This is a genomic window from Silvimonas amylolytica (genome assembly GCF_014645555.1).
Taxonomy (GTDB): domain Bacteria; phylum Pseudomonadota; class Gammaproteobacteria; order Burkholderiales; family Chitinibacteraceae; genus Silvimonas; species Silvimonas amylolytica.
This window is the reverse complement of sequence record NZ_BMLY01000003.1, coordinates 300,269-415,611: the sequence shown is the minus strand read 5'-3', so window position 1 is coordinate 415,611 and position 115,343 is coordinate 300,269. Positions and strand designations below refer to the sequence as shown.

General features: G+C 58.3%; 96 protein-coding genes and 1 riboswitch (2 of these 97 running past the window's edge). Of the genes, 37 read left to right on the top strand and 59 right to left on the bottom strand.

The genetic code is table 11. From position 1 onward, the window contains the following. Together IEX44_RS11640 and IEX44_RS11635 are read right to left on the bottom strand one after the other, a co-directional pair. A protein-coding gene (locus IEX44_RS11640) for a sensor histidine kinase (protein ID WP_188693577.1) crosses the window boundary here: on the bottom strand, nucleotides 1-685 show its 5' portion. It extends 2,330 nt beyond the left edge of the window; the window shows 685 of its 3,015 coding nt (coding positions 1-685); it begins with the start codon at nucleotides 683-685; the stop codon falls past the left edge of the window. Nucleotides 686-1,171: 486 nt separating this feature from the next. Next, nucleotides 1,172-1,888 carry a response regulator transcription factor gene (locus tag IEX44_RS11635; protein WP_188693574.1) on the bottom strand — a complete coding sequence of 239 codons (717 nt, stop codon included), beginning with the start codon at nucleotides 1,886-1,888 and terminating at the stop codon, nucleotides 1,172-1,174. Between the two features lie 413 nt (nucleotides 1,889-2,301). On the opposite strand from IEX44_RS11635, the gene IEX44_RS11630 reads away from it, so the two are divergent. From IEX44_RS11630 to IEX44_RS11625, 3 genes are all read left to right on the top strand, one after another. Continuing rightward, on the top strand, nucleotides 2,302-2,925 hold the full coding sequence (locus IEX44_RS11630) for a response regulator (protein ID WP_188693572.1): 624 nt from the start codon (nucleotides 2,302-2,304) through the stop codon (nucleotides 2,923-2,925). A gap of 29 nt (nucleotides 2,926-2,954) precedes the next feature. Beyond that, a complete protein-coding gene (locus IEX44_RS21200; RefSeq protein ID WP_268238902.1) occupies nucleotides 2,955-3,077 on the top strand; it encodes a hypothetical protein in 123 nt (40 codons plus the stop codon). A 152-nt stretch (nucleotides 3,078-3,229) separates the two neighbouring features. Beyond that, nucleotides 3,230-3,697, top strand: coding sequence for a Dps family protein (locus tag IEX44_RS11625; protein ID WP_184097165.1), 468 nt, complete (start codon nucleotides 3,230-3,232; stop codon nucleotides 3,695-3,697). 78 nt (nucleotides 3,698-3,775) lie between these two features. Here IEX44_RS11625 and IEX44_RS11620 read toward each other — a convergent pair whose 3' ends face one another. The 4 genes from IEX44_RS11620 to IEX44_RS11605 form a co-directional block, all read right to left on the bottom strand. Next, nucleotides 3,776-4,786 (bottom strand): nucleoid-associated protein, encoded by a 1,011-nt coding sequence (locus tag IEX44_RS11620; RefSeq protein WP_188693568.1) that lies wholly within the window; start codon nucleotides 4,784-4,786, stop codon nucleotides 3,776-3,778. Nucleotides 4,787-4,874: 88 nt separating this feature from the next. Continuing rightward, on the bottom strand, nucleotides 4,875-5,837 hold the full coding sequence (locus tag IEX44_RS11615; protein WP_188693566.1) for a pyridoxamine 5'-phosphate oxidase family protein: 963 nt from the start codon (nucleotides 5,835-5,837) through the stop codon (nucleotides 4,875-4,877). A 3-nt stretch (nucleotides 5,838-5,840) separates the two neighbouring features. Next, nucleotides 5,841-6,485: a glutathione S-transferase family protein gene (locus IEX44_RS11610; protein WP_188693562.1), complete on the bottom strand. Its 645-nt coding sequence runs from the start codon at nucleotides 6,483-6,485 to the stop codon at nucleotides 5,841-5,843. Nucleotides 6,486-6,607: 122 nt separating this feature from the next. Then, a complete protein-coding gene (locus IEX44_RS11605; protein WP_188693560.1) occupies nucleotides 6,608-7,177 on the bottom strand; it encodes a TetR/AcrR family transcriptional regulator in 570 nt (189 codons plus the stop codon). Between the two features lie 228 nt (nucleotides 7,178-7,405). Between IEX44_RS11605 and IEX44_RS11600 the strand changes: the two genes are divergently transcribed. The 8 genes from IEX44_RS11600 (at nucleotide 7,406) to IEX44_RS11565 (ending at nucleotide 17,062) form a co-directional block, all read left to right on the top strand. Beyond that, the gene (locus IEX44_RS11600) at nucleotides 7,406-7,669 is read left to right on the top strand and encodes a BufA1 family periplasmic bufferin-type metallophore (RefSeq protein ID WP_188693556.1); all 264 of its coding nucleotides are present in this window, start codon (nucleotides 7,406-7,408) and stop codon (nucleotides 7,667-7,669) included. Between the two features lie 28 nt (nucleotides 7,670-7,697). Further along, nucleotides 7,698-8,546, top strand: a complete 849-nt coding sequence (gene bufB, locus IEX44_RS11595) for an MNIO family bufferin maturase (protein WP_188693553.1) — start codon at nucleotides 7,698-7,700, stop codon at nucleotides 8,544-8,546. Then, a complete protein-coding gene (locus IEX44_RS11590; RefSeq protein WP_188693549.1) occupies nucleotides 8,543-9,280 on the top strand; it encodes an HvfC/BufC N-terminal domain-containing protein in 738 nt (245 codons plus the stop codon). The genes bufB and IEX44_RS11590 overlap by 4 nt, the downstream gene beginning before the upstream one ends. Before the next feature lie 15 nt (nucleotides 9,281-9,295). Next, nucleotides 9,296-9,775 carry a DoxX family protein gene (locus IEX44_RS11585; protein ID WP_188693545.1) on the top strand — a complete coding sequence of 160 codons (480 nt, stop codon included), beginning with the start codon at nucleotides 9,296-9,298 and terminating at the stop codon, nucleotides 9,773-9,775. Between the two features lie 64 nt (nucleotides 9,776-9,839). Then, nucleotides 9,840-10,829 carry an L-threonylcarbamoyladenylate synthase gene (locus tag IEX44_RS11580; protein ID WP_188693542.1) on the top strand — a complete coding sequence of 330 codons (990 nt, stop codon included), beginning with the start codon at nucleotides 9,840-9,842 and terminating at the stop codon, nucleotides 10,827-10,829. 513 nt (nucleotides 10,830-11,342) lie between these two features. Then, complete coding sequence (locus IEX44_RS11575) at nucleotides 11,343-13,604, top strand: arginine/lysine/ornithine decarboxylase (RefSeq protein ID WP_188693539.1); 2,262 nt, start codon at nucleotides 11,343-11,345, stop codon at nucleotides 13,602-13,604. Between the two features lie 294 nt (nucleotides 13,605-13,898). After that, nucleotides 13,899-15,443 carry a diguanylate cyclase domain-containing protein gene (locus IEX44_RS11570; protein ID WP_188693538.1) on the top strand — a complete coding sequence of 515 codons (1,545 nt, stop codon included), beginning with the start codon at nucleotides 13,899-13,901 and terminating at the stop codon, nucleotides 15,441-15,443. Beyond that, nucleotides 15,440-17,062: a GGDEF domain-containing protein gene (locus IEX44_RS11565; RefSeq protein ID WP_188693535.1), complete on the top strand. Its 1,623-nt coding sequence runs from the start codon at nucleotides 15,440-15,442 to the stop codon at nucleotides 17,060-17,062. The genes IEX44_RS11570 and IEX44_RS11565 overlap by 4 nt, the downstream gene beginning before the upstream one ends. A 7-nt stretch (nucleotides 17,063-17,069) precedes the next feature. Here IEX44_RS11565 and IEX44_RS11560 read toward each other — a convergent pair whose 3' ends face one another. Then, entirely contained in the window at nucleotides 17,070-17,798 is a 729-nt protein-coding gene (locus IEX44_RS11560; protein ID WP_188693532.1) for a class I SAM-dependent methyltransferase, read from the bottom strand. A 206-nt stretch (nucleotides 17,799-18,004) separates the two neighbouring features. Here IEX44_RS11560 and IEX44_RS11555 point away from each other — a divergent pair, with 206 nt between their 5' ends. Further along, nucleotides 18,005-18,376, top strand: a complete 372-nt coding sequence (locus IEX44_RS11555) for a DUF427 domain-containing protein (RefSeq protein ID WP_188693530.1) — start codon at nucleotides 18,005-18,007, stop codon at nucleotides 18,374-18,376. Nucleotides 18,377-18,445: 69 nt separating this feature from the next. Here the strand turns inward: IEX44_RS11555 and IEX44_RS11550 are convergent, their stop codons facing one another. Together IEX44_RS11550 and IEX44_RS11545 are read right to left on the bottom strand one after the other, a co-directional pair. After that, entirely contained in the window at nucleotides 18,446-19,033 is a 588-nt protein-coding gene (locus IEX44_RS11550) for a hypothetical protein (protein ID WP_188693527.1), read from the bottom strand. Between the two features lie 174 nt (nucleotides 19,034-19,207). Beyond that, complete coding sequence (locus tag IEX44_RS11545) at nucleotides 19,208-20,110, bottom strand: AraC family transcriptional regulator (protein ID WP_188693524.1); 903 nt, start codon at nucleotides 20,108-20,110, stop codon at nucleotides 19,208-19,210. Between the two features lie 201 nt (nucleotides 20,111-20,311). Here IEX44_RS11545 and IEX44_RS11540 point away from each other — a divergent pair, with 201 nt between their 5' ends. Continuing rightward, entirely contained in the window at nucleotides 20,312-21,373 is a 1,062-nt protein-coding gene (locus tag IEX44_RS11540; protein WP_188693520.1) for an NAD(P)-dependent alcohol dehydrogenase, read from the top strand. A 63-nt stretch (nucleotides 21,374-21,436) separates the two neighbouring features. Here the strand turns inward: IEX44_RS11540 and IEX44_RS11535 are convergent, their stop codons facing one another. The 3 genes from IEX44_RS11535 to IEX44_RS11525 all read right to left on the bottom strand — a co-directional run bounded on the left by IEX44_RS11535 (nucleotide 21,437) and on the right by IEX44_RS11525 (nucleotide 25,323). Continuing rightward, nucleotides 21,437-22,774, bottom strand: a complete 1,338-nt coding sequence (locus IEX44_RS11535) for a TldD/PmbA family protein (protein ID WP_188693518.1) — start codon at nucleotides 22,772-22,774, stop codon at nucleotides 21,437-21,439. Next, nucleotides 22,771-24,231 (bottom strand): TldD/PmbA family protein, encoded by a 1,461-nt coding sequence (locus tag IEX44_RS11530; RefSeq protein ID WP_188693513.1) that lies wholly within the window; start codon nucleotides 24,229-24,231, stop codon nucleotides 22,771-22,773. The genes IEX44_RS11535 and IEX44_RS11530 overlap by 4 nt, the downstream gene beginning before the upstream one ends. 132 nt (nucleotides 24,232-24,363) lie before the next feature. Next, complete coding sequence (locus tag IEX44_RS11525) at nucleotides 24,364-25,323, bottom strand: LysR family transcriptional regulator (RefSeq protein WP_188693512.1); 960 nt, start codon at nucleotides 25,321-25,323, stop codon at nucleotides 24,364-24,366. A 104-nt stretch (nucleotides 25,324-25,427) separates the two neighbouring features. On the opposite strand from IEX44_RS11525, the gene IEX44_RS11520 reads away from it, so the two are divergent. Continuing rightward, nucleotides 25,428-26,453, top strand: a complete 1,026-nt coding sequence (locus IEX44_RS11520) for a zinc-dependent alcohol dehydrogenase family protein (protein ID WP_229678998.1) — start codon at nucleotides 25,428-25,430, stop codon at nucleotides 26,451-26,453. Nucleotides 26,454-26,528: 75 nt separating this feature from the next. Here the strand turns inward: IEX44_RS11520 and hisC are convergent, their stop codons facing one another. The 7 genes from hisC to gyrA all read right to left on the bottom strand — a co-directional run bounded on the left by hisC (nucleotide 26,529) and on the right by gyrA (nucleotide 34,536). Then, entirely contained in the window at nucleotides 26,529-27,629 is a 1,101-nt protein-coding gene (gene hisC / locus IEX44_RS11515) for a histidinol-phosphate transaminase (RefSeq protein ID WP_188693509.1), read from the bottom strand. A 77-nt stretch (nucleotides 27,630-27,706) separates the two neighbouring features. Further along, nucleotides 27,707-28,294, bottom strand: a complete 588-nt coding sequence (locus IEX44_RS11510; protein WP_188693506.1) for an LOG family protein — start codon at nucleotides 28,292-28,294, stop codon at nucleotides 27,707-27,709. A gap of 32 nt (nucleotides 28,295-28,326) precedes the next feature. Then, the gene (gene pheA, locus IEX44_RS11505) at nucleotides 28,327-29,400 is read right to left on the bottom strand and encodes a prephenate dehydratase (RefSeq protein ID WP_188693503.1); all 1,074 of its coding nucleotides are present in this window, start codon (nucleotides 29,398-29,400) and stop codon (nucleotides 28,327-28,329) included. Nucleotides 29,401-29,529: 129 nt separating this feature from the next. Beyond that, nucleotides 29,530-30,609 carry a 3-phosphoserine/phosphohydroxythreonine transaminase gene (serC, locus tag IEX44_RS11500; protein WP_188693500.1) on the bottom strand — a complete coding sequence of 360 codons (1,080 nt, stop codon included), beginning with the start codon at nucleotides 30,607-30,609 and terminating at the stop codon, nucleotides 29,530-29,532. Between the two features lie 141 nt (nucleotides 30,610-30,750). Further along, complete coding sequence (locus tag IEX44_RS11495) at nucleotides 30,751-31,173, bottom strand: PaaI family thioesterase (protein ID WP_188693499.1); 423 nt, start codon at nucleotides 31,171-31,173, stop codon at nucleotides 30,751-30,753. After that, on the bottom strand, nucleotides 31,170-31,658 hold the full coding sequence (locus IEX44_RS11490) for a PaaI family thioesterase (RefSeq protein ID WP_188693494.1): 489 nt from the start codon (nucleotides 31,656-31,658) through the stop codon (nucleotides 31,170-31,172). Before IEX44_RS11490 ends, IEX44_RS11495 begins: the two co-directional genes overlap by 4 nt. 109 nt (nucleotides 31,659-31,767) lie before the next feature. Continuing rightward, the gene (gyrA, locus tag IEX44_RS11485; protein ID WP_444544661.1) at nucleotides 31,768-34,536 is read right to left on the bottom strand and encodes a DNA gyrase subunit A; all 2,769 of its coding nucleotides are present in this window, start codon (nucleotides 34,534-34,536) and stop codon (nucleotides 31,768-31,770) included. Between the two features lie 292 nt (nucleotides 34,537-34,828). On the opposite strand from gyrA, the gene IEX44_RS21245 reads away from it, so the two are divergent. From IEX44_RS21245 to IEX44_RS11455, 6 genes are all read left to right on the top strand, one after another. Further along, on the top strand, nucleotides 34,829-35,530 hold the full coding sequence (locus IEX44_RS21245) for an OmpA family protein (RefSeq protein WP_188693488.1): 702 nt from the start codon (nucleotides 34,829-34,831) through the stop codon (nucleotides 35,528-35,530). A 118-nt stretch (nucleotides 35,531-35,648) separates the two neighbouring features. Next, complete coding sequence (gene lolA / locus IEX44_RS11475; protein ID WP_188693486.1) at nucleotides 35,649-36,257, top strand: outer membrane lipoprotein periplasmic chaperone LolA; 609 nt, start codon at nucleotides 35,649-35,651, stop codon at nucleotides 36,255-36,257. Then, a complete protein-coding gene (locus IEX44_RS11470; RefSeq protein ID WP_188693483.1) occupies nucleotides 36,241-37,560 on the top strand; it encodes a replication-associated recombination protein A in 1,320 nt (439 codons plus the stop codon). Before lolA ends, IEX44_RS11470 begins: the two co-directional genes overlap by 17 nt. 75 nt (nucleotides 37,561-37,635) lie before the next feature. Beyond that, entirely contained in the window at nucleotides 37,636-38,922 is a 1,287-nt protein-coding gene (gene serS, locus IEX44_RS11465) for a serine--tRNA ligase (protein WP_188693481.1), read from the top strand. Between the two features lie 203 nt (nucleotides 38,923-39,125). After that, complete coding sequence (locus tag IEX44_RS11460; protein WP_188693478.1) at nucleotides 39,126-39,563, top strand: NfeD family protein; 438 nt, start codon at nucleotides 39,126-39,128, stop codon at nucleotides 39,561-39,563. Nucleotides 39,564-39,768: 205 nt separating this feature from the next. Continuing rightward, a complete protein-coding gene (locus IEX44_RS11455) occupies nucleotides 39,769-40,707 on the top strand; it encodes an SPFH domain-containing protein (protein WP_188693474.1) in 939 nt (312 codons plus the stop codon). Between the two features lie 65 nt (nucleotides 40,708-40,772). On the opposite strand, the gene IEX44_RS11450 is transcribed toward IEX44_RS11455, so the two are convergent. The 7 genes from IEX44_RS11450 to IEX44_RS11420 form a co-directional block, all read right to left on the bottom strand. Then, entirely contained in the window at nucleotides 40,773-42,221 is a 1,449-nt protein-coding gene (locus tag IEX44_RS11450; protein ID WP_229678996.1) for an FAD-dependent oxidoreductase, read from the bottom strand. Beyond that, entirely contained in the window at nucleotides 42,218-43,033 is an 816-nt protein-coding gene (gene phnX / locus IEX44_RS11445) for a phosphonoacetaldehyde hydrolase (RefSeq protein ID WP_188693471.1), read from the bottom strand. The genes IEX44_RS11450 and phnX overlap by 4 nt, the downstream gene beginning before the upstream one ends. A gap of 46 nt (nucleotides 43,034-43,079) precedes the next feature. Then, complete coding sequence (locus IEX44_RS11440) at nucleotides 43,080-44,177, bottom strand: 2-aminoethylphosphonate--pyruvate transaminase (protein ID WP_188693468.1); 1,098 nt, start codon at nucleotides 44,175-44,177, stop codon at nucleotides 43,080-43,082. A gap of 192 nt (nucleotides 44,178-44,369) precedes the next feature. Next, the gene (locus IEX44_RS11435) at nucleotides 44,370-46,073 is read right to left on the bottom strand and encodes a putative 2-aminoethylphosphonate ABC transporter permease subunit (protein ID WP_188693465.1); all 1,704 of its coding nucleotides are present in this window, start codon (nucleotides 46,071-46,073) and stop codon (nucleotides 44,370-44,372) included. Then, on the bottom strand, nucleotides 46,070-47,212 hold the full coding sequence (locus IEX44_RS11430) for a putative 2-aminoethylphosphonate ABC transporter ATP-binding protein (RefSeq protein WP_188693461.1): 1,143 nt from the start codon (nucleotides 47,210-47,212) through the stop codon (nucleotides 46,070-46,072). Before IEX44_RS11430 ends, IEX44_RS11435 begins: the two co-directional genes overlap by 4 nt. Continuing rightward, complete coding sequence (locus IEX44_RS11425) at nucleotides 47,209-47,778, bottom strand: phosphonate degradation HD-domain oxygenase (protein ID WP_188693459.1); 570 nt, start codon at nucleotides 47,776-47,778, stop codon at nucleotides 47,209-47,211. The genes IEX44_RS11430 and IEX44_RS11425 overlap by 4 nt, the downstream gene beginning before the upstream one ends. A gap of 67 nt (nucleotides 47,779-47,845) precedes the next feature. Then, nucleotides 47,846-48,859, bottom strand: coding sequence for a putative 2-aminoethylphosphonate ABC transporter substrate-binding protein (locus IEX44_RS11420; RefSeq protein WP_188693456.1), 1,014 nt, complete (start codon nucleotides 48,857-48,859; stop codon nucleotides 47,846-47,848). A 335-nt stretch (nucleotides 48,860-49,194) separates the two neighbouring features. Between IEX44_RS11420 and sstT the strand changes: the two genes are divergently transcribed. From sstT to IEX44_RS11390, 6 genes are all read left to right on the top strand, one after another. Further along, the gene (sstT, locus tag IEX44_RS11415) at nucleotides 49,195-50,427 is read left to right on the top strand and encodes a serine/threonine transporter SstT (protein ID WP_188693453.1); all 1,233 of its coding nucleotides are present in this window, start codon (nucleotides 49,195-49,197) and stop codon (nucleotides 50,425-50,427) included. A 126-nt stretch (nucleotides 50,428-50,553) separates the two neighbouring features. Further along, entirely contained in the window at nucleotides 50,554-52,770 is a 2,217-nt protein-coding gene (locus IEX44_RS11410; protein ID WP_188693450.1) for a YgiQ family radical SAM protein, read from the top strand. Nucleotides 52,771-53,040: 270 nt separating this feature from the next. After that, entirely contained in the window at nucleotides 53,041-53,931 is an 891-nt protein-coding gene (locus IEX44_RS11405; protein ID WP_188693447.1) for an SMP-30/gluconolactonase/LRE family protein, read from the top strand. Nucleotides 53,932-54,111: 180 nt separating this feature from the next. Beyond that, a complete protein-coding gene (locus tag IEX44_RS11400) occupies nucleotides 54,112-55,167 on the top strand; it encodes an alkane 1-monooxygenase (protein ID WP_188693444.1) in 1,056 nt (351 codons plus the stop codon). A gap of 265 nt (nucleotides 55,168-55,432) precedes the next feature. After that, nucleotides 55,433-57,031: a carbohydrate-binding protein gene (locus IEX44_RS11395; RefSeq protein ID WP_188693441.1), complete on the top strand. Its 1,599-nt coding sequence runs from the start codon at nucleotides 55,433-55,435 to the stop codon at nucleotides 57,029-57,031. Between the two features lie 150 nt (nucleotides 57,032-57,181). Continuing rightward, nucleotides 57,182-58,363, top strand: a complete 1,182-nt coding sequence (locus tag IEX44_RS11390; RefSeq protein WP_188693434.1) for a hypothetical protein — start codon at nucleotides 57,182-57,184, stop codon at nucleotides 58,361-58,363. A gap of 6 nt (nucleotides 58,364-58,369) precedes the next feature. Here the strand turns inward: IEX44_RS11390 and IEX44_RS11385 are convergent, their stop codons facing one another. Continuing rightward, on the bottom strand, nucleotides 58,370-59,257 hold the full coding sequence (locus tag IEX44_RS11385; RefSeq protein WP_188693432.1) for a LysR family transcriptional regulator: 888 nt from the start codon (nucleotides 59,255-59,257) through the stop codon (nucleotides 58,370-58,372). A gap of 102 nt (nucleotides 59,258-59,359) precedes the next feature. On the opposite strand from IEX44_RS11385, the gene IEX44_RS11380 reads away from it, so the two are divergent. Beyond that, nucleotides 59,360-60,595, top strand: a complete 1,236-nt coding sequence (locus IEX44_RS11380; RefSeq protein ID WP_188693430.1) for an MFS transporter — start codon at nucleotides 59,360-59,362, stop codon at nucleotides 60,593-60,595. Between the two features lie 67 nt (nucleotides 60,596-60,662). On the opposite strand, the gene IEX44_RS11375 is transcribed toward IEX44_RS11380, so the two are convergent. After that, nucleotides 60,663-61,643, bottom strand: coding sequence for an aldo/keto reductase (locus tag IEX44_RS11375; RefSeq protein WP_188693427.1), 981 nt, complete (start codon nucleotides 61,641-61,643; stop codon nucleotides 60,663-60,665). 229 nt (nucleotides 61,644-61,872) lie between these two features. Here IEX44_RS11375 and IEX44_RS11370 point away from each other — a divergent pair, with 229 nt between their 5' ends. Then, nucleotides 61,873-62,526 (top strand): LysE family translocator, encoded by a 654-nt coding sequence (locus IEX44_RS11370; protein WP_188693422.1) that lies wholly within the window; start codon nucleotides 61,873-61,875, stop codon nucleotides 62,524-62,526. 45 nt (nucleotides 62,527-62,571) lie between these two features. On the opposite strand, the gene IEX44_RS11365 is transcribed toward IEX44_RS11370, so the two are convergent. Together IEX44_RS11365 and IEX44_RS21195 are read right to left on the bottom strand one after the other, a co-directional pair. Next, a complete protein-coding gene (locus IEX44_RS11365; RefSeq protein ID WP_188693420.1) occupies nucleotides 62,572-63,972 on the bottom strand; it encodes an L-serine ammonia-lyase in 1,401 nt (466 codons plus the stop codon). Between the two features lie 199 nt (nucleotides 63,973-64,171). Then, nucleotides 64,172-64,256: riboswitch (glycine riboswitch) on the bottom strand. A gap of 60 nt (nucleotides 64,257-64,316) precedes the next feature. Next, nucleotides 64,317-64,448 (bottom strand): hypothetical protein, encoded by a 132-nt coding sequence (locus IEX44_RS21195; protein ID WP_268238901.1) that lies wholly within the window; start codon nucleotides 64,446-64,448, stop codon nucleotides 64,317-64,319. A gap of 179 nt (nucleotides 64,449-64,627) precedes the next feature. Between IEX44_RS21195 and IEX44_RS11360 the strand changes: the two genes are divergently transcribed. Then, nucleotides 64,628-65,530: a polysaccharide deacetylase family protein gene (locus tag IEX44_RS11360; protein ID WP_188693417.1), complete on the top strand. Its 903-nt coding sequence runs from the start codon at nucleotides 64,628-64,630 to the stop codon at nucleotides 65,528-65,530. A gap of 105 nt (nucleotides 65,531-65,635) precedes the next feature. Here IEX44_RS11360 and IEX44_RS11355 read toward each other — a convergent pair whose 3' ends face one another. From IEX44_RS11355 to aptA, 8 genes are all read right to left on the bottom strand, one after another. Further along, nucleotides 65,636-65,965 carry a hypothetical protein gene (locus IEX44_RS11355; protein ID WP_188693414.1) on the bottom strand — a complete coding sequence of 110 codons (330 nt, stop codon included), beginning with the start codon at nucleotides 65,963-65,965 and terminating at the stop codon, nucleotides 65,636-65,638. A gap of 330 nt (nucleotides 65,966-66,295) precedes the next feature. Then, a complete protein-coding gene (locus IEX44_RS11350) occupies nucleotides 66,296-67,459 on the bottom strand; it encodes a M20 aminoacylase family protein (protein WP_188693411.1) in 1,164 nt (387 codons plus the stop codon). An 87-nt stretch (nucleotides 67,460-67,546) separates the two neighbouring features. After that, nucleotides 67,547-68,008, bottom strand: a complete 462-nt coding sequence (locus tag IEX44_RS11345; RefSeq protein ID WP_188693408.1) for a DUF3592 domain-containing protein — start codon at nucleotides 68,006-68,008, stop codon at nucleotides 67,547-67,549. A 50-nt stretch (nucleotides 68,009-68,058) separates the two neighbouring features. Next, nucleotides 68,059-69,237 carry a hypothetical protein gene (locus IEX44_RS11340; protein ID WP_188693404.1) on the bottom strand — a complete coding sequence of 393 codons (1,179 nt, stop codon included), beginning with the start codon at nucleotides 69,235-69,237 and terminating at the stop codon, nucleotides 68,059-68,061. A gap of 49 nt (nucleotides 69,238-69,286) precedes the next feature. After that, nucleotides 69,287-70,777 carry a UbiA family prenyltransferase gene (locus IEX44_RS11335; protein ID WP_188693401.1) on the bottom strand — a complete coding sequence of 497 codons (1,491 nt, stop codon included), beginning with the start codon at nucleotides 70,775-70,777 and terminating at the stop codon, nucleotides 69,287-69,289. After that, nucleotides 70,774-71,148: an EamA family transporter gene (locus tag IEX44_RS11330; protein ID WP_188693396.1), complete on the bottom strand. Its 375-nt coding sequence runs from the start codon at nucleotides 71,146-71,148 to the stop codon at nucleotides 70,774-70,776. The genes IEX44_RS11335 and IEX44_RS11330 overlap by 4 nt, the downstream gene beginning before the upstream one ends. A 370-nt stretch (nucleotides 71,149-71,518) precedes the next feature. Further along, nucleotides 71,519-73,042, bottom strand: coding sequence for a CoA-acylating methylmalonate-semialdehyde dehydrogenase (locus IEX44_RS11325; RefSeq protein WP_188693393.1), 1,524 nt, complete (start codon nucleotides 73,040-73,042; stop codon nucleotides 71,519-71,521). A gap of 88 nt (nucleotides 73,043-73,130) precedes the next feature. Next, nucleotides 73,131-74,483 carry an omega-aminotransferase AptA gene (aptA, locus tag IEX44_RS11320; protein ID WP_188693390.1) on the bottom strand — a complete coding sequence of 451 codons (1,353 nt, stop codon included), beginning with the start codon at nucleotides 74,481-74,483 and terminating at the stop codon, nucleotides 73,131-73,133. 251 nt (nucleotides 74,484-74,734) lie between these two features. Here aptA and IEX44_RS11315 point away from each other — a divergent pair, with 251 nt between their 5' ends. Both IEX44_RS11315 and IEX44_RS11310 read left to right on the top strand, forming a co-directional pair. Continuing rightward, on the top strand, nucleotides 74,735-76,162 hold the full coding sequence (locus IEX44_RS11315) for an aminotransferase-like domain-containing protein (RefSeq protein ID WP_188693387.1): 1,428 nt from the start codon (nucleotides 74,735-74,737) through the stop codon (nucleotides 76,160-76,162). Nucleotides 76,163-76,239: 77 nt separating this feature from the next. After that, a complete protein-coding gene (locus IEX44_RS11310; protein WP_229678994.1) occupies nucleotides 76,240-77,415 on the top strand; it encodes a GGDEF domain-containing protein in 1,176 nt (391 codons plus the stop codon). 52 nt (nucleotides 77,416-77,467) lie between these two features. On the opposite strand, the gene IEX44_RS11305 is transcribed toward IEX44_RS11310, so the two are convergent. The 17 genes from IEX44_RS11305 to IEX44_RS11225 all read right to left on the bottom strand — a co-directional run bounded on the left by IEX44_RS11305 (nucleotide 77,468) and on the right by IEX44_RS11225 (nucleotide 101,361). Then, a complete protein-coding gene (locus IEX44_RS11305) occupies nucleotides 77,468-78,754 on the bottom strand; it encodes an NAD(P)/FAD-dependent oxidoreductase (RefSeq protein ID WP_188693384.1) in 1,287 nt (428 codons plus the stop codon). Between the two features lie 87 nt (nucleotides 78,755-78,841). After that, nucleotides 78,842-79,783 carry an agmatinase gene (gene speB, locus IEX44_RS11300; protein WP_188693381.1) on the bottom strand — a complete coding sequence of 314 codons (942 nt, stop codon included), beginning with the start codon at nucleotides 79,781-79,783 and terminating at the stop codon, nucleotides 78,842-78,844. A 125-nt stretch (nucleotides 79,784-79,908) separates the two neighbouring features. Next, nucleotides 79,909-80,625 carry a type 1 glutamine amidotransferase gene (locus tag IEX44_RS11295; RefSeq protein ID WP_188693378.1) on the bottom strand — a complete coding sequence of 239 codons (717 nt, stop codon included), beginning with the start codon at nucleotides 80,623-80,625 and terminating at the stop codon, nucleotides 79,909-79,911. A gap of 22 nt (nucleotides 80,626-80,647) precedes the next feature. Then, nucleotides 80,648-82,015, bottom strand: coding sequence for an aspartate aminotransferase family protein (locus IEX44_RS11290; protein WP_188693375.1), 1,368 nt, complete (start codon nucleotides 82,013-82,015; stop codon nucleotides 80,648-80,650). Between the two features lie 259 nt (nucleotides 82,016-82,274). Beyond that, nucleotides 82,275-83,771 carry an aldehyde dehydrogenase gene (locus IEX44_RS11285; RefSeq protein ID WP_188693372.1) on the bottom strand — a complete coding sequence of 499 codons (1,497 nt, stop codon included), beginning with the start codon at nucleotides 83,769-83,771 and terminating at the stop codon, nucleotides 82,275-82,277. Nucleotides 83,772-83,812: 41 nt separating this feature from the next. Next, nucleotides 83,813-85,105, bottom strand: coding sequence for an NAD(P)/FAD-dependent oxidoreductase (locus tag IEX44_RS11280; RefSeq protein WP_188693367.1), 1,293 nt, complete (start codon nucleotides 85,103-85,105; stop codon nucleotides 83,813-83,815). Between the two features lie 216 nt (nucleotides 85,106-85,321). After that, nucleotides 85,322-86,845, bottom strand: coding sequence for a DUF3138 family protein (locus IEX44_RS11275; RefSeq protein WP_188693364.1), 1,524 nt, complete (start codon nucleotides 86,843-86,845; stop codon nucleotides 85,322-85,324). Between the two features lie 235 nt (nucleotides 86,846-87,080). Next, nucleotides 87,081-87,902: an ABC transporter permease subunit gene (locus tag IEX44_RS11270; protein ID WP_229678992.1), complete on the bottom strand. Its 822-nt coding sequence runs from the start codon at nucleotides 87,900-87,902 to the stop codon at nucleotides 87,081-87,083. A 5-nt stretch (nucleotides 87,903-87,907) separates the two neighbouring features. Further along, nucleotides 87,908-88,813, bottom strand: a complete 906-nt coding sequence (locus tag IEX44_RS11265; RefSeq protein WP_188693361.1) for an ABC transporter permease subunit — start codon at nucleotides 88,811-88,813, stop codon at nucleotides 87,908-87,910. Between the two features lie 10 nt (nucleotides 88,814-88,823). Beyond that, complete coding sequence (locus IEX44_RS11260; RefSeq protein ID WP_188693358.1) at nucleotides 88,824-89,954, bottom strand: ABC transporter ATP-binding protein; 1,131 nt, start codon at nucleotides 89,952-89,954, stop codon at nucleotides 88,824-88,826. Nucleotides 89,955-90,206: 252 nt separating this feature from the next. Then, nucleotides 90,207-91,307, bottom strand: a complete 1,101-nt coding sequence (locus IEX44_RS11255; protein WP_188693354.1) for a polyamine ABC transporter substrate-binding protein — start codon at nucleotides 91,305-91,307, stop codon at nucleotides 90,207-90,209. Nucleotides 91,308-91,697: 390 nt separating this feature from the next. Continuing rightward, on the bottom strand, nucleotides 91,698-93,080 hold the full coding sequence (locus tag IEX44_RS11250; RefSeq protein ID WP_188693351.1) for an aspartate aminotransferase family protein: 1,383 nt from the start codon (nucleotides 93,078-93,080) through the stop codon (nucleotides 91,698-91,700). 36 nt (nucleotides 93,081-93,116) lie between these two features. After that, on the bottom strand, nucleotides 93,117-94,454 hold the full coding sequence (locus IEX44_RS11245; protein ID WP_373287784.1) for a glutamine synthetase family protein: 1,338 nt from the start codon (nucleotides 94,452-94,454) through the stop codon (nucleotides 93,117-93,119). A gap of 370 nt (nucleotides 94,455-94,824) precedes the next feature. Beyond that, nucleotides 94,825-95,604 (bottom strand): gamma-glutamyl-gamma-aminobutyrate hydrolase family protein, encoded by a 780-nt coding sequence (locus IEX44_RS11240; protein WP_188693345.1) that lies wholly within the window; start codon nucleotides 95,602-95,604, stop codon nucleotides 94,825-94,827. A gap of 731 nt (nucleotides 95,605-96,335) precedes the next feature. After that, nucleotides 96,336-97,403 (bottom strand): AraC family transcriptional regulator, encoded by a 1,068-nt coding sequence (locus tag IEX44_RS11235; protein ID WP_188693342.1) that lies wholly within the window; start codon nucleotides 97,401-97,403, stop codon nucleotides 96,336-96,338. Nucleotides 97,404-97,974: 571 nt separating this feature from the next. Then, nucleotides 97,975-99,429: an NADP-dependent succinate-semialdehyde dehydrogenase gene (gene gabD, locus IEX44_RS11230; RefSeq protein WP_308423798.1), complete on the bottom strand. Its 1,455-nt coding sequence runs from the start codon at nucleotides 99,427-99,429 to the stop codon at nucleotides 97,975-97,977. A 663-nt stretch (nucleotides 99,430-100,092) separates the two neighbouring features. Beyond that, nucleotides 100,093-101,361, bottom strand: a complete 1,269-nt coding sequence (locus tag IEX44_RS11225) for a 4-aminobutyrate--2-oxoglutarate transaminase (RefSeq protein ID WP_188693335.1) — start codon at nucleotides 101,359-101,361, stop codon at nucleotides 100,093-100,095. Nucleotides 101,362-101,549: 188 nt separating this feature from the next. On the opposite strand from IEX44_RS11225, the gene pdxR reads away from it, so the two are divergent. After that, nucleotides 101,550-103,028, top strand: a complete 1,479-nt coding sequence (pdxR, locus tag IEX44_RS11220; RefSeq protein ID WP_188693332.1) for a MocR-like pyridoxine biosynthesis transcription factor PdxR — start codon at nucleotides 101,550-101,552, stop codon at nucleotides 103,026-103,028. 66 nt (nucleotides 103,029-103,094) lie between these two features. Further along, nucleotides 103,095-105,170 carry a methyl-accepting chemotaxis protein gene (locus IEX44_RS11215; RefSeq protein ID WP_188693330.1) on the top strand — a complete coding sequence of 692 codons (2,076 nt, stop codon included), beginning with the start codon at nucleotides 103,095-103,097 and terminating at the stop codon, nucleotides 105,168-105,170. 70 nt (nucleotides 105,171-105,240) lie between these two features. Here IEX44_RS11215 and IEX44_RS11210 read toward each other — a convergent pair whose 3' ends face one another. The 4 genes from IEX44_RS11210 to ypfJ all read right to left on the bottom strand — a co-directional run bounded on the left by IEX44_RS11210 (nucleotide 105,241) and on the right by ypfJ (nucleotide 107,210). Further along, complete coding sequence (locus tag IEX44_RS11210; protein ID WP_184097004.1) at nucleotides 105,241-105,432, bottom strand: hypothetical protein; 192 nt, start codon at nucleotides 105,430-105,432, stop codon at nucleotides 105,241-105,243. A gap of 139 nt (nucleotides 105,433-105,571) precedes the next feature. Next, nucleotides 105,572-105,997 (bottom strand): alternative ribosome rescue aminoacyl-tRNA hydrolase ArfB, encoded by a 426-nt coding sequence (arfB, locus tag IEX44_RS11205; protein WP_229678990.1) that lies wholly within the window; start codon nucleotides 105,995-105,997, stop codon nucleotides 105,572-105,574. A gap of 2 nt (nucleotides 105,998-105,999) precedes the next feature. After that, nucleotides 106,000-106,185, bottom strand: coding sequence for a hypothetical protein (locus IEX44_RS11200; protein WP_188693328.1), 186 nt, complete (start codon nucleotides 106,183-106,185; stop codon nucleotides 106,000-106,002). A gap of 134 nt (nucleotides 106,186-106,319) precedes the next feature. Further along, nucleotides 106,320-107,210, bottom strand: a complete 891-nt coding sequence (ypfJ, locus tag IEX44_RS11195) for a KPN_02809 family neutral zinc metallopeptidase (protein WP_188693323.1) — start codon at nucleotides 107,208-107,210, stop codon at nucleotides 106,320-106,322. A gap of 178 nt (nucleotides 107,211-107,388) precedes the next feature. Between ypfJ and rarD the strand changes: the two genes are divergently transcribed. The 4 genes from rarD to recB all read left to right on the top strand — a co-directional run. Continuing rightward, nucleotides 107,389-108,291 (top strand): EamA family transporter RarD, encoded by a 903-nt coding sequence (gene rarD, locus IEX44_RS11190; protein ID WP_188693320.1) that lies wholly within the window; start codon nucleotides 107,389-107,391, stop codon nucleotides 108,289-108,291. A 106-nt stretch (nucleotides 108,292-108,397) separates the two neighbouring features. Beyond that, nucleotides 108,398-108,733: a hypothetical protein gene (locus IEX44_RS11185; RefSeq protein ID WP_188693318.1), complete on the top strand. Its 336-nt coding sequence runs from the start codon at nucleotides 108,398-108,400 to the stop codon at nucleotides 108,731-108,733. Between the two features lie 66 nt (nucleotides 108,734-108,799). Continuing rightward, the gene (gene recC, locus IEX44_RS11180) at nucleotides 108,800-112,204 is read left to right on the top strand and encodes an exodeoxyribonuclease V subunit gamma (RefSeq protein ID WP_188693315.1); all 3,405 of its coding nucleotides are present in this window, start codon (nucleotides 108,800-108,802) and stop codon (nucleotides 112,202-112,204) included. Next, a protein-coding gene (gene recB, locus IEX44_RS11175) for an exodeoxyribonuclease V subunit beta (RefSeq protein ID WP_188693313.1) crosses the window boundary here: on the top strand, nucleotides 112,197-115,343 show its 5' portion. It continues 546 nt past the right edge of the window; 3,147 of the gene's 3,693 nt are visible here — the first part of the coding sequence; it begins with the start codon at nucleotides 112,197-112,199; the stop codon falls past the right edge of the window. Before recC ends, recB begins: the two co-directional genes overlap by 8 nt.

The following is a 115,343-nucleotide window of genomic DNA, read 5'->3' as shown; positions in this document are numbered from 1 at the left end:
GACGTATCGGGTCGCAGCGCAAAAGACCAATCGAGCGACCGGCAATCCAGATGTCACCCATCGGGCTGATCGACATACTGGCGTCGGGTGAGCGGTAGACGGTAGAAAACCGCGTACCACCTGGCGTGTTGACCTGGATGTCGCCATACGCATTGACCCAGAGTGCGCCATGAAGGTCGAAAAACATCTTGGTGGCCTGCATACCGCCATAGCCGCCGTTGGGCCAGAAATGCACCCAGTGCTGGCCATCCAGCCGCCCGATCCCGCCATTGCCACCCGCGTACATCTTGCCGTCCGGGCCGCGCGCAAAGCCGAATATGGTGCCTGGCGGCAGACCATCAAGCTCGCTGAAATGGCGCACGCTTTTGCCATCGAACACGCTGGCCCGGCCATATTGATAGCCGATCCACAACGTATTGCCTTCGGCATACAAACTGGAAATCACATTGGATTTGAGCGGGTGACCACCCAGCGTGGTGATCTGCTCGAACTTGATGCCGTCAAAGCGGAACAGACCGCTGGCTGATCCCAGCCAAAGCCAGCCGTCTGCAGTCTGGGCAATGGCATTGATAAAACCAGGCGCGCCGTCAGCGTGTTTCCAGCCGGTGTGTTGATACACGGTGGTCGCCAGGTAGTTGTTTTCCTGTTCTGGCAACAAGGTACTGCCGGCATGCGCTGCCAGCATCAGGCACCATCCGCACCATAAGGTACAGCAGTGCCAGAGCACGCTCCGCCAGCGAGATGATTCACTTCTACATCGCATCAAATCTTCACCCGCCGCCCAGGAGAGGGGCGGACCGCCTCACCCGCGCCAGAAAGCGGCCGATCGGGCCGGCTCCATACGGGAGAGTTGCGTGGTTGTAATGTGGATTGGCAAAGCATGGTCTGCAAAAGTCCTGATATCCGCCTTGCCGCAAACCATTGGCCATGGCAAAGCCGTGTGGCGCCAGCCCTGGCGTTACGGCCTGTAGTCTGGGCATTTCCGGGTTTGCAGAATATAGCGAGAAAGGGGGAATTTCATAGCCCAGGCCAGCCGTGGCGGGCGCTGGGCGCGCCTGCATCGTGCCCGATGGCATCCGGCAGGAGAACTCTCTGCGCGCGCTCGTTGGCAGAAAACAACAACACCAGCCCTTTCCGCGGGCTGGTATTGTCGGCTTCTGGCGGTCCTGGGCTAGTAAGGGCTGGCGATTCCTGTACGGTCAAGACGTGGTGCCGGCATTGAGGCTAGCGCGCCAGCAGACAGCACGGGTGCGGCATGACGCAAGCCAGGCACGCCAATCAACCCGCGGGCACGGGCAATGGCAACGGCTTCAGTCCGGGTCGCGGCGCGCAGCTTGGACAAAATCGCGCTGACATGGGTTTTGATCGTGCCCGCAGAGATACCCAACGCTTCAGCAATGGCCTGATTACCGAGGCCCAATGCCACGTTCTGCAACACATCCATTTCCCGCTGGGTCAGCGCTTCGTGTCCCAGGCTATTCACCAGTTTCTGGGCAATGGATTTGCAAACATACGGGCTACCTTCGACCAGTTTTTCTACCGCTGCAATCAACTCTGGCGCATCGCAATTGCAGATCATGTAGCCATGCACACCCACGCTCATGGCCTGATGCACATCCCATTCCAGATCACGTGCGGTCATGACCAGCACGCGCGGGGCGCGAGTGGGATACCACGCACTCCCCTTGTGGCGGCGGATAAATTGCGTCGCGAAATCATAATCGGCAATCAATACGTCCGCTTTCATCATATCCAGCGAGGCTTCGCCACCGCTGGCCCGCATTCTGGCGTTAATACCAGGCACACCCGCAAGAATGGCCATCAGGCCATATGCGATGACGGGATCGCAGTGCGCTACTTCTACTTCGATTGTCATTTCGGCTCTCATGACACACTCCATTGATTAGAATTCGTTGCAAGTCCCCATCCGGCGACACGCCATCTCTGGATTCTGCTGATCCTGTCGCTGCCTCCTATCCGGCAGCCGGCTTGCCACGACGAGAAAGATACAGGTTTGTACCAAGCGGCAAATCCCGAATGCGAAGGCACTTGAAACCCCACGATCGTGCTAGCGCGCGCTGCCCTTCTGGCAGGGTGGCTGGCCCCTGCATTCGGCCGTTGGCACCGTTTATCCCCGATCAGGTTCCGCTCACGGGTCAGGTCTGTTACAAATTCCCCTGAAAGGGGTATGCCAACGTACTAACCCTTGTGTAACACTGCGCTCCGGACTAGCTCATGCTGGCCGGATCTTGCCCGGATCAACTGAGTACCCTGCAGGAACCACTGCGTTCAGGAATGGCCATGAACCCCATTACCATCATGACGGTCGATGACCACCCGCTGCTGCGTGCCGGCATTACCGGCGCGCTGGAGTTCGAACCTGATATGACCGTCGTGGCCGAAGCCGGGAACGGTCTGCAAGCGGTGGAGTTGTTTCGCGAGCATCGTCCCGACGTCACGCTGATGGATGTGCGCATGCCTGAAATGAATGGCATCAGCGCCATGACCCAGATCCGCAAGGAATACCCCGATGCCCGCATTGTGGTGCTGACCACCTACGAAGGTGACGTACAGGCGCTGCGCGCCATCAAGGCGGGCGCGGCGGGTTATCTGCTGAAAAGCATGCTGCGCAAGGAACTGATCGACACCATCCGCATGGTGCACGCCGGCCAGAAGCGCATTCCGCCAGAGATCGCCAACGAACTGGCCCACCATATGGCCGATGAAGCCTTGAGTTCGCGTGAGGTAGAAGTTCTGCGGCTGGCGGCGTCAGGTAAATCCAACAAGCGCATTGGCGGAGACCTGTTTATTTCTGAAGAAACGGTCAAGTCGCACATGACCAATATTCTTTCCAAGCTCTCAGCGACCGACCGCACACATGCGGTCACCATCGCGCTCAAGCGCGGGATTCTTGACCTGCACTGACGAAAAAACGTCCTTGATCCACAAAACCAGTGAGCGACCTGCTGGAACATGACATTGACCCCATGGTCACCGTCTTCATGAATGTCGCTCGGCGGGCAGATGAAGAACCGGGGCGCAATGTTGCCAGGCATGGCCTGATCGGCCAGTTCTGAGTCACCCCATAAGTTCGATCAAACCACCTAAAAAATTTCATAGCATGTGGCTATGACGGGCAATGGTAATTTTCATTTCCCACGCAACTTCTGCGTGCCAATAATGGACACATAGACCTTACCGTTTTCAATCCACCTCAAAGGAAAGCGTCATGGAACTTCATCTGGGTATCCCTGAAAAAGACCGCAAGGAAATTGCCGACGGTTTGTCCCGCCTGCTGGCTGACACCTACACGCTGTATCTGCAGACGCACAATTTCCACTGGAATGTCACCGGCCCCATGTTCAACACGCTGCACCTGATGTTTGAAGGGCAGTACACCGAACTGGCGCTGGCGGTAGACCTGATTGCCGAGCGCATCCGTGCACTGGGGTTTGTGGCACCGGGCACCTACAGCGCATTTGCCAAGCTGGCGCGGGTCGAGGTGGTCGAAAACGTGCCGGAAGCCACCGAGATGATCCGCATTCTGCTGAAAGGTCAGGAAACCGTAGTGCGCACCGCGCGTGAATTGCTTGATACCGTGGGCAATGTGAACGACCAGGCCACCGATGATTTGCTGACCCAGCGCCTGCAAACGCACGAAAAAACCGCGTGGATGCTGCGCGCCCTGCTGCAGTAAGCCGGCCAACGGGCCAAAGCCTGCGCCAACAAAAAGCCCCGCAATGCGGGGCTTTTTGTTGGGTATCTCAACGGACGCTCACTCGTCACCGACCAGATCTTTCCTGAGTTGCTCCGGCACGTTGTAAAGCACGATGGTGTCATTACTCTTGTTGTAGATCACGTCGCCAGAGCGGATCGCGCCCCGATCAAACTCAAGTTTCCAGCCCGGTGCCGTGGTCTTGAAACGCTTGAGAGGTTTGATCGCGCGCCGATCAGGTACAAAGCCGTCATTGAGTTGCAGGCTTTCATCGGCCAGCGTTTCGCGCATTTTTTCTGGCTCGTCCGGCCAGATTTTCTCAGCCACATCGGCAATGCTGACCGAGCGGGCATCGTTGCCCAGTTCATCCAGGTAACCGTGGGCACGCTCAAACAGTTCGTCGCGTGCAGCGTGGCCCAGTTGGGTGGTGGCCACAAAGTTTTCCAGCCCCTGCACCAGCTTTTGCGTTTCCTTAAGCGCGGTGACCACGTCATTGCACCCGAGGAAGAGCTTGAAGTACGCGGCGACATCGCCACGCCCTTTCAAAAAGCTCAGGTAACGGTCCTGCCCTTTTTGCCATGCGGTCAGATCCACGCGGCCGGCCACGCGCAGCGTGTTCATATCCAGATGCAGTGAATCGGTAATGTGCATGCCATCAGTGATGGCGGTCCCCATGACCTCAGACACCAGGGCGACCAGCAGGAAGTCGGCCTCTTCATCACGGCCGCGGGCAAACAGCACAAAACCACCGGTTGCCAGCGCTTCTTGTTCCGCGCGCAGTTGCAGTTGCGACATCATGCCGCGCGTGAGGGTGATGAAGTCGATGGATTGATCAATCACATGCGCGCGCACCAGTCCGGGCACCGCAAACTGCGTTTCATCTTCTTCAAATTTGCCAAAGCCCTTGCCCAACCGTGCCACGTACTGCTGGCACAAGTGGTCTACCAGACGTTGTCCGGCGGGCGTAACAGGCAACACGGCGTCACGTAGCGCGACGCTGGCCGGTCCGTTGGCTTCTTTGATGAGTTGATGAACGACCAGATCACGAATGGTGACGGGTTGGGTAGACATAAAACACCTGCGCAGTGGGACAAAGATAAGCAAACGGGCTGCGACGCACGCGACTGGCGCGCGCGGAACAGCCCGCCATTGTACCGTGTCAGACCGGCAGGACCGGAGAATATTGTGGTGCAGAAAACCGTAGTGGCAACGCGCCGGGCAAACGCAGAGCCCGGGTAATCTGCATATCAACCAGCCGCTGAGCGCCCGCAAAGCTGGCCAGGCGCGGGCCGTCCCAAACCACGCTGGCTGTCACCGCTATTTGCAGCAGATCACCGGTTTCGAAGTCGACAAACAACAAACCGGCGCGGGGTTCCAGTTGCAGATTGCCCAGCGTGCGGAAATGGAAATTCCCCATATAGTCGGGCAAGGTCAACCCACCTGCTTCGTTCAATACTACAAACCCTGGTGTACCGCCCCGATGTGAGATATCCACCCCCTGCCAGGGGCGCTCCGCTTCTGGCGCGATCAGGCAACTGGTGGCAATAAACAGGGTGTCCGCACGGGCAATCAGTGCTTTGGCTGCGTCGTCCAGTTCATCCAGCCAGACGGGGGCGCCCGGGTGGTCGGCACCGGGTTCCACAAAGTGCGCATCGCGGCTCTGGATATATTTGGGGCAATTGCCGAAGGCCTGGTCGACGGCAATAACAAAACCGTCTTCTGAGATAACGGAGACCTGACCATTAAGCCGGTTACGCCGACGCGTAGGCAATTCGATCCCCAATACACCAAGGTACGCCCCGACCGCCAGATTTTGTGCAAGCGGATCGCCTGCCAGCGGCAGAGCGCCAACGCGCAAATGCGTCGCGTCCAGCGCACTGGCAAACCCTGGCTGTGCCGCCAGCATGGATGCCCATGCCTGACCACGTTGATCCACACTGCCGACCAGCAAAAAAGGCAGTTGCGGGTAGAAATCCTGGTGTTGTTGCGGCAGATACGCGCGAATGGTGCGCTGCCCGATCAACCCCATTTTGTCACCCAGACCCATTCGGGCCTGGATTTGCCGTGAAGCGCCATGAAACGGCGGCTCCGCACGTTGCCAGCCTGCATCTGGTTCCGCCATGGCTCAGTCCTCCGCGACCACCAAACCCGCCGCACTACGCTGCATGGGGACAAAGTCAGGCAGTTGTTCAATGCGCGTCAACCACGCCCGCACCTGCGGGTAGGCATCAAGCGCCACATTGCCTTCCGGCGCGTGGGCGATATAGGCGTAGAAGGCCAGATCGGCCAGCGTCTCATGATCAGCAGCCAGAAAACGGTGGGTGCTCAGCCAGCCCTCCATGACGTCCAGGAGATCATAGGCAATCCGGTTGACGCGTTCGGTATCCACTGGTTTGCCAAACAGGACTGCAATCCGCGCTGCGGCAGGCCCCGAAGCAAGCGGGCCCGCTGCGACTGCTAACCAGCGCTGCACGGCAGCAAGGGCTTCCGGGGCTTCTGGCAGATATCGCTGGCCACCATACTTGCGTGCCAGGTAGACCAGGATCGCCCCCGAATCAGCCACCACGGTACCGTTGTCTTCGATCACTGGTAGCAAGCCAAACGGATTCAGCTGCAAGAACGCCGGCGTTTTGTGCTCGCCCTGCTGCAGATTGATCTCGATCAGTTGATATGGAAGATGCATCAGCTCCAACAGCAATTGCACACGGTGACAGTGGCCGGACAAGGCGTGCCGATAGAGACGAATGGGTTCTTGCGGACGAGCAGACATGACAAGAGGCTCCTGGGTGGACATTCACCACTGAATATACCGAACGTTCGGTACAGTCATGCAAAAAAAAGATGAGCGGCAAAGTTGGCCGCCCTCTTCCATGAAGCCAATACGCATTCCAGTCAAGTCGCCGGGTGTCCCAGCAACCGCGCGGGCAACTCCCCCGCAATACGCTGGAATGTCGCCGTATTACCCATTGCATGACTGACCACCAGTGCGCCATGGATTGCGATAACGACGTCCTCGGCGCTGCGTTGCGCCTCGGCGTCAGATCGCCCCGCATCACGCGCCACGCCGGCCAGCGCGTTGATCAGAATCTGCAGCCTTTCGCCCAGCCGCTCGCCGAACAACGCCCCTGCCTCACCGACCGCAAAAACATTGGTCAGGCAGGCATTCTTGCCACCGGCATAAAACGTATCCAGTGCTGCCGCAAACCGGTCAATCCGCGCGCGTGGATCGCCTTCTTCCTGCAATGGCGCCAGCATGTTCTGCCGCACGAACTCGCTGGCGCGTGCCAGCACCGCGGTGCCCATATCGGCTTTGCCATTCGGAAAATAGTGGTACAGGCTGGAACGCCCCAGTCCCGTCGCTTCAGACAGCATGGACAAGCTGGCGCCGTCATAACCATGATCACGAAACACCTGCATCAGTGTGTCCACCACTTCTTCGCGGGTAGAGAGTTGAGTAGCCATAAACTGTATCGAACGATCGGAACAATGCCAGCCTACGCCCGTCTGTCATCTTGTACAACTTTGTGCGTCCCGCGCCAGGCCAGCAAAATCGCCACTTCCAGACTTTTTCCGCATAAATTCAAAAAAATTATCTGTCATGCTGTAATGGACGAAAATCTGGCACGACCAAGCTTGCAAGGCCACCCGATACGGCCTGATATCCCAACCACGTTATGACGGAGAATTACCATGGACCAAAAGCAACGCCTCATCGCCTCTGCCTTCGCCGCTGCCCTGACCTGCGGTGTCGCCCTGTCTGCCCACGCCGCAGATGCCAACGCCAACAATGAAAAGTGCTATGGCGTCGCCAAGGCTGGCCAAAACGACTGCGCCGGTAACGGCCATGCTTGTGCCGGTCAATCCAAGAAAGACATGGATGCCGGTGACTGGAAATACGTGCCGGCCGGTAGCTGCGAAAAAATGGGTGGAATGACCAAGGCCATGGGCAAGTAATTCAGGCCAATACTGACCGGAGCCCCTCGTGAATACCGCCCTCACCACTCTGCCCGTTGCCGCCGGCCTGGGTTTGCGTTCACCGCACATTCAGGAGGTGCTCACCACCGCGCCAAACGTGGCCTGGTGGGAAGTGCATAGCGAAAACCACTTCGGTGGTGGCGCGCCACTGGCCGTGTTGTTGGCGATACGTGAGCGGTATCCGGTCAGCTTGCATGGCGTCGGGCTGGGGCTGGGTAGCCCTGGTCCGCTGCAGGCAGCACATCTGGAACAACTAGTCGCACTGGTTGATGCAATCGAACCCGCATCTGTCTCTGAGCATCTGGCCTGGAACCGCTACAACGGCCAGTGTTTCAATGATCTTTTGCCTGTACCACGATTAACCGGCGCGCTGGCGCAACTGGTTTGCAACATCGATCAGCTACAAACACGGCTCAAACGCGCGATCTTGCTGGAAAACGTCTCCAGTTACGTCGTCTTCGAACAAGAAGAGATGACCGAAGCCGAGCTCATAGCCGAACTCGTCGCCCGCACCGGCTGCGGCATTTTGCTGGATGTGAACAATCTCTACGTCAACGCACTGAACCATGGCGTTGATCCGCTGGATGAAATCCGTCGCCTGCCGCTGCATGCCGTCGGTGAAATCCACATTGCCGGGCACGAGCGCTTTGATGACGTCGTTATCGACACCCACGGCGCCCCGGTCTGTCAGGATGTCTGGCAATTGCTGGATGACACGCTGGCACTCACCGGCCCGCGTCCGGTTTTACTTGAGCGTGACACCCACATCCCGCCACTGCATGAACTGCTGGAGGAGCACGCCCAGGTTCACACGCGTCTGCTCGCAGCCAGCCGGCCCAATGAGGTGGCGGCATGAGTTACGCAGCGGTGATCGCCCGCTTTGCCAATGCGTTGAATGACGGTACGGATGCTCAGGTCCCGGTGACCGAAAGCACCCGCAACAACCTGGGTTATTACCGTGGCAACGTGCTGGCCAACCGGACCAGCGCGCTAGTGTCAGCCTTCGCGACCGTCCATGCGCTGGTCGGCGAAGCGTACTTTGAAGCACTGGCGCACGCCTACCAACGCACCGAGCCTTCCGTCTCGGGCAATCTGCACGATGATGGTGCAACGTTTGCCGGCTTCATCGCCGGTTTCGGGCCGGCTCAGTCGCTGCCCTATCTGTCCGACGTTGCCCGGCTGGATTGGGCCGTGCACCACGCGCATTTTGCGCTCGATGCTCCAGTCGCGGACCTGACACCGCTACAAACCCTGGCCGCTGATGCATTTGGGCTGGTCACTTTCAGCCTGCAACCCGCCGTCCATATCGTGCGTTCAAATGACTGGCCCATTCATGCCATCCATGCCATGCATCACGGCGGCCCCGCAGCCAATCTGGACACTGGCGGCGAGGCTGTGCTGGTCATGCGTGACTCGGTTGCACCTGTTGATCACGCCAGCGCTGTATTTTTGCTGACGTTGCAGCACCACCAGAACATCAACACAGCGTGCGACGCGGCCTGGCATATTGCCCCGGACTTCGACCCCGGCCCGGCCTTGAGCTTGTTGTTTAGCCGCGGGCTGATCACGGCACTACACCTGCCATCCTGAACAAGGAAACGCCTCATGAATACCCTGATTGCACGCTGCGCCCAATCGCAGCCTGGCCGCCTGTACGCCCTCGGTACGCGCCTCGCTCTGTTGCTGGCACCGATCGTCGACCTGGTCGCTCGCGTTTATGTCGCGCGCGTGTTCTGGTTGTCAGGCCTGACCAAACTCAATGACTGGCACATCACGCTGGCGTTGTTTGCGGATGAATACAAGGTGCCGCTGTTACCACCGGCCGTTGCGGCGGTGATGTCGACAACCGGAGAGATTACGTTCTCTATCTTGCTGACGCTGGGCCTGGCTGGCCGGTTCTCTGCCGCGGGCCTGTTTGTGATCAATGCCGTGGCCCTGGTCTCTTACCATGCCTCGCTGGATGCCGCCGGCGTGAAGGATCATATGTTGTGGGGCACCATCCTGGCCTTTCTCGTGGTGCATGGTGTCGGCATATTGTCGGTCGATGGCTGGCTCAAGCGACAGGTTGATCGCACGGCGGGCTGATTGCTCACGCTGGTTAGCGACAGCAGGTATAATTCACTGCCCTTTGCCTCTGCCGCGACCCGCCATGACCCTTTCCGCCAGCCAGCAAGAACAGATTGATCTCGCCATTGCGCACCTGCGTGCCGGCGGGCTGGTGGGTTTGCCGACCGAAACGGTCTACGGGCTGGCCGCGGATGCTGATAACCCGGAAGCCGTGCGCAACATCTTTGCGCTGAAAGGCCGCCCGGCCGATCACCCGGTAATCGTGCATGTGGCCGGCGTGGCACAACTTGCCGACTGGGCACAGCACATCCCCGATGCCGCCTATAAACTGGCCGGTGCCTTCTGGCCCGGCCCGCTCACATTGATTTTGCAACGGCAATCTCATGTACCCGATGCAGTGACCGGCGGCCAGGAAACGGTGGGCATCCGTGCGCCGTCTCATCCGCTGGCGCATGCGCTGCTCAAACAGTTTGGCGGTGGCATCGCCGCGCCTTCCGCCAACCGGTTTGGTCACGTCAGCCCCACCACAGCGCAACACGTACGCGATGAGTTTGGCGAAGATCTGCCACTGGTGCTCGATGGCGGCCCGTGCGACATCGGTGTCGAATCAACCATCGTCGGCCTGACCGCAGATCAACCGACCTTGCTGCGCCCTGGTGGCGTCCCGCGTGAAGCCATTGAAGCGTTGCTGGGTGTGGCCCTGATACACCATCAGAAGTCCGACACCGCCAACGTGCGTGTCTCCGGCTTGCTGGATTCGCACTACTCCCCACGCACGCCACTGGTAACAGGCTCTGCCAAAGCGGTAGACGACCAGGCCTATCTGGCCTTTGAACGCGGCCAGCGCGTGGTGCTAGTCACCTGCGGCGAGCGCAGTATCCCCATCTGCGGTATCGATATCCTGCAATTACCAGCAGACCCGCAAGCCTACGCGCAGCAAATCTACGACACCCTGCGGCAGCTGGATCGCAAGAGCTACCACACCATTTTCCTGGAACTGCCCCCGCACACTGCACCGTGGCTGGCGGTGCAAGACCGCTTGCACCGGGCGGCGCATACGCGGCTGGGGTGATTTTCCCCTGCTTTTTGCCATCTGAAAAAACCGCCTGAATGGCGGTTTTTTCATGTGTGGGCGCAATACCCGTGCCGCTCATCTCTCACCATCGTAAAAATCGCTGTTTTTTTGCAAAAAAACACGACGTTTTACAAGCGCGACCAGACTCGCTTAAATATTTGTTTTACAAGAACATATCCTGCTAAAACTCAGGTGATTAACAAGCATCGCGGGCGTTGCGATGGCAACGGTGTTTTGCATTTCATCAAATCTCCATTTTCATGAAGAAAAAACACGTTAATATACGCGCCTTTCAAGGACGTCCCAGACCGGCTCCGGCCCAGCGATAGACAGGGATTTGCAACGTTTTTGCATGTTGCAGGTCACATGTTTTCAGTCGCCCGCCTGCCGCCATGCGGAGGATGAGCGCTGTTCTTATCCAGAACAGATCGCTCTAGCGCCCATTTTTTCTAGCTGCGCCTATAAGCCTCGTGCCCGAAGCGCTAATGTTTTTATTTGAAGGACATTGGCATGCGATTTTATTTTCCCCTTGTGATCATCGACGAAGACTTCCGCTCGGAAAACACCAGCGGCTCCGGCATTCGTGAACTGGCTGCGGCCATTGAAACCGAAGGCATGGATGTGATCGGCTATACCAGCTATGGCGATCTGACTTCCTTTGCGCAGCAACAAAGCCGCGCAGCCGGTTTTATTTTGTCGATTGATGATGAGGAGTTCGGTGGCGGCAGTGCAGAAGAAACCACAACCGCGCTGACCAGCCTGCGCCACTTTGTTGAAGAAATCCGCCGTCGCAACCCGGATATTCCTATTTACCTGTATGGCGAGACCCGCACCGCCCGCCATATCCCCAATGACATTCTGCGTGAACTGCATGGCTTCATTCACATGCATGAAGACACGCCGGAATTCGTGGCACGGCACATTATTCGTGAAGCCCGCTCTTACCTGGATACGCTGGCGCCCCCATTCTTCCGCGCACTGACGCATTACGCGCAAGACGGCTCGTATAGCTGGCACTGCCCGGGTCACTCCGGCGGCGTGGCGTTCCTGAAGAGCCCGGTGGGCCAGATGTTCCACCAGTTCTTTGGTGAAAACATGCTGCGCGCCGACGTCTGCAACGCAGTGGATGAACTGGGCCAGTTGCTGGATCACACCGGCCCGGTTGCCGCGTCCGAGCGCAACGCTGCGCGCATTTTCAATGCTGATCACCTGTTCTTCGTCACCAACGGTACATCCACTTCCAACAAGATCGTGTGGAACTCTACCGTCGCACCGGGCGATATCGTGGTGGTCGACCGCAACTGCCACAAGTCCATCCTGCACGCGATCATGATGACCGGCGCGGTACCGGTGTTCCTGATGCCCACGCGTAACCATTACGGCATCATCGGTCCGATTCCGCGCAGCGAATTCGAGCCGGATGCCATCCGCAAAAAGATGCTGGCCAACCCGTTCTGCCGCGAAAAACTGGAAGCCAACCCGGATGTGAAGCCACGCGTACTGACGATCACGCAGTCGACCTACGACGGCATCATGTACAACGTGGAAGAGATCAAAAGCTTGCTCGACGGCGAGATCGAAACCCTGCACTTTGACGAAGCCTGGCTGCCGCACGCGGCATTCCACGACTTTTACGGTGATTACCACGCCATTGGCGAAGGTCGCCCGCGTTGTAAAGAATCGATGGTGTTCTCGACCCAATCTACCCACAAGCTGTTGGCCGGCCTCTCGCAGGCATCACAGATTCTGGTGCAGGACGCCGAGCAAACCAAACTGGATCGCGACATTTTCAATGAAGCGTATCTGATGCACACCTCCACCAGCCCGCAGTACGCCATTATCGCCAGCTGCGATGTGGCTGCAGCCATGATGGAAGCGCCTGGCGGCACTGCGCTGGTCGAAGAATCACTGGCAGAAGCCCTCGATTTCCGCCGCGCCATGCGTAAGGTGGATGAAGAATACGGTGACTCCTGGTGGTTCAAGGTCTGGGGCCCGGCTGATCTGACCGACGAAGGTCTTGATCACCGGGATGCCTGGATGTTGAAGGCCGGTGAAGAATGGCACGGCTTTGGCGATGTGGCCGAAGGCTTCAACATGCTGGACCCGATCAAGGCCACGATCATCACCCCGGGCCTGAACATGGCCGGTGATTTCTCGGAAACCGGGATTCCAGCGTCTATCGTCTCCAAGTATCTGGCCGAGCACGGCGTGGTGATCGAGAAAACCGGTCTGTATTCGTTCTTCATCCTGTTTACCATCGGCATCACCAAGGGTCGCTGGAACACGTTACTCACGGCGCTGCAACAGTTCAAGGACGACTACGACAAGAACGCGCCGCTGTGGCGCATCCTGCCGGAGTTCGTACAGCAGTTCCCGCAGTATGAACGCATCGGTCTGCGTGACTTGTGCCAGCAAATCCACGGCATCTACAAAGCCCGCGACGTGGCCCGTCTGACGACAGAGATGTATTTGTCTGATCTGGTGCCCGCACTCAAGCCCGCGAAGGCGTTTGCCAAGATGGCTCACCGCGAGATCGAACGTGTGCCGCTGGATGAACTGGAAGGTCGCGTTACGGCCGTGATGCTCACGCCCTATCCGCCGGGCATTCCGCTGTTGATTCCGGGTGAAGTCTTCAACAAGACCATTGTTGACTACCTGAAGTTTGCGCGTGAATTCAACCAGCGCTTCCCGGGTTTCGAGACGTATATCCACGGTCTGGTAGCTGTAGAAGAGAACGGCGTAAACAGTTACTACGTCGATTGTGTGAACTGAAAATCAGCCAGTCAGCCTTGCATCAGCAAAGCTGATATGCGTCAAACGCCCTGACCTTGTTCAGGGCGTTTTTATTTGTAAGTCATTCCTTACAGCTAGATCGATCAACGCCTGGTTTTGACCGACAAATGCCAAAAATCGGCAAGCTGTTTGCCAGTGACAATTTAATTCTTACTACCTAAAGGTCATTTTTGGCAAAAAACCCACATTTTTAGCGAGGCTACTGTCTAAAAACGCAAGGAAGCAAATTCTAATATACACTGCCTCAACCGCCTGTTAGACAAGCCGCCAAAAGTGACTAGACCTGATCCAGCTGCCCTGATTGAAGAAGCGCAACGTTGCGTTGGCTCTGATCAGTCGCGCGCGCTTGATTTGGTGCGGCGGGCGCGTCGCCATGTGGCGCCTGAGGAACACACGCAACTGGCGCAATGCTGGATTACGCAAGCCCAGGCCCATTGGGGCCGTCGGCAATTTGCGCAGGGCCTGAATGCGGCCCGCCGTTCTTTGCGCTTGCTACAGAATGCCCCCTCAGAGCGCGCACAGGCGCTGTGGATGATGGCCGAATGCCAGCGTGGTCTGGGTCGCTACGCGGGTGCGCTGGATGCCTGGATGGCGTGCCTGGAAATTTCCATGATGAGCCGCCAGACCGAACTGGCCGCGCTCGCCTGCGCTGGTATCGGCAACTACTACCAACTGATTGAAGACGCGCAACATGCGCTGAGCCTGCGTCGGCAAGCTTATGAATTTGCTTGCCAAAGCAAAGACCCGGCCACCATAGCCAAGTGCGCCATTGCGCTGGCGGGTGATTACGTGCGCCAGCATATGTCGCATCAGGCTTTGCCCTTGCTGCAGGTCGCACAAGACTTGATCACGCCCGAGCATGAACCCACCTGGTGGGCAGAGACGCTCTATTACCAGGGCTTGCATGCTTTCCAGAATGGCAACAGCCAGCGTGCCCAACGAGAGCTGAACGAAGCGCTGATACTGGCACGCAGTTCAGATTCACCCTGGGTAACGGTGCAATGTCTGAAAGAGCTAGCCCGTTTGCACCGCAACAGCGGTCGCTATGAAGCCGCGGTGAGCGACTTGCAAGAAGCGATCTCCATTGCCCACGAATTTGACACGGGTCACTTGCTGCAATCGCTGTATCTGGTGTTGTGTACCTCGGAAGAAGCGCGTGGTCATTTCGACGCAGCACTGGCTGCCCACGAGGCGTACCACCATACACGGCTGGCTTACCTGAAACGGCTGGACGAACCAGGCTGCCGTCCCTCACCTGGTCGGTTGGCCCAGTTGCAGTTGCGGCTTGAGGTCATTCAGGCACGCAAGGAAAACGATCTCCTGCAAGAGCGCCAGGCCGCCACACAGCAACGTGCGGCCAATCAGGCTCGCCTGGCCTTGCGTGCCGACCTCTCGCCCATTGAACGCGGCGGGCTGGAACAAGAATTGTTGCGGCTGGATGGCCAGGCCACCAGCTTGCTGAATATCCGGCTGGAAAACCTGAACGAAATCAGTGAGCACTATTCGTTTGCGATTGGCGACCAGGTGTTGTCCGACCTCGGCCGGCGCCTGGCTATTTTTGCCCGCCACAAATCGTGTCATGCCGCACGCTATTCCACCGCCAGTTTTGTGCTGGTGGTACCGGCAGACCAACAACATAGCGTGCTGGAGTCGCTTGTGGTTGAGCTGGAAGAACTGATCCGGCACATGCAAGGCCCCGCGGCACGCATCTGCCTGCGTGCCTGCCGTGTGCATGACCCAAGAACAGCGCTGCGTAGCGTACTCAAGGCCCCGGTGCTGGCGCGTTTGCCCAGCATGAACCCGCTGGAACAACCATGACGCACAGCGGCCATTCGCACTTGCTGGATACAGAGCTTGATCTCATTGCCGACATGCTGTTGAGCGCGCCGGAAGAAGCGCGTCGTGTCGCACTGAATATCGCCGAAGAAGCAGCCGTACTGCACAGCCACGCTACGCTGGCCCGTGCACGGCTTTACCACGCGCTCACACTCATGTACCAGGGGCAAGTGGAAACCGGCACCCCGATACTGGAACGCGCGATTGAAGCGGCCCGCCGCCATCGGCTGGTCAATGATTTGCCCGTCGCGCTGGATCAAGCCGCTGACAGCGTATTGCTGCAAGGCCGCTTTGATCAGGCCATGCGCTATTGGGTGGAGTGCCTGGAACTGGCCATCGCGGCCAGAAACACTGCATTGTGTGTACGCAGCCATCTGGGTATCGGCAAGATCCACTTTGCGCTGGGCGACTTTGAAACCGCCAAGACGCACCATTTACGCTCCGCCGAGTATGGTCATACCTTTTATGACCCGACCATCTATTGCGCGACCTATTTGTGCCTGGCCGCAGATTTCTTGCGCCTGGAGCAGACTCCCAGCGCGTTTGTGGCGCTGAAGATCGCCCACGACGCCCTGCCCAAGGCCCGTGGCAAGGCCGTCTGGCAGATCGAACTGGCGGCCTATTACACCGAAGCCCATACCCGCAACGGCGACTATGCTGCCGCCCAAACCTGGATTGATGAAGCACTGGATGCCTGCGAACAGGGCTCCCAGCGCCAGCAATGGGGCGAAATCATTACCCGCATCGCCTGGGCTGGTTTGCTTGAACACCAGAACAAGCCGGCCGACGCGCTGACGCAACTCCATCAGGCACTGGATGATGCGTTGATCCTGAACGCCCCCAGCCTTGTTCTGCGAATACACCACAAGCTCTATGCAGTGAACAAGGCGTTTGGCCAGTTCGAAGCGGCATTGCATCACCACCGTGCCTGGCACCAGGCGCTGGAATCGCAAATGGCGCGACTGAACGAGCAAAAGGTACAAAACGCGACGCAACGCCGGCTGGCACGACTGGAACAACGCATGGAACTGGAGCGTGCCCGCCACGAAAACCACCGGCTGCTGGCGCGTGTCCAAACGCATGAGCAAACCATCCAGACGTTATCAAGCGTGGCACAAACCGATGCCCTCACAGGCGCCTGGAACCGCCGTGCGCTGGAAGAACGTCTGGCGCGACTACATGAAGAATCCTGCAACGACGGCTGGCCTTTATGCGTGCTGATGATTGACCTTGATCATTTCAAGGAAATCAATGACCGCTTCACCCATATTCAGGGCGACCAGGTCCTTAAAGGCGTGGTTCATCTGATTGCCACCGCCTGCCGCAGCGACGAATTCATTGCCCGTTATGGTGGCGAGGAATTCACGCTCTTGTTACCCGGCCTGCAGTTGAGCGGTGCGTTGCAGATTGCTGAACGCATCCGCACGACGGTCCATGAACATGAATGGCCGGCATTGCCGGATGTACGCCTGACAGTCAGTATCGGCGCAGCTGAACTGCGTGAGGGTGAAGCCGCAGCCTCGCTCCTCGCCCGAGCCGACATGGCGCTGTACGAGGCCAAGCGTAGCGGTCGCAACAAGGTCTGCCTGGCTGAATCATAAACGCCTGTCAGGTCGAAGCCGAAACGATCAGAAACATCGGCCGTTCGCGCTCGATGGCCAGTTCTGGCTGGTGTGCAATCTGTGCCGCATCTGGCGCGAATTCGTTCACCTGGCGGATCTGAAAGCCCGCGCCGAGCAGCGTGTTGAGCGTTGTTGCCAGGGTGCGGTGATACTTGATCACGCCATCGACAAACCAGTCAGTTCGTCGCTCACCTTCTTCGGCATAAGCGCTGACTGGCCACACCCTGTGGCCCGCTTCATCCTTGATCCACTGCGCGCGCTCTGATGCCATGAAAATCGGGTGCTCGATGGTAAATACCAGCCGGCCACCTGGCGCCAGCGTGTTGCGGATAGCGCCAATGAGCTGGCCGAAATCGGCGACGTAATGAAACGTGAGCGCGCTGTAGACCAGATCAAACGCCCCCTCAGGCAGCGCCAGCGTATTGAGATCGGCAATCTGGTAAGTGATGCCGGGGTCTGTCGTCATGCTGCGGGCACGGTCAATCATGTTTTGCGACAGATCCAGGCCCAGCACACAGACTGCACCTTCCTCGCGCAACCAGCGTGTCGCCCAGCCGAAACCGCAACCCAGATCCAGTACACGCGCGCCTTTCAGGTCTGGCAGCATAGCGCGAATAGCGGGCCATTCCGGTGCACCATCCAGTCCCCGTGTCTGGCGTGGTATCTGGCTATAGCCGGCAAAGAACTCAGGGTTATCGTAAATGTTCTGCGCCATGCTCTCTCCGTACCCATTGCGCCAGACTGATGATCACAGCAGTGCGGCCAGGTGAAATGGCGATCTTTCCCCGGTTGCAGCCGTCCGGTCAAGCAAGACCTGCGCCTACCGTCCGGCGGGCATGCCACTCACAAATGACTGGCAAGCCTTGCCCTGTGTTGCATACATCCTCATGTATGCACACAGCGCCCAAGGAGTGGCATCTCATGTCTGAACGCACCATCAAGATTCCCGGCCCGGATCACCCGATCGCCATCACGCATGACGGCAAACATCTAGTGATCAAAGCATGGGGCGAAACCATCGCCGATACACACAATGCCCTCACCTTGCGGGAAGCCAGTTATCCGCCGGTGTTTTACGTCCCGCGTGAAGACGTCAACATGGCACTGCTGGCGCGCTCCAGCCACCAGACCTACTGCCCATACAAAGGCGAGTGTTCGTACTACAACATCGCCGCCGACGCAGAGCGCGGGTTGAACGCCGTGTGGACGTATGAAACACCCTACGATGCTGTGGCGCAGATCAAGGAACATCTGGCGTTTTATCCGGATCGGGTAGAGATGAAAGCAAGTTGATCCTGCGCGAACGCAAAACAAAAAAACGGGCACAAGTGCCCGTTTTTTTTGGTCATAACATCACCCTGATCAGCGCACGACATCATTGTGTTTTTTGTTGTAGATCCGGTTGGACTGGTGGTTCTCTGCCATCTGGATGTGACGCTGCTCGCCGCCGCCCACATGGCCATTGCGGGCTGCGCGCGCTTGCAGGTGATCATCGTGCGCCTGGCCGCGCTCAAGTTTGCCGGCCTCACGGTTGGTCAGCGCTCCGCTCTTTACGCCGTTCTCAATACGCTGGTCCTGATTGACATTGCGTTGTACGTCGGCCTGCATCCGCTGGCTGGACGCCGAATTGGGGTTGCCGCGCGCGCCATTGGTTTCATCACGGTTAATGGCCTGGCTCACTTGATTCTGATCACGCTGGATGCGGGTTTTCTCCGCAGGAGAAAGGTTGCCGTTGCGTTCGGCGTTGGCCTGCGCGCGATCCACGCGGGATTCATCTTGCTCCAGTCTGCCGGCTTCTTTGGTGGTCAGCGACCCATTTTGCAGACCTTGCTCGATACGGGTTTGCTGGTTGGTATCACGCTGGACTTCGGTCGCGGTATCGGCAGCATGGGCACCCACAAAGATGAAAGTGCCGGCAACTGCGAGCAACAAACGGGAAATGTTTTTCATGATGTATCTCCTGGGTTATTGGTATCTGCGGGGTTTTGTACCCACATAAGCCAATAACGGGGTCGTTTCACGCTGGGACGACCCGCAAATACATCAGCTTGTAACTGGCTGCACAAAACTGTGCATGGGCTCACTAGCCCCGGATGAACTGTCAACCAGACCTTCAGCGGCGAGTTATTGCGCCAGCGCCGCCCCGACCTCTTCGACCGGACTACGGCCAAAGCAGCGTTTGAATTCGCGGCTGAACTGGGATGGGCTTTCATAGCCAACCCGGTTAGCAGCAGCGCTGACATTCAGGCCATCCTGCACCATCAGTAACAGCGCTTTATGCAGCCGTACGCGTTTGAGGTACTGCAACGGCGAGGTAAACGTCATGGCCTTGAAGTTGTGATGGAAGGCCGAGACACTCATGTTTGCTTCCTGCGCCAGCGTATCGATATCCAGCGCAGACGCATATTCGGTATGCATGCGGCGCAGCGCGCGGGCCATGCGGCTGAAGTTGCCCTGACGACCGGCAACGGCACGCAGTGCGTTACCCTGGCTACCCTGCAAGGCACGGAAGACGATCTCCCGAATCAACTGCGGCCCCAGCACGTGGCTTTCCAGCGGGTTTTGCAGGCAGTGCATCAGCCGAATGATTGCGTCATCAAGAATGACATCCAGCGGCACCGATGCCATCGGGATATCCGGGTTCGCCTCAGACGGCGGAGAATCCGGCAGTGTTTCCATCTGCAACAGCAGCTCTCGCAACAAGCCCACATCTACCGGGATACGCACGCCCAGAAATGGCTCGGCGCCGTGAATCTGTGTCTCACACTCAAACGGCAGCGGCACTGACATGACCAGATAATTGTGCGCGTCATACTGCCAGCAGTGTTCGCCCAGATAGCCCACCTTGCGCCCTTGGGCGATGACGAATATCCCGGGTTCGTAGAACACGGGAATACGTGGCGTATCCTGATTAACACGCATCAAGACCACACCGGGCAAGCTGGTTTCGCTGATGCCGTATCCGGGCTGCAATTGCAAAATCAGCTCAGACAGACGCTGGTTAACAGGTAAGGCACTGGCGGTCATGTATTTGTCACAAGCAGGAAACAAGGCTGGACGAATGTATCAGCGTATGCGCGTGCGCGACAGATGTTGTGGTGCGGATCAGCAGAATCAGGCAAGTGTTCCGCAGAAACGGGCATTCAAGAGCGCGGCATACTCTTCAATAATACGCAGCAGTTTCCCTGCCTGCCGGCGGGGATGACCGCAACATGACAGGAGAAAATCATGGCTTTGAATATTCGCAGTTTTGCCACGCAGTCGGCTACCTCGTCGCTGGCCCCTGCGCTGGTCACCCGTCGTGACCCGCGCGCCAATGATGTCGTGATCGACATTCTGTATTGCGGCGTTTGTCACTCTGACCTGCACCAGGCCCGCAACGACTGGCACAACAGTATTTATCCGATGGTGCCAGGCCACGAAATCGTCGGCCGCGTGACCAGCGTTGGCGCAAAGGTCACCAAGTTCAAGGAAGGCGATCTGGTCGGCGTGGGGTGTCTGGTCGATTCCTGCCAGCATTGCGCAGCATGTGCTGAAGGGCTGGAACAATATTGCGAGGCATACCCGACCCCGACCTACAACGGGCTGGATCGTCACGACGGCATGCCCACCTTTGGCGGTTACTCCGAGCGCATCGTGGTGTCCGACAAGTTTGTGGTGAATGTCTCTGAAAAGATCGACATCAAAGCCGCTGCGCCGCTGCTGTGCGCCGGCATCACGACGTACTCCCCGCTCAAGCACTGGAAAGTGGGCAAGGGCAGCAAGGTCGCCGTGGTGGGTTTGGGCGGTCTGGGCCATATGGGCCTGAAATTTGCCAAGGCCATGGGTGCAGAGGTCACGCTGTTTACCCGTTCGCCGGGCAAAGAAGCCGAAGCGCGTCGCCTTGGTGCAGATCACGTCGTTTTGTCGACTGACCAGGCCCAGATGGATGCCGTTGCCAGCGCATTCGACTTCATTCTGGATACCGTGCCGTACTCGCATGACCTGAACCCGTATGCCAATACACTCAAGCGTGACGGCACGCTGGTGCTGGTTGGCCTGCTGGGCCCGGTCGAGCCGGTACTGCAGACCGTTCCGCTGGTGATGCGCCGTCGGCAGATTGCCGGCTCGTGCATTGGCGGCATTGCCGAAACCCAGGAAATGATGGATTTCTGCGCCGAGCACAATATCGTCAGCGATATTGAAGTGATCGACATCCAGAACATCAACGATGCCTACGAGCGCATGCTCAAGAGCGATGTGAAGTACCGCTTCGTGATTGACATGAAATCGCTGCAGAAGTCGTTCTGATCCGGCATTGCCAACAAAAAGCCCCGCATCTGCGGGGCTTTTTTTATGCGTACCACACACCCGTCACAACACCAGTTTCAACTCTCGCAACAAGGCACCGGGCAGATTCATGCTGGCACTGCTCCGGCCCCCGTAACTGCCCGCATCGGCCAGGAATGTGGTCTCTTGGGTCAGCGCTTCCAGCTCGCTACCCAGTATGCGGAACAGCGTGTCATCAAAACGCATTACGTTCAGCGGCGCAACGATCTCGCCGTCTTCCACCCAGAAGCAGGCGAAACGGGTCATGCCGGTCAAACGGCCTGCGGCACGGTCCGAGTAATTCAGGTACCACAGGTTGCTGACGTACAAACCGGTGCCCAGCGCCTTGAGCACGTCCGCCTGTGGCAACTCGCCGCCCAGCAAGCTAAAGGAAGCCGCCGCTTCCGAACCATCGGCCCCGTTGCCAGCCACGTCGTACTCGCGGGCGGTACGCGGGCTGATCAGGCTGCCAGAGAGTTTGCCGTGATCAATCAGCGCCACGTGATCAGGCTTGATAAAACCTTCTTGCTGGAAACGGGGTGCCAGGCCACCTGAGGTGTCTTCACGCATGCTGACAAGCTCAGAGAACGCGGACCCGCTGAGTAACCTGAGCAACGGACTGCGCTTGGTTCGCATGCTTTTTTCAGAAAAGCCGCCCCAGTTGAGCATGCTGACAATCTCGCCCAATGCAGCGGGCGTCAGATAGGCTCGGTACGCGCCGGGTGTGAGCGACTTGGGCGCGTGGCCCAGCAGCGCAGCTTGTGTGCGGGCGGCTTCAATCTCCGCGCGGATGGCGTGTTTGTCCCAGACAAAACCGGCACTGCCACGTTTCACTGCTTTGTCGCCGTGCGAGTACAAACTCCAGTCGAAATTCCAGCTGGCGGTTTCCTGCCAGTTGCGTTGACCGAGTTGATTGGCAAAGCCGTAGTACACCGGGCCAACGGCCAGAATGCCAACCAGATCCAGCCCCGCTGCGGCATCAGTAATATCAGCCACCATCTGCTCGGCTGTCGGCAACTGGTTGGCTGCGACAGACTCAGTCGACTGAACCTCGGTCGCCAGCAACAGATGCGGATCTTCTTCCACATCGGCCAGGGCTGCGCGCAGGTCGGTGATCACCCCGTCAATGGCGTCGTTATCCGAGGCATTGCCAGAGAGCACGATCTTTTGCGAGATATGCTTCTGCCCATATACGAGGCGCACCGTCAGATACGCCTGTGCCACCTGACCTGCCTGACGGACCAGGCCGTGATTGAAACGCACAAAATCAGAGGTCTCCCCTTCCAGCCACAGGGTATAGCCCTCACCCGCCTGCAGACGATGCTGGACGTGATCGGCCAGCGCGAAGAAGTGTGCGCGCTGTTGTGATTGTTGCTGGCTCATGCGCCCTCTCCCCCGAATACCTCGACATTGCCAAACACACACGCCGGGGAAGCGTGCCCCACGCGAATCACCTGGTTGGGTTCACCTTTGCCACAGTACGGCGTGCCCATGACGTCATCCGTTGTGCCATTGCCCACCGCCTTGAGCGCGCGCCAGAAGGTGGCAGAAATCCCGCGGTAGCCCGGGTTCTTGACCACGCCCTTGAGCTGGCCGTTTTCAATGACCTGGCCCCACTCACAACTGAACTGGAATTTATTGCGCGAATCATCAATCGACCAGGACACATTGGTATCCATCAACACACCGTGCTCGATGCCGCCGATGAGTTCGTCCAGCGTTTTGTCACCCGCCTCCACATTGAGGTTGGCCATGCGGTCGATCGGTGCACGATTCCAGTTACTGGAACGACTATTGGCCACACCCTGCACTGGTTTGCCTTCGGCTGCGGCGCGTGCCTGGCTGATCGCGCCACCCAGCGGGCGCTCCAGCATGCCATCGCGGATCAGGAAGGCTTTTTCGGCGGCATTGCCGTCATCATCCCAACCGTAGGCCGCAAATTCATTGGTGCGTGACGGGTCGTAAGTGACGTTCAACAGCGGCGAGCCATAGCGGTATTCGCCAAACATATCGAGCGTGACAAAGCTGGTGCCCGCGTAATTGCGCTCGTCACCCAGAATACGATCCAGCTCCAGCGGATGGCCGATGCTTTCGTGGATTTGCAGCATCATTTGCGACGGCATCAGTAGCAGATCCATGCTGCCGCTCGGGCAATTGGGCGCCAGCAAGAGCTGCAAAGCTTCATCCGCCACACGTTTGCCCGCGCCATACAGACCAGACTGGGTCAGTACTTCCATGCCGCCCTGGCGGCAATACCCGTTGTACTGGCCCCCAAGGCTGCGGGTTTGCGAATCGCCATCTGCAAATGCGGTGGCCGAGAGTGACGGGATGACCGCACGGTAATGCTGTTCGACAGCCCCGCCACCGGAGGTCAGGAACAACTGACGCACTTCCAGCCGGTCGACGTTGGCACCCCAGTCAACAATACGTTCGTCGATCTGGCAGGCGCGCGATTCATCCATCAGCAGCGCCATCAAGTCTTTGCGGTGCCAGTTCAGCGGTTGGTCTGCGGTCGGACCAAGGTAACGGCCGGTGGGGTTAGGTGGGGCAATCTGACGGTAATCGAATACCGAACGGTGAGCAGTCGCCAAGGCCCAGGCTTTGGCACGTTCAAATGCGGCGGTGACGCCGGCATCAGAAAGATCTGGCGTAGCGGCATAGCCGTAGCCACCCTGATGCATTACGGTGATCATGATGCCGCGATCAAGACTGCGGCCGACCGGCTGCGGAATGTTCTGGCGTACGGCGAGACTTTCTGTTTCTTCCTCGACATAGCGCAAAGAACAGAAATCCACGCTGCTTTCCAGCGCGCGAAAGCGTTGTTCCAGCGTTTTCAACATGGTTAATCGTCATCCTGCACGCAGCTTGTGGCCACGTGTTGTGGGTTGAACGGACACGGCAAGCGTCATGCCGCACCAGTAGTGTGTGTCATGCCGGGCGTAGTGACCTGCTGGCCCGGGCCATGCCGTATTTTAGGTTTTCATCCCGACGTCATCCAGTACCGGCGCGCCTTGTTGCGTGGATGTTCGCAAGATGGGCGAAACATGTTCCAGCAAGGCATCCAGTACCCAGCGCACTTTGAGCGGCGTTTGTGGCGCGTGCGGCCAGAGGGCATGCACTGGAATGGACTGGGTACGCTCGGCAAAGGTCAACTCAACCAGTTGCCCGGACTCCAGGGCGTCTGCCGCCAGCCAGCCGGGCAGCCGTACCAGACCCAGGCCCTGACAGCCCGCCTGCATCATCACATCCAGATCATCCAGCGCAATGCGTGGCAGCAACCGCACCGGAATGGCTTCGCCAGCCATACCCTGAAAGACCCATTCTGCGTCGTGCGTCGTGCGACCATAGAAAATGGCCTGTTGCCCAGCCAGATCTGCCAACGTGCGCGGCGTGCCATGGCGTGCCAGCCAGGCCGGTGCCGCGCAAATCAGCATATTGTGCGCGCCCAATGGCCGCATTTTCAGACCGGGCGTGTCGGTGAGCGGCCCGCTACGGATGGCCAGGTCAAAGCCCTCTTCCACCAGATCGACCTTGCGGTCGCTGAATGCCAGCTCCAGTTGCAGACGTGGCCAGCGCCCGGCCAGATCCAGCAATACCGGCGCGACGCAACGGCGGCCAAACAACACCGGCATGGTGATACGCATACGGCCGCTGGGTTCATGCTGGCCTTGCGCCAGTTCATCTTCGGCGTTTTCCAGTTCTGCCAGTACGCGCAAACAGCGTTGATAGAACATCTGGCCTTCATCGGTCAGGCTTTGATTGCGCGTGGTGCGATGAAACAACCGCACCCCGAGCCGCACCTCCAGCCGCGCCACCGTTTTGCCAACAGCAGAGCGCGACAGATGCAACCGTCCGGCGGCGGCGCTGAAACTGCCGGACTCCACCACCTGTGCAAAAACCGCAATGCCACTCAGTCGCTCCAGCCCGGCCATAGATTGGTTCCAATACGTCTACATTCATGCGAATTTATAGCACAACACCGGCGATATTTTCGCCAATACCATGACAGTACCCCAACAAACCCGAGGAACTGATCATGGCAACGCAAACTGCAAAACAATGGCAAATGGCCGGATTCGGCCGCGATCAACTGCGACTGGTCGAGGTCCCGGTGCCGCAGCCTGGCCCGCATGAAGTACTGGTTAAGGTAGCGGCGGTCTCGCTCAACTACCGGGACCAACTGACGATCGCCAACGGCATGGGCTCGCAACTGGCATTCCCTTTTGTACCGGGCTCGGACATGGCCGGGACGGTGGCGCAGATTGGCCCCGGCGTAAGCCGGGTGGGCGTGGGCCAACGGGTGATCAACACCTTCTGGACCACGTGGCTGGATACCCCGCTTCCCACCACCCCGACGCTGGGTACTGCATTTGGCGGGCCACTACCCGGCGTGTTTAGCCAATATCTGGTCCTGCATGAAGATCACCTCGTCAACGCGCCCGAAACACTGGATGACAGTGCCGCCAGCACACTCACCTGCGCTGGCCTGACTGCGTGGTTTGCGCTCGTTAACACGGGGCATCTGCAAGCCGGTCAGACTGTGTTGGTTCAAGGCAGCGGCGGCGTAGCGTTGTTTGCCGCGCAGCTTGCGCTCAGTCACGGTGCGCAAGTGGTGCTGACCAGCGCCAGTGCACAGAAACGCGCGCAAGCCAAAGCGCTGGGCGTGCAGCACGTGATTGATCGCACCCAGCCCGACTGGCCCGCTGCCGTGCTGGCGGCAACCGAAGGCCGTGGCGTGGATCACGCCATTGAACTGGCTGGGGGCGAGAACATAAAACACACGCTGGATGCACTGGCGATAGGCGGACGCATCGCCATCATTGGCGTGTTTGAAGGTTTTCAGCTAGAGATCCCAACACCGCAGATGTTCGCCCGCCGTGCCCGTATCGAAGGCATTGGCGTCGGCAACCGCAAGGCGTTGCGGGAGCTGGCGCAGTGGATCGACCTTAAAGGCATCAAGCCGGTAATCGATGCCGAATACGCCCTGGCAGACCTGCCGGCAGCGCTGGCCCATCTGGAACGGGGTGCGTTCGGCAAAGTGGTGGTCCGTATGACCCCATAAACCGGTACACCGCTCGGACGCATCCAAAAAGAAAAAGCCCGGATTAACCGGGCTTTTCGCAATCGACCATCAAGGTTAGTCTTGCAGCGCTTCTTCCAGCGCGGTGATAAACCGTGCGTTTTCTTCTGGCAAGCCGATCGACACCCGCAGGCTGTCTGGCATGCCGTAACCTGCGATCGGACGGACAATCACGCCTCGCTTGAGCAAGAACTGGTTCAGCGCTGCGGCATCACCGCAGTGAAAGGTCACAAAGTTGCCGTAGCTCGGAATAAACGGCAGGCCCAGGTGTACAAACGCGTCGGTCAATTGCTTCATGCCGGCATCGTTCACGCGGCGGGATTCGTCCAGGAAGACGGTGTCTTCCAGTGCGGCGCAGGCTGCAGCTTGCGCCAGGCTATTGACGTTGAACGGCTGACGCACACGGTTAAGAACGTCTGCCACCTCCGGGCTGGTTAGCGCAAAACCAACGCGCAAGCCCGCCAAACCATAGGCTTTGGAGAAGGTGCGCACCACAATCACGTTAGGGAAACGCGCCAGCCAGTTCAGCGTATCCGGGCGCTTCTCCGGTGCCAGGTATTCGGTGTATGCCTCATCGAGCACGACCAGCACGTGGGCCGGGCAACTTTCCAGGAACTCCACCAGGTCGCCAGGGCGGGCCAACGTGCCCGTCGGATTATTGGGGTTGGCAATCCACACAACCTTGGTGTTCGGGGTGATGGCAGCACGCATGGCTGGCAGGTCATGGCCATACTCCACCGCCGGCACTTCAATGCGCGTTGCACCCACTGCCTGCGTGGCCAGCGCGTACACCGCAAAGCTGTATTGCGAGTAAACAGCCGCATCGGCACTGGTCAGAAACGCATGCGAGACCAGTTCCAGAATGTCGTTAGAGCCATTGCCCAGTACGATCTGACTCATGTCCACATTGTACTTTTTGGCCACTGCGGCTTTCAGATCAAAACCGTTGCCATCTGGATAACGGGCCAGTTCGGCGATCTCGCGCTCCAGCGCCGCTTTGGCTTTGGGGCTGATACCCAGCGGGTTTTCGTTGGATGCCAGTTTGACGATGTCGTCAGGGTTCAGGCCCATTTCACGGGCCAGCTCGCCAATCGGCTTGCCAGGTTGATAAGGAGCAATGGCACGCACATAGTCAGGAGCCAGGTCACGCAGGGACATCGTCTATCACCAGATCATGTTGTGTAAAAACGGGCGCAGTCAGCGGATGACTGCACCATGAAGGTTGAATATCGGGTTCAGGTCTTGCTGAACAGGTCGGCTTTTTGCCAGCGCGCCGGCAATACGGGTGTGACAGCAAGGCGCTCAACCAGTGCGACCGGGGTATCGGCCATTTGCAGTTTGGCCAGCTCACCATCGTGCACAAAGCCTTCAGTCACCGTCTGTTCCAGAAACTGGCGCAACGCCGAGTAATAGCCGGCGGTATTCAGCAAACCGACCGGTTTGCCATGAATGCCAATTTGACCCCAGGTCAGAATCTCGAACAGTTCATCAAAGGTGCCAAAGCCACCTGCCATGGCGATAAATGCGTCGCCCAGTTCAGCCATGCGCGCTTTGCGGGTATGCATGGAGTCAACCACAATCAACTCGGTACACTGCGCCAGCGCCAGTTCACGCTCACGCATGAAGGCCGGAATCACCCCAATGACTTTGCCACCGGCATCGAGTGCGGCTTCTGCCACCGCGCCCATCAGGCCCACGCGACCACCGCCGTAAACCAGCGTCAGTTCACGCTCGGCCAGCACTTGCCCCAGTTCACGCGCAGCGGCCAGGTACTCTGGCCGTTCGCCCTTGCGTGAACCACAAAACACCACGACTGATTTCATAGCGCAATCCAGAGTTTCAGATCTGACACCGCTTAAATCACGGCTTGCGGATAAGAGCCCAGCACCTTCACAAATGCTGCAACGTTGCCCAGCGCAGTCAGCGCATTGGCCACACGCGATTCAGACACGTGCCCTTCTACATCAATAAAGAACACGTATTCCCACAACCCGGTACGACTGGGGCGGGACTCAAACTTGCTCATTGATACGCCGTTGCTTGCCAGCGGTTCTACCAGAGAGGCCAGTGCGCCCGGACGGTTAGGCGCTGACACCACCAGCGAGGTACGGTCCTTGCCCGACGGGCCGGTTTGCTGACCTCCCAGCACCAGGAAGCGCGTGGTGTTATTCGGTTCGTCTTCAATATTCTGGGCCAGCCGGGTCAGGCCAAAACGCTCCGCGGCAGCATCGCCCGCAATGGCGGCGCTGTTGGGCTCTTTACTGGCCAGACGCGCGGCCTCGGCGTTGCTGGCAACTGAAATCCGCTCAACACCCGCCGGCAGGTTCTTGTTCAGCCATTCATGACATTGCGCCAGGCTCTGGGCGTGCGAATACACGCGCAAAATACCGGCAACACCATCACCTTTGCGCAAAAGGTGATGATGAATGCGTAACACCACTTCACCACAGATATTGAGCGGAGAACTGACCATCAGATCCAGCGTCCGGCCTACGGCACCTTCGGTGGAGTTCTCAACCGGCGCAACCACATAGTCGGCAGAACCCGATTCGACGGCACGGAATGCTTCGTCAATCGAGCCACAGGCCAGCGTTTCGGCGGCGTGACCAAAATGCTTGATTGCAGCAGCCTGACTGAAAGTACCTTCCGGGCCGAGATAAGCAATGGTCAGCGGACGCTCAAGCGCCAGGCACGCGGACATCACCTCACGGAACAGTTTGGCGGCGGTTTCATCCGACAACGGGCCCATGTTGAGCGACTTGATGCGTGCCAGCACCTGAGCTTCGCGCTCAGGGCGATACACCACGCCACCACCTTTGATCTCGCCAATGGTGCGCGCGTGCTCGGCACGCTGGTTCAACAGCTTGAGAATTTCCGCGTCAATGCGGTCGATTGCTTCGCGATGGCCCTTGAGCAGCTCGTCAGACATGCCCTCTCCTGTGGCAATGTTTTATTTGTTCAATATGCAAATGGATTGCACCAGGGTGCAGTGTACCTCAGCCCGGGACCTCAGACAGACCGGCCGTGTACCCGCCGATCCGCCCGGGGTAATCAGGTTTTATTTGCTACGCGCGAAGTCACGCATGAATTCTGTGAGTGCACGCACGCCTTCCAGCGGCATGGCGTTATAGATGGAGGCACGCATACCGCCCACAGAACGATGCCCCTTCAGTTGCAGCAGACCATGCGCCTGCGCACCTTCAAGAAATGCGTCATCCAGCGCTTCATCGACCAGACGGAACGGCACGTTCATACGAGAGCGGAACGGGCGCTCTACCGGACAATTGTAGAAACCATTGGAGTTATCAATCGTTTCGTACAAGAGTGCCGCTTTCTCGATATTGCGGGCTTCCATTGCGCCGATGCCACCGTTCGCCAGCAACCACTTGAACACCAGACCAGCGACGTAGATGGCAAAGGTTGGTGGCGTGTTGTAGAGCGAGTCAGCGTCGGCGTGGACCTGATAATCCAGCATGGTCGGTGTGCCGACACGGGCCTTACCCAAGAGATCTTCGCGAATAATGGCCAGCGTCATCCCGGACGGGCCGATGTTCTTTTGCGCACCGGCGTAGATCAGCCCATAACGCGAGATATCCAGTGGCCGCGACAGAATGTTGGAAGACATATCGCAAACCAGCGGGATATCCACCTCTGGCGTTGACGGGAATTCAACACCGCCAATGGTTTCGTTCGAGCAGTAATGCAGGTACGCGGCGTTGTCACTGCGCTTCCAGGACGCAACATCCGGCACGTAAGTGCCATTGCGGTCTTCGTTGGAGGCAACAACGTTGACTTTGGCGTAGCGACGGGCTTCCTTGATGGCAATACGCGACCAGTGGCCGGTATCGACGTAATCCACAACCGACGACTCGGTGGCCAGGTTGAGCGGCACCATCCCAAAGTTAAAGTGCGCACCGCCTTGCAAGAACAGCACTTTGTAATTGGCCGGAATATTCAGAAGCTTGCGAAAGTCCGTCTCGGCTTCGTGAATGATCTGGGTGAACTCTTTACCGCGATGGCTCATTTCCATGACGCACATGCCAGAACCATGCCAATCGGTCATTTCCGCCTGAACGGTGAGCAAAACATCCCGGGGCAGTACGGCCGGGCCGGAGCTGAAATTGTAGACTTGGGTCATGGTGATCCTTGTTGGCATGTCTCTCGGCCAGAAGCGGCCGGGAGGTTCATTTTATCCATCTGTGGCAAATACGGGGTAAACAGAACTGTAAAATCCACGGCATATCAGACCAGGCTGATTGCTATTGGTGCCAGCTTGACATCAGGCCAGCAGAAAATGCGCACGGGCTTGCGCCACGGGTTTGGTTTTGTCGTCTTGCCAGGCGGTCATCAGCACGTTGGCAATGCGTTTGCCCTGCCGCACGATCTCGCAGCGGCCGTACAGATCCTGCGCGCGACCGGTACGCAGATAATCAATCGAAAAATCGATGACCCGCGGTATCCCCTCGCCTTCGCGTTGCCACATCAGGTGCAATACAGCGGCATTTTCCAGAAAGCCGCCAATCACCCCGCCGTGCAACGCGGGCAAGATCGTATTGCCAATGTTGTGGTTCTGGAATGGCAGGTAAAACAGGGGTTGCCCCTCTTCCTCACGGACCTGGATACCCAACAGGCTGGCATAAGGAATCGCGGCAATCGCCCGGGAGAGGTCGTCAATGGTCTGGATATTGGCCAGTGCACTCATGTTTGCTGTCCTCCGCCGGAAATACCGCTGCTGCCTTTGGGCTCCATACCCCGGGCAAACGTCGCGACGCCATGAGCGACAGGTTTTTCCGGATCATCCTGATACGCTGTAGCACGGGTAAAGGCGACATGATCGGTCAACCGATAGCATTCCGCAGTGCAGTACACCGGTAGATCAGGCCGTGCCGGGCGCAGGTAGTCAATGCGCAGATCAAGCGTCGCAACGGGCTCGGGTGCGCGCAATAATGAGTAAATAACGGCGCCACTGGCCGTATCGATCAAGGACGTGACCACACCGCCATGAATAACACGGGTATGTGGGTTGCCTATCAGTTTTTCACTGAACGGCAATTTCAGGGTGACACGGCCGCGCTCGGCATTGGCAAACTCCATGCCCAGCTCACGACAATGCGGCAGACCCATGAACCACTGCTGCAACTGTTCGAAAAACACCGGTTCTTCTACCGGTAGCCACAAGCCATTCATGGTCGTCACTCCAGAGAAACACAACGCGACCGCTTGAAGGCGGTCGCGTTGCAGATTGCGGCATATTGAAGCGCCCGGTTGAAAAATTCCGGGCGGCCATCACAGCTGGTTACTCTTGCTCAGGCTGGCCGGGCTGGTCTGCTGCGCCGGCTTCGGCATTGCCAGCGGCGGCTGCGGCAGCATCTTCGCCTTCAACTTCATCGTCCGAATCGGCTTCAACCACCTTTTCCAGACCAGAAAGCGATTCGCCGTCATCCAGGTTAATCAGACGCACACCTTGCGCCGCACGACCGGTTTCGCGAATTTCCGCAACCTTGGTACGGATCAGCACGCCACCGGTGGTGATCAGCATCACGTCATCAGACTCTTCAACCAGCGTTGCTGCCACCAGCTTACCGTTACGCTCGCCAGTATTAATAGCAACCACGCCCTGGGTGCCGCGACTGGTCAGACGGTATTCGCCCACCGGGGTACGCTTGCCATAGCCGTTCTCGGTGGCAGTCAGCACTTGTTGCGTCGTGTTTTCCGGGCTGGCAACCAGCAGCGAGATCAGTTTCTGGCCTTCACCCAGCTTCATGCCACGCACGCCGCGCGAGTTACGGCCCATCGGGCGGACCTTGTCTTCACTGAAACGGACCGACTTGCCCGCGTCAGAGAACAACATGACTTGATCGCCTTCGACAGCAACGACGGTTTGATCGCCGTCTTCCAGCGATTCATCTTCCACCACCGTCGTCTCTTCTTCGGCGCCGCCTTCCTCATCCACCAGCGCACCGCCCTTGCCACGGGTCAGCGCAACGCCAACCAGGTAATTACCCTCTTCCAGGTTGATGGCGATAATGCCGCGACGCATCGGACGAGAGAACGCAGTCAGCGGGGTCTTTTTAACCGTGCCGTCTGCTGTGGCCATGAACACAAACTGGTCGTCGGTAAATTCCTTCACCGGCAAGATCGCGTTGATCTTTTCGCCCTCTTCCAGCGGCAGCAGGTTGTTGATCGGTTTGCCACGGCTGTTGCGGCCGCCTTGCGGCACTTCATACACCTTCAGCCAGTAAACGCGGCCACGGGACGAGAAGCACAACACATAATCATGGGTATTGGCGACAAACAGGTTGTCGATGAAATCATCTTCTTTGGTTGCTGCGGCTTGCTTGCCACGGCCACCACGACGCTGCGCACGGTACTCCTCGGTCGGCGTAGCCTTCATATAACCGCCGTGGGTCAGCGTGACCACCATGTCTTGCGGGGTAATCAGATCTTCGAGGTTGATGTCCTCGGCATGTGCCACGATTTCGGAACGACGTGCATCGCCAAACGTGGTTTTCACTTCTTCCAGTTCGGTGCCGATGATCTCGGTCACACGTTCCGGGCGCGCCAGAATATCCAGCAGATCAAGGATCTTTTCCATGATCTCTTTGTATTCGGAGACGATCTTGTCTTGCTCCAGACCGGTCAGACGCTGCAGACGCAGTTCCAGAATGGCTTGCGCCTGGGCGTCAGACAAACGATAACCATCGCGACCCAGGCCAAAGCCCTCGCCCAGGCCATCCGGCCGGGAAGCAGACATATCCGCACGCGCCAGCATTTCTTCTACCAGCGGCGAGCGCCACACGCGCGCCATCAGGCTAACCTTCGCTTCCGGCGGCGTCGGGGCGGCCTTGATCAGGGCGATGATCTCATCCACGTTGGAGAGCGCAACGGCCAGACCTTCCAGGGTATGCCCACGTTCACGCGCCTTGCGCAGCTCGTACGCAGTGCGGCGGGTGACCACTTCACGGCGATGCTTCAGGAAACTTTCAAGTACCTGCTTGAGGTTCAACAGGCGCGGCTGGCCATCAACCAGTGCCACCATGTTGATACCAAAGCTGTCCTGCAATTGGGTCTGCTTGTACAGGTTGTTGAGCACCACGTCCGGCACTTCGCCGCGTTTGAGCTCAATCACCACGCGCATGCCTGATTTATCCGACTCATCGCGGATTTCAGAAATGCCTTCAATCAGTTTGGAACGAACCAACTCACCAATGCGCTCAAGCAGACGCGCTTTGTTAACCTGGTACGGCAGTTCATCCACGATCAGCGCCTGACGGTCTGCACTGCGCGGGATATCTTCAACGTGCGTGCGGGCGCGCATAAGCACGCGACCACGCCCGGTGCGATAACCTTCGCGCACGCCTGCCAGGCCGTAAATAATCCCGGCGGTGGGGAAGTCCGGCGCCGGGATGAAATCAATCAGTTCATCCACCGTCAATTCACCGTTGTGCAGCAACGCCAGGCTGGCATTGATGACTTCGGTCAGATTGTGCGGCGGGATATTGGTCGCCATACCCACGGCAATCCCGGAGGAACCATTGACCAGGAGGTTGGGTACGCGTGTCGGCAGCACCGACGGTTCCAGTTCTTTTTCATCGTAGTTGGGTGTGAAATCGACAGTTTCCTTGTCGATATCAGACAGCAACTCGCTGGAAATGCGTGAGAGACGACACTCTGTATAACGGTAGGCGGCAGCGGCATCACCATCGATGGAACCGAAGTTGCCCTGGCCATCAATCAGCGTGTAACGCAGGGAGAAGTCCTGCGCCATCCGCACCAGCGCTTCATAAGCTGCGGAGTCACCGTGCGGGTGGTATTTACCCAGCACGTTACCAATCACACGGGCGCATTTAACGTAGGCGCGGTTCCAGACGTTATTGGTGTCGTGCATTGCATACAGAATGCGGCGATGCACTGGTTTGAGGCCGTCACGCACATCAGGCAATGCCCGCCCCACAATCACGCTCATGGCGTAATCGAGGTAGGAGCGGCGCATTTCCTCTTCAAGGCTGACGGGAATCGTTTCTTTGGCAAAGCTTTGCTGTTCAGACATCTTGGTAGAATCGATCCGCCGTTGCGGCCCGACTGGGGCCTGATCTATAGAATGTGGGGGCCACGCGGGCACAAGCGCGCGCGACAAAACTCGCTAGAGTTTAACATGGTGTGGTTTACACACCAATTTTGACAACAAGCTGTCAAAATTTCACATTCCTTTTATTTGCGCGCGGTAAAGTTAAGCTACTAGAATGTGCGTGTATTGGAGAATAGACTTGACATCCCTTGGGGGTCAGTTATATCCAATAGCGTCTGCACTACTAAAAACATCGCAATCGAACGATATTCAACCAGGAGAAAAAACTATGCTGTCGCTCAAGCAATCGATGTCGAGCCTGGCCGTTGTTGCGGCCTTCGGTGTTTCTGCTTCCGCCTTTGCCGCTACTGATGCATACCTGACCAACAGCACCAACGTCAAAGACGACAATCCGGAAGGCGTTGTAAAGAACGGCATCGGTGAGTGCTGGCAAACCGGCACCTGGACCAAAGAAAAGGCTGCAACGATCAAGGGCTGCCCTGGCTACGTTGAGCCTGTTGTTGCCGCTCCTGCTCCTGCCCCGGCACCTGCCCCGGCTCCGGCACCTGTTCCGGTCACTGTGACCAAGCATTTCACCCTGAAGGCTGACGTGCTGTTCGAATTCAACAAGGCGACCCTGAAGCCAGAAGGCAAGGACGCTCTGGACAAGCTGTACGAACAAGTCAAGGATCTGGATCCGAAGGAAGGCAAGGCAGTTGTGGTTGGTTACACTGACCGCATCGGCAGCGAAAAGTATAACTTCGACCTGGGCTACAAGCGTGCCAAGTCCGTTGCTGACTACCTGGTAAGCAAGGGCGCTCCGGCTGACAAGATCGACGCACAAAGCCGCGGCAAGGCCGATCCGGTTACTGGCGATACTTGCGCCAAGGTCAAGAACCGCAAGAAGCTGATCGAGTGTCTGGCTCCGGATCGTCGCGTAGAAATCGACGTTCAAGGCGTGCACGAAACCACCCAACCGGCTGCTCAGTAATCAGCGTCGGTCTGGAGAAAAACCCCGCCAGATGGCGGGGTTTTTTTATTTGCAGAACGCTTGCAGAGAGGGCGTGTCTGTTGTTGTATGTCTTAATCTGCAGGAGCAAGAAACAACAATGCGTATCCGGATTCTGTGCGGCGCTTTTGCCGCTTTGATCACCAGCTTTGCCCACGCTGATGCGGTGAGCGACCTGAAACAATTCCTGGGTTCTACTCATTCGCTTAAAGCGCAATTTACGCAAAGTGTTACCGGTAAAGGTAAAACCCAGACCAGTAACGGAATTGTTGCAATCGTAATTCCGGGCAAATTCCGTTGGGAATATCAAAAGCCCTACCAACAGTTGATTGTTGGTGATGCCAAGGAAGTCTGGTTGTATGACCAGGACCTCAAACAGGCCACCTCCAAAAATGTTGGCAATGCACTGGAAAGTAGCCCGGCCGCGCTGCTGGCGGGGGACACCGCCTGGGAAAAAAACTACACCCTCAAACCCCTGCCCGATCAGGATGGCCTTTCCTGGCTAGAAGCCACACCCAAACGTGATGACAGCAGCTTTGAACACATCCGGCTGGGGCTCGCCAACGGTCAGATCCAGCGTATGGATTTGTTCGACAAATTTGGCCAGACCACCCAGATCCGGTTTACCCAGATTGTGACTAACCCCAAGCTGGATACCGGCCTGTTTCACTTTACGCCGCCCAAGGATGTCGATGTCGTTCGAGAATGACCTTTTCGCGCCAGAAAAACCTGCTGAACCGCTGGCGGAAAAGCTGCGCCCGAAAAGTGTAGAAGAGGTTGTCGGCCAGCGGCACTTGCTGGCATCCGGCAAGCCACTGGCGCTGGCGATTGCGTCCGGGCAGATCCACTCGATGATACTTTGGGGTCCGCCCGGCGTGGGCAAGACCACCTTGGCACGGCTGTTAGCCGGCACGTTTGACGCAGAATTCATTCCGCTTTCAGCCGTATTTTCTGGTGTGAAAGATATTCGCGCCGCCATGGAAGAAGCCGAGCAGTATCAGTTACGCGGCCGCAAAACCATTCTGTTTGTGGACGAAGTGCACCGTTTCAACAAGGCCCAGCAGGACGCCTTCTTGCCTTTCGTTGAGTCAGGTCTTGTCACCTTTATCGGTGCAACCACCGAAAACCCTTCGTTCGAGGTCAACGCTGCGCTGTTGTCTCGCGCACAGGTCTACGTACTCAAAGCATTGAGCGACGCAGAACTGGGTGAACTGGTTCAACGTGCACTGGCCTGTTTTCCAGACCTGTCGGCCACCGACGACGCCATTGCAGTGTGGACCGGCTACGCCGATGGCGATGCCCGCCGCATGCTCAATTTGATTGAGCAAAGCGCCCATGCTGCGCATGCCAGCCAGATCACGGCCATGGATGCCGCATTCCTTGAAAACGCCTTGTCACTCAATGCCCGCCGCTTTGATAAAGGCGGAGATGCGTTTTATGACCAGATTTCTGCACTACACAAGTCGGTCCGGGGCTCTAGCCCGGACGGTGCAGTGTACTGGCTGACCCGTATGCTCGATGGCGGTGCTGATCCGCGTTATCTGGCGCGCCGCATTGTGCGCATGGCTTGGGAAGACATTGGTCTTGCTGACCCGCGCGCCGCGCAAATCACGCTGGACGCTGCCGAAACGTACGAGCGTCTGGGTAGTCCGGAAGGCGAACTGGCGTTGGCACAAGCGGTGATCTACCTGGCCATTGCACCCAAATCCAACGCTGGTTACAACGCCTATAACCTGGCAAGGGCACTGATCAATAAAGATAAATCCCGCCCGGTGCCAGAGCACTTGCGCAATGCGCCGACCAAACTGATGAAGGAATTGGGCTACGGCAAGCTTTATCGCTACGCTCACGACGAGCCCGAAGCCTACGCTGCCGGCGAAACCTACCTGCCGGAAGGGCTGGAAAACACCGTGTTCTATGAACCGGTCCCACGTGGTCTGGAAGCAAAAATCGCCGAAAAACTGCGTCACCTCGCTGAACTGGATGCCGCATGGCATGAGCGAAACGGGTAGAATTGCATCCATTCACGGGCGACGAACCCGATTTACCTACGAAACATAGCCTGACCTGACTAAAAAACGGCCAATATGCTCGACATCAACCTGCTCCGTAATGATCTGGATACCGTAGTTGCCCGCCTTGCTGCGCGCAACTTTGCTTTTGACGCCGCCACGTTCACCACGCTGGAGGCGGAACGCAAAACCCTGCAAACCCGCACGCAAGAGTTGCAGGCCAAGCGTAATTCTTCCTCCAAGATGATTGGTGCTGCCAAGGCCAAGGGTGAAGACGTTTCCGCCATCATGGCCGAAGTAGCCAGCCTGGGCGATGAAATGAAGGCCAGTGAAGTGGCACTGGCAGCCCTGCAGGAAAAACTCAACGCCTTTCTGCTGGCGATTCCTAACCTGCCGCAAGCCGACACCCCTGCCGGCAAAGACGACAGCGACAACGTGGAAGTACGCCGCTGGGGCACACCGCGTACTTTTGATTTCGAAGTGAAAGATCACGTCGACGTCGGCACGCCGCTGGGCCTGGATTTCGAAACCGGTGCCAAACTGTCTGGCGCCCGTTTCACCGTCTTGCGTAGTGGCATTGCCCGCCTGCATCGCGCGCTGGCGCAATTCATGCTCAATACGCATACCGAAGAACACGGCTACGCCGAAACCTACACCCCGTATATCGTCAACCCGGAAGTCTTGTATGGCACAGGCCAGCTGCCCAAGTTTGCCGAAGACATGTTCCGCGTTGAAAAAGGCGGTGAAGACAATCCGGTGACGCAATATCTGATCTCTACTGCGGAAATCTCGCTGACCAATACAGTGCGCGATAGCATCCTCAGCGGCGACGATCTGCCGGTCAAACTGACCGCGCACTCCCCGTGTTTCCGCTCTGAAGCCGGCTCTTACGGCCGCGATACCCGTGGCATGATCCGTCAGCACCAGTTCGACAAGGTGGAAATGGTCCGCATTGAGCATCCGGAAAAATCGGACGCAGCGCTGGAAGAAATGGTCGGCCACGCCGAAGCCATTTTGCAAAAGCTGGAACTACCCTACCGCGTCGTGCGCCTGTGCGCAGGCGATATGGGTTTTACCGCCGCCAAAACGTTCGACCTGGAAGTCTGGCTGCCGGCACAAAACACCTACCGCGAGATCTCCAGTTGCTCCAACTGCGAGGCCTTCCAGGCACGCCGCATGCAAGCACGTTTCCGTAACGAAGCGGGCAAGCCAGAACTGGTCCACACGCTCAATGGCTCTGGCCTTGCTGTTGGCCGCACGCTGGTTGCCGTGCTGGAGAACTACCAGAACGCAGATGGCAGTGTGACGATCCCGGCGGTATTGCGCCCGTATATGGGTGGTCTGGAAAAAATTTCGCTTTAAGCGAAGACTGCCTCATAAAAAAGCGCCGGACATCCGGCGCTTTTTTATTGCCGCTCAATGGTGGCTACAACCCAATGGTGGGATAAATTTTTCCTCATTTTTTAAATGTAGGGAATTTGCTGACACTATTTGCGTCAAAGCACTGTCTGCACAAAAATACTTCCTCATAATAACGAGTTGTCTTTGCAAGAGGGGCGACCGACATGTCACACATCTCGATGTGGTTTATCGCTGCACTGGTACTGGCCGGGCTGGAAATGCTGACCGGTACGCTCTACATGCTGGCCATTGCCTGCGGTTTGGCCATTGGCGGCATTTCTTCGCTGATCGGGATCTCTATCCCCGCGCAGATCATTGTGGCGTCGATCAGCGCCGTACTGGCGGTGGGCTTGCTGCATAGCTGGAAACTCAAACACCAAAGCGTTCGGCCAGATGTCGTCCAGAACCAGCTTGATCTGGGCCACCGGGTTACGGTGGATGAATGGCTGGACGTACGCCACGCTCGCGTTCGCTATCGTGGCACCACTTGGGATGCAGAACTTGCCGATACCCGTGTCCCACAAAATGCGCCGAGTTATTTTATTACCGGCCAACGCGGCAATATTCTGCTGATTGATATTCTGCCCCCCGCCGGGGTCTGAGTTTTTACAGCTTTTTTACGGGGTATCCACAACAATTGATTTGCCAGACCGCTTGTTAATCCATCCCGGATTGAACAACCCGTCTGCAAAGGATTTTCACGTGAACCCGCCCTGTTGATGTGCTGTACAGAAATATTGTTTCATTGTTAGCTGACATATCAGCCCCGGAAAAACCGTTATTCCAGAACCCATTCAGGGGAAACACATGCCTTTTGCAATTGTATTGTTGGTGATTGTCATCATTTTTATCGCCAAAACATTCCGCGTCGTGCCGCAGCAGGAAGCATGGATCTTGCAGCGGTTGGGCCGCTTTCATGCCGTATTGCAACCAGGTCTTAATTTTGTGGTGCCATTTGTTGATTCGGTTGCCTACAAACACAGCCTGAAAGAAATTCCACTGGATGTCCCCAGCCAGATTTGTATTACGCGCGACAATACGCAGCTCACCGTCGACGGTATTCTGTATTTCCAGGTGATGGATCCAAAGCTTGCTTCTTATGGCTCCTCCAATTACATCGTTGCGATTACCCAACTGGCGCAAACCACGCTGCGCTCGGTGATCGGCAAGCTGGAAATGGATAAAACCTTTGAAGAGCGCGATGAAATCAACCGTGCTGTGGTACTGGCACTGGATGAAGCCGCGACAAGCTGGGGTGTGAAAGTATTGCGTTATGAAATCAAGGACCTGACTCCGCCCAAAGAAATTCTGCATGCCATGCAGCAGCAGATTACGGCCGAACGCGAAAAGCGGGCACTGATTGCGCAATCTGAAGGTATTCGCCAGCAACAAATCAACCTGGCTACCGGTGAGCGTTCTGCCGCGATTCAGAAATCCGAAGGCGATATGCAGGCACGGATCAACCAGTCTGAGGGTGAAAAACAAGCTGCGATCAACCGCGCCCAGGGTGAAGCCGAAGCCCTGCGTCTGGTGGCCGTTGCAACCGCCGATGCGCTGCATGCCGTGAGCCAGGCCATCAATGAACCTGGTGGCATGGAAGCCGTTAACCTGAAAGTGGCACAACAATACGTGGAGGCCTTTGGCAATATCGCCAAACAAGGCAACACCATGCTGTTGCCAGGCAACGCTTCGGATATTGCCAGTGCCGTCGCCATGGCAACCTCGGTTATCAAGAAAACCAGCTAAACGAACCTGGTGGATCAATGCAAAAGGCGGATCAAGTGATCCGCCTTTTTGTTGCCCTGCCCGCTTCAAACCGGTTTATCAGCCTTGCCTGCAGCGGCGGCAAATTTTGCCAGCCAGTTATCCAGTGCACGCGGCTTGCAACCATGATCTTCTGCCGCCTCTTTGCGGCGAATGGCATTACGCACAATCAAAGACCCCAGGTAACGCAACGGTTCCGGCGGAAAAACCCCAAGCGGCCCCTTCACAAGGCCACTGCGCGTCCACGCATTTTCTTCACCTCGCACCAGCGACGCCAGAATCTGGCCGCCCATATAGCTGGGCCCGACCCCGTTGCCCGAATACCCAAAGCCGTAGACGATATTCGGGTGACCATTGAGATGGCCAAAAAAAGGCAACCCGGTCACGGAGCGATCAGAAGCGCCATTCCATGAGGCTGCGATCGGTACTTCATGCCAGGCAGGAAACATACGCCGTAGCGCTTTATGCAATTGCGCCTCATACACGCTGGGCCGATCAAACGAAGGCAACATCCGCCCACCCATGGCAAAGGTGTTGCCCCCTTTGCCCAGCATGATCCGGCCGTCTGGCGTGCTGCGGTAGTAATAGACGAAAGTGCGCGAATCCATCACTGCGGTGCCATGATCCAGCCCTGTGTGCTCCAGCAAACAATCACGCGGTTCGGTGATGATCATGTCGCTGGAGACAATGGCAATACTGCGGGAAAACTGCGCAAAACTGCTGGCCATCCAGGCATTCATGGCCAAGACGACTTTACCCGCAACAATCCGCCCGGCGGGGATAATCACCTGTGGCCGGAAGTCTTCAACAATGCGTTGCATAGGCGTGTTCTCGTGGATGCGCACACCCATCTGCCGAGCCACCCGCGCCAGCCCGCGCACCAGCAAGCCTGGCTGAACAGAACCCGCCGCAGGCGAAAACCAGCCTTCCACATGCGCAGCCGAACCCGCATGACGTTGCACTTCCAACGCATCCCACTGCGTCCACGACGAAAGGCCGCGCTCGGCCAGTGCTTGCATGACTGGCGCCATCCCACCTTGCTGGGCGTCATTGGTGGCGGTATAGAGGGTGCCATCCAGCCGTAGCTCGGCATCAATCCCGTGCGCTTTGCAAAAATTGGCGATCTGATACACCGCGTCTTCTGAAGCGCGTACCAGGCGGCATGCTTCGGCCTCGCCATACAAGCGCAGCAGGGTGAAGAACTTGCTGGACCATGTCAGCAAACACCCGCCATTGCGGCCGGATGCGCCGGCACCGCACAGGTCTTTTTCTATGATCAGCACATCCAGCTCAGGCTGAGCCTGTTTAAGCTGGATGGCTGTCCACAACCCGGTAAAGCCTCCGCCAATGATGCAAACGTCCGCTGTCACCTCGCCTTGCAAGGGCGCGGCAACGCGAGCGGGCTCACGGGCGAGCGCCTGTTCCAGCCAGAATGGCCGGAACACGGCAGTTTCGATTGCAGAACGGGGCAGAACCGGATTAGCCGCAGTAGTCACGGACGCTCCCCACGGGCACGGCGGGCGGCGATGTCCTGCAATACCGGCCACAGGTCCGCTACGGTATCGATGACGTAATGCGCACCCGCTGCGCGTAGTTTGTCTTCAGCCGGCGCTTTGCGCGTGGTGCGATCTGCAGCTGACAACGCGTTCCATTGCGCTACAGTCAGCCCGACTTCATTGCCGCTGGCGGACAAACCCACCGTCCACATGCCAGCGCGCAGGCCTTCGGCAATACCAGGAACGGTGTCATCCACCTTCACGCAAGCTGCCACATCATTGATTGCCAGATCAATCACGCATTGCAGCGCCATCCACGGACCTGGGCGACCACCGGCTTTAAGGTCATCGGCAGCGATAGCACAATCGGGTGCATAGCCGGCGTCTGCGGCCATGGGCAGCAAGGCATCCATGACCTGGCGTGGGTAACCGGAGCATGAACCGATCTTGATGCGATGACTGCGTAGCAAACCGGCCAGCTCCAGTGCACCCGGGATCATTTGGGAGTAATGGCCGACACGCTGCAATTGCAGCGGCATGAAAGCGGCGTACAACGCGTCAATATCTTCAGCGCATGCCGCACGGCCAAAGCGTTCTTGCCAACGTGGCGCAATCGCGGGGTCTTTGGCCAGTGCTTCGATGTGCTGCCACTTGCCGACGCCCATGGGACCACGGGCTTCTTCCAGCGTCAGCGGAATATTGAAACCGGTAAATGCCTCCACCAGCACCTGCGTGGGCGCAAAAGAGCCGAAATCCACCATGGTGCCGGCCCAGTCAAAAATAACGGCTTCAATATGTTGTGCAATGCTCATGATCGGTATTTCCTGAAAGATTTTTTGCGGGTTCAATCGACGCGGACTAGAGCCAGCCCAACTGGTGCAAACCTTCACCAATGGCTGCAACGGCCTGGCCAATTTCGGCCTCGTTGATCGCGCCAATACAACCGACACGGAAGGTTTCAACCTGGGTGAGCTTGCCCGGATACAGCACAAAGCCTTTCTCACGCACGGCTTCGTAAAGCGAATGGAAGTGGTAATCCGGATGCGCCGGGGCGTGGAAGGTCACGATGATCGGCGCTTGTACGGCCGGATCAAGGAAGGGCTTGAGTTCCAGCCGACGCAGACCTTCCACCAGCATTTTGCAGTTGGCGGTGTAGCGGGCCAGACGAGCAGGCTGCCCACCTTCAGCATGATATTGGTCCAGCGCAGCGCGCAGCGCGGCAACCACGTGCGTGGGGGGAGTGAAACGCCACTGGCCGGTTTTCTGCATGTACACGTATTGATCGTGCAGATCCATCGACAGCGAATGACTGTTACCACGGCTTTCAACCAGCGCAGCCTTGCGCGCGATCACAAAGCCCATGCCCGGTACACCTTCCAGGCACTTGTTGGCGGAAGCGATCAGCGCATCAAACTCAATTTCACGCGTATCAATTGGCAAGGCACCATAAGCCGACATGCTGTCGATAATCAGCTTGCGCCCCATACGGGCCACCACCTGCGCCAGTTCAGCCAGCGGGTTCAGAATGCCGGTGCTGGTTTCGCAATGGATCACACCCACGTGGGTAATCGCCGGATCTTGTGCCAGCCGCGCCGCCAAGGCCTGGGGATCACTGGGCTGGTCTTCTGCAGACTCCAGAATCGCAACCTGACGGCCCATGACTTCTACCGCGCGCGCCATGCGCTTGCCATAAGCCCCATTCACCAGCACCAGCAGCTTGCCGTGGCGCGGCAACAGAGTGCCAATGGCCGCTTCTACGGCAAAGGTGCCGGAGCCTTGCAAGGGCACGCAAACGTGGGTTTCCGCGCCGTGCACGATGTCGACCAGGTCGGCGCACACGCCAGCGGTCAGGTCATTGAAGCCGCGATCCCAGGAACCCCAGTCGGTCAACATGGCGGTTTTGGTTTGCAGACTGGTAGTCAGCGGGCCGGGGGTAAGGAGGATGGGTTCACGCATATCGTCAGCTTTTCCGAACGTCTAGATGATTGGAGGCCACAAATACAAGCTTGCTCGCTGCGTTATGCTCGCTTGTCGTACAGCTTTGTACTGCCCGCGCTCGCATGCCTTGCCAGCAAGCTTGTATTCGTGGCTTAAAGAGTGTTGGTACATCGAAAAACCAGCCGCCCTGGTGCACGACTGGCGTCAATATCAGTGCTTGCGCCACCCCTGGGTACGGCGCAGTGCCAGCCAGGATGCACCGCCGAAAATCAGGCAGATCACCGCAGAGGTGGCGACAACGACCGTCGCCATCGCTGCCGCAGCAGCGGTATCGCCGGCGTCATCCATATTCAGCACCGCGACGGAAGACAGCACCGTGTCTGGCGTGTAGAGAAAGATCACGGCCGAGACGGTGGTCATGGCGGACACAAAGAAATAGCGGGCGATTTCCAGTACGGCGGGCAAACAGATGGGCAGCGTTACCCGGCGCAAGGTCGTCCAGAACGGCACCTTGAGCGAAGCAGCCACATGTTCAAATTCGCCATCCAGTTGCTTGAGCGCAGTCACCGCCGTCAGGTGTGCCGTGCTGTAGTAATGCACGGTGGTGCACAGCACCAGCAGCGCCATCGTTCCGTACAACACGTTGAGCGGATTGCCCGGGGCATTGAAGAAAAAAATGTACCCGAGGCCCAGCACCATACCCGGCACAGCCATCGGCAATACTGCAAGGAAACCGGTCACGGTGCGGGCCACGGGCGCAGTGCGGATTTTCTCCACCCAGTACGCGCCGACAAACACCAGCAACCCGCCCACCAGCGCAGTCCCCAGCGCCAGCTTCAAGCTGTTGCGGTACGCCAGCCAGCCGCCACCATCCATATTGTCGAAGTCAAAATGTCCCAGACTTGGGGCCAGGTTGTACGGCCATTGCTTGATGAAGGCGGCAGCCACCGACATACCCAACATCAGGATCAGCCAGGCGCAGACCAGCGCGCAGAACAGAACAGCAATGGTATCTGTGGGCAGATGGCGGCGCGGCACCAGCGGCTGGGCTCGCGCAGTCAGCAGTGCTTTTTGCTTGCGTTGCACAAAGCGGTCAACCAGCCAGGACAACACGGCCGGCAGCAGCAAAAACAAGCCATAGACCGAACCCAGGCCGAAATGCTGCTGACCGATCACCTGCTTGTAGATTTCGACAGCCAGGATGTCATAGCGACCGCCGACAATTTTGGGCACACCAAAGTCGGTAATCACCAGCGTGAACACCAGCATGGCGGCAGAGATCAAACCGTAGCGCACCGAGGGCAGCGTCACTGTCAAGAACTGGCGCACGCGCCCTGCCCCCAGCGATGTGGCGGCTTCATACAAGCGCGCATCGGCGAGCGACAGCGCCGTCAGCAAGATCATCAGGGCATGCGGGAATGTGTAGAAGATCTCCCCCAACACAATGCCGATCGGGCCGTAGATCGAGCCATCGCCCATCCAGCTTTTCAGCACGCCCTGGTTGCCAAACAGATAGACGAGAGAAATCCCTGGCAGCAGCGATGGTGCCAGCAACGGGATCAGCGCCAGCATTCTGAATACGCCTTTGAACGGCATTTCGCTACGCATCAGCGCAGCCGCAAAGCCATACGCCAGCGGGATCACGACGGCGGTGGTCGCCAGGGACACGGTCACGCTGTTGGTCAGCAGATACGCGAAATGCGCATCAAACAGGCCGCCAAAGTTTTTCAGGCCCACGTAGGCACCAGACTTGTCTTGCAGCGCCTTGCCCAAAATGGCCGCCAACGGCAACCCGAGGAACACCAGCAAAAAGACGCAAGAAAGCCACGCCAGCCAGCCCGCAAGCCGATCACTGCCCGACTGTGGCAGCCTCGCCGTCCGCGTACGTGTTACAGGGTTCAGCGCCGCGGTCATGCCTTCACCTGCGCTTCATCGGTAAACACGCGCAGCGCGTGTGGCGGCAGTGACACCGGTACACGCTGGCCGGCTTGCAAGTTCAGCGTGGCCAGTTCGGTACGGCTGACATCGGCAATCAGCGTCAGGTTGTTCATGGCCGGCACAATCAGGCTAACGCGGCAGAAACCACCGAGCGACTCCACGCCGCCCAGATGGGCCAGCATGGTGTTCTCACCACCTTGCCAGTGCGCATGCAGCACCACGGCTTCCGGGCGGATAAACAGTGTGACGGTGCGCCCCTCCAGCAGCGGTGGCAGCTTGTTTACCCACAACTGGGTGTCGCCTATGCGTACCGTGCCATGCGGTTGCACTTCGCCCGCCAGCCAGTTGGCGCGGCCAACAAACTCCGCCACGAAGCGGCTTTGCGGCATGGCGTAGATATCATCTGGCGTGCCAATCTGCTCGATATGGCCGTGGTTCATGACCACAATGCGATCGGCCATGGTCAGGGCTTCTTCCTGATCATGCGTGACCATAATGGTGGTGATGCCAAGGCGCTGTTGCAGCGCGCGGATTTCCCGGCGCAAATGCTCACGCACACGGGCATCCAGCGCGGACAGCGGTTCGTCCAGCAACAGTAAACCGGGCGATGTTGCCAAGGCGCGGGCCAGTGCCACGCGTTGTTGCTGGCCGCCAGACAACTGGCCGGGGAATTTGGTCTCAATACCTGACAAGCCAATCAGCGCCAGCAAATCACGCACGCGGGTTTGTTTGTCCTGGCTACGCCCCTTCAGACCGTACGCAATGTTCTCGGCTACGGTCAGGTTGGGGAACAGTGCATATGACTGGAACACAATGCCGTAATCGCGCTTGGCGGCAGGTTGAAGAGTGACATCGCGGCCCAGCATGACAATCTGGCCGGCGTTGGCGCTTTCCAACCCGGCAATGATCCGCAATAGCGTCGTCTTGCCACAACCGGAGGGACCCAGCAGGCAGACAAACTCGCCTTTCTTCACGTTCAGGTTGATATCGTTCAGCGCATTAAAACTGCCAAACGATTTGTTGATCTGGTTCAGGGAAAGCGCGTCGGGCACGCCAACGCCCGGCTGGTTCACGGTCTGGCCTTCATTGAGAGCCTGTTCAAGAATGCGGTTCATGGCGCCTCCTGTTGCGGGGCCGTGCACACCAGCTTGCGGGCGCGCTCCAGATAGTGGTCGAGCGATGCGGTCACGAGGTCCGGCACCTTGGCCAGATCGTCGTAACGCCGCAACGCAATGGCGCTTTCCAGGTGGGGGTTGCGCTCAAACCGGGTGACTTCCTCATCGCTCATTACGCCGCCTTGCAACAGCAGGGACTGGCGCGATGCTTGCGACAAGGTCAGCAGGTATTGGGGAGAAACAGCACACAGATAACGCTTGGCAGTGACGTGCAGGGCAATGGGCGCCAGGACGTCATCCGCAAACAGGTTTTTCAACGCGGCCACGCCCAGTGCCTCGTGGCGGTCATCAATGCCGTTGGCCAGGTCTTCATCGGCCTGACCACTGACGATGTGACCAAAGTCATGCAGCAACGCGGCGATCACCAGGGCCTCTGGTGCGCCGTCCTCATCCGCAAAATGGGCGCTCTGCAGCGCATGCTGCAGTTGGGAAACGTCTTCACCGCCGTACTGCGCGGCACCTTGCGCCGTATACAGGCGCTGCAGGTCTTCAATCGTGATTTGCATGTGTTACCAGGTAAGGCAGAGAACACAATGCGGAGAGCGCCTCGCGCTCCCCGCACCTGACACTCAATTACTTCGGTTCAGACTTGCTGTCGTAACGCTTGGTCCATTCGGCCAGAATGCGATCGCGGTTGGATGCAGACCAGGTCAGATCCTGCTTGATCAGCATTTGCTCGTAGTTGGCAGGAATAAACTCGATCGGCTTGGCCACACCAGGCATGGCGACCACGGCAAAGTTCTTTTCATACAACTCGTTGGCCGAGTGCGAGGCAGACCAGTCGGCCAGCTTCTTGGCGGCATCCAGATTCTTGGTGCCCTTCATGATGCCGGTGGCTTCCAGGTCCCAGCCCAGGCCTTCCTTCGGGAACACCAGATCAATCGGCGCACCGCCCTTCTTCAGGCTGGCAGCGCGGTATTCAAACGAGATACCGATCGGGTATTCGCCCGTGGCCGCTTGCTTGCACGGCTTGGAGCCAGAGTGTTCGTACTGGGCAATGTTCTGATGCAGCGCGTCCATGTATTCCCAGCCACCCTTCTCGCCGAAGATCTTCAGCCAGGCAGAAACATCAAAGTAACCCGTGCCAGACGATGCCGGGTTCGGCATCACGATCTTGCCTTTGTACTCGGGCTTCAGAAGGTCCTTCCAGGATTCCGGCTTCTTCAGACCTTGCTTGGCGGCCTCAACCGTGTTGAAACAGATGGTCGCACCCCAGACATCCATACCAGCCCATGCCGGCGGGTTTTTGCTGTCTACATAGGACTTGGTCAGCTTGTCCACACCCTTGGGGGAGTACGGCGACAACATGCCTTCCTTGTCCAGGATCAGCAACGAAGAAGCGGCAACACCCATCACCACATCCGCTTGCGGGTTGTTCTTTTCAGCCAGCAGTTTGGCGGTGATCACACCGGTGGAATCACGCACCCACTTGATGTGGATACCGGGGTTTTCTTGTTCGAATTTGTCCTGATAAGCCTTGACCTGGTCGGCTTCAAGCGCGGTGTAGACAGTCAGTGTGGTGTCGGCATAAGCGGCGGCACCCCAGAGGGCGATCAGGCCGGCGAGCACGCGAGGCAGGGTTTTCATTTGGGCAATCCTTGTCTTGGTTCTGTCGGGTTCTGTGTTGCGAGTGATCACCGTGTTTTGCAACAGCGGTCATCCTGGTCAATAAAGGTCTGTCGATCAGACGAGGCGGATTGTGCGAGGAGAGTGTTACAACGTTGTGACGTCTAGACGAATTTGCGATGACCACCGGTTCCGTTGGCCAATCAGAACTACCCGCCAGGAAACGCCTGATATTGATGTGAGGATTTAACAGTTGCGCAATTGTGCGCAGCGCCGGGCTTTGCTCCCGGCATACCATGGCCGGCTTGTCTTCAAACAGGCGCAAGGTGCGACAGCACCGCCAGGGTATTCATTTCATGACAAAAAAATCCAAACTGATGCAGTTCGTGTTGCATGGCAATCTGGTCGTCCGCATCCTGATCGGCCTGATCGCGGGCATGACGCTGGCAGCCTGTTCGGCCAGCGCCGCCGCCTCGGTCGGCGTGCTCGGTACGCTCTTTGTCACTGCACTGAAGTCTGTTGCACCGATTCTGGTCTTTGCCTTGGTCACCAGCGCCATTGCCAGCCATAAAGCAGGCCAGCGAACCAATATCGGCCCGATACTTGCCTTGTACGTCACGGGCACGCTGGCTGCCGCGCTGGTGGCGGTGGTCGCCAGCTTCAGTTTTCCGGCCACACTGACTCTGGTCGTCCCCACGGCAACCACGGCCACCCCGGAGGGCATTGGCGCTGTGTTGCGCACGCTGGCACTGAACGTGGTGGACAATCCGGTGCGCGCCCTGGCGGACGGTAATTACATTGGCATTCTGGCGTGGTCCGCCGGGCTGGGCCTTGCCTTGCGCCATGCCAGTGCAACGACGCGTACAGTCATCGCTGACCTCTCCAGCGGGATCGCCCATATCGTCCGTTTGATCATCCAGTGTTCGCCCATCGGCATTTTCGGTCTGGTTGCCGCAACGCTGGGTACCAACGGCTTCGGTGCCCTTGCCCACTACGGCAGATTGCTTGAAGTACTGATTGGCTCGATGTTGTTTGTTGCACTCGTCGTCAATCCGCTCATCGTATTTTGCAAAACACGACGCAATCCCTACCCGCTGGTATTTACCTGCTTGCGGGAAAGCGCACTGACCGCTTTCTTCACCCGAAGCTCGGCCGCCAATATTCCGGTGAATCTGGCGCTCTGCCGCAAGCTTGACCTGCATGAGGACACCTATTCGGTTTCGATCCCGCTGGGCGCTACCATCAATATGGCTGGCGCCGCGATCACCATCACGGTGCTGACGCTGGCCGCAGTCAATACGCTGGGCATTGCGGTCGACTGGCCCACGGCGTTGTTGCTCTCTGTGGTTGCTGCTTTGTGCGCTTGCGGCGCGTCGGGCGTGGCGGGTGGTTCGCTGTTATTGATCCCGCTGGCATGTGGCTTGTTCGGGATTAGCAACGACCTGGCCATGCAGGTCGTGGGCGTGGGCTTCATCATCAGCGTCTTGCAGGATTCATTCGAGACAGCGCTCAACTCATCGACAGACGTGTTGTTCACAGCGGCTGCCTGTCATGCGCAAGATCATGACAAAGTGCTCGCGCAAGCATGAGGGTGCGATGCCCAGGCGGCGAGACAAGCGCCGCCTGGCGACTATCCTGATGAAAAATTTCATTTTTCCGGGACTCAACCGGCATATTTCTGCGAAAATAGCCGATTGCCCGAAGCCGTGATCCGCATGAGCCAGTCTCCCTCCCCGATTTTTGATCTGCCTGCCGGCATGAAGCCGCGCCAACCCGCCCCATTCCTGCCGATGAGCCGTGCAGAAATGAACAAACTGGGCTGGGATGAGTGCGACATCGTCCTGGTGACAGGCGACGCCTATATCGACCACCCCAGCTTTGGCATGGCACTGATTGGCCGTCTGCTGGAAGCACAGGGTTTCCGTGTGGGCATCATCAGCCAGCCAGACTGGCAATCGGCAGAGCCATTCAAGGCGCTGGGCAAGCCGCGTCTGTTCTTTGGCGTCACGGCCGGCAATATGGATTCGATGATCAACCGCTATACGGCTGACAAAAAACCCCGTTCCGACGACGCCTATACGGCAGGCGGTGAAGGTGGCAAGCGGCCAGACCGCGCGCTGACCGTGTACTGTCAGCGCTGCCGCGAGGCGTATCCGGGCGTGGACATCATGGCCGGCGGCATTGAAGCCAGCTTGCGCCGTATTGCCCAGTACGACTACTGGAGCGACAAGGTCCGCCAGTCCGCCCTGGTCTACGCCAAGGCCGACATCCTGCTGTTTGGCAATGCTGAACGCGCGCTGGTAGAAGTCGCCCAGCGTGCCCATGCCGGCGAGCGTCTGGCGCAAATCCGCGATGTGCGTGGCACGGCCTTCATGACCCGCCAGGGCTGGATGCCCGCAGAAGACTGGTCGGAAATGGATTCGACCACCGTCGATACCCCGGGCCGGGTTGATGCGCATCCGGACCCCTACGCCATGGAGTCGGAAAAACAAAGCGCCCCGACCCCGCCGGACACAGCCCAACCCATCAAGCTGGTCAGCAAGGCAGAACGCCTGGCCGCCAAGCAGGCACAGCGCCAGAAAACCGTGGTGCGCATCCCGGCGTTTGAAGCCGTGGCGCATGATCCGGTTTTGTACGCGCATGCCAGCCGCACGCTGCATCTGGAATCCAACCCCGGCAACGCCCGCGCGCTGGTACAGGCCCACGGCGAGCGTGACGTGTGGATCAACCCGCCGCCTATCCCGCTGACCACGCCGGAGATGGACTACGTCTACGACCTCTTCTACGCCCGCAATCCGCACCCGTCTTACGGTAATGCGCGCATCCCGGCGTGGGAGATGATCCGGTTCTCTATCAACATCATGCGCGGCTGTTTTGGCGGCTGTACCTTCTGCTCGATCACCGAGCACGAAGGCCGAATTATCCAGAGCCGATCGGAAGAATCGATCCTCAACGAGATCGTGGAAATCCGCGACAAGACGCACGGCTTTACCGGCCATATCAGCGATCTGGGCGGCCCGACCGCCAATATGTATCGCCTGGCCTGTAAAGACCCGAAGATCGAACAATCCTGTCGCCGCTTGTCCTGTGTGTATCCGGGCATTTGCGAAAACCTGAACACCGATCACGCGCCACTGATTCAGCTGTATCGCAAGGCGCGGGCGATTCCCGGCGTCAAGAAGATCACCATCGGCTCTGGTCTGCGTTATGACCTGGCCGTGGAAAACCCGGAATACATCAAGGAACTGGTCACCCACCATGTGAGTGGTTACCTGAAAATTGCGCCGGAGCATACAGAAGAAGGCCCGCTCTCCAAGATGATGAAGCCGGGCATTGGCACGTTCGAGCGCTTCAAAGCCTTGTTCGACAAGTTCAGCGCTCAAGCTGGCAAAAAACAGTACTTGATCCCTTACTTCATTGCCGCCCACCCGGGCACGACCAATGAAGACATGCTGAACCTGGCGCTTTGGCTGAAGGAAAACAACTTCAAGCCCGATCAGGTGCAAGCCTTCACCCCGACGCCGATGGCCATGGCCACCACCATGTGGCACACCCGTCGTAACCCGTTGCGCAAACTGGCGCGTAGTTCGGAGAAAGTCGAAATCATTCGCGATGCGCATCAACGCAAGGTACACAAGGCGTTCCTGCGTTATCACGACCCGGCTAACTGGCCGATCCTGCGTGAAGCCTTGCTGGAAATGGGCCGGGCGGACTTGATTGGCAACAGCCCCAAGCACCTGATCCCGCCACAACAACCGGGTGAGCGCCCGGTTGCCCCGCCACGTAATCCTCGTCCTGCTGCGAACGCAGCTGCCGGTGGTGCGCGCAAGCCGGGTGCGGCAGGGGCTGCGCCGGCGACGCGCAAGAAGATTGTCGGGCCGGGTCAGGGCAAAGGGAAGAAGACCTTTGCTGGCAAGACCCGCGCACGGTGATCTGATGTTTGCGTGAGATGGAGCCCCGCCGTTGGCGGGGTTTTGTTTTTTGGGCACCGGAAACGGTGGTGACATGCCTGTGCCATGAGACACCAGAAACATGGCTAGCGCCTGACAGCGGATGATGTTTTGTAGATACGGGGCATCCACACTGCGCCAGAAAATCCGACCCTCGGGTATTCACCCAATCCCCTCTCCTCGCCGGAACCCGGTAAATTAGCCACCCACCGAAAACGTTTTCAGTCCACCCCAATCGCCCAGGAAATCAACATGAGCGCCGTAGTCCGTTGCCTCTCAGATGGTCAGTACAACCTTGCCGAAGGCATCATCCGTGACGAGCACACCGGTTTTTTGTGGTGGACCAATATCCACGCCAAAGAACTGTGGCGCATGAAGCCGGGTACCGGCGCACACAAGTGCTGGCATCTGCCACAACGGCTGGGGTGCTTTGCATTAACGCAAAACCAGGACGTACTGTTGGTGGCACTGGAAACCGGCCTGGCTCTGTTCAACCACGCGCGGGACGAGTTCACGCGCCTCGTCAGTGTAGAGACTGATCTCCCCAAGACCCGTACCAATGATGGCCGTTGTGACCGGGCGGGTAACTTCATTTTTGGCACCATGCACGAGGGCAGCCCGGAGCCCGTTGCATCCATTTATCGCTTCGATACCGAAGGCAAGCTCACCCGGCTGGATCTGCCCAAAGTCGCTATTTCCAACAGCATTTGCTTCAGCCCGGATGGCAGCATCATGTACTGGTGCGATTCGCTGCAGCACAAGATCATGCAAAGCGATTACGACGCCGTCACCGGCGCGGTGGGCAATCACCGCGTGTTTGTCGATCTGGGCGAGACCATCATCGAGCCCGATGGCTCAACCGTTGATGCCGACGGTTATCTGTGGAACGCCCAGTGGGCAGGTAACTGCGTGGTGCGTTATGCGCCGGATGGATCGGTCGATCGCGTCATCGATATGCCAGTGGCCCAGCCGACCTGCGTGACCTTTGGTGGTGCCGATCTGGATACGCTCTATGTGACCAGCGCACGCAACGGTTTGAGTGTGGAAGCACTGGCCCGGCAGCCGCTGGCTGGCGCAGTGTTTGAAGTGCGCCTGGAAGGCATTCGCGGCTTGCCGGAAAACCGCTGGCTGGGCGCGGTTTAAGCGACTGGATTTTTATCCCAAAAGCATATTTTGATATGACAAACGTTTGCGGATTTGCCTTAAAAAACCGCAACTTTGCCGGATATCGCCCGATTTTGCCGTCTGGCTGTCTTACACCGTAAACCACCGCGAGAGCCGTTATCGTTTCGGCAAACGATGAATTGTATCGCGGGAGAATTCATGCAAGTCCAACCCCGCGCCTGCGTCTATATGCTGGCGTGGCTCTTCCCTCTTTTGAGCATGTGGGGCATCGAAACCGGTGGTGCGGCGACCTTCGCCTTGCCGGTATTTGCCTTTGTGCTGGTGCCGGTGGCTGATTTGTTCGCCGGCCGTTCACCACGTCTGCCCAACCGGGATGGTGTCGCCCTGGCCGACTGGATCATGTACGCCTATGTGCCGCTGGCACTGCTGGCCCTCGCCACCGGTGTGAGCGGGGCATCCCGCTGGACGATGCTGGAATGGGTCGGCAATACCTTGTCGCTGGGCGTGACTGCGGGTGTAGGCATTGTGGTCGCCCACGAGTTGGGACATCGTCGTTCAACCGTGCTGCGCTTGTTGTCACGGCTGATGCTCTGGACTGCGGCGTACGGCCATTACCGGGTAGAACACAATCGTGGTCATCATGTGTGGGTGGCCACGCCGTATGATCCCGCCACAGCACGCCGCAACCAACCCTACTACGCCTTCTGGTGGCAAGCCGTCAGCGGCACACTGCGTGGCGCCTGGGCCCAGGAAGCAGCCCGTTTGATGAAACGGCAACTGCCGGGCTGGCACTGGCGCAATGAAGTCTGGCAGAACCTGGCCGCCACCCTGTTGCTGGCGGTATTTGCGTGGCTGCTGGGCCGCTGGGCCGGACTGGGGCTCTACGCCGCACAGGCGGTGATCGGATTCTCTTTGCTCGAAGCGGTTGACTATATCGAGCACTATGGTCTGATGCGGCACCGCCATGCGGATGGCCGGTTTGAGCGCATGACCGCAGCGCATAGCTGGAGCGCCAATCACACAGTCAGCAACTGGCTGCTGTTTGAACTGCAACGCCATGCCGACCACCATGTGCGTCCGCTGCTGCCGTTTTCAGCACTGGGCGACCAGGCGGAATCTCCCATGTTGCCAGCCAGTTATCCCACCATGATCCTGCTCGCCCTGTGCCCGCCACTGTGGTACCGCGTGATGCATCCGCGGCTGGATCGCCATTACGAACACCTCGCCACCGAGCGTGGCGTCCAGGCCGTCTGAGCCGCGCCACACCCGCCTCACGCTGATCCGCCAAAAGCCACCGGTTGTCGCCGTGGACGTTTGGCGGGTCTGCCGCAGACCCGCGCTAATACTGGCTTTACCTGATTGTTACAGCTTTATGGACCGGATAGCTGCGGTCCGGGGGTTGATCTATGATCGCCTGCAGCGGACCACCTTGAGGTGGCCGTATAAAAACACAAAATCAGCCGTACACAAGAAGCGGTTCAGAAAAGCAAGACCAACACTAAAGATGAGGATGATCGAAATGAAATCACGCTTGTTCACACACAAGCGCGGGATGCTTGCGCTCGCCGCAATCCCCGCCGCTATTGCAGCTGTTTCTGCCTTTGCTGCTTACCCTGCCTGGCAAGACGGTGGCACCTACAGTGCCGGCACCATTGTTTATTACAACGGCCACGACTATCAGGCCCTCGTGACTCAGACCGATTACGTGGGCGCCAACTGGAACCCGGCCGCCACACCAAGCCTGTGGAAAGACCTGGGCGCAGATACCAGCGGGGCTACACCCACGCCCACACCGGCGCCGACCCCTGCACCTACACCAGCACCGACCCCCGCGCCGACGCCTGCGCCCACACCGGCACCTACCCCGGCCCCGACGCCAGCGCCGACCCCTTCGGGCAACTGTAATGCGGTCTGGAGTTCCAGCACCGCGTACAACGGTGGCGCGACGGTCAGCTACAACAACGTGAACTACACCGCCAATTTCTGGACGCAAGGCAACAACCCGAGCACCAGCAGCGGCGCAGCCGGCTCTGGCCAACCGTGGACCGCCACCGGCAACTGCACGGGCGGCACACCGGCGCCCACCCCGACACCAACCCCAGCGCCGACGCCGACACCTGCGCCTACCCCTGCACCCACACCGGCGCCGACGCCTGCCCCTACTCCGGCACCGACACCTGCTCCGACGCCGGCACCCACACCGTCCGGCAGCCTGCCGAACCATGTGCTGGTCGGTTACTGGCAGAACTTTGATAACGGGGCCGCCGTGCAGACCCTGGCGCAAGTACCGACCACCTACAACGTAGTGGAAGTGGCGTTTGCAGACTCTGACACAGCCAACGACGGCGGTATCACCTTCAATATCGACGCTGGTTTGTCCAAAGCGGTCAGCGGTGGTTACACCAACGCCCAGTTCGCCAACGACATCAAGACCCTGCACAGCCAGGGCCGCTTTGTGGTGTTGTCGATTGGTGGTCAGAACGGCAGCATCACGCTGGGTAACAGCACGGCAGTAACCAACTTTGTGAACAGTGCGTATTCGCTGATCCAGCAGTATGGCTTTGACGGTATCGACATCGATCTGGAAAACGGCATCAATGTCGCCAACCTGGAAAGCGCGCTGACGCAACTGCATACCAAGGTCGGTAACAACCTGATCATCACCATGGCCCCGCAGACCATCGACATGCTGCCGGGTATTCCGGGCGCTGGCGCTTACCTGCAAGTGGCGCGAGATCTGGGCAGCATCATCACCATGGTCAACACCCAGTACTACAACTCCGGTTCCATGCCAGGCCGGGATGGCAAGAACTACAACCAGGGTACGGTGGACTTCATTACCGCCCAGGCCGATGCCGTACTGGCCTATCTGCAACCGGGCCAGGTGGGTCTGGGCTTGCCAGCCTCTGCCTCTGGTGCCAGCAGCGGTTATGTTGATCCGTCCGTGGTCAACAATGCGGTGGACTGCCTGACACAAGGCACGCATTGCGGTAGCTACATCCCGGTTGCCAAGTACCCGGGGCTGCGCGCCGTGATGGACTGGTCGACCAACTGGGACGCCAGCAACAACAACAACTTCAGCAACAGCGTTGCGGCACACCTGAAAACACTGCCCTGATCGCCTTCTGAACTCGCAGAACCAGAAACGCCCCGGAAACGGGGCGTTTTTTATGGCTGCGCCAGACTGATCCTCACCCTTTCAAAATGCTTAAGTTTGTTCGATACATGCCGATACATAGATCATACAAAAATCAAATCGCACACGATCATGACCCTCCTCTCCAACCTCGCGGCGACCACCCGCATGGCGCTGAGCGGGCCGGCTGGCAACGGCGTTAGCCAGTCAGACCTGCTTAAGGCACGGCAAATTGTCGATGCACAACAGGCTGCCCAGGATGAGAAACAGGACGATACAAAATCGTCCTCCAGCCTTGTCACCATTGACTTGAGCGCGCTGCGCCAATCACTGACCTACCGCCCGACCAGCGTGGCAGCGCCCTCGACCTCTCCCATGGCGTCCATCCTGCAAAAGCTGGGTAATGTGCCCAGCGCCAGTTCACAACGCAAAAATGCAGCACGCGCACGATTGAACCGGCTCAAGAGTCAGATTGAAGCCATGAAGAAAGCGGCCATTGCGCTTAACCCACGTGCTGCCAAGGCGATGGCGGCAGTGCTGAAAATGCTGGCGGCACAGTTGAAATCCGCAGCAGCAGATCTGGCGGGAAGTGACGGTGGTGGCACGTCAGCCGGCAGCAACATGAGTATTCAGGTCAATAATGCGTCTGGCACATCAACAGCCGCACCGACGGGCTCCAGTGACGCGGCATCCAGCGCAAACGCCGCTGCTGTGAGTCAAGCGAATAACGCCGATGGTGCATCAGATGGCACGAGTAGTGATCAAAGTGCGAGTGATGATGCATCAGGGGGTGCAGATGCCACCGCCGCCGCTCAGGCTCAGGCACAAGCTGCGACAGAAGCCAGCGCATCAGATCAACAAACAAGCGCCACGGCGACAAGCACTGGTGATTCCGATAGCGGTGACACCACTACGCCCACTCAGAGCACAACCACGGCTTCGAGCCCATCAAGCCAGGATGACAAAGCCGTCGCCCAGGACGCAGCCCAACTGGCGCAGACCGCGACACAAGCGGCCAGCACTGCCGGCAAACCAGGCAGCAGCGCTAATTTCAAGATTCCTGGTTCGGGCAGCAGCGGCGGCGGCATGAGCGCCAGCGACAAAGCGCTGGTCGAGGCCGTTGCACGCAGCCTGCAACAACTGGTTGCGCTGGTGAAGATGCACCTGCACGGCAAAAACAAGGATATTCAGAGCGCAGAATCATCTATCAAGGACGCTGTAAAAGCAGCCGCGGGCGCTGCTACCGGATCGGCTACCATCAGCGTGGCCATCGGCAATGTCGGCGGCGACCCCGGCACGGGCACGGGTCAGTAAACCGGCTCAGTCGGCCTGTTCCAGCAAAGCCACAAAATTAGCCACCAACGGTGATGTGTTTGGTACGCGGGTGGCCAGTGACGCACTGGCCATTGCACCCGCATCGGCCAACGGGAGATAACGCACCCCCTCCACCCGCACGCAAGATAGCGGAGCCGGCAGAATGCTGACCCCCAACCCTGCCGCAACCAGCCCAATCAGCGTGGTGCCTTCACGTGCCTCCTGAACCACGTTCGGCGCAAAACCTGCATCGTGGCAAAGGCGCTGAATATGGCGATAAATACTGGTCCCGGCAGACTCTGAGTACATCACAAACGGTTCATTCGCCAGTTGCTGCAGCCGCACCGTGTCCTGTCCGGCCAGCGGATGATCATCTCGCAGCGCCAGCACCAGCGGGTCTTCAGCCAAATGCCGCAGGACTACGTTTTCCGGTACCTGTACATCTGATGTGCGCACCATACCGATGTCGACCGTACCATCTGCGACTGCGGCCATTTGTTGCACGGTCATCATTTCCCGCAGAGTTAAATGAACATGCGGATAACGCTGGCGGAAGCGGTAAATCAATCGCGGCAGAAAACTGGTAAAAGGCAGTGAAGGCGTGAAACCGATGATCAATTCGCCGACCTCGCCTTTGGCGGCGCGACGTGCGTCTTCGGCGGCATCAGCGGTTTGTTGCAAGATGCTGCGAGCACGAACCAGAAAGCGTTCTCCTGCCGGGGTGAGAGCCACTTTGCGGCGGCTGCGAGCAAAGAGTTCTACGCCCAGTTCAGCCTCCAGCGCCTGGATTTGCTGGCTCAACGGGGGCTGGCCAATATGCAGTTTTTCGGCGGCACGCGTGAAGTGCAGTTCCTCTGCCACGGTCACAAAATAACGCAGATGTCGCAGTTCCATTCATATCTCAAACATATCAGAACATGCATAAATATATATTGGACTGGCAGTCAGTGCGAGCATAAGCTTTTGCTGTCACATGCAGCATTGTCAGGCAACATCATGCAAGACCCCGCGCAACAAGCTCTTATCAAAGCCGGCACCCCGGCTTATCGCCGCACCAATATCGCCTTGTTCCTGGGCGGTTTTTCCACCTTCTGGTTGTTGTACTGGGTGCAGCCGCTACTGCCCATGTTTTCCCGCGTATTTGGTTTGAGCCCGGCAGCCAGCAGCGTAGCGCTCTCCATCTCTACGGGCGGCCTTGCGGTGGCGCTGATCCCGGCCAGTTTTATTTCTGACCGCTTTGGCCGCAAACCGGTGATGTGTACAGCCATGTTTGCCGCCGCGGTTCTGACGCTATTGAGCGCCTTTGCGCCCGGTTTTGCTAGCTTGCTTGTGTTCCGCATTTTGTGTGGCGTGGTGCTGGCTGGCTTGCCCGCTGTCGCCATGGCTTATCTGGCGGAAGAAATCGACCCACTGTCGCTGGGTTCATCCATGGGTTTGTATATCGCCGGGACTGCATTGGGTGGCATGAGCGGGCGTTTGACCAGCGCATGGGTGGCAGACTTTTTCACCTGGCGTGCAGCAGCGGGTTTTGTCGGTGGTTTGGGTTTGATCGCCGCCTTTGTGTTCTGGCGCTTCTTGCCCGCATCCCGGCACTTTACATCGCGTGCGTTGCCCCTCAGCGCCCAAGGCCGCAAAGCCTTGTGGCAAGCCGTGCGTGTCTTGTTTGCTGATGCTGGCCTGCCCTGGTTGTTCTTTACCGGTTTCGCACTGATGGGCTGTTTTGTGAGCCTGTACAACTACATGGGTTTCCGGCTGGAACGCGCACCGTTCAACTTGTCTGACTCAACCATCGGCATGATCTTCGCGCTGTATCTGGTCGGCACATTTGCTTCGGCCTGGTCGGGCAAGATGGCTGACAAAATCGGCCGTCGCCATGTGTTGTGGGGCATGAAAGTGTTGATGCTGGCCGGCCTGTTGCTGACCTTGTCCGACTGGCTTCCCCTGGTGATTGTCGGCATTGCCATGTTCACCTTTGCCTTCTTTGGCGGCCACACCGTGGCGAGCAGCTGGGTTGGCCGCCGCGCCGGGCCGGCCAAGGCCTTGGGAGCTTCGCTGTACCTGAGCGCATATTATCTGGGGTCCAGCCTCGTGGGTTCACTGACGGGTTTGTTCTGGGCTGCGAATCAGTGGACCGGTGTATGCGGCGCATTGGTGTTCATCGTATTGATTGCACTGGGCGTAGCGCTACGTTTGCGCAGCTTGCAGGCCAAGCCATTGGCCGTCGCGCATTAAACCATCACGCCAAAACAAAAGGGCGGGTAGCCATGTGGCCCCGCCCTTTTGTTTGGTCATGCCACGCTTACCAGCGCTGGTGCACGTGCGGCTTGATGTACTGCGCGTAGATATCGGCCACCGCTTTCATCTGTGCCTCAGTCAGTGCGGGCAGGTTGGCTGCGGCCGCGTTATTGGCAGCCTGGGCCGGATTTTTCGCACCAGGAATAGCGACCGTGATCGCGTCGAACATCAGGATCCAGCGCAGCGCCATTTGCGCCATGGGTACATCACCAATCACACCACGCAACGCTTCCACAGCTTTCAGGCCGGTTTCGTATGGCACGCCAGAGAACGTCTCGCCAACGTCGAATGCCTCACCATGGCGGTTGAAATTGCGGTGATCTTCTGCTGCAAACTGACTGCTGGCATTGAGCTTGCCAGTCAGCAAACCGCTGGCCAGCGGCACCCGGGCGATGATCGCCACATGCTGTGCTTTGGCGCGGGCAAAGAAATGCTCGGCCGGGCGCTGGCGGAACATATTGAAAATGATCTGCACGCTGCTGATCGGAAACTCCAGCGCTTTGATGGCCTCCTCTACTTTCTCTACCGACACGCCGTAGGCTTTCAGTTTGCCTTTGGTGACGAGCTTATCCAGTGCCTCGAAGATTTCCGGGCGATAGAAGACTTCAGTCGGTGGACAATGCAATTGCACCAGGTCAAGCGCATCGACTTCGAGATTGCGCAGCGAATCATCAATGTAATGTTCCAGCGCTTGCGGTGTATAACCGGCGGAGATATGCGGGTTGATCTTGCGCCCGGCCTTGGTGGCCACCATGATGCCATCGCGGCCACGCTGTTTGAGCACACGCGCAATCAGGCGCTCTGAACGGCCATCGCCATACACATCGGCCGTATCCAGAAAATTGACACCCGCATCCAGCGCAGCATGCAGCGCAGCTTCAGCGTCTTTGTCAGACACATCGCCCCAACTGCCACCAATAGCCCAGGCGCCAAAGCCGATTTCAGATACGCTTCTGCCGGTATTACCAAACTGACGTTGTTGCACGGTGCTCTCCAAGGTGTGCTCATGACATTGGCGAGCAGTGTAGAAGCCCGCCCGCGAAAAAGGTATTCATTAATCTGCTGACCGGGGCTGCGATATTTGGTGACCATGTCCTTTGTTTGTGGCAAGCGCCTGTTGCGGATAAACATTGCCCGGCAGCGTGACTTGGGCGGTGCGAAGCCGCAGCGTATAGTGACCGCCTTCCCCGCCCTACCAAAGTTTGTATCCCACCATGCTGGCCGTGCTGCTTAAAGGTTTTCTGCTGTCTCTCTCGCTGTGCCTGGATATTGGCATCGTCAACACGGCGCTGATCAATACCGGTATCCGCGCCGGCGTGCGTCCTGCCTTCATGCTGGGTCTGGGTTCTTGTTTTGGCGATATCACCTATGCCGCGCTCTCCCTCTTTGGCCTGGCCGTGCTGTTTCAGTTCACTGCCATACGCTGGGTACTGTGGCTGGGCGGCGGTGCGTTGCTGTTATGGCTCACCTGGAAAATGGCCAAAGCTGCTTGGGTCGAATCCCGTCGGCAGCAAGAGGCACCTGATTACGACGCCGCAGCCGAAGCGCAGGCCTGGTCGCCGAAAGTGGAGTTTTTACGCGGTCTGGGTATGGCATTGGCCTCCCCCACAGCCTTGCTCTGGTACGCAGCCGTCGGTGGCGCAATTATCGCCCAGGCCACGGATGGCTCTGCGCTCATGAACGCGCTGTTTCTCGGTGGTTTTTTTGCCGGTGGCCTGGCATGGTCAGCGTTTCTGGCCGTGTTGGCAGGTAAAGGCCGGCATTTGATCGGGCACAAGCTGGCCTTGTACTGCAATGCATTTTCCGCAGTGTTGTTTGCGTATTTTGCGGTGACGGTGATTGTTGAGGGGTATCGGACGCTGTTGTGATGGTTTGGGCGTACGGCATGCCGGAAAAGGCCGCCCCGGATGCGCTCAACACTCCACAATATTCACCGGCACCTCAACAATCTCGATCGCCAACCCACCCCGGGCAGTTTCCTTGTACTTGGTGTGCATATCCCGCCCGGTCTCCCGCATGGTACGGATCACCCGATCCAGCGAGATAAAGTGACTGCCGTCGCCACGCAGAGCCATGCGTGCAGCGTTGATGGCCTTTACCGCTGCCATGGCATTGCGCTCTATACAGGGTACCTGCACCAGACCACCCACCGGGTCACAGGTCAGCCCAAGGTTATGCTCCATGCCAATCTCGGCAGCGTTTTCCACCTGTTGGGGTGTGCCACCCAACACTTCGGCCAAGGCACCGGCTGCCATGGAACACGCCGAACCCACCTCCCCCTGGCAGCCCACTTCCGCACCAGAAATAGACGCGTTGAGCTTGAACAGAATGCCAATCGCCCCGGCCGTGAGCATGAAGCGGACAATACCCTCTTCGGTCGCGCCCGGTACGAAACGTGCGTAGTAATGCAATACAGCGGGGACAATGCCGGCCGCGCCATTGGTCGGCGCCGTCACCACCCGGCCACCGGCGGCGTTTTCTTCATTCACCGCCAACGCGTAGAGGTTAACCCAGTCCATCACCGTCAACGGATCAGCCAGGCCCGCCTCTGGCGTACTGGTCAGCTTGCGGTAAAGCTGCGCCGCGCGGCGTTTGACTTTCATACCGCCCGGCAGCACACCCTCCCGCTCGCAACCGCGTTTTACACAGGCTTGCATCACGTGCCAGATCTCCAGCAAGCCTTGGCGAATGGCGGTTTCGTCACGCCAGGCCAGTTCGTTCTCCAGCATGATCTGGCTGATGGTTTTGCTTTCTTGTTTGCACAAAGCCAACAGTTGCGCGGCGGTCGCAAACGGGTGCCGTAGCTGGGTGACATCCGGCGGGGTAAAACCGGCTTCAATGGCGGCCTCATCGACAATAAACCCGCCGCCGACCGAATAATAAGCACGGCGGGAAAGGCTGTGGCCCAACGCATCGAAGGCTTCAAAGATCATGCCATTGGGGTGATACGGCAAGGCTTTGCGCTTGTGGAGTATGAGGTGTTCTGACTCGCTGAAGTCTACAATTTGCTCACCCAGCAGACTGAGTTGCCGGGCATGCCGGATAGTGGCAATCCGCGCCGGTACCTGATCTACATCCACCGTGTCGGGCTCCTCTCCACACAAGCCCAACATGACGGCGACGTCAGAACCGTGGCCTTTGCCAGTGGCGCCCAGCGATCCATACAACTCTGCCCGGATCTCGGTCACCTCCGGCAAGATGCCATCGCGCGCCAGTCGTTGCACAAACTGTCGCGCAGCGCGCATGGGGCCAACGGTGTGGGAGCTGGATGGGCCAATACCCACCTTGAAGAGATCAAAAACGCTGATTGCCATGAGTCTTGCCCTGCATGGCCGGTGGGTGACACCGGACGAGTATGGAGGGCTGGCGTGAAGATGGCACTGTGTGCAAAAAAAAGAGGCCACCCGACGCTAGCCGTGTGTTGCCCCCTCTGTCCTTGGTGCCTGAGAGATTACGGCCGCGCGCGGCCTTGCTTCTTCGGCGGAGTCAGCAGACTCGCTCTCCAGAGTGCCAGATTGCCGCGCAGTTCTTTTGCCTGAGAGTTTTCAGGGCGATACCCCTTCGGCGCCACGTGGGTGGTCTCTCCTGCCCGGCATTAATTGGCTGATGGCAATCTAGACAGCCACATATGCCATGTCAATGCGGAGTTTTAGCCGTTTTAGATGCCAATTTGCTGGCTGATCTGTTCACCACGGTTGTCGCCACCCCCAGTCAGCACAGCAGTGGTCACACAACCACCTAATGAGGAAGCAATCAAAACAATAGCGATGATATTGCGCAGTGTTTTCATGATAGGTACCACATAGATTTTGCCGTTAATCAATGACTCAATGATATGACATTGACAACACAGTGAAACGTAACCATTCACGCTATCAAAGCCGGTTTGCCGATATTGCGGGCTTTGATCGCCCCGTCAGCACCCCGCCCTATACTGGCTTTCATCATGTTCAACCACGTGGAGTCCCCATGAGCACCTTGCAGGAAAGACTGGGTTTCAGCGCCAGCGATCGCCTTCTGATCACCCATGCCGATGATGTGGGCATGTGCCAGGCCACGATCTCAGCATGGGAGTCACTGGTGAACACGGGCCTGCTGAGTTCGGCCTCGACCATGGTGCCGTGCAGCTGGTTTCCATATGCCGCCGAGGTCGCCCGCAAACTGGGCGGCAAAGCAGATCTGGGGGTGCATCTGACACTGAATTCAGAACGTCAGCGTTATCGCTGGGGGCCGCTGACAACGCATGATCCAGCCAGTGGCCTGGTGGATGAACAAGGGTATTTCCACAATCTCGCCCGCCCCACGCACTTGCAGGGAGACCCCACGGCAGTACACAAAGAACTCGCTGCGCAGATTGCCCGTGCCAGCCAGTTCGGGGTGGATATCACCCACGTGGATAGCCATATGCTTACGCTGTACCACCCGGCGCTGATGCCTGTCTATCTGGATCTGGCCGCGCAGACTGGCGTGCCAACGCTGATCCCGGATGTAGATGGCTCGACCGTTGCGCAGATGTGCGTGATCCCGCTCGAAGAAGGCGAGATTGTCGCCAACCAGTTCCAGCAAGCCGCGGCGAGCGGCAAAGCCGTGTTACTGGCCAGCATGGTCGGCTTGCCCTTTAACCGTCAGCTGGAACAGAAAGAACGGCTGGCCTTTGCCTGTGACTGGCTTGATACGCGCGGCCCTGGTGTCCACGTTCTGGTCGGTCATCCGGCTGACGACACGCCGGAACTACGCACGCTGGCACCCGATGTCGAAACACGCGTGGCGGACCGTGTTTTGATGGGTAGCGATGAATTTGGCCGGGCGATTGAAGCGCGTGGTTTCAAACTGATTGGCATGCGCGAAATCCGCGAAGCCATGGCAGCCTGACGCACATAAAAAAGGCCGTCAGCTTTACGGCTGACGGCCCCAAGGGTGTCGGGCTGTGACACCAATCCCCAGGAAAGACTACTCCTGACATGAGGTATGCAACTCTCACTGCATACCGCATCCTTGCGGCGCCGGCGGCATGCCGGACGCATCCTTGGGCGGCGGCCGGTGTTTGCCATCGCCACCAGAACCATTCGGACCACCGTCAGGTGGCGGGCCATCTGGCGGTGGCCCGCGATGCCCATGATGGGCAGACTGGTCCTTGCTATCGCCATCGTTCTTCATCTCAGCGGGCGGCCCGCAACGACCTTGCGGCGCAGACGCGCTCCAGTCGTTATCCGACATCGACGGCGGCGGCACACCTTCCACGGCCCCCGCAACATAACTCGCGCCAACCAGCACGAGGCCGGTGACGAGCAGACTGACTACTTTCATGCGCATTCCTGCATGACTGAACACGGATACCAGGTTAACACGGCAACTAGCCGGCAATTGCGTGCAGTTGTATGCGTAAAGTGGCGGGACGGGGGTGGCGTGTACGGGCGGGTGTCGCGGTGCTCGATTGATACCGCGTGGTACAAACTGGTGTGAGCGGCGTCACGGGGTAGAGGGCGTGGTGCTTGCCCTCTCCATTCTGGTCATACGGCATGCGGCAACCGTACATACTGAGGGGCACACTGTGTGAGTGGTGTCCGGTTTTGATGTGCTAGCAAGTGGCCAGTCGCACTCCGGCAAGGTCAGGAACACGCCGCAACAGAGATGGCATCAAGCCTTCAAATAGTCTTCGGCCAGACCCACCCACATGGCCGCGCCCGGCGTCAAACACCCATCATTAAAGTCATAACCCGGGTTGTGAATCATGCAAGACCCTTCCCCGTCGCCATTACCAATAAAAAAGTAACAACCGTTTGGATTGGCATCGAGCATATAGGCAAAATCTTCGCTTCCCATTAATGGTCGGGCACCGTAATGGGCTTTGGCCTCACCAAACAACTTTGCGGCTACACCGTGCGCAAAACGGGTCTGGGTTTCATCGTTCACGAGTACCGGCGTGCCGTGGCGGGTTTCAATGGTGGCGGTGGCCCCAAAGCTTTGCGCCTGCAAGCGCACCACGTCTTCAATGCGCGACAGCAACAACTTGCGGATCTGTCGGTCCAGCGCACGCACGCTGAGCTTCATCAGTGCGGTAGCAGGCACCACATTGGCGACGTCGCCCGCCTGGATCGACCCCACGGTAATCACGGCGGCATGCTGAGTATCGACATTGCGCGAAACGATGGTTTGCAAAGCCAGGGTGATACTGGCTGCCACCACGATCGGATCAACCGTGGTATGCGGCAAAGCACCGTGCCCACCCTTGCCATGAATGGTGATATCCAGACTATCGGCAGAGGCCATGAAAGCACCCGTGCGGAAATAGAACTGCCCGACCGGCAAGCCTGGCATGTTATGCATGCCAAAGAGAGCATCACACGGAAAGCGCCGGAACAATCCGGCATCAACCATGGCCTGCGCGCCACCCAAGGCTTCTTCCGCGGGCTGGAAAATCAGGTTGAGCGTGCCATCAAAGTTGCGGGTTTGCGCAAGGTAACGCGCTGCACCCAGCAACATGGTGGTATGCCCGTCATGGCCGCAGGCATGCATGCGATTGGGAATCTGGCTGGCCCATGGCTTGGCAGTGGCCTCATGGATTGGCAAAGCATCCATGTCTGCCCGCAAACCCAGAGACTTGTTGCCATGACCGGCCTTGAGCACGCCCACCACACCGGTTCTGGCGATACCCCGATGAACCTCATAGCCCCAGCTCGCCAATTTTTCAGCCACGAGATCGCTGGTGCGGCTTTCCTCAAAACCCAGTTCCGGATGACGGTGAATGCTGCGGCGGATTTCAACAAGCTCCGGCTCAAAGCTGCGCAAGGTATCAAACATGGCGGGTTCCAGAGGAGAGATGACGGCCTGTCCTTTCATGCTAAACAAGGCAGCAGGCCGCGCAATACAAAGGCACGATTGGCAGGTTCAGCCGGCTTTGCGGCGTAGTACAAGTGCCACCAGCCAGGCCAGCACTGCCCCTGCACCACATACGATGGCAGGCAGCCATTGCTCGGTAAACTGGTTGACCTGGGCCGCACCGGGGTGATCCGGCGGGTACATGACGGTCACCTGATCACCCTGACGAAGGGCCGGCCATTTACCCGTCTGCAGGGGGACAAAATCGACAATCTGGCCATCCGGCGTGCTGAAACGCACCAGGGGTTTGGCATCGCTACTGCCCTGAGGCCCAATCATGTTCACGACCTTGCCCGGAGCGGACACCGTGCCATCTCGCCGATCATAAGCGCGCGAAGCCAGAATGATGCCCGCCAGTGACAAGGTCAACGCGGACAGCAGGGCCACCAGCAAGGTGATGCGCAACGAGCCGGGACGACCTTGCGCAGCGTGAGAGGAAACGGGCGTTTTGCCCCTGGCAGCAACTTTCATGTAAAGACCAGCCTGGACGTCTACGGGCCTGCCAGTCTACCAGAGGCTGCTCAGCGCGGCGTGCCAGCGTCATCGGTCACCCGGCCCTGATAAAAACGGGTCATGGTGTACGACAACCCGCAAGCCAGCATGCTCACAAGACCCATGTACAACATGCTCAGATTGCGTATTTCGCCCGGATAGCAGAACAGCAAAAACAGCGGCACATTCACCGCCAGCGCCAACCAGAGATACTGCTTGACCTGCCTGGGCAAAGGCAGCCAACCCGTGCGCACCAGCATGACCACCAGCAAAATATTGATCAGGTTGAAGCTCTTGGGCGTCACCAGGCCATACTGGAACTCGAACCCTTTCAGGTGCCCAGGGTAACGAAAATAATGCAGTTGGTCCCACAAATGAAACTGCACCACCCCGCCCGGGTTTCCCGCGTAGTGCGTTTTGACCACCGAATATGTGATGCCGCTGACCAGCAAGACCAGTAACGTCCAGAGGCCACCTTTGCGCCAGCCAAAGCGATTGGCCAGCAATGGAAACAAAGTGACCGAGAAAAAGAAAAACGCTTCTTTGTTATACGTCGCCAGTGGTGCCAGCAACACCAGCCAGCCAGGAGAAAAACACAGCGCCAGCCAGAACGCCATGGCGTAGAAAAAGAGTTCGGAAAAGTCGTAGAAATTGCCGCCCACCGTGAGGAACATGGGGAAGACCAGCACAAACACGGTGGCGGCAAGGGCAGACGCAAAACGGTCTGCAGTCAACTGCATGCCGATGCGCCACATCACGACTGCCGCGCCAACAAAGGCGACAAAACCCAGCAGATAGACATAGTAAAACGTGATCTGCAAGGCAGCTGGCTGATTCACCGCGGCGATCACCGCAGAATAATGCTGCGCCATATTGTCGGCCTGCAACATGCTCTCCAGCCTGGCTTGCAAACCGGCTGGCGTATGCACCTGCAGCCACTGGGCCAACTCCGGCACCAGACGGCGGTAAATCCATGGCCTTTTGGCCGTGCCATCCAGCATTTCCTGCAATAAACACGGTGCATCCGGGTCAACGCCGGTGCTGCAAAACCCCCATTTGGCAAAGAAACTGCCATAGGCTGCGGCACAGCTGACAAAGAACAGCGCCAGAAACGGCACGACCTGCAGCGTCGCGGTGACAAGGCTACGCCAGGACCTGCCGACCCGGTCAGAGGTCTGGGGCGTCAACACAGCCACATTATCAATCATCGGGAGCTCCCGGCCGGCATCGTGAAAGGCATGACGCCACTCAACCGCCTCACAGGAATGCACCGAGTGCGATGATCGTCACGCCGACCAGCACGGTTTGCTGACTCACGCGGTCACGCACTGCAAACACCACCGGATCATCCTGAACCAGACCCCGGTTCGCCATCAGCCACAGGCGGCACACCCAGAACATCAAGAGCGGACACAAACCCCATAGCACCTGTGGCGTCTTGTATAACGAACCGACATCCGGGCTGTTGATGTACAACGCCAGCACCAGCACGCTGAGCAAGCAGCTGGATACGCCCATGGCCATCACCACATACTGGTCAGCCACCAGATAATTGCGGCCAGAGACTTTCTCCCGCCCTGCTTCTTCCAGCGCCAGGAGTTCGGTATAGCGCTTGACCAGCGCTAGCCCCAGGAAGATAAACATGGAGAACGCCAGGAGCCAGAACGAGGGCACGACACTGATCGCAGCCGCACCGGCAATGATGCGAATGGTATAAAGCGCGGCCAGCAGCACCACATCCACGGCCATCTTGCGTTTAAAGCTGAATGAATAAGCACTGGTCAGTAACAGGTACACCAGCAATACGGCCAGCAACTGTGGAGAGATCACCGCCGCCAGCAGCAGGCCGACCAGCAGGAGCACCGGCACCGCAACAAAGCCTACGCCGAGCGGCAATTCGCCCGAAGCAAATGGACGCTTGCGCTTGCGCGGATGCAGTCGGTCAGACTCCAGATCCAGCAAATCATTGACCAGGTAGATAGACGACGCGCACAGCCCAAACGCGATGAAAGTCGCCACGCCAGCACCCGCAGAAGCAAAATTGCCCAGCTTGTGCGACACCAGCAGTGGAATGAATACCAGAATGTTTTTCAGCCATTGATGGACACGGGCGGCGCGGACAAACGACTTCCACAGACCACGCACCGGCGTCTCTTCGGTCAATTCTGCAACCTGACCTTGCGTGCGCATAAACCAGGCACGTGCGGCACTGTCTGGCCGCACACAACGCGCCACACCCGCTTCCTGCCAGATCGCCACGTCGTCTGCGCTATTGCCGATGTATTCAAAGCTGCGCTGCCCAACCACTTGTTTGATGGCATCAAGCTTGCGGGTACTGGAAACATTCACGCCGTTACCCGAAGCCAGCACCCCGTCAAACACCTTCAGGTGTCTGGCGACCGCATCTGCAATGCGTTCGTCCGAGGCTGTCGCCAACCAGACTTCGATGCCCGCCTTGCGTGATTCATCCACATATTTAAGCACTGCGGGGTTATAGGGCAGCAATGAAGGGTCGAACTCGAAGTCCGTCGCCAGTTTCTTTTTCAGGTCAGCCTTGCCACCAAACAACCAGAAAATAACCCTGAAGAAAGTCCACACAGAGCGTTTGATCTGGAACAGCAAAGACTCGACCAGCATGTCGGTATGCACCAGCGTGCCGTCCAGATCCACAAACAGATAACGTGGGCGCGGTGTTTGCGCCGGCTGAACCGGCTGTGCCGGTTGGGCTGCAAAATCAGTCGTGCTCATTTGGTCCCCACGATGTAAACACCCAGCGCCACGATACAGCTGCCAATAATCTTCCATGCAGAGACCTGTTCATGGAAAACCAGGCCACCCAGCACGACCGTCACGATCAGACCCAAGGCCACAAACGGATACGCTGTGCTGACATCCACACGCGCCAGGACACCCAGCCACACCACTGCGCCGCCGAAATACAGCATCAAGCCGCCCAGCACCCAAGGATTCAGCGCAACGCCGGTAGCCAGCGCGGGCAGATTCATGGAATGCAATGCGCGCTGAATGCCTTCATCCACCATGCCGCGTTTGAGCAGCATCTGCGCACAGGCTGAGCAACTGACACTAATCAGGATCAGCGTAAAAATGAGCCGGGACATGCCTTCCCTCCAGGTAAGGGGCTTACGTTTCGTTGCGCCGCACAATTACGATAACTTTCTATTGTTTCAGTTTCAACAACGAAAAGTTTTCTCAAACAGAAAGTAACTGCGATTTTGCAGTAATTTTAAGTCTTTCAGCAAGCTGGCGTGACGAAGCGTTTCAGACCAACGGCAAGAAGGAGAGCCTTGTAGTATCTGAAAAACAACTACATTTAGGGATCGCCCTCTTTCTGCCTTTTTCCCTTACAAAAAAACCGCCCTGGTGCCCAAAAAAACAAAACCCCGACCAGCGCCGGGGTTTTGTTTTTTGGAGGCCGTTACTTATCTATAGGTGTTGTATAGATGTTGGGAGACCACCGTAAGCAAATAATTACTTCATGTTGGGCATGACAAACTCGGGGCCTGCCTGGCTGTTGCCTGGCCAGCGTTGTGTCACCGTTTTCAGCCGTGTGTAAAAGCGCACGCCTTCCGGCCCATGCATGTGGTGATCGCCAAACAAAGAAGCCTTCCAGCCCCCAAAGCTATGGAATGCCATCGGTACCGGAATCGGCACATTGACGCCCACCATGCCAATCTGTACCGACGCTGTGAAGTGTCTGGCGGTACCACCATCGCGGGTGAAGATCGCAGCGCCATTGCCAAACTCGTGTTCGTTCACCAGTTTGACCGCAGCGGCGTAGTCCGCCACGCGGCTCATGGCCAGTACCGGGCCAAAAATTTCTTCGCGGTAGATTTTCATGGTGGGTGTGACGTGATCAAACAGCGAACCACCGAGGAAGAAACCATTTTCATATCCGGCCAGTTTGAAATCGCGGCCATCCACCACCAGTTCTGCGCCCTCAGCCACGCCGGTGTCGATATAACCCTTCACCTTGTCGCGGTGCATGGCCGTCACGAGGGGCCCCATTTCTGCATTGTGATCCAGGGAGTGCGAGACCTTGAGTCTGGCCAGACGTTCAACCAGCTTGGCCCGCAAGGTGTTGGCAGTGGTCTCCCCCACCGGCACCACCACAGAGATCGCCATACAGCGCTCTCCTGCTGCGCCGTAGGCGGCCCCCATCAATGCATCGGCAGCTTGATCCATATCCGCATCAGGCATCACCACCATATGATTTTTTGCACCACCCAATGCCTGAACACGCTTGCCGTTCGCAGTGCCACGTTCATAGATATAACGTGCAATGGGTGTCGAGCCGACAAAGCTGACAGCTTGTACATCCGGGTGATCCAGCAGCGCATCAACGGCGACTTTGTCACCCTGAACCACGCTGAATACGCCATCCGGCAAGCCGGCCTCTTTCAGCAGTCGTGCAATTTCCAGCGACGCACCGGGCACACGTTCGGAGGGCTTGAGTACAAAACAGTTACCGCAAGCGATCGCCACCGGGAACATCCACATCGGCACCATGGCCGGGAAATTGAACGGCGTGATGCCTGCCACCACGCCCAGTGGCTGGCGCAAAGAGAAGCTATCGACTTCCGTACCGACGTTCTCGGTCATCTCGCTTTTCAGTAACTGGGGAATACCCGTGGCAAACTCCACCACTTCCAGGCCGCGCTGCAGTTCACCAAGGGCATCGGCATGGACTTTGCCGTGTTCCTGACTGATCAGCGTCGCCAGTGCTTCCAGGTTTTCTTCCATCAGCCGCAGAAACTTGAACAGTACGCGCGCCCGGCGCAGCGGCGGGGTGGCAGCCCAAGCCGGAAACGCCTTCTTTGCTGCAGCGACCGCAGTGTTCACGTCTTCTGTCGTCGCCAGCACCACTCGCCCGTTCACTTCGCCTTTGCTGGGGTTGTAGACCTCGCCAAAGCGCTCGGCCGTGCCTGGAACCTGCTGACCACCGATCCAGTGCAGCGCGGCGGCAAGTTGTTTGATGTCTTGATTGGAAGTCATGGCGTATCTCTTTTGTCTTTATCTAAAACTGGAAATCAGGAAATCAGGAAATCTGAAACTTTGAAATTCAATGTGGTCAAGCGAGGCGTCAAGCCATGACCTTTTTCACGCAACGGCGCAAGCCATCCACCATCGCCCCGATCTCACTCTCAGTCGCAATAAACGGTGGGCCCATGGCGACCGTATCGCCAGTCACGCGGAACAAGAAGCCTTCTTCGATCCCGGCTTCAAACAGCTTGTATGCCCGTAGCCCGGGTGAGCCCTCGATCGGGGCCAGATCAATCGCCGCGGCCAGCCCAATGTTGCGGATGTCGATCACGCCGGATTCGCCTTTCAGACTGTGAATTGCATCTTCAAGCACCGGTTCCAGAGCGCGGGCACGTTGCAGCAGGCCATCTTGTTCAATGATATCCAGCACCACGTTACCGACAGCCGCCGCCAGCGGGTGGCCAGAATACGTATAGCCATGCATGAACTCTACGGCATGCGCCGGACCGGTCATGAATGTGTTGTAGATCTCGTCCCGCACGATGACGCCACCCATGGGCACCACGCCATTGGTAATGCATTTGGCAAAGGTGATCATGTCTGGCGTGACGCCAAAGCGCTGCGCACCAAACCATTCGCCCACACGGCCAAAGCCGCAGATGACTTCATCAAAAATCAGCAAGATGCCATGTTTGGTACACAGTTCACGCAGGCGTTGCAGATAGCCTTCCGGCGGCACCAGCACACCGGTGGAACCTGCCATGGGTTCGACGATGACGGCAGCGATGGTCGATGCGTCATGCAAGGCAACAAGGCGTTCGAGTTCGTCGGCCAGATGCGCGCCCCACTTGGGCTGGCCACGGCTGAATGCCATTTGCGAGAGGTTGTAGGTATGTGGCAGGTGATCAACACCGTTCAGCATCAGCGGTGCAAACATCTTGCGGTTAGCCACCATGCCACCGACCGAGATCCCACCCATGCCCACGCCGTGATAACCGCGCTCGCGGCCAATCAGGCGGGTGCGCGTCGCCTCACCACGCAAGCGGTGGTAGCCGATCGCCATCTTCAAAGCGGTATCGACGGACTCCGATCCAGAATTACAGAAGAACACATGATCCAGCCCTTGCGGTGCCAGACCTGCAATGCGCTCCGCCAGCCGCAGCGTTTGCGGGTTGGCCAACTGGAAAGCGGTGCTGTAGTCCAGGGTTTCAGCTTGTTCTTTCAAAGCTTGCGCAATCCGCGGATCGCCATGCCCCAAGGCGCTACACCACAGCCCGGACAAACAATCGAACAACGTCTGGCCTTCTGCGGTCTGGTAATAAGCGCCCTTGGCAGACACCAGCGTGCGCATGGCCGGGTTAGCCTTGAACGCGCGATTGCCGGTAAACGGCATCCAGTAGGGTTCTGCGTTGAGCTGGGCATTGTCCAGCGCGGTAGGGTGTTTGGCGTTCATTGCGAAGCTCCACGAGGGGTACCGGAACAGGGATGCTTGCAATGTACGCAGCCAGGTCAGAGACGCATATATACAGTTCTGCAAGTCAGCAGCATAACTGTCTATATGGCAGCACCAGCACAGTTTGCTGAACTGCCCAAAAATGGACGTTTCCCTGCGTTGTAGCGTCGCATTGGTGCGCGATAACCAGACTTGCATCCTGTACATATACAGTGTGTATGATGAAGACGTTATCTGGCCCGATACTCACCATGAACCAGCGCCCCACTCTGCCTGTACTTACCCTGGATCCCGCCAGCACCACGCCGTTGGTGACACAACTCCACGATGCCATTGCTGATCAGATCAGCCGTGGCCTATGGCAGCCAGGCATGCGCTTGCCCTCTGTACGCATTCTGGCCAAAGCCTGCGCGATCAGCACATTGACGGTCACCAACGCCTACAACCGACTCGTGGCTGAAGGGTATGTCGAGGCACGACGCGCCAGCGGTTACTTTGTGCAGGCACGCCTGCCGGAAAAACCACGCAGCCGAGTTGCGGAGCCCCCGCTCTCGATCGACTCTTTGCTGTTGTTGCAACGCGTGTACGGCGATGACTCACTCAGCATCAAACCCGGTAGCGGCTGGTTACCCGATCACCTCTTGTTTACCGACGGCATCAAACACGGACTGGCGACGCTCTCACGGCGGCAGCCCAATGCCTTCGCCCGCTATGGCCATGCCTATGGCTACGCACCCTTGCGCCAGCAAATCCAGACCCAACTGGCCGCACGCAATATCGACACAGCACCAGAGCAGATCATCCTCACTCACGGCGCCAGCCACGCGCTCGACTTGATCGCCCGCACACTCTTGCAACCGGGCGATACCGTGCTGGTCGATGACCCTGGTTATTGCAACCTCTTACCGACCTTGCGCCATATGGGCGTCAATATCGTCGGCATCGAATTCACGCCGCAGGGCCCCAATACCCAAGCCTTGCAACGGGCCGCAGAGCAATACAAGCCAAAGGCCTTTTTCACCAACACCAACCTGCAGAACCCGACCGGGGCGAGTTGCTCTCCCGCCACTGCGTTCCGGATTCTGCAATTGGCTGGCCTGCATGACTTTTATGTGGTGGAAGACGATATCTTTGCCGATCTGCACCCGGCCACTGCACACAGTCTGGCCGCGCTGGATCAACTCCACCGAGTACTGCATATCAGTAGTTTTTCCAAGACCATCTCTCCCAGTCTGCGAGTGGGATTTATTGCCTGCGGCAGCGCGCTGGCAGAGAAACTGGTCTTTGCCAAAATGGCGCAGGGTCTGACCACGTCTGAGATCAATGAACAACTGGTGCATACCATCCTGGTAGAAGGCAACCACCGCTCTCACCTCACCCGTTTACGTGCGCGGCTCTCAGAAGCACAACAGCAGGTGGGCGATGCGCTGACCGCTTGCGGCCTGCAGTTGTTCCATCGGCCCACCGGTGGCATGTTCGTCTGGGCTGGCCTCCCCGCAGAGACCGATATGCAAGCGCTGGCTGCGGAGGCCGCCCGTCAGGGCATGCTGCTGGCGCCCGGGTATCTGTTCACGCCGGATCAGTCCGCCACGCCATGGATGCGCTTCAATGTGGCCCATGCGCAATCAGATGAGTTGTATCGTTTCTTGCAAAAAACCTGTCTGAGTTCAACGTCTTAGCCACGCTTCACTATACTGGCACTCAGGGCTGCCCAACGATGGGACAAAAAGCCCGGCGGATGCAGTTGGGGGCGATGATGTCTGACGAGGTTGTGCATACCTTCGGCTTTACGATCTATTTCGTCTTTGCCCTGATGTTCACCTGGGCCAGCCATATCCAGCGGACCAACCCGGGCGCAGGTTGGTGGGCGTTGTCGATCTCCAGCGCCTTCTTCGCGCGGCTTTTGTATTTTGCACTGCTGTCTACGGGTGACACCCGGCTGATCATCACGGCCTACGCGATCTTCATCGTGCTGGAAAAACCCTTGATGCTGACGGGCATCGTGCGGTTTCTGAATCTGCAAATCACCACCCGCTGGTTCTGGCTGATCGCCGGTATGGCAGAACTCTGGCTCGCGATCGCCTGGGTGGCCAATGTGGGTGGTTTCGCCCGGATTGCCGGGTATTCACTCGTCAACACCAGCCTGCTGGCTTGCGCCGCGTGGCTGATTTTCAAGCATCACAACGTGGTGCCGGGCGTGTCACTGCGGGTCGCCACGCTCGCCTGCCTGGCGCTTGCCGTGCACTGGCTGACTGCGCCGGTGTTTATCCAGCTTTATCCAACCTGGGCGACCACCGGCTTTGCGCTGGGCGCCATGCTGACACTGGCACAGTATCTGTCGCTGCTGACTGCCGTGTTGTCACTCTTTCAGAAGCGCTTGCTGGAGTCCGAAGCGCGCGCGCTGGATATGGCGTTTCTGGACCCGCTGACCGGGCTGAACAACCAGCGCTACATGACCACATTATTTGATCAGGCTTTGTTGCTGGCTACGCGGCCGCACCACATCGTCGCCATTTTTTATATTGATCTGGATAACTTCAAACCCGTCAACGACCAGGCCGGCCACGCGATCGGCGATGAAGTTCTGAAAGCCATGGCGCAACGGCTGAAAGACTGCACCCGCAGCACCGACATCTGTGCCCGCGTGGGCGGCGATGAATTTGTAGTGATCGGCACGCAATTTACGCAAGAATTTCAAGTCGACGAAATGGCCAGAAAACTACTCGAGCATGTGTTGCTACCCATAGAAGCCGGTGGCTACACCTTTCAACTTGGCGCCAGTATCGGAATCAGCCTGTATCCGGAACATGGGCATAGCCTGACTGAGTTAGTCCAGTGTGCGGACAAGGCGATGTACCACATCAAGCACCATGGCAAGAGCGGATTTGCGGTGTATCAGGGGGATGCTGCACTGGGTTTAAGAGAGGCATGAGTGGCTGGCCTGTGCGCCTGGCTGAAGCCTCACCCCCCTTGTCCGCACCCGGCTATACCATTTCCTTCAGTTGGTGATACCAAACCCCCAAACGTAACCAGGTCCCATGCATCAGCGCCCCACCCGGATACGGAAAGTGCTTGAGTCGCGTAAACAGGTCAAACCTTGAAGCCTGTCCGGCAATGGCCTCCGCCACCATCTGCCCGGCAATCCCGGTCAATGCCACACCGTGACCAGAAAAGCCCTGCAGGTAATAGAAATTGTCGTCCACCCGGCCAAAGTCTGGTGCGCGGTTCATGCTGACGTCGACAAACCCGCCCCAGGCGTACTCGATTTTTGCGCGCGCCAGCGGTGCGAACACCTCACCCAGGCGCTGCTGCATTTGTGGGATCAAAGCCTGCGGATCAGCCTTGCCGTTGCTGATACGACCACCAAACAGCATGCGGTTGTCAGCAGAAAAACGAAAATAATCGATCATGAAATTGGTGTCGCACACCGCACAACGATTGCGGATCAATCGCGCCACCACGGACTCAGGCAGCGGCTCGGTAGCCACGATAAATGACCGCACAGGCATGATGCGAGCCGTGACTTTGGGCAGCAGATCTCCCAACCAGGCATTGCCGGCGGCAACCACAAAGCGGCATTTCACCTGGCCGTGCGCGGTATGCACAACCGGGTTTGCGCCACGCTGGATACGGGTTACACGGCTATGCGCGTATATCCGGGCCCCCGCGGTGCGTGCAGCACGGGCCAGACCGAGGCAATACTTGAGCGGATGAACATGCCCGGATAGCGCATCATGCGCGGCCGCCACGTAGCGTGGGCTGGATATCCAGGCAGGCACGTCGGCGCGGGGAATCGCGCGAATGTGCTCGTACCCGAAATCCTTCGGCAAAGCGGCCGCCCAGGCATCCAGCTCGTCGCCTTTGCGTTCGCTGGTTGCCACGTGCAAATACCCTTTCACCAAGTCACACGGGATGTCATATTGCGCCACGCGCTGATGCAGAAGGTGAACGCCGACCACCGAGATATCCCATGCCCGTCGGGCATCGGCCGCGCCCAGTTGGCGTACCACGGGTTCGTCTTTGGCAAACCCGACCAGGACCTGCCCGCCATTGCGACCCGAGGCCCCCCACCCCACGCGTTCTGCCTCCAGAACCACGACCGAGAGCCCGCGCTGCCGTAACTCCAGCGCGGTAGAAAGGCCGGAATAGCCCGCCCCGATGACGCAGACATCCGCCTCGATACTGCCTTGCAACGGCGGGTCATCGGGTTCTCGCGCAACGCTGGCTTCGTACCAGGAGTGCCGTACCATGGCGGCTTCGCGTGGGTCCATCGGGGGCCTTTGACATGAAGTACAACGTGGGGACCGCTTACCCGACCAGCCGAATACGCCTGACCGGGCAAGGGACACTTTGCAAAATTAACCGCGCAACAGGCGAGCGCTTTGCCCGCACAACCAGGCCCAGGTGATATTGGCGGCCATGTTCACCGTCAATTCAGCGTGATCATAGGCTGGGGCAACCTCCACGCAATCCATACCCGCCCAGTCCAGATCAGCCAATTCTTCGATCAGCGTGAGCACCTGGTTAGACGTCAGACCACCCGGTTCCGGCGTACCGGTGCCAGGCGCAAACGCCGGATCCAGGCAGTCGATATCACAGGACAGATAGATCGGCAGATTGCCCTGCGCTGCGACGCGACGGCGGATATCTGCAATGACTGGTTGCAGTTCATCCGGCTTTTCAAGGCCCCGCAACATACGAGCCGTCCAGACCTTGCCGCCCATGTCGTTCACATATTCACGCGCTTCACGCACACCGGCGGAGCGGATGCCAACCTGCACGGTTGCCTTGGGGTCGATCAGGCCTTCGGTAATCGCCTCATAGACCCAGGTCCCATGGCCGGACGGCTCACCAAAGTGATCAACCCACGTATCGCAATGGGCATCGAAATGCAGCAGCGCCAACGGGCGGCCGTAGTGTTTGCGGTAGGCGCGCAACAGCGGCAACGTGATGGAGTGATCGCCCCCCAGCCAGCACATACGGCGCTGTGCGATCAGGTTTTCCACTTGCGGTTGCAGCGCGGCGCGCATGGTTTCAATACTGGTATTGGGCGTGCGCAGATCACCGGCGTCTGCCAGCAAATCCAGCGGGCTGATATCAAAATGCGGGTGAATACCATCGCACAGCATCAGGCTGGCACGCCGGATGGCCTCTGGCCCGAATCGTGCGCCGGGACGGTTGGTCACCGCCCCGTCATAGGCGACGCCAGCAATGCCCAGCGGACGCTCCGGGGCCTCCGCCAGACGCGGTGCGCCCATAAAAGTGGTAGAAGAAAGATATGCAAAACCGTAATCAGACATTGCCTGGTCCTTGGAAAAGCGGGACAAGCGCATTCAAGCCCGGTGATCGGTCGTATAAATCCTCCAGGGGCGCCATCTGTGAGACCAGGCACGGTGCCTGATCCCGCAGATTGCGCCCGGAAAATTCATGCGCCCGGTCTAGCGAAGCGGCTCAACCAGCGGTGGTAAATATGATCGGCCAGTTTCTGGCTGGCCTGAATCTGTTGTCGCGTTGAAATTTCTATCAGCCCCACGGGCTGCACCCACGGTCCACCTGCAGCCTCCTCAACCTCGTGCGCGCTGGTGTGCAACCAACCGCCAATTTTTGGCGTATCAACTTCAATGTGAAACTGCATGCCCAGGTGCAACTCGCCCAGGGCAAAGGCCTGGTTGGCACAGCCATCGCTCAACGCAAGGCGGCTGGCCGCCTCTGGCGTGGCGAAAGTATCGTAATGCCATTGCATCACGCTGGCTCCGGTGTGATCGCCAAACCAGTAACGGGCCAGCGGGTGATCATTGATCGTGATCTGCGTCCAGCCTATTTCCGGCTGCGCACCACGTGTGACCGGCGCACCCAGTGCACGGGCCATCAATTGTCCGCCCAGGCAATGGCCGATCACCGGAATTCCTCGCGCAAAGGCATCACGGATCAGGACTTCGGCCTGGCGCAGGGCGGGCAGATCATCATTGGCGCCCATCACGCCGCCCAGCAGCGCCAGACCACCAAAACCGGCCATGCTGTCAGGTAACTGGATGCCTTCATTGGTTTTGGCCAGTTGCCACGCCTGACCAACGCGATCCAGCCAGGTCCCCAGGTAGGCGGGTTGATCATCCGGTGCAAACTGGACAACCAACGCAGGCATGCGAGGCGCGACATGCGGCATCTCAGGCCCCCAATTCGGTGAGCATTTCGGCCATGTTGGCCAGCAGCCGCGCCACTTGCCCGTGGCCCGTAGCCGGGCCGGCCAGCATCATGTTGTGAAACGGCGTCAACAACGTGCCGCGGTTCAACAAGCCCAGATGCAGCGCTGCGGTCAGCGACGGGTTCTCAGCCGCTGCGGCTTGCGCAGCGGTGACCGGCGCGCACGTACAGAACTGTAATTCCAGCCGCGCCCCAAGACGTGTCACGCTCCAGGGCAGGTGGTGGCTCTGGATCATCTCTTCGAGCCCCTGCGCCAGACCATTTGCCACACCAATAGCATGATCATACGCCGCCGGGGTAATCACTTGCTCCAGCGTCACCGCCAGGGCCTGCATGGCTAACTGGCTGCCGGAAAGCGTCGTGCCAATGCCGGAATGGCCTGGCGCCGCCGCCTGTTTGGCGGCCCGCATCCCCCGGGCGATCTCGCTGCTAAAACCGTAGACGGCGCACGGTATGCCACCCGCAATGGCCTTGCCTGCCACCAGAAAATCAGGGCACAGCCCCCACGCGCGCGTATAGCCACCCCAAGCCGTCGACAGCGTGTGCGTTTCATCCAGCGCCAGCAAGGTGCCATGCTGGCGGCAAGCCGTGGAGAGTTCTTCCAGAAAACCCGGCTGTGGCAATACCATGCCGCAATTGGTGAGCGCAGGCTCTGTCAGCACGAGCGCCACATCGCCTTGTGCCAGGGCCTGGCGTACGGCGGCAATATCGTTAAACGGGACGCTGACCGAATGCTCGGTGAGGTCATACACCTGCCCCAGCAAACTATCGCGCGCCGTGGTTTTGCCCTCGACAAGGTCAACCAGGGTGTCATCCACCGTACCGTGATAGCAACCGTCAAACACCAGCACCTTGCTGCGCCCGGTCATGGCGCGCGCCCAGCGGATGACAAAGCGGTTGGCGTCGCTGGCCGTCGTGGCCAGTTGCCAGAAAGGCAAGCCAAACATCTGCGCCAGGCGCTCTCCCACTGCCACGGTTCTGGACGACGGCAACATGGCGGTCAGGCCTGTACGGGCGGTGTCTGCCAGCATGGCGGACAAAGGCGCGGGCGCGTGGCCGAACATTGCGCCGGTGTCGCCCAGGCAAAAATCGTCGTACTCCATGCCATCCACGCAGGTCAGCCGGGCGCCTTGGGCATCTTTCAGAAACAGCGGCGACGGGCTGGGCCAGTCTTGCATCCAGTGCAGTGGCACGCCATAGAGAAAATGCTGGCTGGCCAGCCGATGTTGACGCAACGATTCCGGATGCAGGTCATTGAAACGGGCGACTTCCCGTTGCCAGACCTGTTTGACGCGCTGGGCTGAAATGGACGACGCAGCGATGGTGTTCATGGTGTTGAATATCCGGTTGGTGCGTTGATTGCATCGCCTGTTGAGGCGGGTTTCTGTTTCCTGGTCAGGCTGTTTTGTGAAGCTGTTTTTAGCGCCTTGCGGCGCAGTGTTTACATCCCGGGGGTGCCCGGACCTCGTCACTTTCTTTTGGCGACCCAAAAGAAAGGCACTTGCTGTCGGGCAACCCCCGACACCCAAAACATCCGCAGCGCAGGCGCTAACAGCGGTTAGCGTTTTACAACCCCGGCCAGCACACTCCTTACCGCAACCGCACCAGCGTCGACTTCAACTCCGTATATTTCTCCAACGCATGCAAAGACTTGTCGCGACCATTGCCAGACTGTTTGTAACCCCCAAACGGGAAATTCATATCCCCGCCTTCGTCATAACAATTCACCCACACCGTCCCGGCGCGCAGGCGGCGGGCGCCTTCGTGGGCGGTGGTCAGGTTGCCGGTCCACAACGCCGCAGCCAGGCCGTATTCGCTGGCATTGGCCAGGGCAATGGCTTCATCCAGCGTGTCAAACGTCACCACTGACAACACCGGGCCAAAGATTTCCTCGGCGGCAATCCGCGCTTCCTGGCTATCAACTTCAAACACCGTCGGTTCAATGTAATAGCCCCCGGTTTCTTGCAGTACACGATTGCCCCCGGTGACCAGACGCGCCTCGCCACGCCCGGTATCGATATACGACAGCACGCGATCAAGCTGGATGTTGTCGACAATCGCACCCATGGCGGTGTTCGGGTCCAGCGGGTTGCCAGGGCGCCAGCTTTTGGCTTTTTCCACCAGCTTGGCGATGAACTCATCCTTGATGGAGCGATGCACCAAGAGGCGCGAGCCAGCCGTGCACATCTCGCCCATGTTGTAGAAAATACCGCCCGCTGCCGCGCTCACTGCGCGGTCCATGTCCGGGCAGTCCGGCATGACGATATTGGCTGACTTGCCGCCCAGCTCCAGCCATACCCGCTTGAGGTTGGACTGCCCGCTGTGGGCCATCAATTGCTTGCCCACGTAGGTAGACCCTGTGAAGGCCAGGCAATCCACATCCATATGCAGCGCCAGTTGTTTGCCGGCGTCACCAAAGCCGGGCAACACGTTGAACACGCCGGCAGGGATACCTGCCTCATAGGCCAGTTGTGCCACGCGGATGGCAGACAGCGGAGACTTCTCCGACGGCTTGAGGATCACGCTATTGCCGGCGGCCAGCGCCGGGCCAAACTTCCAGGCGGCCATCAGGATGGGGAAATTCCACGGCACGACGGCGGCGACCACGCCAATGGCTTCACGCGTCACCAAACCCACCAGGTGCGGATCAACCGGGGAGATCTCCCCGCCTACCTTGTCGATGGCTTCGGCATACCACTGCACGCAATATGCGGCGCCAGGGACATCCACGGTGGTGGTATCGCCAATCGGCTTGCCGGCGTCCAGGGTTTCGAGCAAGGCGATTTCTTCCATGTGCTCGTTCAAGAGCGCGGCCCAGCGCAGCATGATTTCCTTGCGCTTGCGCGGACCCAGACCGTTCCACACGCCGGCTTCAAAGCTGCGACGGGCAGCGGCAACGGCACGGTCCACATCCGCTTCGCCGCAATGGGCTACCTGGGTCAGCACCTTGCCGTTGATGGGGCTGATACAGTCAAACGTTTTGCCACTGGCGGCATCACTGAACTCGCCGTCAATGAAAGCACGGCCTTCAATCTTCAGTGCTGCGGCACGTTCTTGCCAGTAGGCCAGGTCTTTTTGCAGAGTCATGGTGGTGCTCCAGTCTGTGTCGGTTACAGGGCGTTAGCCCCTTACATCAAATCTTTAAGGCGGTACCACGCCATGGCGAGGACCAGCGACGGCGTGCGCAACATGGCGCCGCCGGGGAAATCCCGGTGTTTAAGCCGGGTGAAGATATCGAATCGTTCGGCTTGACCGGCAATGGCTTCAGCCATCAATTTGCCTGCCAGACCAGTAACATTGACGCCATGCCCGGAGAAACCCTGAGCAAAGTAAACGGTGTTCGAGAGACGCCCGAAATGCGGCGCGCGCGTCATGGTGATATCCACAAAGCCGCCCCAGGCATGGCTGATCTTCACATCTGCCAATTGCGGGAATGTCTTGAGCATGTCGGCCCGCATGGCTTCAGCCAGGTTGGCGGGCTGCATGGTGGAATAGCTGACCTTGCCGCCCCACAAAATGCGCCTGTCGACCGTAGGCCGGAAGTAATCCAGCGCAAACTGGCTATCGCAAATGGCCGCACCTGCGGGCATCAGCTTTTCAAAGCGTTCCTGGGGAAGTTGTTCGGTGGTAATCACATATGTACCCACTGGCATGATCTTGCGATCCAGCGCCGGGGACAGCGTGTGGATAAACGCATTGCACGCCAACACGACAAACTTCGCGTGGACTTCGCCCTGATCTGTTTTAACGATATTGGTCTGGCCTTGCTGCAACGATTGTGCGCAGCTGCCTTCAAAAATCCGGGCACCTGCTGCCACGGCGGCACGCGCCAGGCCCAGGTTGTAGTTCAGCGGATGCAAATGCCCACTGTCTTTGTCTTGCAACCCACCCAGGTAACGGCTGGAGTCAATAAACCGGCCCATATCAGCCGCTTCGATGTATTCAAAGGCGTGGTAATCAAAGCGTTTGGCGGCTTCATCACGCCAGGCTTTGAGTTCATCCACGTGACGCGGCTTGTTGGCGGCAGTCAGATAGCCGTCGCGCAGGTCGCATTCAATACCGTGTCTGGCAACGCGTTCGCGGATGATGGCGACGGATTCCAGCCCCATATCCCAAACGCGTTTGACATCTTCAGCCGGCAGATCACTGGCAAAAGTGTCGATGCCGCAGGCATACCCGGCAATCATTTGCCCGCCATTGCGGCCGCTGGCGGCCCAGCCAATGCGGCCTGCTTCCAGCACCACTACTGAAAAACCCCGCTCAGCCAGGTTCAGCGCTGCGCTGATGCCGGTCAGACCGCCACCGACGACGACGACGTCTGCATCCACCCGACCAGCCAGGGCCGGATGACGCGTGTGGTCATTGGCAGTGGCGGCGTAGTAAGAGTCGATGTGTTCAGCGTTGGCGATACGGGTAGTCATTTTTCAGGTTCCGTGGTTTTGCGATCTGGCCTGCTGCAACTTCAATTACCAAAACAGTTCTTCAATTCCACCGCCACTCAAAACCGCAGCGTATAAGCGCCCCCGGCTTGTTCCGCCGTGCGTTTCAAATTGTTGTTTTGATGGTCTTTTTCTGATCAGGTTGCGGCATCTGTCTGATGCCGCAACCTGGTCCGGATTACCGCTGTTGATTACGCCTTAGAAGGAGTAAATGAACTGCGTGCCGATCATGTCATTGCTCTTGCTGTAGGTACCATCGCTCTTGAGGAACACATCTTCTGTGGCCCAGTCATGACGGTATTCAATCTTCATCGTGGCTTGATCGGTTACGTACCAGATGAAGTCCAGCGCGATGTCATAACGATTGGCACCCTTGCAATCCAGACCGCCATTGGCGGAATTGGCAACGCAAGACTGGCTCACACCAAAGCCGTTGTGACCATCAAAGCCGCCGTCACCCAGTACGATGCCACCACCACCACCACCGTTCTTCTGGTTGTTCAGGTAATCAACACGTGCGGCGGTAGCGATCTGCGCGTCCTCCAGATGCCACTTTTGCAGACCCAGCAACGAAACACCCCACCACACGGCGTCGCCACCGTTCCAGGCAGCGCTGGTTTGCTTGCCGTAGTCCACTTCGGCGTTAATCTGGGTATCTGCCCAGATGTACGTCAGATCGCCTTCGGTGAAGTAGTAAGTGCTGAACGGATCACCCGCGTTGCACTGGTAGCCAAAGCCCGACGCACATGCCGAACCCACCGGCAGGGACTGACGACCCACGTTGCCAGACCAGCCCAGATCAATACTGCTGTTCCAGGTGTAGTCCAGACGCGTGGTAAAGGTCGGCGTGTTGTTGGTGGCAAATTTCGGCTGACCGGTATCCCCGTTGGTATCAACCTGTGCGGTGGCGCCCTTGGTACGGTATTGCTCGTTGGCCAGCATGAACTTCCACGACCAGTTACCGGTGGAGTAATTGAGGCCTGCGCCGACGTAGCTACCCGGATCAGAGAAGTCATACAACAGGTTGTGGGTCAACGTCGGCATCAAGTTGGACTGCTGAACTTCATACCCACCGAAGCTGGACATCAAACCGGCCACAAATGTGTAGCTGGTGTCGATCGGCATGGTGATGACGGCGGTGTTGATGATGTTCAGGAAGCTGTTGGAGCCATCCTCAGTCGCCAGCAGGGTCGCGCCGTTGCCACGGTTCGGCATCAGGCTGATTTCAGCGCTAGGCGCCAGCGAGCCCTGGCCAAACGTCTTCTTGATGTCCAGATAGACATCGCCGAACGTGCTGCCGTCGTAGTTGTACTGACCGTTATGGTTGGCAAACTGGAAACCACCAGAGTGCTGACCGACGTTGTAGATATAAACCGGATCAAGATAACCCGTGACCGACAAACCGGCAGTACCGCCTTCGTTCACCGTCTTGTCCAGGCTGTCTTGCTTGAGTTGCAACGAAGCAATGTTCTGCTTCATCTGGTCTACATCATCCTGCGTCAGCGCCGGGGCGGTTGAAGCTGCAGCCGCAGGCACGGCTGCAGGTGCCGGGGCCGGCGCTGCTGCCTGTTGCGCTTGCGAATTCTTCAGTGCCTGGACTTCTTGTTGCAGGGCCTTGATCTCTGACTTGAGCTCATCGAGCTCGCTTTGCTTTGGCGCTGCGAACGCCATGCTGGAGGTGCTCAACCCCGCCAGCAGAACACACAATATCTTCTTGCGCATTTTCCTCATCCCAAGTGATTGAATCTGCACTTCAACAACTGCACGAAGCTGTTATTGCCACTGCTTTTGCTGTTACTGCCGTGTTACGCAATACACATCAAAACCGTTTTTTGCAGGTCGTCCGCTTTGTTGTTACGGCTTGGTTGTTACTGCTTGTGTTCAGCCCTTTTCTTTTGCGCGCTGCCCGCCGTGCGAACCCCAAGCCGCAGCGCGCCCAACTTCTTTTCTTTTGCCCTTAAGCCGACATCGCCATGCGTTTGCGCTCCGCCTTTTGCATGAAGTAGTTGGCGGTCAGCACACCGATGGTCACCAGCGTGATAAAGATCGTCGCCAGTGCATTCATTTCCGGGTTCAAGCCCAAACGCACCCGGCTGAACACCACCAGCGGCAGCGTGGTCGAACCAGGGCCAGAGAGGAACGCCGACAGCACCAGATCATCAATCGACAAGGTGAATGAGAGCAGCCAGCCAGAAACCAGCGCCTGGCTAATCAGCGGCAGCGTGATCACAAAGAACACCTTGAATGGCGTGGCGCCCAGATCCATGGCGGCGTCTTCCAGCGAGGTATCCAGCTCACGAATCCGCGACTGCACGATGATGGCGACGTAAGAGATACACAGCATCACGTGGCCGATCCAGATCGTCAGTACGCCGCGTTCAGCGGGCCAGCCAATGTACTTGGCCATTTCAACGAACAGCAGCAAGAGCGAGATCCCCTGGATGACTTCAGGAATCACCAGCGGCGCATTGACCATGGCGGAATACAGCGCAAAGCCTCTGAAGCGCCCCATGCGGGCCAGCACGAAACCGGCCCAGGTACCGATGAACACCGAGGCAAACGCCGTCATCAAGCCAATCTTGAGCGACAACCAGGCGGCGTTGATCAACTCATCGTCATGCATGAGTTCGCCATACCAGCGGAACGAGAACTTCGACCAGATCGTGACCAGTTGCGAATCGTTGAACGAATACACGACAAGGCTCAGGATGGGCGCGTAGAGGAAGAAGAACCCCAGCGACAACACCGTGACCTGCAGATTTTTGTTGGGTTTGATCATGGTTGTTATTCCTCCAGCTCTTTGGCCTGGTAGTGCTGGAATACGGCCATCGGTACCAGCAGCAGCAGCACCATGGCGCACGTGACGGCGGAAGCCATCGGCCAGTCTGCGTTATTGAAGAATTCGTCCCACATCACGCGGCCGATCATGAGGGTGTCAGAGCCACCCAACAGTTCTGGAATCACGTACTCCCCCACCGCCGGGATAAACACCAGCAAGCAACCCGCGATGATCCCGTTCTTGGACAGCGGCAGTGTGATCTGCACAAACACCTTCCACGGCCGGGCGCCCAGGTCGTAAGCGGCTTCCAGCAGGCGCAAGTCCATTTTCACGAGGTGGGCGTACAGCGGCATGATCAGGAACGGCAGGTACGAATACACCATGCCGATGTAAACACCTGCGTTGGTGTGATACAGCTCGACCGGATCACGGACCAGATGCGCCCACATCAAGAACTGGTTCAGCAAACCGTTGTTCTTCAGGATGCCGATCCAGGCGTAAACGCGAATCAGGAATGACGTCCAGAACGGCAGCATCACCGCCATCATCAAGATGTTGCGAGTGGCCGGATTGGAACGCGCAATGTAATAGGCGATCGGGTAGCCAATGATCAGACAGAAGAACGTGGACACCGCCGCCATCTGTAAAGAGCTGAGATAGGTGGCGAAGTACAGGCTATCGCTGAGCAGGAACTTGTAGTGACCCAGCTGCAGCATGATCTGCAGCATGCCGTCTTTGATACTGGTCAGTTCCGTATACGGCGGCACACCCAGTACCTGATCGGCAAAGCTGATCTTTACCACCAGCAAGAACGGCACCAGGAAGAACATGGCGAGCCAGATATACGGCGCGCTGATCACCAGCGTCTTACCGGCGGGCACCCACCGTTTGAGCTTGTTTTTGAGCGTCATGGCGACATCCTCACTTGGTCAGCACAACGCCCGCAGTCGGGCCCCATGAGACATACACTTCGGCGTCGTAGCCCGGGGGTTCGGTTTCGTCGAACATCAGGGTTGAGACATTGGCCATGACCACTTTGCCGCTTTCCAGCTGCACGTGATAAATGGTGTAGCCGCCCATATAGGCGATGTTGACCACCTTGCCGACCGCGACATTGGTGTCTTGCGCCGGCTTGGCACGGGACAACACCACACGCTCCGGACGAACCGAAATGCTCACGGGCATGCCCAGCGGGCCGGTTACGCCGTGGCTGATAAACATGCGCTGTTTAAGGTCCGGGCTTTCCACGTAAATGTGGTCCGGTTGGTCTTCAACGATGGCGCCGGCAAACAGGTTGGTCGAACCAATAAACGAAGCGGCAAATTTGCTGTTCGGGTACTCGTACACCTCGTTCGGGGCGCCCAGTTGCACGATCCGGCCTTCAGACATCACTGCCAGGCGGTCGGCCATGGTCATGGCTTCTTCCTGATCGTGCGTCACCATGATGCAGGTCACGCCCACCTTGTAGAGGATGTTCACCAGTTCAATCTGGGTACGCTGGCGGATTTGTTTATCCAGCGCAGACATCGGCTCATCCAGCAGCAGCACTTTGGGGCGCTTGACCAGGCTGCGCGCCAGGGCGGCGCGTTGTTGCTGACCGCCAGACAATTGAAAGGGCTTGCGCTTGGCGTATTTGCTCATCTGCACCAGGTTCAGTGCATCGGCTACGCGCTCGGCAATCTCGCCCTTGCCCACGCCTTCCTGTTTCAGACCAAATGCAATGTTGCTTTCCACTGTCATGTGCGGGAACAAGGCATAGGACTGGAACATCATGTTGACCGGCCGTTTGTACGGCGGCAGGCGGGACATATCTTCGCCATCAATCAAAATCTTGCCGGAGGTGATGGTCTCAAACCCGGCCAGCATGCGCAGCAAGGTGGACTTGCCACAGCCCGAGCTGCCCAGTAGTGCGAACAGTTCGTTTCTGGCCACCGACAGGCTGACGCCATCCACTGCCGTGGTTTCGTCAAACTTTTTCACCACATCAATCACCTGGACAAATTTCTCGTCGGTGCTTGCGGGTTTTTTCTGTGCACTCTCGTTGGTATTCATGATTCTGGTTTACCTGTTGCAAGTAAGGGGCTGAACGTCGGCAACAAAACCGTTCTGGTCCTTGCGCACACTGGCGCTGGTCAGGGCGTTTTTGTTGGCAACTTCAGAATGAACCCGGCCTCTTTATTGGCCCCAAATCCATTCTCAAGACGCAGGCAGGGCCTGAACGGTGCCTTGAACGGGCGCCGCCTGCGGTATTTCTGTCTGGTTGATATGGGCCGGGCAGATCACCCGGCCTTGTTCATCACACGCTCAGTGGCCGGACTTGTATTGCGCCCAGAGCCGGTTTTCCAGCCGCATGATTTCAGACGGCAGCGGCTTCAACAGGAACAGCGTCTTGGCCACTTCTGGCGGCGGGAACACCACCGGGTCGTTCGCCACATCCGGCTTCACGAACTTGCGCGCTTCCATGTTGGCGTTCGGATAGAACACCTGGTTGGTGATCTCGGCGTGAACCTGCGGGGTTTCGATGTAGTTGATCCACTTGAGCGCCGCTTCTGGATGCGGTGCATCTTTCGGGATCGCCATGGTGTCAAACCACACCGGCGCACCACCCTTCGGGATGAAGTACTGGATTTCGTACGACTTGCCGGCTTCCTTGGCACGGGCCTTGGCAATCGTCACGTCGCCAGACCAGCCAAAGGCCATACAGATATCGCCGCCAGCGAGGTCATTGATGTAGCCAGAAGAGTTGAACTGGCCAATGTACGGACGGATTTTCTTGAGGGCGTCAAACGCGGCCTGGTAATCAGCCGGGTTAGTGGAGTTGGGATCTTTGCCAATGTAATGCAGCGCCATGGCGAACACGTCATTAGCCTGATCCAGCATGGAGATACCGCAGCTCTTGAGCTTGGCGGCGTTCTCCGGCTTCATCAGGATGTCCCAGTTAGCCAGGTCTACGTCCTTGCCCAGAATGGCTTTGACTTTGGTCACATTGAAACCCAGACCATCCGTACCGTAAGCCCACGGTACCAGGTACTGGTTACCCGGATCAGCGCCAGCCACTTGCGCCATCAGAGTTGGATCGAGGTATTTCAGGTTGGGGAGTTTGGATTTATCCAGCTTCATGTAGATGCCGGCCTGGATTTGCTTGGCGGCATAGTTGCTGGTCGGTACCACGATGTCGTAACCCGCTTTGCCAGTCAGCAGCTTGGCTTGCAGGGTGTCGTCACCGTCATATACGTCGTACTTCACCTTGATCCCGGTTTCTTTTTCAAAGTTCGGGATCGTGTCTTTGGCGATGTAGTCCGACCAGTTGTACACGTTCAACACTGTATCAGCCGCAAAGACCGGGCTGACGGCAGCGGCACACAAGCCCGCGAGGGCAAGGCGGCTCAATGTCTTGCACTTCATCTTCTCATCTCCAATCAAAATGACGCTCGAATATCCGGCGTTAGAGCGGGCCGGGTCGCTACGACAAACAGCCATATTTACTGCAGTGATAAAACCTGGAGCCAGTGCCGTTTCGCAACGCGTCTGGCAGGGCCAGCCGCGTTGCCAGGCAAGGATCCAATCTGTCGAGTCGCCCGGCCTTGAGGTCGGTGGTGTGTTCTTGTTATGTACTGCCGGGCTGGCTGGTTAACGCGGCACCGACACTTTGGTTGAATGCTGCCACGCTGTTTTTTGCAATTTCTTTCAAACCAGCCCGTTTACTGCTTTTAACTGCACGTTTACTACATTTTAAAAACTTTTATTGCATTTTTTCTGCAAGGTGAATTCGTAGAACAAACCACCCTGCACACATCAATACCCCAGATCTTTGGCCGTCAGGGCAATACACCGCGCAGCTTTGTCGACCAGTTCGTCGATCTCTGTACGGCTGATCACCAGCGGCGGCGACAGCAACATCCGGTCGCCCGTTGCACGCATGATCAGGTTGTTGCCAAAACAGTGATCGCGGCAGATCAGGCCCACATCGCCGCCATTGGCAAAGCGTTTGCGCGGGTTCTTTTCTTCACACAACTGCATGCCGGCCACCAGACCGGTACCGTGGATTTCGCCAATGATCGGGCTGTTTGAGAGCGCCTCACGCAGCGACTTCTGGAAGTACGGGCCGGTTTCATTCTTGACCTGATCCACCACCCCGCCATCACGCAGGATGGCAATGTTGGCCAGCGCCACGGCAGCCGCTACCGGGTGACCGGAGTACGTCATACCGTGGTTGAAATCGCCGGCTTCAATGATGGGCAGCGCCACCTTGTCATGAATGGCCACGGCGCCCATCGGCACGTAGCCGCTGGTCAGACCCTTGGCCAGCGTCATGATGTCCGGCTTGAAGCCAAAGTGCTGGTGGGCAAACCATTCACCTGTGCGGCCAAAGCCACCGATCACTTCATCGGCGATCAGCAAAATGCCGTACTTGTCGCAAATGCGCTGGATCTCTGGCCAGTAGCTTTCCGGCGGGAAAATCACGCCGCCGGCCCCCTGGAACGGTTCGCCAATAAAGGCTGCAACGTTCTCTGCACCCAGTTCCAGAATCTTTGCTTCCAGTTCTGCCGCACGGGCCTTGCCAAACGCTTCCGGTGTCACGCCCTCTGCCGCTTCGCCGTACCAGTACGGTTGGTGGATGTGGACAATGTTTTCCACTTTGGATGGCATCTGTTCGTGCATGTAGCCCATGCCGCCCAGCGATGCACCCGCAATGGTGGAACCGTGATAACCGTTAATACGGCTGATCACATATTTGCGTTGCGGCTTGCCCAGCGCGGCCCAGTACTGGTGAACAATACGCAGTACGGTGTCATTGCCTTCCGAGCCAGAGTTGCAATAAAAGAAGTGGTTAAAACCATCCGGCGTCAGTTCAGACAGTTGTTGGGACAGTTCAATTACCGGCGGGTGGGTGGTCTTGAAAAAGGTGTTGTAGTACGGCAGTTCCAGCATCTGGCGCTGGGCTGCATCGGCCAGTTCCTGACGGCCATAGCCCACATTTACACACCACAGACCGGCCATGCCGTCGATGATCTTGTTGCCTTCGCTATCCCACAGATACACGCCCTTGGCATGGGTAATCACGCGGCTACCCGCCTTGTTGAGCGAGCCCATGTCAGAGAACGGATGCAGGTGATGAGCGGCATCCAGTTGTTGCCATTCTTGCGTGGTACGTTGCGTTTGATTGAGGTTCAGCATGATCGTGTTCCTTGCATTCAATGAGGGGTCAGCGCATCAGACGTACAGCAACAGATGACGTCGTTCCCAGGAACTGATCACGCGGAAGAACGCTTCGTACTCGGTCTCTTTCACACTCAGATAAGCCTGCATGAAGGCGGCACCCAGCACTTCCGGCAACGCCGTGCTGGCACGCATCTGGGCAATGGCGGATTCCAGGTTGCGCGGCAGTTCATACGGCATGTTGTAGGCGTCGGTGCTGATGGGTTCGGTCGGGTTCAGACGCTGCACCATCCCCAGATAACCGGCGGCCAAAGTGGCGGCAATGGCCAGGTACGGGTTGCAATCGACACCGGCGATGCGGTTCTCTACACGGCGACCTTCCGGGCCGGACATCGGTACGCGCAGGCCGACAGTACGGTTGTCGTAACCCCACTGAATGTTGATCGGCGCAGCGGTGAACCGTGACAGACGACGATAGCTGTTCACAAACGGCGCGAAGATCGGCATCAGTTCCGGCACGTAGGCTTGCAGACCGGCGATGTAGTGATAAAACAGTTCGGATTCTTTGCCATCAGGGCGGCTGAAAATGTTCTCGCCGGTTTTGGCATCAACCACGCTTTGATGCACATGCATGGCTGAACCCGGTTCGTTCTCCATCGGCTTGGCCATGAAGGTGGCGTACATGTTGTGGCGCAGGGCCACTTCACGCACGGTACGCTTGAACAGGAATACGCGGTCCGCCAGATCCAGCGGGTTGCCATGCAGGAAGTTGATCTCCATCTGCGCGGCGCCAACTTCATGGATCAGCGTATCGACTTCCAGGTCTTGCGCTTCGCAATAGTCGTAAATGTCTTCGAACAGCGGATCGAACTCGTTCACCGCTTCGATCGAATAAGCCTGATGGCCCACTTCAGCGCGGCCAGAACGGCCTACCGGTGGTTGCAGCGGAATATCCGGGTTCTTGTTCACATCCACCAGATAGAACTCAAGTTCTGGCGCAACGACCGGCTTCCAGCCACGTGCTTCATACAATTTGAGAACGCGCTTGAGCACCTGGCGTGGGGAATATTCGACGGGGGAGCCATCAAAATGTACGCAGTCGTGAATCACTTGTGCTGTCGGGTCAACGGCCCAGGGCACGAGACGGATAGCGTCCGGATCGGGCACGCAAATCATGTCAGGGTCAGTCGGACCGGAGATGGTTTCATCATCCGGGTAATCGCCGTTGACGGTCTGGAACAGCACGGCAGCTGGCAGACGCATGTTTTCGCCGGTTTCAAATTTGCTGCGCGGAATGATCTTGCCGCGCGCAATGCCGGTCATGTCAGGTACGACGCACTCCACTTCGGTAATGCGATGTTCTTTCAGAAAGTCTGTAATTTTATCCACGATGTATCAGTCCCGTTGCAGGGCCCATTTCGATGGTTAGCTGGTCGCTCCGTACAAAAGCATGCTGACTGCGTTGTGCTCACTTGCCGTATCTATGCGTACTGTCTGCCCCGAGACGGGGTACCACAAGGGCACGTTCGCACGCCTTGTCAGCCCGCTTTTGTACGTCGCACTCCACTGCCTTGCCTTGTTTGTGCTACAGCTACGCCGGTTTCTTGCTCCGCATCATTGCGGGGTGAGTCGAAACCAGCTTTTCAACCACGGAAATTGACTCTTTGGGGTATGGCGGTTGCCACACCCTGTTTTCCCGGCGCTATCGGCCTGGGTGCCTGTTCAAACCTGTGCTGCGCATGCAGCTGCCGTTGAACGGCCCCTACTTCTCTTTTTCTGCCCTCCTTTGCCGGCAGGCCGCGCCAAACTCTTTGAACATGGCGACAGACAGCGGACTATTTGCAAACAACCACTCCGGGTGCCATTGCACTGCAAAGGCAAAACTGCGGGCACCTTTCACGCTGAAGGCTTCAACAAGGCCATCCGGCGCAATCGCTTCCACCTGGGCGGACGGCGCAAGCTTTTGTACACCCTGGTTATGCAAGGAATTGACGGTGGCAGAACCCGCCTTGTACCAGCCGGCCAGTTTGCCGCCGGGCACAATGCTGATTTCATGTGCAGGGCCGTACTGCACGTCTAGCGGATCTTCTTCGCGCTCGCGGTGAGTGAGCATGCCGGTCACTTCATGCACCTTCTGGTGCAGCGTACCGCCCAGCGCGACGTTGATTTCCTGAAAGCCGCGACAGATGCCAAACACCGGAACACCGGCTTCAATGGCAGCCCGGATCAAGGGCAGGCTGGTGGCATCGCGGGCGGGATCATGCAAGGTACCAGGCGCGCTGCCCGGGCCAGAATAATGATGGGGTTCAACGTTGGAAGGACTGCCGGTGAACATCAGGCCATCGCACAGCGCCAGAGTCTGTTCGATGGATTGCTGGCCAGACAAGGCCGGCAGGACCACAGCATAGGTATCAGCACCATCCACGGCGGCAACCACATACTTGTTGCCGGCACAATGAAACGGATGAAGACCGATCATTTTGAGGTCAGCGATGACGCCAACCACAGGTTTATTGCCAGATTGAGGGTTCGGTTTACTCATGGGATCACCATGTCTGTTCCGGCGCCCTGCCGCTTCTGAACGATTGCCAAAACCCCGCCGACTTCGTTGCCGGCCTACCGCATCCGGGTTTGACAGCCGCCCTGTTGCATCAGGGCGCATTGTGCGGACGAATCCGCGTTTTGCGCCTGGACAAATCAACGTCTTGTCCGGCTGAAATCACCTGCCACCCACATTGCGACGCGTCAGTATCTTTCCTGACCACGTGTCACCCAACGGGTGTCAAACGCCTGCAATGTTCATGTGTTCAAGTGCTTGCTGGAGAATCGCGCCGGTTGTGCCTTTGTGGCCCGGCAGCGGCCTCGCATCAGGATGTCTGACCACTGAACCCGCATTTTTGTGCTGCCGGTCAGACGTCTTGTTTGCATCCCGTTGAAGCCATTCTGCCTGGGTGTCTTGATGGGGCAAGAGAGAGAAATCGGTCAGGCAGGAGATAAATCCGGCCAACTTGCAGAGATTCGGGTGACCGAAATAATGGGGTCAGGTGGCCACCTTACGGGGGCGGGGTTTGGGCCTGGGGATAGCCCTGATGAGGCTGTTTGCCCCGCCGCAAATCCAGCCGCAGTGTTGGCTGGCACCACCGGGCGACCTTGAGCCGGAATCCCGTCTGGCCACGGCAGTTGACCTTTGCTGCACAAAGCAAAAACCCTGCGTCGCCCTCGACACCAGGCAACACAGGGTTTTACGCAATCCAGTCAGAAAACCAGCCACACTCAAGCCGCAAACACCACCGACTTCTCCACCGGTGTCGCGCGGTATTCGCTTGGGCATTGGCCAGTCCAGCGGCGGAAGGCGTGACGGAAACTGGCGGTCTCGCTATAGCCCAGTTTTTCGGCAATGTCGGCCACCGGCAAAGCCGTACGGGAGAGGTATTCCAGCGCTTTGTCGCACAGTGCCTGATCCAGCAAAGACTGAAACTTCACGCCACGCTCGTCCAGCCGGCGGCGCAACGTGCGTTCCGACATGAAGAGTTCACTGGCCACGTTGTTCAACTGGTTGTACTTGAGCGGATCAGCCGAGATCAGCCGCAGCGCCTTGGTGATCACATCCAGATTGCTGTTATTTTGCCAGGTGCGTTGCAATTGCGCGCATTGCTGGCGCATGACTTGATAGCTGAACGGGTCCGCCAGCGGCAAGGCACTGGACAACAACTCGGCCGGGAAATACAAACCACTTTCCGGCCGGTCAAAATAGGTGGAACAGCCAAATACCTGCCGATATGCTGCGGCGTGCTCCGGCTTGCCATGTCGCAGAGCGACACAGTCAGGGCTGATCTTGTCAGCCATCACATCGCAGACGACCGCCCACAAAGCGGCCAGACACATATCGGTGTTCCAGATTTCCAGATCCGGCCGGTAACGGTAGTCATCCAGCGTGATGGATGCGGCATACCCTTCTACCTTGAGCGATACATCAAAGTAAGAGCCGAACAGCACCGGAAAATCAAAGATGCATTGCAGCGCATCAAGCAGCGTCGGGCTGACCAGCATGGCGTAGCCCAACAAGCCAAAGCTGGATACACGCAAGGCGTTGCCAATCTGCAAACCCAAAGAATCGTCACTCGTCAGTGCTCGCGCATTGGCCGAAACAATCAGCTCTTGTGCATGCGTGACCATCAAGGTGGTGTCTTGCAGGCCTGCGGCGGTGATGCCGCTCCCGGCCAGAATCCGGTCCGGGTCAATGTCGCGGCGAGCCGTCAACCGCGCAATGGTAGAAATGGTTTGAAGTGTCGACGGCACCAGCGCCGCCGAAGACTGCACACATGATCCCGAGCGTTTCATGTTGTATTTCCTGTGAAATCACTTTTCTCTCGTCCGTACAGTGTCGCCTGCCTCGGTAGCCACACTGCGTTGTCTTTGGCATGCCAAATATCTGGCATACACGCGCGGTTTTGAGATTTGCGGGTACCCATCCATACCCCGGATCAAGCTTGGCCTTCGGGCTCTATCTGCTTTGATCAAATCCAGTGCACTTAAACTACCAACATAGTGACCGCCATCAATACATCGGTAGTTTTATTCTTGTGTGTTCTAACCTTATGCGAGCCGCCAAGACAAAACCAGTGCGGCATGAAAGGTGATGCTTTAGTGCCACGCGTCCGCACTAGTCTGACAAAGCCAGCCAACCGGCATTCAGCCTTGCTGGTATTTCAGCTGCAAAAAGCATGCCATACGTCAGATATGACAGCGGGACATGCCATTGGTCTGGTCAGGCGCAGCCTCTTGGCATAACGGTGCAGCCGGTACACGTTTTGCACCAGGATTGTGCAGACGTCCGGATAAACAAAATAAAAAAAGAGCAGCCAGCGCTGCTCTTTTTTTTATTTATCAAAACACCTGCCGTCTGTTTACATTACAGGCCAGCCAGGCACAGATATTTGAGTTCAACGTAATCATCAATGCCGTGGTGCGAACCCTCACGACCCAGACCAGACTGTTTGACCCCGCCAAACGGCGCGACTTCAGAAGAAATAATGCCGGCGTTGATACCCACCATGCCGTATTCCAGCGCTTCACCCACGCGGAAAATCCGGCCGATATCGCGCGAGTAAAAATAGCTGGCCAGACCAAACTCCGTGTCATTGGCCATGGCAATGGCTTCTTCTTCGGTGTCGAACTTGAACAACGGAGCCATCGGGCCGAAGGTTTCTTCTTTGGCGACCTTCATGTCTTTGGTGACGCCAGTGATCACAGTTGGCTCAAAGAAAGTTTGACCCAGATGATGACGTCTGCCGCCCAGAATGACTTCAGCCCCCTTGGCGACGGCGTCGGCGATGTGTTCTTCCACCTTGGCGACCGCGTTTTCATCAATCAGCGGGCCTTGTGTCACGCCAGCTTCAAAACCATTGCCCACCTTGAGCTTGCCCACGGCCGCAGCCAGCTTGGCCGCAAAAGCGTCATATACGCCCGCCTGTACCAGCAAACGATTGGCACACACGCACGTTTGACCCGCGTTGCGATACTTGGAGGCGATCGCACCTTCGACAGCGGCATCCAGATCTGCATCATCGAACACGATAAACGGCGCGTTGCCGCCCAGTTCCATCGACAGTTTTTTGACGGTCTCGGCCGATTGCGCAATCAGCTTGCGGCCCACTTCGGTCGACCCGGTGAACGAGAGCTTGCGCACGATCGGGTTGGCGGTCAGCTCGCCCCCGATAGCGTTGGCAGAACCCGTCACCACGCTGAACACCCCTGCCGGCACGCCTGCGCGCTCAGCCAGCACGGCCAGCGCCAATGCCGATAGCGGAGTTTGCGTCGCGGGCTTGAGTACCATCGGGCAACCTGCGGCCAATGCCGGCCCAACCTTGCGGGTAATCATGGCTGACGGGAAGTTCCACGGCGTAATCGCCGCCGTTACGCCAACGGGTTGTTTGATGACGAGGAAACGCCGGTCACTGGCAGGCGCAGGGATGATCTCGCCATCAATGCGGCGGGCTTCTTCCGAGAACCATTCCAGATAGCTGGCGGCGTAGGCGATCTCGCCTTTGGCTTCGGCCAGTGGCTTGCCTTGCTCGGCGGTCAGGATCGTGGCCAGGTCATCCACATTGGCCAGCATCAGGTCATTCCAGCGGCGCAGAATGGTTGCACGTTCTTTGGCGCTTTTCTTGCGCCAGGCCGGCCATGCGGCATTGGCCGCGTCAATGGCACGACGGGTTTCGGCTGCGCCCATCTTGGGGATGGTGGCGATGATTTCGCCGGTGGCCGGGTTGGTCACCGGGATGGATTCTTTGTTGTCTGCGTCTTGCCACTGGCCGTTGATATAGCACTGCTGGCGCAGGAGAGAAGGGTCTTTCAGGTTCATTATCTGGTTCTCCTTAGTGGTATTGGTTCTTTTCCAGGCTGGTTTTGGCCAGCCGAGCATACTTATTCGATGTCGCCTTCTGGCTTGGTGACGCCGATTTCTCAGCGCCTGCGGCGCGGTGTTTTGAATGTCGGGGGTTGCCCGACAGCAAGTGCCTTTCTTTTGGGTCGCCAAAAGAAAGGCACCAAAGAAAAGGCGACCCCTGCGACAGCGCCCACTTCGTGGGTTCCCTGCGCTTCTCGCATCACGTGGGCGGCTGCGGAACTCGGCCTATGGCCTCAAACAGTCCTCGCCGAATTCCCCACGTGCCGCTGCGATGCTCGGCGCAGTCAAGGGGGACAACCGCCAAACCGACTGTGTGCCTGCACTCCTGGTTTTTGCTGTTGCTGTTGGGGTTGCCTTTGATCTTGCAGTTGCTTTTGCCTTTCCTCCCCCGTAAAAGCCAAGCGCCGAAGGAGCGGAGGGAGACCTTAGACTCCCGACCGACTGAGGGGAGCCCGGAGGGACGCCAGGCTGGGGTCGCCTTTCTTTGCTTACTTTCTTTGGCGAAGCAAAGAAAGTAAGGTGGTCCGGGCACCCCCGGGTTGTAAACAACCGCGCCGAAGGCGCTGACAAAACGCCTTCTACCGCCCCAGGCAAACCACCCAGGCTGCAACAATCCCAACATCACGCCTTCTGCAAAGCCTTGGCCAGCTTGGCCAACCCTTCCGCAAACACATCATCCTCAATCGTCAGCGGAAACAAGAACCGCAACACATTCGAATACACCCCGCAAGACAGCAAAATCAACCCATCCTGCAAAGCAATCGTCTGCACGCGCTTGGCAAAATCAGCATCCGGCTCACCCGTTTGCGGGTTGATGAACTCGGCGGCGACCATGGCACCAGGGCCACGCACATCCGCAATCTGTGGCACCACGCTGCGCAACTCATTCAGCGTCGCTTTCAGTTTGTCACCCAGTTGATTGGCGCGTTCCACCAGTTTTTCAGATTCGATCACGTCGATCACCGCATGCGCGGCGGCAATGGCCAGCGGGTTGCCGGCGTAAGTACCGCCCAGACCACCCGGGTTGGGCGCATCCATGATCTCGGCACGGCCCGTCACGGCAGACAGCGGGTAGCCGCCAGCCAGGGATTTGGCCATGGTCATCAGGTCTGGCAGCACATCATAATGATCCATGGCAAACAGCTTGCCGGTGCGGCCAAAACCAGTCTGGATTTCGTCGGCGATCAGCAAGATGCCGTGTTCGTCACAGATCTTGCGCAACGCGCTCATGAACTCGGCCGGGGCAACATAAAAGCCGCCCTCGCCTTGCACCGGTTCCAGAATGATGGCCGCGACGCGCTTGGGATCAATATCGGCCTTGAACAGATCATTCAGTGCCTTCAACGCCATCTTGGTCGTCACGCCATGCAGTTCACACGGGAACGGCGCGTGGTGGATTTCTGACGGGAACGGCCCAAAGCCGACCTTGTACGGCACCACTTTGCCGGTCAGCGCCATGCCCATCATGGTCCGGCCATGAAAACCACCATTGAAGGCGATCACACCGGCGCGGCCCGTGGCGGCGCGGGCGATCTTGATGGCATTTTCCACGGCTTCTGCGCCGGTCGAGAAAAACGCGGTTTTCTTGGCGTGACCACCCGGGGTGAGGGTGTTCAGGCGTTCAGCCAGTGCCACATAGGATTCATACGGCACCACTTGATAACAGCTATGAGTGAAGGCGTTCAGTTGCTCGCCGACCGCGGCGGTGATCTTGGGGTGACAGTGGCCGGTGTTCAGTACAGCAATGCCACCGGCAAAGTCGATATAGCGGTTGCCTTCGACATCCCACAGTTCAGAGTTGCGGGCGCGTTCTACAAAGAACTGCGCCATGACGCCTACGCCACGCGGGGTGGCAGCGTTCTTGCGGGCAAACAGATCAGCATTGGACATGGTCGCGTTTCCAGTGAATTGCGTGTGTTGCGTTGTATGAGGGCCGGCGTGCTATCCAAAACCTGTCTCAGTCTCATGCCGAAACATTTTGGGCAGCTACCCGGCAGTAGCTACGTGGATTGAAACCGAATATATTCAGCTTTGGTTCTGAGCAGAAGAGCCATTTTTTTCCAAACCATGGAGCCACTTTGCGTACCAGCCTGCTTTCTGACTGGCTTGCCCAGCGCCTGGATAAAGCCAGCGCAGAGCCCGCATACCGCCAATTGCAACGCCTGCTGAGAGAAGCCATCCTGGCGCATGAGCTCCCCGCCGGACGCAAGCTGCCGTCTTCGCGCATGTTGTCGATGGAACTGGGTATTGCGCGCAACACCGTCATTCAGGTGTATGAACAACTGGCGGTGGAGGGCTATTTGCTGGCGGGTACCGGCAGCGGCACATTCGTGGCCGACAGCTCACCGGACAGTCAGATCCTGGGCAATGCCGCAACCGATGCCGATGGCGAAACAGGTCGGTTATCGCAGCGCGGACAGCGGCTGGTGGCGTCGGCTGGCGTATCGCGGCGGCAATGGGGTGCATTTGTACCCGGCGTGGCAGATGTCACGCGTTTCCCGGCCGCCGTGTGGAGCCGTTTGCAAGCGCGACATATGCGCAATCCGCAACCAGAACTCTTGAGTTACGCCCCGCCTGGCGGCCACGCCCCGTTGCGGGTAGCCCTGGCCGATTACCTGCGCAATGCGCGTTCCGTGCGCTGCGAACCCGAGCAGATCATCATCACCACCGGCATTCACCAGTCGGTCGATCTGGCCGTGCGGTTGCTGTGTGATCCGGGTGATGAAGTGTGGACAGAAGACCCGTGTTACTGGGGCGTGCGCAGTGTGATGCAGGCCTCCGGCCTGTCTCTCAAACCCATTCCGGTCGATCAGGAAGGCATTTGCCCGTCCGCCGACGATCTGGCCAGGCCGCCGCGCATGATGCTGGTGACGCCTTCCCACCAGTATCCGCTGGGTATGGTGATGAGCCTGGCACGGCGGCGCATGTTGCTGGAATTCGCCCGCCAGCGGGATTGCTGGATTATTGAAGACGATTACGACAGCGAGTTTCGCTATGCCAATCGTCCACTGATGTCGCTGCAAGGTATGGATGACGCCAATCGCGTGATCTACGTCGGCAGCTTTGGCAAGATTCTCTACCCCGGTCTGCGCATTGGTTATCTGGTCGTGCCGCCCGCACTGGCTGAGCCCTTTGCCGTCGCGCTGGCTGAGTTGTATCGCGAAGGGCAGTTGCTACAGCAGGCCGTGCTGGCAGACTTTATCGCCGAAGGCCACTTTGGCGCGCATATCCGCCGCATGCGCAATGTGTATGGTGCCCGGCGTGAAGCCTTGCTGCACGAGATCTCTCGCCGCTTTGGTCAGGATGTCCCGGTCTACGGGGATGAGGCCGGATTGCATCTGGTGGCCTCCCTGCCGGGCCAGGTGAATGACCGCCAACTGGCACATGACGCACTGGCAGCAGGCATCGCCACCCGGCCGTTATCGGGCTACTACAGCCACCCGGATGCCGCGATGCGCGGCTTGTTGCTGGGCTACGCCTGCGTACAGGATGAAGACATCGCGCGACATTTCTCCACACTGGCACGCGTGATGGAAGATCACCTGCAACTTCGCTAAACGCCGCCTAAAGTAAAACGGTTAAACCCATAGAAAACAGGGTACGAACTACACAAGGGGATCAGCATGAGCCAGAGCGCACAGTGGGGGCATTTGCGCACGCGTATCATTGTGGTGGCCGGGGCCGCCATCTTTATCGGCTTTGCCGTCATGGTCGGGTTGCTGGTGAAAATGAGCTACGACAGCGCCCGGCAAAGTGGTTTTGAACTGGCGCAACAACAAGCCAACGGCTATGCGCAAACCGTACAGAACCAGTTAGACCGCACTTTGCTGCTGCCACGGCGTCTGGCGAACGCCATGATGGGGTTGAAAGCGACCGGCAAACCCGATCGCAAAATGGCCGACAACATCATGATGCACATGCTGGATGACGCCCCTGGCGTCACCGGTTTGTGGATGGTGTGGGAACCCAACGCCTTTGATGGCGATGACAACGCCTACCGTCTGGATTGGCCACGGAACGACCCGACCGGTCGTTATATCCCGTACATCATCCGCAAAGACGGCAAGGCTGCGCCGGACAACATGACCGACAGCGCCAAGGTCAAAGAATTTCCCAAGTACCACGATCACCCGGAAACCTACGTACCGGATTACGAAAAACCGGGTTGGGGCGACTTTTATTACGTCCCCAAACAGCGCCAGCGCGACACCATTACCGAGCCCTTCCCCTATGAAGTGGGCACGATCAAGGCACTGGAAAGCTCACTGGTCTATGTGATCAAAGACGAAAGCGGCAAGTTTCTGGGTGTCGCCGCGGCTGACTTGATGCTGGACGACCTGCAAAAAGAACTCTCGGCAGTTCATCCATACGAGACAGGTTACGTCACGCTCTTGTCTGAAGGCGGTTTATATGTGGCCGCCAAGGACCCGGCCGTGCTGGGCAAACCGGTAGAAGCCGGCACACCGTTGGCCGACAAAGTGGGCAAGGTCAAAGCGGGTGAAGACTTCCAGATTGAAGGCAAGGAATACACACATTTCTTCCATGCCATCAAGATCGGCAACACCGGCCAGTTCTGGTCCCTGGGCGTGAGTGTGCCCACCGACGCCATCACAGCGCCGGCTGTGCGCTTGCGTAATATCGCGGTGATCATCGGCATCGTGGCGCTGGTGGTGATTCTGCTGGTGATCTCTGCTGTGGTCACCGCCTTGACCCGACCGCTGAACCGCCTTGCTGGCACCATGGAAGAACTCGCCTCTGGCCAGGGCGACCTGACCGCGCATATCACTGTCACCAATCGCGATGAAATCGGCCAGACCGCAGACGCGTTCAACCGCTTTATCAAGAGCCTGCACGACATGTTTGTGCAGGTGCGCCAGGAAAGCCAGGCGGTATCGCAATCGGCCACCCAACTGGCCAGTTCTGCCGATACGGTCAAGCGTTCATCACAGCAACAGTCTGAAGCATCCAGCGCCACTGCCGCAGGTGTGGAAGAAGTGACCGTCAGCATTCAGCACATTGCCGATACCGCCAATCAGGCTGAAGCGCTAGCCCGTGAGACGGGCGAGCTGACTGAAACCAGCGCGCAAACCGTGCAACAAGTGGCCAGCAATATTGTTAGCGTGACGCAGACCATGAACGCACTGACCGAACGCATGGCCCAATTGGGGCAGCGCTCGCAAGAAGTCAGCATCATTGTCAAAGTGATTACCGATATTGCCGAACAGACCAACCTGCTGGCGCTTAATGCGGCCATTGAAGCCGCGCGCGCTGGTGATGCCGGCCGGGGTTTTGCCGTGGTGGCCGACGAGGTGCGCAAACTGGCTGCCCGTACAGGTGAGGCCACGCACGAGATCACCAATATCGTGAATGCAATCCGTACCGATACGCAGGAGGCCATCACCAATGTCAACAGTACCCGCGATCAGGTGGTCAGCAGTGTCAGCGTGACCGAAGAAGCCAACAGCACGATGCTGCAGGTCAGCAATCACACTGGCGATCTGGTTACCCGCATGGTCGATATTGCCGCAGCCACGCGCGAACAGTCGTCCGCCAGCGTGGACATTGCACAGAACGTTGAGCGCATCAGCAATATGGCGCAGGGGAACGGGCATGTGGTGGACGAAATGGCCGCCTCGGTCAAACGGCTGAATGAACTGGCTGCCAATCTGGAGCGGCTGGTCGGCAACTTCCGGTTGTAGGCCTGGTTGCCCACAAATAAAAAGCCGGTCTGGCATTGCTGCCGACCGGCTTTTTTATCTCGACCTGAATTCAGGCGCTCGCATCTGGCTGCGCGTCATCCTTCTTTTCTTCCAGCACTTCTTCCAGCTTTTCTGCACCTTTGAACCCGGCGACAGCGGCAATGCCCTTGGTCAGCAAACCCGCATCCGGGTCAACTTTTTCAGTGGCTTCAACTGCGGCCACTGCGCCTGCAATTTCGCCAATCGTGTCCAGAATACCCATGATCAAGCCCTCATCGTCATTGAACGTGATTTACCACTGCTTGTGAAAAGGAATATTGGATTATGTGCGGTCGAGTGCTATTGCTGATTGTACTTGCAGGTCAGGACAGCAGAACATTGCCGCGCCAGACGGTCAAGGTTCAGAAATCGACCTTGCCACGCAGCGCCTTGACCTGACCGCGCTGCACTTTCTGGTCAGTTCGTTTACGGCGGGCGCTGTAACTGGGTTTGGTGGCATAACGGGCTTTAGGCACCACGCCGGCATCATGAATCAACGTCACCAACCGGGCGATGGCGGCTTCGCGGTTCATATCCTGACTGCGATATTCCTGCGCCTTGATTACGATCACACCTTCCTGGGTGATCAGGTGATGGCTCATGGCTAGCAGGACGGCCTTGTAATGCTCCGGCAGGCTGGAGGCGCGGATATCAAAGCGCAGATGAATGGCGCTGGAGGTTTTGTTGACATGCTGACCACCCGCGCCTTGCGCACGGATGGCCGTGATGGTGTATTCATCGTGCCCGATCGACACCCGGGCAGTAATGGGTAAACGCGGGCTGCTCACCGTTACTTGCTGGCGTCGTCGATCTGTTTGCGGGCGGCATCGTCTTGTTGCAGCACCGTACTTTCAACCCCCTTGGCTTTCTCCAGATCCTTGCGCGCTTCTGGCGCAATTTTCGGGGCGTCAGGTGAAGGGCCGCAGGCGGCCAGCGCCGCAACGACAGCAGTACACAACAGCAGGGTTTTGAACATGGTAGTTATCCGGTCATCAAGGGACTGATTCGGCAGGGTGGCTTCACCCTGCGCAGATCATTACCTTACCCGAGTGCGACGCTGCCTGGCAAAACGGCCATCGCAGCAGGCGTGCCACAAGGCGGTTAGCCGGATCAAAGTTGCTTGGCCGTGAACGTGTTGCATTCGTCCACGCTGCCCGTATCAAAACCCTTGCGGAACCAGCGCTGACGCTGTTCCGACGTCCCGTGCGTGAAGGAGTCCGGGGCAACACTGCGCCCGGCGTTGCGCTGCAGCGTGTCATCGCCAATGGCATTGGCAGCAACCAGTGCTTGTTCCATATCTTTGCCATCCACCAACTGACGTTGCTCGGCATCATGCCCCCAGACGCCAGCGAAGCAATCCGCCTGGAGTTCCAGCCGGACCGACAATGCGTTGGCACCCACCTTTCCAACATTGGTTTGGCGTTCTTGCACTTTGGCCGAAATCCCCAACAGGTTTTGCACATGATGGCCAACTTCATGCGCGATCACATAAGCCTCTGCAAACTGGCCGGGTGCGCCAAAACGGGTATTGAGTTCGTCAAAGAAGTCACGATCCAGATAAAGCTTGCTGTCCATGGGGCAATAGAACGGACCCACTGCCGACGTGGTGTAACCGCAGCCAGAATTGACCGATCCACGAAACAACACCAGTGTGGGTGGCCGATAGGTACGGCCGGATGCCTTGAAAATACGGCCCCATGTATCTTCGGTGTCGCCCAGCACTTTGGCCACGAACACCTTGCCCGGATCATTCGGGTTCACCGGGCGCGCGGGCACTTGCTGCTGTTGAACCTGTGGCGCACCACCGCCCGATAATTGCGAGATCAAACCCAGCATTTCCAGCGGGCTTTTGCCAAACAGCATGCCCACCGCCACCACAGCGATAATCCCGCCGATCCCCAGCCGCAAACCACCCCCTCCAAAGCCACCACCACCGCCTCCGCCGCTACTGCTTTCGCGATCTTCGACGTTGCTGCTCTCGCGCATGTCATTCCAGCGCATGATGTGTCACTCCTGTGCGATTGTTGGATGTTCTATTGGCTGGAGCATAGCCGCCACCATGCCCCCTGGCGATAGCGCTACGGCGGAAAACTGGCGGACGGCCGACATGCTCGAAAGCCTCGATAGCCGCCCGCACTGCCAAACTGCTAGCATGCCGGCTCGTTCAAGAGGTGTTTCAATGCTTTCCGGCCGCGGTGTCGTCTTTTCTGCCAGTGCTTCCATCATTTTTGCCACGTTGGGCTGGTATTCCACACTGTTGCGCCCGCTCGACGGGATGGCCATTGTGGCCTGGCGTATCGTCTGGACAGTCCCCGCCATGCTCGTGGCCTTGATGCTGCTGGGTCAGATCGGGCGCTTCAAGGCCTTACTGGGCCGCTTCAAGCGTGAACCGCGCTTGTGGTGGGTCGTACCGCTGGCTGCATTCTTGATGTTCATCCAGCAATGGATCTTCATGTGGGCACCGCAAGCAGGCCGGCTGATGGAGGTCTCGCTCGGCTATTTCCTGCTTCCGCTGGTGATGGTGCTGGTCGGCTTTGTGTTCTACCACGAGCGACCTGGCCGCCTGCAATGGCTCGCCGTCGCCTTCGCCGCCGCCGGCGTCATGCATGAACTCTGGCTGACCCGCGCATTTTCCTGGGTCACGCTGATCACTGCGGTGGGCTACCCGCCCTACCTGATGCTGCGCCGCTGGATCAAACTTGATCCGGTTGCCGGCTTTTTGCTGGAAGTGCTCTGCATTGTGCCGTTTGTAGTGTGGTATCTGCTGACCCACGCCGATTCAACCCAGGCACTCATCACCAAACCGGCGCTCTGGGGCATGCTGCCGTTACTGGGCATCATGACCGCCGCCGCCTTCGCACTCTACCTGGCAGCCAGCAAGCTGCTGCCCATGGGCGTCCTGGGCATTCTGGGGTATGTGGAACCCGTGCTGCTGTTCTTTATCTCTATCCTGTTTTTGGGTGAACCCTTCACCATGGCCGGGTTAGGAACGTATGTGCCGATCTGGATCGCGGTACTGCTGACCTGCGGACATAGCGCGCTCACCTTGCAGCGCCAACGCAGCACCGCGCCGCCAGTCTGAACGACGTCTGCCGTCCCGCAGCCCACACCGTAGTCTTGTCAAAAAGCAGATTGCAGCCGTATCGCGACATGCCAGACTAAGTCAGAGACGATCCGGACCCACCACCATGCCGCGCTTTCTGCTCCCGCTTTGCCTTGCCCTGCTCTGTGCCACCGCCCATGCCGACCAGCGCTACACGTGGGCCTGCCATGACAGCCACGGCAAAACGCCACCTGGCAAGACGGTTGCCGCCATTCTGGCCCCCGGTCAGCGGCATTTCGTCCTGGGTGAAGATGGCCCGACCCGGCAGTTGATCGGCGTGAAACAAGCCGGCGTGTGCAGCACCGCCACACTGATAGTGGGTGGTACGCACTACGATTGCGTCCCGGCTCGCCCGGTCGATGGCCAAGGCCGGCCAGGTGCCCCCGTCAAACGCACGGATTGCGACGCAGCCGGCCAATAAGCATCGCAGTCTTTGGTACACTGACGCTCATCCCCGCCCCGATCCCAGAGCGCACGCATCCCACTCATGACTGAACAGTTCACACCTGGTTTGCTGGTGCTGCATGGCAACCGGCTAGAAGACTTGCGTACCACGGTTTTCAGCTGGATGACCGCTCACCCGCTGGCGCCACTGGAAGAAGAAATTCTGTTGGTCCAGAGCAATAGCATTGCCGAGTGGCTCAAGCTGTCCTTGGCCCAGGAAACCGGGATCAGCGCCGCAGCATCGGTACAGTTGCCATCACAATTTCTATGGCGCACGTATCGCAAAATGCTGGGACCGGTGGCAGTGCCGCCCGTATCACCACTGGATAAATCTCCGCTCGCCTGGCGCTTGATGCGCATCTTGCCCACGCATCTGGCGGAACCCCATTTCGCGCCGCTGCGGCAGTTCCTGCACGACAACGATGCAGGTCGCTTGTGGCAACTGGCGCAAAAGCTGGCAGACCTGTTCGACCAGTACCAGGTGTACCGTGCCGACTGGCTGACTGACTGGGCGGCCGGGCGCGATCAATTGCGCCGGGCAGATAGCAGCCTCACGCCGCTACAGGAAGACCAGCGCTGGCAAGCCGCACTGTGGCGGGCCTTGCTGGCTGATGTACCTGAAAACCTGCGCCAGACCAGCCGCGATGCGATCCACACGCGGTTTATCGAAGCCGTACAACGCGGCGATGCGCCGGTCAGCCCGTTGCCGCGCCGCGTCGTGCTGTTTGGCGTCTCTGCCCTGCCCATGCAAACCCTGCACGCGCTAGCGGCACTGGCCGAACGCTGTCAGGTCATTCTGGCCGTGCCTAATCCGTGTCAGTTCCATTGGGCCGATATCATTGACGGCCGCGAATTATTGCGCGCGGCACGCCGCCGGCATGGTTTGCGTGGCGGCGTAGATTTGTCGCGTCTGCAGCTTGCAGAAATGCACACCCAAAGCAATCCGTTACTGGCGGCCTGGGGCCGCCAGGGGCGGGACTTTGTGCGCATGCTGGATGAATTTGATGACGCCCTCGCCGCACAACAACGCTTTCCCGATACCCGCATAGACCTGTTTGATGACAACCCAGGCGCCACCATGCTGGCGCAGGTCCAGGCGCGCATCCGTGATTTGCAAGCACCAGACGGTGAACAGACTCCGGTGAACGACGCTGATCGATCCATTATCTTTCATGTCGCCCACAGCGCCCAGCGTGAGGTGGAAATCCTGCACGATCAATTACTGGACTTGTTTGCCCAGGTTGATCCGCAAGCACAGCTCACCCCGCGCGATATCGTGGTCATGGTGCCGGATATCGAAACGTTCGCACCGGCGATTGAGGCTGTTTTCGGTCAATACGAGCGCAATGATCCGCGCTTTATTCCGTGGCTGATTGCAGACCAGAAGAACCGTGGCATCAACCCCTTGCTTAAAGCATTGGAGTGGCTGCTGCGCTTGCCTGAACAGCGCTGCCGCCTCTCTGAAGTACGTGATCTGTTTGATGTCCCCGCGCTGGCACGCAGGTTTGGTGTTACCGAGGCCGATCTGGAACGGTTGGCACAGTGGAGCGTGGGCGCTGGAGTCCGCTGGGGCTTGTCTGGCGAACAACGTGCGCAACTGGGGCTGGCTGCGGTGGGCGAACAGAACTCCTGGTTGTTTGGCCTGCGCCGCATGTTGCTGGGCTTTGCCAGCGGGGATGACGCCCCGTTTGCGGGCATCGAACCGTATGGCGAAGTAGGCGGCCTTGATGCCGCAGTCGCCGGTTCTCTGGCCGCACTGGTAGAACAACTGATTCAATGGAGCGCAGCGCTGCAACAACCGCGTACGCCAGGAGAATGGAGCGAAGCCGGCCGAGCACTGCTGGCAGCGTTTTTTGAATCTGCCAATGATAGCGAACGGTTAACGCTGATCGCCATCGATACCGCGTTGCAGCGCTGGCTGCACGCCTGCGAGCTCGCCGGCTACGTCGATGCGATATCACTGCCCGTGTTGCGTGAAGCGTGGCTGGGCCAGGTGGATGAACCGACATTGGACAAACGCTTTCTGGCGGGTGGTGTCACCTTCTGTACCTTGCTGCCCATGCGTGCCATCCCCTTCCAGGTGGTGTGTCTGCTGGGCATGAACGATGGCGACTACCCACGCCAGAATCAGCGTGCTGATTTTGACCTGCTGGCCACGGCCGGCCAGTACCGGCCGGGGGATCGCTCTCGGCGGGACGATGACCGTTACCTGATGCTCGAGGCGCTACTGGCCGCGCGGCGCCAGTTATACATCAGTTGGGCCGGCCATAGCCCGCGTGATAACAGCGAGCAACCCGCGTCAGTGTTGGTGTCACAATTTCGGGATTACCTGGCTTCCAATTGGCAAGAAGGTGCAGTGGAACGACTGACCACGCACCACCCCTTGCAACCGTTTAGCCGGCGTTATTTTGAAGGCGGCCAGTTGCATACCTGGGTGCGCGAATGGCGTGATGCGCATCAACTGAGTGCCATTGAAACGCCCCGTTCCCCCGCAGACAATGCGCCGGAAACCCGCAAGCAAGTCACCCTCTCTTTGTTGCGGCAGTTTCTGGCCAACCCGGTCAAAGTATATTTCCAGGAAGTATTGCAGGTGCGTTTCGAAGATCTGGCACTGGTCGAAGACAACGAAGAACCCTTTGTGCTTGATGGCCTGCAAACCTGGCAAATGGTGGCGCAATGGCTGGATCAGGCCAGCGCTGTGCCAGACCCGGCCGCCCTGGAGCACGCTGCCCTTCGCGCAGGTCGCAGTGGTGAATTGCCCATCGGCCCCATGGGCGAGCGCACGCAAACCGCATTGATGGCGCAAGTGCAACCCATGTGGGCGCACTGGCTAGCGTTGACTGCAGACTGGCCCGATGACGCTCCCCGCATTTTGCTGCAAACCAGCCATGCCGGCATCACGCTGGAAGACTGGCTGGATGGCCTGCGCCAGTGCGGCGATCAAACGGCCTGGCTGATGCTCAGCCCCGGCAACCTGACCCGCAAGGGCCAACCGCGCGCTGACAAACTGTTGTTGGCCTGGTTGCGTCAGCTGGTGACCGCAGCTGCAGGCATCCGCATGACGGGTTTGATTGTCGCGCGCGATGCGGTGCTCACCCTGGGGCAGCCAGACGCCGCCCTTGCGCGTGAAACGCTAGACCAGATCCTGGCTGTCTGGGCGCAAGGCATGGCGCAACCATTGCCCTTTGCCGTCGCTACTGCGCTGGCTGCCCTTGCTGAAAACGGCAAGCCCGCTGAGGTCTACGAAGGCACCGGCATGATGGGGATTTCACCCGAATCTGCCGAGCCCTGCCTGGCGCGCATCTGGCCGGATTTCGCCACATTAAGCCAGGATGGCCGCTTCCAGCAGTACGCCGAAATACTCTTTGCGCCATTGGCCCAATGGGCGGCCGAACAGATCAGTGTGGCGCCGTGGGGCAGTGAAGACGAGGAGGCCGACCATGTCTGAAGCCAACCGTCTGCAAGCCATTTCATTTCCGCTTTATGGCAGCCGCCTGATCGAGGCCAGCGCCGGTACCGGCAAAACCTGGACGATTGCCGCACTGTATATCCGGCTGATCCTGGGTCATGGTGGCACCAATGCATTCGTCACGCCGTTATTGCCGGCGCAGATACTGGTCATGACGTTTACCCGTGCGGCCACACGAGAGTTGTCTGACCGTATCCGCGCCCGTTTGCTGCAGGCAGCACGGTGTTTCCGGGATGAAGAACAGCCCGCAGCACAGGACATCTTTTTGCAAGAGGTGCTGGCCAGCTATGACGACGCCACCGTGCGCAGCGAGGCCGCCCACAGATTGGCCATGGCCGCCGACGCCATGGACGACGCAGCCGTGTTCACCATTGATGCCTGGTGTCAGCGCATGCTGCGCGAGCACGCCTTCGACAGTGGCAACCTGTTCAATGAATCGCTATTGCAAAACGAGGATGAACTGCTGCTGGACGCCACCCGTGACTATTGGCGTGAGCATGTCTACCAACTGGATGCACTGTGTGTCGAGGCCATTCTGGATGTCGCGCCGACACCTGCCCGGCTGGCCAGGCGGTTGGCCGATCTCTTGCGTATGGATGAACGCCCGGCTCCGCAGCCTGGTTTTTTTGAGACTTTGCGCGACACCACGATGGAAGTCGCACAGCTGGAAAACGCCACCCGCGCGGCCTGGCTGGCAGCGGATGAGCGCCTCCAACAGGTGTGGGAAGATGCCTTTAACGAAGGCTGGTTGAACAACCGCAAATATACCCACGCCAACAGTCCGTTTGCTGAACGCCTGCAAGCAGTGCGCGCCTGGGCGGCGGGCGGGACTGCCACCGGCAAATTGCTGGAAACGTGGTTGCCCAGCATGGTGCCGACGGACGAACACTTTAAAAAAACCACGAGCGCTGCACAGCGCGCGCTGCTGGAACACCCGTGGCAAGCGCATCTGTTACGCTGGCTGGAAGCACGCAAATCCTTGCCCGCGCTGCGTGCCGGGTTGTTGATCCATGCTGCTGACTGGGTGGCCCAGCGCATGAGCCAGCTCAAAAAACAGCAAGGCGTCTATAGCTTTGCGGACATGCTGCAGCGCCTGGATCACGCCCTCTCCGGGCCTAACGGCGCCACGCTGCGCGAACGCATTCTGGCGCAATATCCGGTCGCGCTGATTGATGAATTCCAGGACACCTCGCCCCGTCAGTACCGTATTTTTGATCAACTCTACCGGGCCGCAGATAACAACCCGGCACACGCACTGTTGCTGATTGGCGACCCCAAACAGTCCATTTACGGTTTTCGTGGCGCGGATATTCACAGCTATTTGCAAGCACGCCGGGCAACGGCTGGCCGCCACTACGTGCTCGATACCAATTTCCGCTCCACCGCCGGCCTGGTGCGGGGCGTAAACCGGCTGTTCGAGTTTGCAGAACAGGCTTTTGAGCAAGGCGCATTCCGCTTTCGGGTGGGGGACGACAACCCGCTGCCGTTTGAATCCGTCAACGCTGCTGGCCGTGCAGAACAACTGGTACACGACCGCGGTGCGGTGCCCCCCGTCACCATCTGGCACGGGAATGAGAAACTCCCCGGCAAGCTGTATCAGCAACACTTTGCCGGGCTGTGCGCAGAGGAAATCGTCACGCTGCTCAATGACCCGACAACTGGCTTTTCCGCCAATGGCAGCACACGAAGACTGGAACCGGCGGACATCGCCATTCTGGTTAGATCTGGTAAAGAAGCCGCAGTAGTCCGTCGCGCCTTACAGCAACGCGGCGTCGCCAGTGTGTATCTGTCTGACTCCGATTCGGTATTCGACAGTCCGGAGGCAGCTGATCTCTTGCGCTGGCTGATTGCCGTCGCCGACCCGTTAGATGGCCACCGCGCACGAGCGGCCTGGGCCACCGCCATGGCCAATCTGGATTTGCCGACGCTGACCCGGCTGGCCAGCGATGATCTGGAATGGGAAAAACGGCTGGAAACGCTCAAGGACTTGCGCCAGCGCTGGAAGCGTTACGGCGTGCTGGCCATGGTGCGCGATCTTCTTCATACGCTGCGGCTGCCGGCCAGGCTTCTCGCCCCGCTGCAAGTTGCATCCGCAAATGCCGGCGCCTTTGCGGGAGCCCCGGCCAAGGGTGGGGGCGAACGCCGCCTGACCAATCTGCTACACCTGGCCGAACTACTGCAACATGCCAGCCAGCAACTGGAAGGCGAGCAGGCACTGATCCGTTGGTTTGCCGAACAGATTACCGGCACACGCGAGTCTGGCGATGAAAAGATCGTCCGGCTGGAAAGCGACGCGGACCTTGTCAAAGTAGTCACGGTGCACAAATCCAAAGGCCTGGAATACGCATTGGTGTTCATGCCATTTGCTACGACGTGGTTTGAGGGGAGAGATGCGACAGTCATCCGCTACCTCGACGCGGCGGGCCAGCCACAGCTGGATTTCGATCAAACCGACCATGCCAGGGCTGCCGCTGATATCGCTCGTCTACAAGAAGACTTGCGCCTGTTCTACGTGGCCACCACCCGTGCCCGCCACGCATTGTGGCTGGGGGTGAATGAATTCCTCTCAGGGCGCAGCCCGCGGTTGCAACGCAGTGCAATCGGTTATCTGCTGGCTGGCGGCAAAGCATTGTCAGAGCTTGATCTGGCGGAAGCCTTGCAGCAGTTGAAGGGCGAGACGCCCGAGATCACGCTGCAAGCCATCCCCCCAGATGAACCACCGCTCACGCGTATGGCACCTCGAGACAACGCAGCGCCCCTGGTTGAGGTGTCGTTCTATCAGGGTCAGATCGACACGCGCTGGCAGATCGCCAGTTTCTCGGGCCTGATCCGTGACATGCAACACGCCGCATTGGCCGCCCCGGAAACCGCGCGCGACGAAACCTTGCAAGAAGCCGCTGAAAACAATCCGGGCCCTCTTCAGGGTGCAACGGATGAAGCGCCATGGCACCAGTTTCCGCGGGGTGCGCTACCCGGCACCTTGCTGCATGACCAACTGGAATGGCTTGCCAGTGAAGGCTTTGCTCTGGTTGATCGCGCACCCGAAGAGTTTGCCGAGCGCCTCGGGCGCCGCTGTGAACGACTAGGCTGGGCCAACCGCAAGACCGAGGTGACGCGC

What these genes read in the sequence shown, in the direction of transcription:
- ypfJ (WP_188693323.1), bottom strand. Translation starts at nt 107,210, where the DNA reads ATGCGCTGGAATGACATGCGCGAGAGCAGCAACGTCGAAGATCGCGAA.
- IEX44_RS11365 (WP_188693420.1), bottom strand. Translation starts at nt 63,972, where the DNA reads ATGGCAATCAGCGTTTTTGATCTCTTCAAGGTGGGTATTGGCCCATCC.
- IEX44_RS11425 (WP_188693459.1), bottom strand. Translation starts at nt 47,778, where the DNA reads ATGCAAATCACGATTGAAGACCTGCAGCGCCTGTATACGGCGCAAGGT.
- speB (WP_188693381.1), bottom strand. Translation starts at nt 79,783, where the DNA reads ATGTCTGATTACGGTTTTGCATATCTTTCTTCTACCACTTTTATGGGC.
- IEX44_RS11520 (WP_229678998.1), top strand. Translation starts at nt 25,428, where the DNA reads ATGGCAACGCAAACTGCAAAACAATGGCAAATGGCCGGATTCGGCCGC.
- IEX44_RS11335 (WP_188693401.1), bottom strand. Translation starts at nt 70,777, where the DNA reads ATGAGCACGACTGATTTTGCAGCCCAACCGGCACAGCCGGTTCAGCCG.
- IEX44_RS11200 (WP_188693328.1), bottom strand. Translation starts at nt 106,185, where the DNA reads ATGTTCAAAACCCTGCTGTTGTGTACTGCTGTCGTTGCGGCGCTGGCC.
- IEX44_RS11635 (WP_188693574.1), bottom strand. Translation starts at nt 1,888, where the DNA reads ATGAGAGCCGAAATGACAATCGAAGTAGAAGTAGCGCACTGCGATCCC.
- serC (WP_188693500.1), bottom strand. Translation starts at nt 30,609, where the DNA reads ATGACCCAAGTCTACAATTTCAGCTCCGGCCCGGCCGTACTGCCCCGG.
- IEX44_RS11400 (WP_188693444.1), top strand. Translation starts at nt 54,112, where the DNA reads ATGCAAGTCCAACCCCGCGCCTGCGTCTATATGCTGGCGTGGCTCTTC.
- recC (WP_188693315.1), top strand. Translation starts at nt 108,800, where the DNA reads ATGACTGAACAGTTCACACCTGGTTTGCTGGTGCTGCATGGCAACCGG.
- IEX44_RS11370 (WP_188693422.1), top strand. Translation starts at nt 61,873, where the DNA reads ATGCTGGCCGTGCTGCTTAAAGGTTTTCTGCTGTCTCTCTCGCTGTGC.
- IEX44_RS11390 (WP_188693434.1), top strand. Translation starts at nt 57,182, where the DNA reads ATGACCCTCCTCTCCAACCTCGCGGCGACCACCCGCATGGCGCTGAGC.
- IEX44_RS11410 (WP_188693450.1), top strand. Translation starts at nt 50,554, where the DNA reads ATGAGCCAGTCTCCCTCCCCGATTTTTGATCTGCCTGCCGGCATGAAG.
- lolA (WP_188693486.1), top strand. Translation starts at nt 35,649, where the DNA reads ATGCGTATCCGGATTCTGTGCGGCGCTTTTGCCGCTTTGATCACCAGC.
- aptA (WP_188693390.1), bottom strand. Translation starts at nt 74,483, where the DNA reads ATGAACGCCAAACACCCTACCGCGCTGGACAATGCCCAGCTCAACGCA.
- IEX44_RS11440 (WP_188693468.1), bottom strand. Translation starts at nt 44,177, where the DNA reads ATGCGTGAACCCATCCTCCTTACCCCCGGCCCGCTGACTACCAGTCTG.
- IEX44_RS11395 (WP_188693441.1), top strand. Translation starts at nt 55,433, where the DNA reads ATGAAATCACGCTTGTTCACACACAAGCGCGGGATGCTTGCGCTCGCC.
- sstT (WP_188693453.1), top strand. Translation starts at nt 49,195, where the DNA reads ATGACAAAAAAATCCAAACTGATGCAGTTCGTGTTGCATGGCAATCTG.
- IEX44_RS11580 (WP_188693542.1), top strand. Translation starts at nt 9,840, where the DNA reads ATGACCCTTTCCGCCAGCCAGCAAGAACAGATTGATCTCGCCATTGCG.
- IEX44_RS11630 (WP_188693572.1), top strand. Translation starts at nt 2,302, where the DNA reads ATGAACCCCATTACCATCATGACGGTCGATGACCACCCGCTGCTGCGT.
- IEX44_RS11345 (WP_188693408.1), bottom strand. Translation starts at nt 68,008, where the DNA reads ATGAAAGTTGCTGCCAGGGGCAAAACGCCCGTTTCCTCTCACGCTGCG.
- IEX44_RS11535 (WP_188693518.1), bottom strand. Translation starts at nt 22,774, where the DNA reads ATGAGCCAGCAACAATCACAACAGCGCGCACACTTCTTCGCGCTGGCC.
- IEX44_RS11420 (WP_188693456.1), bottom strand. Translation starts at nt 48,859, where the DNA reads ATGAAAACCCTGCCTCGCGTGCTCGCCGGCCTGATCGCCCTCTGGGGT.
- IEX44_RS21195 (WP_268238901.1), bottom strand. Translation starts at nt 64,448, where the DNA reads ATGAAAACACTGCGCAATATCATCGCTATTGTTTTGATTGCTTCCTCA.
- IEX44_RS11605 (WP_188693560.1), bottom strand. Translation starts at nt 7,177, where the DNA reads ATGGCTACTCAACTCTCTACCCGCGAAGAAGTGGTGGACACACTGATG.
- IEX44_RS11460 (WP_188693478.1), top strand. Translation starts at nt 39,126, where the DNA reads ATGTCACACATCTCGATGTGGTTTATCGCTGCACTGGTACTGGCCGGG.
- IEX44_RS11560 (WP_188693532.1), bottom strand. Translation starts at nt 17,798, where the DNA reads ATGGCGCAGAACATTTACGATAACCCTGAGTTCTTTGCCGGCTATAGC.
- IEX44_RS11295 (WP_188693378.1), bottom strand. Translation starts at nt 80,625, where the DNA reads ATGCCTGCGTTGGTTGTCCAGTTTGCACCGGATGATCAACCCGCCTAC.
- IEX44_RS11495 (WP_188693499.1), bottom strand. Translation starts at nt 31,173, where the DNA reads ATGAGTGCACTGGCCAATATCCAGACCATTGACGACCTCTCCCGGGCG.
- IEX44_RS11265 (WP_188693361.1), bottom strand. Translation starts at nt 88,813, where the DNA reads ATGACGCTCAAAAACAAGCTCAAACGGTGGGTGCCCGCCGGTAAGACG.
- IEX44_RS11510 (WP_188693506.1), bottom strand. Translation starts at nt 28,294, where the DNA reads ATGAAATCAGTCGTGGTGTTTTGTGGTTCACGCAAGGGCGAACGGCCA.
- IEX44_RS11540 (WP_188693520.1), top strand. Translation starts at nt 20,312, where the DNA reads ATGGCTTTGAATATTCGCAGTTTTGCCACGCAGTCGGCTACCTCGTCG.
- IEX44_RS11225 (WP_188693335.1), bottom strand. Translation starts at nt 101,361, where the DNA reads ATGTCCAATGCTGATCTGTTTGCCCGCAAGAACGCTGCCACCCCGCGT.
- IEX44_RS11325 (WP_188693393.1), bottom strand. Translation starts at nt 73,042, where the DNA reads ATGACTTCCAATCAAGACATCAAACAACTTGCCGCCGCGCTGCACTGG.
- IEX44_RS11615 (WP_188693566.1), bottom strand. Translation starts at nt 5,837, where the DNA reads ATGGCGGAACCAGATGCAGGCTGGCAACGTGCGGAGCCGCCGTTTCAT.
- IEX44_RS11600 (WP_188693556.1), top strand. Translation starts at nt 7,406, where the DNA reads ATGGACCAAAAGCAACGCCTCATCGCCTCTGCCTTCGCCGCTGCCCTG.
- IEX44_RS11340 (WP_188693404.1), bottom strand. Translation starts at nt 69,237, where the DNA reads ATGATTGATAATGTGGCTGTGTTGACGCCCCAGACCTCTGACCGGGTC.
- IEX44_RS11590 (WP_188693549.1), top strand. Translation starts at nt 8,543, where the DNA reads ATGAGTTACGCAGCGGTGATCGCCCGCTTTGCCAATGCGTTGAATGAC.
- IEX44_RS11555 (WP_188693530.1), top strand. Translation starts at nt 18,005, where the DNA reads ATGTCTGAACGCACCATCAAGATTCCCGGCCCGGATCACCCGATCGCC.
- IEX44_RS11405 (WP_188693447.1), top strand. Translation starts at nt 53,041, where the DNA reads ATGAGCGCCGTAGTCCGTTGCCTCTCAGATGGTCAGTACAACCTTGCC.
- IEX44_RS11575 (WP_188693539.1), top strand. Translation starts at nt 11,343, where the DNA reads ATGCGATTTTATTTTCCCCTTGTGATCATCGACGAAGACTTCCGCTCG.
- pheA (WP_188693503.1), bottom strand. Translation starts at nt 29,400, where the DNA reads ATGTCTGACGAGCTGCTCAAGGGCCATCGCGAAGCAATCGACCGCATT.
- IEX44_RS11585 (WP_188693545.1), top strand. Translation starts at nt 9,296, where the DNA reads ATGAATACCCTGATTGCACGCTGCGCCCAATCGCAGCCTGGCCGCCTG.
- IEX44_RS11355 (WP_188693414.1), bottom strand. Translation starts at nt 65,965, where the DNA reads ATGAAAGTAGTCAGTCTGCTCGTCACCGGCCTCGTGCTGGTTGGCGCG.
- IEX44_RS11625 (WP_184097165.1), top strand. Translation starts at nt 3,230, where the DNA reads ATGGAACTTCATCTGGGTATCCCTGAAAAAGACCGCAAGGAAATTGCC.
- IEX44_RS11240 (WP_188693345.1), bottom strand. Translation starts at nt 95,604, where the DNA reads ATGAGTAAACCGAACCCTCAATCTGGCAATAAACCTGTGGTTGGCGTC.
- IEX44_RS11210 (WP_184097004.1), bottom strand. Translation starts at nt 105,432, where the DNA reads ATGGGTATTCTGGACACGATTGGCGAAATTGCAGGCGCAGTGGCCGCA.
- IEX44_RS11330 (WP_188693396.1), bottom strand. Translation starts at nt 71,148, where the DNA reads ATGTCCCGGCTCATTTTTACGCTGATCCTGATTAGTGTCAGTTGCTCA.
- IEX44_RS11435 (WP_188693465.1), bottom strand. Translation starts at nt 46,073, where the DNA reads ATGACCGCGGCGCTGAACCCTGTAACACGTACGCGGACGGCGAGGCTG.
- IEX44_RS11380 (WP_188693430.1), top strand. Translation starts at nt 59,360, where the DNA reads ATGCAAGACCCCGCGCAACAAGCTCTTATCAAAGCCGGCACCCCGGCT.
- IEX44_RS11360 (WP_188693417.1), top strand. Translation starts at nt 64,628, where the DNA reads ATGAGCACCTTGCAGGAAAGACTGGGTTTCAGCGCCAGCGATCGCCTT.
- IEX44_RS11470 (WP_188693483.1), top strand. Translation starts at nt 36,241, where the DNA reads ATGTCGTTCGAGAATGACCTTTTCGCGCCAGAAAAACCTGCTGAACCG.
- IEX44_RS11285 (WP_188693372.1), bottom strand. Translation starts at nt 83,771, where the DNA reads ATGACTCTGCAAAAAGACCTGGCCTACTGGCAAGAACGTGCCGCAGCA.
- IEX44_RS11530 (WP_188693513.1), bottom strand. Translation starts at nt 24,231, where the DNA reads ATGTTGAAAACGCTGGAACAACGCTTTCGCGCGCTGGAAAGCAGCGTG.
- serS (WP_188693481.1), top strand. Translation starts at nt 37,636, where the DNA reads ATGCTCGACATCAACCTGCTCCGTAATGATCTGGATACCGTAGTTGCC.
- IEX44_RS11305 (WP_188693384.1), bottom strand. Translation starts at nt 78,754, where the DNA reads ATGGACCCACGCGAAGCCGCCATGGTACGGCACTCCTGGTACGAAGCC.
- hisC (WP_188693509.1), bottom strand. Translation starts at nt 27,629, where the DNA reads ATGTCCCTGCGTGACCTGGCTCCTGACTATGTGCGTGCCATTGCTCCT.
- IEX44_RS11275 (WP_188693364.1), bottom strand. Translation starts at nt 86,845, where the DNA reads ATGCGCAAGAAGATATTGTGTGTTCTGCTGGCGGGGTTGAGCACCTCC.
- IEX44_RS11290 (WP_188693375.1), bottom strand. Translation starts at nt 82,015, where the DNA reads ATGAACACCATCGCTGCGTCGTCCATTTCAGCCCAGCGCGTCAAACAG.
- IEX44_RS11260 (WP_188693358.1), bottom strand. Translation starts at nt 89,954, where the DNA reads ATGAATACCAACGAGAGTGCACAGAAAAAACCCGCAAGCACCGACGAG.
- IEX44_RS11280 (WP_188693367.1), bottom strand. Translation starts at nt 85,105, where the DNA reads ATGACTACCCGTATCGCCAACGCTGAACACATCGACTCTTACTACGCC.
- IEX44_RS11250 (WP_188693351.1), bottom strand. Translation starts at nt 93,080, where the DNA reads ATGCTGAACCTCAATCAAACGCAACGTACCACGCAAGAATGGCAACAA.
- IEX44_RS11315 (WP_188693387.1), top strand. Translation starts at nt 74,735, where the DNA reads ATGAACCAGCGCCCCACTCTGCCTGTACTTACCCTGGATCCCGCCAGC.
- IEX44_RS11545 (WP_188693524.1), bottom strand. Translation starts at nt 20,110, where the DNA reads ATGACCGCCAGTGCCTTACCTGTTAACCAGCGTCTGTCTGAGCTGATT.
- IEX44_RS11270 (WP_229678992.1), bottom strand. Translation starts at nt 87,902, where the DNA reads ATGATCAAACCCAACAAAAATCTGCAGGTCACGGTGTTGTCGCTGGGG.
- IEX44_RS11455 (WP_188693474.1), top strand. Translation starts at nt 39,769, where the DNA reads ATGCCTTTTGCAATTGTATTGTTGGTGATTGTCATCATTTTTATCGCC.
- IEX44_RS11185 (WP_188693318.1), top strand. Translation starts at nt 108,398, where the DNA reads ATGCCGCGCTTTCTGCTCCCGCTTTGCCTTGCCCTGCTCTGTGCCACC.
- IEX44_RS11565 (WP_188693535.1), top strand. Translation starts at nt 15,440, where the DNA reads ATGACGCACAGCGGCCATTCGCACTTGCTGGATACAGAGCTTGATCTC.
- IEX44_RS11255 (WP_188693354.1), bottom strand. Translation starts at nt 91,307, where the DNA reads ATGAAGTGCAAGACATTGAGCCGCCTTGCCCTCGCGGGCTTGTGTGCC.
- IEX44_RS11215 (WP_188693330.1), top strand. Translation starts at nt 103,095, where the DNA reads ATGAGCCAGAGCGCACAGTGGGGGCATTTGCGCACGCGTATCATTGTG.
- IEX44_RS11610 (WP_188693562.1), bottom strand. Translation starts at nt 6,485, where the DNA reads ATGTCTGCTCGTCCGCAAGAACCCATTCGTCTCTATCGGCACGCCTTG.
- IEX44_RS11235 (WP_188693342.1), bottom strand. Translation starts at nt 97,403, where the DNA reads ATGAAACGCTCGGGATCATGTGTGCAGTCTTCGGCGGCGCTGGTGCCG.
- IEX44_RS11430 (WP_188693461.1), bottom strand. Translation starts at nt 47,212, where the DNA reads ATGAACCGCATTCTTGAACAGGCTCTCAATGAAGGCCAGACCGTGAAC.
- IEX44_RS11620 (WP_188693568.1), bottom strand. Translation starts at nt 4,786, where the DNA reads ATGTCTACCCAACCCGTCACCATTCGTGATCTGGTCGTTCATCAACTC.
- IEX44_RS21245 (WP_188693488.1), top strand. Translation starts at nt 34,829, where the DNA reads ATGCTGTCGCTCAAGCAATCGATGTCGAGCCTGGCCGTTGTTGCGGCC.
- phnX (WP_188693471.1), bottom strand. Translation starts at nt 43,033, where the DNA reads ATGAGCATTGCACAACATATTGAAGCCGTTATTTTTGACTGGGCCGGC.
- IEX44_RS11385 (WP_188693432.1), bottom strand. Translation starts at nt 59,257, where the DNA reads ATGGAACTGCGACATCTGCGTTATTTTGTGACCGTGGCAGAGGAACTG.
- IEX44_RS11550 (WP_188693527.1), bottom strand. Translation starts at nt 19,033, where the DNA reads ATGAAAAACATTTCCCGTTTGTTGCTCGCAGTTGCCGGCACTTTCATC.
- IEX44_RS11490 (WP_188693494.1), bottom strand. Translation starts at nt 31,658, where the DNA reads ATGAATGGCTTGTGGCTACCGGTAGAAGAACCGGTGTTTTTCGAACAG.
- IEX44_RS11350 (WP_188693411.1), bottom strand. Translation starts at nt 67,459, where the DNA reads ATGTTTGATACCTTGCGCAGCTTTGAGCCGGAGCTTGTTGAAATCCGC.
- IEX44_RS11310 (WP_229678994.1), top strand. Translation starts at nt 76,240, where the DNA reads ATGTCTGACGAGGTTGTGCATACCTTCGGCTTTACGATCTATTTCGTC.
- IEX44_RS11525 (WP_188693512.1), bottom strand. Translation starts at nt 25,323, where the DNA reads ATGGCCGGGCTGGAGCGACTGAGTGGCATTGCGGTTTTTGCACAGGTG.
- rarD (WP_188693320.1), top strand. Translation starts at nt 107,389, where the DNA reads ATGCTTTCCGGCCGCGGTGTCGTCTTTTCTGCCAGTGCTTCCATCATT.